Genomic DNA, 91287 nt, shown 5'->3' on the forward strand with positions numbered 1-91287 from the left:
CCATAAACGATACAAAGATAAAACTTAAAACATTTATAGAAGCTAAAGCCTTGTACTAAAGTACATAGTTTTAACTAGCGGTCTTGAAAAATAAATCGTATCTTTATTGTCACTAACAATTCAGAGAGGGAAAACAGAGAATGAAACTCAGAACAGTAAATGCCGTCCGTTACATAAAACCGCTGCGCGAAGGCGGGTCTTTGCCCGCGCTTGCCGATGCCGACGATGGCTTTAAGTATGTTGTAAAATTCCGTGGAGCAGGACATGGAACAAAAGCCTTGATTTCGGAACTGATTGGCGGAATGGTAGCTCAGACATTGGGTTTTCATCTGCCCGAAATGGTGTTTGTGAATCTTGACGAAGCATTCGGACGAACCGAGGGCGATGAGGAGATTCAAGACCTGCTACAAGCCAGCAAAGGGCTGAACATGGGCTTGCACTTTCTGTCGGGAGCCTTCACCTTCGACCCCGTTGTGACCACCATCGACCCGCAAACAGCATCGCGCATCGTATGGATGGACGCTTTCTTGACCAACGTAGACCGCACGGCGCGCAACACCAACATGCTGATATGGCATCGGGAGTTGTGGCTCATAGACCAAGGGGCATCGCTCTATTTTCACCATACATGGACAGGATGGGAAAAGTACGCCCTCACGCCCTTCAAGCAGATACAAGACCATGTGTTGCTACCCCAAGCATCCGAGTTGGAAGAAGCCGACAGCCATATGAAAGCCCTGCTCACAGACCAGACGTTGCGCCGGATAGTGGATACCCTGCCCGACGAGTGGCTGCAGTGGGACGACACAGAACTGTTGCCTCAGGAAATAAGGGATGTTTACTACCACTACCTGACCCTGCGGCGCGATAATTCTGAAATATATTTAAACGAAGCTGTCAATGCAAGGAAATCACTTATATGAATATGCCGTTATCCGTGCTGTTCCTTGTGTTGAGCGCGATGAGTTTGTGAACGTGGGCGTAATCTTGTTCTGCAAACGTCAGAAATATATACGCACGCTTTACCGTGTAAACGAAGAACGCATACGAAGCCTGTCGGACGATTTCGATATCGACCTGCTGCACAATTACCTGCAAGCTTTCAGTAAGGTTTGCGACGGTGCGGCCAATTGCGGCCCTATCGCACGGATGGACGTACCCGAGCGTTTTCGCTGGCTGACGGCCGTACGCAGCTCTTCGCTGCAAACTACCCGTCCGCACCCCGGTTTTTCGCCCGATTTGGACAAGACCCTGCAAGCCTTGTTTGCGGAACAGGTGCTACTATAAAAAAAGAGCCTCCCCCCTTTTCGGAAGAGAAAGAGATGAGAATAGACACAAAAAACGGCCAAAGAAGCATTTATTCTTTAGCCGTTTTTCGGTTTATAAGATAACTCTTTATAACTATTCTTTAAACTTGGTGTAGGCGAACTTAAACTTCAGATTCTCGCCATCGGCACGCAGTATGGCCGTAGATGGCTTCATGTAGTGATACACGTTGGTGGTTGTTCCCGACGATGTGAGCTCCACATCAACCGGAACAAGAACAAACACAGGGTCGGTTGTCAGCCCCAGAGTGCGGTAATGAGAAATAAGCGACGACAGGTTGTTGAAGTCGTACGTATTGGTGGTGGTGTTCAGACTTGCCAACACACGCGATTTTTCGTCTACAACCTTATACGACCGCTCAAAGAAGGCCGTCATCGAATCTTTGTCGATAAGCAACAGACGCGAAGGACGCGAAGGGTTAATCCCGAAGAATGCGCTTTCTTTTTCGCTATATCCTTTCACATTGAGGCTTGCCATATTTATAACCAGCGATGTGTCAACAACGCCGTTCTTGTCGGTCATTTTGCTCAGTACATCTTGTAGGGGGAACTTAAACTCGGTACATACACCGGCAGGTGTTTTCAGATAAGTTGCCGTGGGGTCGTTAAATATCTCGTTGGGGATAGCGTTCTGCACACGGTTCATCTGAATCACTTCGGGCGTCGCGCTGAGGGTAAACAGAGCCATACGGACGGTATCGGCCGTATTGTCGTGGTTGCCCATGGGGTCGTTGTACGAATAATATATGTCGATAGACGAACCCGAGAGGTTGATAAGCGCACCGCTGCCCATGGTGTTTGTCACATACATACCCTTGAAAAACTCGTTGAATGTTTTATCGTCATTAAAAGCATTGGAGTTGTGGTAAGCATCGTAAAAACGCTGCCCGAAACCGACTCCAAGGTCAACCGACAAAAGTCGTTGGAATACAGACGAGTTTGGCAGTTTGTTTTTTTGTACACCGGCTATCGAATAGGCCGTTTGCCCCAAGAGGTCAGATTTGCTGTAATATTCGGCAGGGTCAAATTTTGTATAGAAATTGCGGTCGAGGCTCCGGTTCACTTCGTATACCGAAACGCCCATCTGCGCCGTGGTGTCGCCATAGAACGTGGTGAAATCGACCGAAAAGAAAACCGAGTCGATACTTATAAAACCTTCCTTAAAATACAAACTGTTTTTGCCGGGGTTGTAAAACTGGCACATGTAGTCAGACTTTACCTTGCCAAAGGTGGGGTCGTCATACTCGCCCAGCACCCCTTTTATGGTACGTGCGAATATGGAGTCTTCCATCGACACGGTTTTGGCTGTCAGGTAAACCGAATCAACGCCAAACTCTACACCATCGCCCGGAGGGTAGATATTGCCCCCTAACTCTGTCAACGAATCGCCGCACGATGAAAAAATAAGGAAAAGCGCACAGATAGTGCTGTATATAAAAGATTTTACGTTCACCATTATAATTTTGTTGTAATTACAAATTCCGCCCAAATATCTGAAAAAAAATCTAACACTAAAGGCAGTAAATCCTTATTTTATGTTTTTTTTATGAATAGAGGCTGTCGTAAAAATTCTTGATAGGGTCGACCGACGATTTCACATCCCCTTGGTAGGGTAGGAATTTCGTACCGCTTTCTTTGGCATAATCCAACACGGCGGGATTTATGTTTTCTTCGCTTTGGATAACGCCATCGGCATACTTCATCGCGAATTTGGTGAGCTTCACATAGTCCACATTGCCGTCAAGGTCGTTTATCTGGTCGTCCGATATTCCTTTCAGTTTGAGTTTGGAAGTAAATTTATCGGTAAACGATTGCTTGAAGCCATCGTTGTATAGCGAGTAAACCACCTTCGAGTTTTTGAAGCAGGGGTCGTCGGCGAAAGCCGATTTTATGTACAGCGGCGTCAAGGCCGTCATCCAGCCATGGCAGTGTATCACGTCGGGTATCCAGCGTAGTTTCTTTATTGTTTCGAGCACACCGCGCACGTAAAAGATGCTGCGCTCGTCGTTGTCGGCAAACTCGTTGTCGGCATCGTCGGCAATGGTGTATTTGCGGTTAAAGAAATCGTCGTTATCAATAAAATACACCTGCATCCTTGCCGCTTGTATAGAAGCCACCTTAATGATAAGCGGATGGTCGGTATCGTCTATGATAAGGTTCATCCCCGACAAACGAATAACCTCGTGCAACTGGTTGCGCCGTTCGTTTATATTGCCAAACTTTGGCATGAAGGTTCTGATTTCCTTACCCGATTCTTGTATAGCTTGTGGTAATTGTCTGCAATTTAATGAAATGGGAGATTCCGGCAGATACGGAGAAATTTCTTGTGTAATGAATAAAACTCTTTTAGCGCTCATTTTTTTTATTGGTAATTGAGAATACAAAGATAATAAAAAAAAATCTGGTTTTTTGCAACCCCCTTTCGTTAAATTTAAATACAAACCCTTTATTGGTGGTATAAAGGAGAGGCTTGTTTAAATCGTAAATGAGTGGCAACGCCGTTTTCAATCCGTTGGGCTAACCCTATAATGCGCACTCAAAATATTTTAATTTGTGAATAACATATTTACAATCTTGGAATAAACAAACAATTAAAAAAATGTGGCGCATTGGGAAAGCAGATGGTAATTGTCTGAAAAACAACAAATATCCATCTTGTAATACTGAGTGGAACGAAGGATCTCGAACAAAAGACACATATAGATTTTTCACCTTGTTCAGAAGGACAAAAGACACAAATATTTATAATAAGCCGTTTGGCATAAATTCTCTGCAACACACTACGGGTTAAAAAAACTATAATCTTTTCTGTTTTCATAAATATTTAGTTGCTTTGCATCGTTTTTCGGGTTATGATGAAAAAACAACAACTAACAATCGTTGGAAAGTATAATTTAAAACTATGGTTCTATTCCATACCATAAAGGAACTCAAAGAGGCTATCGGACCGCTACGTATGGCGGGAAAAACCATCGGATTTGTGCCAACAATGGGTGCTTTGCACGAAGGACACATTTCGTTGGTGAAGGAGTGTTGCGCAGGCAACGACATTACGGTTGTCAGTATTTTTGTGAACCCTACGCAGTTTAACAACCCTGACGACCTTGCCAAGTATCCACGCACGCTGGGGCAAGACATGGAGCTTCTGGAGGCAGAAACGGGAGCCGATTTTGTATTCGCACCTTCGGTCGAGGAAGTTTATCCCGAGGCCGACACCCGTGTTTTCGACTTCGACCCTCTCGACAAGGTTATGGAAGGTACAGCCCGCCCCGGACACTTCAACGGTGTGGCGCAGGTGGTGAGCCGTCTTTTCGAGATTGTGAAACCCGATACGGCTTATTTTGGCGAAAAAGACTTTCAGCAGTTGGCAATAATCAGACGGATGGTTGCCCAATTGCAAATGCCCATCGCGATACAGGGAATGCCCATCGTCCGCGAAAGCAACGGATTGGCAATGAGTAGCCGCAACACACGCCTGAGCGTCCAAGAACGGCAACAAGCCGCCATCATATACAAGGCATTGAAGCAAAGCGTCCGTGATGCGGAGCAAAAAACGGTAAACGAGGTAATAGCCCAAACCATAGCCACGATAAACGCCGAGCCCGGCTTTGAGGTAGAATATTTCGTTATTGCCGACGGAAACACTTTGCAGCCTATCGCCCAGTGGAGCGAAACAGACTATGCCGTTGGGTGCATCACCGTATATTGCGGCGCGGTGCGTCTTATCGACAATATTACGTATTTCAGAAAATAAGGTATTCAAACACAAAACAACGATTTTCGAAACAGAGCGATGAAAATAGAAGTTTTAAAATCAAAAATACATAGGGTTACCGTTACCGAGGCTAACCTCAACTACATTGGCAGTATCACCATAGATGAAGACTTGCTCGATGCAGCCAACATCATTGCCGGCGAAAAAGTAAATATCGTGGACAATAACAATGGCGAACGCTTCGAAACCTATGTCATTAAAGGCAAGCGGGGGTCGGGCACGGTTTGTCTGAACGGGGCGGCGGCGCGCCGTGTGCAACCGGGCGACATCATCATCGTTATATCGTATGCCCTGCTCGATTTTGAAGAAGCCAAAACCTTCAAACCGTGGGTTATCTTTCCCGATACACAAACCAACCGTTTGCTGAAGAAGTAATAACGTACCCACACTGATAGGCATTCTTTCCTTCCGGCTTTGCATATCCGCCCGAAAACAAGTAACGAAGCCTTGATGCGAAAATACGGATATGCACCAACAGAGTTTCGTGTAAACGTTTTTTAGATTAAAAAAATATATGTACTCGTATAAAGATATATGGCGGGTGAGCCTCCCTATCATGTTAGGGCTGCTTGCCCAAAACATAATGCAGATAGTGAACACCCTCTTTCTGCGTCAGATAGGGAGCGTGGAGTTTACCGCATCGAACATTGCGGGTATTTACTACATAGCTTTCTTTATGTTGGCCTTCGGTTTCAGCGTGGGGGCGCAGATAATGATAAGCCGCCGCAATGGCGAAGGAAACCATTTCAGGATAGGCAGCATAGTGATACAAGGCATGCTGTTTCTGGAAGTGCTTGCCATGGTGTTGTTCGGGCTGTCGAGCTACTTTTCGGCACACATGCTGCCGCTCATCATCAAGTCGCCCGAAGTTTGCGCCGCCGCCGAGCATTATCTCGAATGGCGTATGTATGGGTTCTTCATATCGTTCATCAACGTTATGTTCCGTTCTTTTTATGTGGGTATTGCCCGTACATCGGTGCTGACTATCAATGCCGTGATTATGGCCACGGTAAACATCGTACTCGATTATGTGCTTATACTCGGCAACTTCGGTTTTCCGAGCATGGGTATTGCCGGGGCGGGTATCGCTTCACTGTCGGCCGAGGTAGCATCGGTTATCTTCTTCCTTATCTATACCTACAAGACGGTCGATTTGCGCAAGTATGGCTTCCACCGTATGCGTTTCGATTTCAGGATTGTAAAGAATATTCTTAACATCTCGGTTTTCACGATGGTGCAATACACCCTTTCGCTGTCTACATGGTTTATATTCTTTGTGGCGATAGAGAATCACGGGCTGCGCGATGCCGACATAGCCACCACCATCCGTGTGTTTTATATGGTGTTCTTCATCCCGATGAATGCCCTTGCCACTACTGCCAATACGCTTGTTGGCAACACTATGGGGCTGGGTAAGATTGACGATGTTATCCCCCTCATAAAAAAAGTATGTAAGCTTATGCTGGCGGTTATTGTGGCAATGATGGCCGTAACCATCATCATGCCCGAATACTGGATATCGCTGATAATGACCAGTAGCGACATGCAACTGGTGCGCGATGCCGTACCCGCGCTGCTTGTAGTGGTGTTTGCCCTGCCTTTCTGCGGATTGGGCTCGGTGGTGTTCAACTCGATATCCGGAACGGGAAACACACGCACGGCTCTTGCCTTCGAGATAGTGACACTGTTCCTCTATATGTTTGGCGTATGGCTCATCGTGATAGAGTGGAAAGCACCTGTTGCCGCTTGTTGGGCTGTGGAGTACATTTATTGGGGATTCCTGTTCCTGTTCTCGGTGCTTTATCTGAAATTCGGCAAATGGCAGCTCAAAAAGGTGTAAACACCCCTCCCAACCTTCCTAAAATGGGGAGAGGCCGTGTTGTCACGGTTGAACGATAGTGAAACATCTCTTCCCTCAAAAGAGATTCCTCCTTTGTTTTAATACGTAGGGATTACCAATTACTCAAGTTGTTAAAGATAACGGATTGTTTTCGGAATCTTATTTCCCGGTTCGCAGGGACGTTTCGGGTTACGCGCGCGTTGTGCTTAGCGAGATGATTGACGCTTTGCTTTCTTCTTTATCATAACAACTGCTCCCACCAAGCCAAGGGCACAGCCAAATCCTTTCAGAAAACAAATTAAGTTTGCTTCAATCGGAAACAACTGCTCGGCCAATGAGGTCAATGAAAAAATAAGAATCCCGATATATAACAGATTGTTTTTCAGTTTGTTTCGCATATCGTTTCGTTTTAATGTTGAGGGTAAGAAAGACCGTTTAAGCGGGCGTAGCCTCTGTATCCTTATCGGAAGGGGCATTTGTTTCGTCCTGCGGTTTCTTTCCTTTTTTGTTTTTCTTGATAAGTGTTTTGAGAAGCATCTCCTGCAATTGTTCGGGAGTTACGTTCTGCACTATGCTGTCGCCTATGGCGTAAGATATTTTACCTCTTTCTTCCGACACAACGATGGCTATGGCGTCCGTTTCCTGCGTTACGCCCAGAGCCGCCCTGTGGCGTAGGCCAAAGTGTTTGGGTATATCAGCCCTTTGCGACACTGGCAGAATGCAGCCTGCGGCCATAATTTTACGTTTGGCTATTATCATTGCGCCATCGTGCAGGGGTGTGTTTTTGAAAAATATATTCTCGATGAGGCGTGTGCTTATTTCGGCGTCGAGAATTTCGCCCGTTTGCTCAAAGTTGCCCAAACCTATTTCGCGCTCAATAACAATCAAAGCTCCCGTTTTTGTCTTTGCCATGTTCATACAAGCCAAAACCAACTGGGTTACATTGCTGTCTTGAACCGCCTCGCTCTTTTTTGCGCCAAACACCCTTGCCAAGTACTTAAAGGTGCGATTAGTGCCCAAGCTCACAAGGAAACGCCGTATCTCGTCCTGAAAAAGGATGATGATTACCAACAACCCCACGTTCACAAACTTGTCGAGAATGGCGCCCATCAACCGCATTTGCAATACATGGGTTATCAGTATCCACAGGATGATGAAAGCCACAATGCCGTTAAAGATAGCCGTCATGCCCGAACGCTTCACCAAACGGTAAAGCTGGTACATAACCACTGCCGTGAGTATGATGTCTATTATATCCTTTATTCCGAAATGTTCGAGCATATACCGCGTTTTCTACAAAATTGGCATCAAGATACTAATTGTTTCATTATCGTCACCGTTTCTACAGCTTCTTTAACATCGTGCACCCGCAAAATATTAGCACCGTGTTCCAAGGCAAAAGCATTCAGCACGCTGGTAGCGTTGAGGCTTTGGGCAGGAGTTATATTCAGAAGTTTGTATATCATAGACTTACGCGAAATACCCACCAGCAAAGGCAGTTCAAACACCTGAAATTTGTCCAGTTGGCGAAACAGCTCGTAGTTCTGCGCCAATGTTTTGCTGAAACCGAATCCGGGGTCAACAATCACATCGCAAACACCCAACTGACGGAGTTGGGCTATCTTCTCCGAGAAATAGAAGAAAATGTCCTGAACAAGGTCGTCGTACCCGGTGTACTGTTGCATGGTTTGAGGCATACCCCGCATGTGCATCAGTATGTATGGTACGTGCAGGTTGGCAACAGTTTGGAACATGTTTGCGTCAATCTGGCCGCCCGATATGTCGTTCACGATAGCCACGCCGTATTCTTCAACCGCACAGCGCGCCACATCGGCATAAAACGTGTCGATAGAAAAAATCGCATCGGGAAACTCGCTGTTCAAGACGGGCATAGCCCCCCGTAGGCGTTCTATTTCCTCTTGGGCGGTAAGCAGGGTTGATGTAGGCGTTGTAGACTGCGCACCGATGTCGATAATGCGTCCGCCTTCGCCGATAATCTGGGCGGCACGTTCCACAATTTCCTTCTGGGTTTGCTTGCGGCTACCCGAAAAAAACGAATCGGGCGTGATGTTGAGAATACCCATCACAAGCGGATTGTTTTCCAGATTCCACAATTCGCCTTTTATGTTTATGGTGAGGTGGTTCATTGCGTGTTGTTTCTCTTACAGTTCTATAATATTTTCTTCTATCGGCGTGAGGTTTTCTATGCCTCCGGCTGTAACCAGATATGTGTTTTCTATCCCCACGGGGCCTACACCGGGTATCACATACTTGGGTTCGAGGGCAAAAACGATGTTTTCTTCCAGTAAATCCTTAGAACGGGGCATCAGCACAGGTACTTCGTTTATTTCTATGCCTACGCCGTGGCCAACAAATTTGGCTTGCTGTTTAGTCCCCATAAAATAGGGTTCGAGGCCGTGTTTTTTAGTTACATCAACTGCCATGTTGTACAAATCGGCACAGGGAGTACCCACGCGGGCTGTGTCGCGGGCTATGTTGTGTATCTCGATGGATGCCTGATGGGCTTTAAGTGCCAAATCGGAAGTTTTACCAACGGAATATACACGCGATAGGTCGGTCATCCACGGCGTGTAGTTACCCGCCAAATCGACCATAATGGTCTGTCCTTTGCCAATCACAGCTCCGCAAGCACCTATCGGCAGCGATGGCGATACACCTTTTCCACCCAGCGCGAAATCGAAGGGCGATGGTTCTTCGGCATTCTCGCCCGCCAGTAGGCTGCCTTGGTAAACGTCCATGTTTTCGCCATAAGTACGGAAAAGCCCCGACGAACCGTGCAGCAGCATCTCACGCTCTATCTCGGCTTGTAGCGCAACGTCGGTCATCCCATGCCTGTATAGCGAGGGGATAAGCCCATAGACGGCCATATGACGCTCGGCGCAAATCCTTACCTGACTTATCTCCAAATCGGTTTTCACGCTCCGTTGCTTGCGTAGCAAAGGCGAAGCATCTACCGTTTCCTTTATATTCAATGCGCCTATCAGGCGGTTGCAACTGTTGTACGACAGTGCGTCGGCCTCAAGCAATACCTTTGTGGGCAGAGGTAAACCCCTGTTTTGCAGTTCTTCGGCAATCTGTTCGGGTTTGCGGATAAACACCGTATTGGGTAGCCATACGTCCGAAGGACGCTTCACAAAATGCAAAGCCTCGCCCTCGGCTGGCAGATAGAAGTATCCGGCATAGATAATGCCTGTTGTGTAAAACACATTTACCGAGGTAGACAGGATGCAAGCATCCGCACCTAAGCAACGCACAGTTTCCTGCAACCGTGCCGTGCGCATCTTTATATCTTTATTAAGTTCAGTTTGATAATCCATAATATCTAATCGTTTTTTTTAAATCATGAATGCAAAAGTATGAAAGAATATTGCACAAAAAAACGGACAGGTTAATTAAAATGTTAGCATTTCATAATAATATTACTACATCCGAAAAATGTATTTTTACCGGTATTGATAATACAGCGTTTTGTCGTTCTGAAGGAGGGAGCGCCTCGCCCTCCCCCCCTTCAGCATCTTAAAACTTGTATTTGAGGCTCACGTCCATGCCTTTCCGGTCGAAGTCGGTCACATAGCGGAACTCTACACCCAAACGGTGATAAAACACTCCGCCACCGATGCCCATTCCACCCAGCGATGAATACGACGCCGACACAAACGGCTGCCATACGGGCTGCCGGGCAACGGTCACTTCTTTGTGAATGGGGATGAACTCATAACTAAGCCTTTGCAGCGAATTGTACTGAACCGAAAGGTCTACATCGAGCCGTCCGTTGCGGTCGTCAAAGAGGGTTTGCTTGTAGCTGCGGCAGGCTGTCCAGTCTTCCACAATCTTAGCCGAATCTACCACCTGCACCACAAGCCTATCGACCGTATCGGTACGGTAAACGTAAACAGGCTTCGCCGGAATTTCAACCCTGTATGGCTGCGGTACTTCCACTATCTGCTTCACCGTATCGCCTTTCACATATTTTATTTCTTCTTTTTCGTTGATTAACTGCCTGCCAAGCAGAAAACCCGCCAAAAAGCAAAGCAAACCCACGGCAATGCTTACCCAATGCCTGCTCATACCTCCAAAGTTCTTTTTGCCCGGCTCCAAAGCAAGCAGCGGTCGTCGTAACCGTTGTATCCGCCGTTGATGATTCGGGTTATTTTTTTGAATGAATTGATGGTATTAAGGTCGGCAAGGTCGTTCAACCCCCGATTGTGCCACCACCAGCAAGCCGAGCGCACGGCATATTCGGGCGAAGCAAGTAAGTTGGGATTGGCAAGCAAGTCGATACCGAAAGCCTCCGAAACCTGCTTGTAGTTGCTGCGCCCGGTTATCTGAATCAATCCGCGCCCTTTGAACTTCACGCCATCGCCTTTGTACACATTGCCCAAATCGCGGCGACCCTCGTAAGCCTTGCCCGAAGCTATTTCTTCCATATACCGAAGCTGCCCCGACTCGTGCCCTACCTGAGCCAGAAAAGCAGCCCTGCGCATGGGTGTGTTTATCTCGTAAACCTCCATAAACTGGTTCAGAAAAGGCAGCAAAAGCTCTATACGGCTCTGCTTAGCCTGTGGATATATTGTTTTAACTTGTTCTATTGTTATCATTTTTTGTTTCCTCCTTTTCTTCTTCAAATTCAATCAAATCCGCTTTCTTGCCAAGCAGCTTATAAAATTTCACTTTCACCCGCTTGCCCCGTGCCGCATAATAGTTTACGTAAACACTCTCGGCTTCGATGCAGTATATCACCAAGAGCATAATCAGCGGAAGCAGCTCTATGCCAAACGGTTGCCCAAAAGCCTTACCGAAGGCATAAGCCATAACAATCCACATGACGAAGCCTATTATTTTATCGACCGTACGCCTCACCGCCCGCGAAAACTTAACCAACTCGCCCCGGTAGCGCGAAGCCGCTATGCCAAACCGCAGGTCGGCACAGGTAAGAGCCAAAGCCGCCAGCAAAAGCCATTTTGCCCAAACAAAGAAGTGGAACAAGCCAATCAGAAAATTGTCTGTATATGATATTGTATTCATTTTGTACTGAAAGTTTATGTTTTAACAATTCGTGAAAAAATTAAGAGGCCGACCAAAAATGTTTTACTATTTCTTTTCTGGCCAGCCTCTGTGTTTATAGATTAGATGAACATAAGGAGAGACCTCCCCGTCTCCTCGCTCCAATAGGCTGCGGTGCTAACCGACTGGTTTTCCAGCACATCCGCTTCGGCAGTGTTATAACTGGCAGAAGTAACCGATTGGCTTTCCAGCACATCCGCTTCGGCTGTGTTATAACTGGCAGAAGTAACCGATTGCAGGATATCCTTTTCTTCTACCAAAGCCGACCCGTAGCTGATATTACTTATATGCTCTTCCATAGGCTTACATAGCATTAAGGGTGGTTATGGGGATGCGCACTTGCATGAATGTGCCTGTAATGTCGAAGGCTGGCGATTTGATGCCGTTCACCCCCGTAAATTCGGAGTAGAAATCGGGATGTCCGGAAGCAATGTAATTGCCGTCACTGTCTGTCCGCATTTCATTTGCCGCAGGCGAATTGTTGGCTTTCATACAACGGCAATCGTCCGGGTTCAGATGGAAATAGTAAGGCTTTTGCTTATCTTTCCAGAAATCTTCGTCGATATTCTCAGCGTTAAAATCGAAGTCCTGCGCCCAGCATCTACGCAAATGGCATGCGCCCTTAAGAGTGAATGTGGTTGTGTCGGTAGCAAGAAACGAACTGAGGCATGGGTATGTTTTGCCATTATAAGTAACCGTTCCCGATGTATCGCCTATCGAATTGGGAGCCACAAAATACCAATAACCGGACGACAAGCTTCCCGATGTGATTTTATCGCTCGGAATACTCTCCACAATACGTAATTGTACGGTCTGATAATTGATAACATCGCGTACGGGGAGTATCACGGCATTGCTGCTCGGTGTGAACGATTCCACTCCACTGACGCCCATAAACACATTGTTGCGGGTAACGAGCGACGAGCTGTAAGTAGTGCCTTTGTAAGTCACGGTTGCCTCGTTGTTGTCGTCCGAGCGAACGATATACATCGTATCGGGTTCGATAGAGGTGTTGGCCTCTATCATCTTTGAGCCATCCCAATAATACTTTTGGTCGTTGTGAACGAATAAACGGTCGGTAAGCGGTTTTCCACTTCCATCCGCATAATTATCACGACCTACCCAATTGTTATAATACGTATCGCCCACTTTGGCGGCAAATGTATTTTGCCCTGCAAACATTCCCTTACAGAATACAATGGCTTCGGGCGTTGCCGTAGTACTCATTTGTACAGGCACGGCAACCGTGATGCCATCGAAAGGCTGGTTTAGCGACTCGTTTACACCGTCTATTTTATCGAGCTTATGGCCAAAAGCAAAAGTGCTATCTACGGCTACGCCACTATCCACGGGCAGATTGTGCAGTATGTTGAGCATATTCAGCTTTCGCAAGCCGCCCAGCCAGATTATGTTACTGTCTATGTACCCTTCGGTGCGAACGGTGGTGTCGGCATCGAGGGTAATATTATTATCGGATATCGCAATACTTTCCTTTGGGCTATCCGCATTGAACGAAGCCGCCGCCGTACCATCAGAGGCTATGACTATCGGCTTAACCGTTTGGTTGGAATAACCGAAGTATATACCCCTTGTTTTTGCAAAGCTGTCTATTTCGCCGCCCTCGATAACATCGTAATCGCCCGCTACGGAGTTGTTGGAAAACACCCAGCGACCCGCCGGCACATTCGCACCGCCATATTCCGTATAAGCAGGGATATTTGTTATTCCGGCGGCTGTACATCTGTCAACGAAATTCTGACGCAACTCGTCGGCTGTGTTGCCTGTAAGCAATGTTGCTTCCGTTTCAGTGCCAATCCGGAAAGCCACACGGTCAAATGCCATGTACGTGTTAGATATATTTATCATGTCTGCTTGCGTAATAATCACACTCCCTCGCACAAATAGCGATGATTGAGAGTATGCGTAGTTCAACACAGGAGATAGTGCAAATCCCGCAGGGTCAACAAATGTTGATTGATATATGTAGTACATCCATGTGGCTGCCTTATGATAAATACAATTATATTTTATCTTATTAGTTGCATTGCCCATGGCAACCCAAGAGCTAACGGCAGATTCTTTAAGTTCACACCTTTTGTAATACGACGCAACACTACCTATACCCACAACGCGTTGTATGGTCGCATCGCAAATGGACATATATCTACCCGATGTTTGATTCGAAGTATTCAACACATCTATTACCGTACGATTTATTCCATGCCCTACAATAAACTGAAAGCCGGGGGGATTAGTTGGCATTGTCGCGATTTGCGGGAAATAACCTATACCAAGAATATTATTCCCTATTTGTGTCATATAGGAATTATTCCATGGGTCGTTTGATGTCCCATTGCTATTGTTTCTGCCAAGTACACTAAAAAACCTCGCCGTACTTTTATCAACAATTGCTCCGTACGCATCGTAATACATATCTTTCCATCCGTACTTATCCATTGTTCACCTCGCTTTCTTCTGTTAGGGCTACTAAAACTCTCCCTGTGGAGTATATCATTAGGGTTGCGTTGTCTGTATTTATGATACAGCCGCCGTCAAAAGATTGCTTTTGGGCTTCGGAGGCAAAGACCTGAAATTCTTTCGATTGCCTGTCAAGCATCAGCAAATCGTCTACCTGATAGGTATTTTCGTTATGTTTTATTTCGTATTTCATAGTTATTATTGATTTACACGGGTGAATAAATAAACTGTCGCAACACTGTCGACTGTTGCGCGGGTAACACGCAGCAAAGCATCGGTCGGTAACATTGCGCTCAGGTCGATGCTCGTATCAGCATCCAATGGGATATTTGTCCAATTGGTTGAACTGTCGTTTGGTTTTACTTCCAGCTTCAGCAGGTTCTTGCCGGTTGCCTTGTAGATGGTCATTGCCTCGCCTATCGGTAATATATTTTCCGTGAGTTCCGTAACAAAGGCTATGCGGCGTTCAAATCTCGCACTGTTGAAGGCTTCGGCCAAATCCGTACCGTTCCACAAATACAACCTGTCGTCACACGAATAAACCTTGTTGGGGAAGGGACAGTCCGTGCCGAAAACATCCTTCGTATTGTAGTAAGTGAAGGTAACGTCATCGCCGGGTATCACATTGGTATATACAACATTGCCATCGTTATTGATTCTCGCGCCAAAACAACGGGATGCCGTGCTGTAATAAATACCCTCGAACGTGCCATCCGCACCCACTTTTTGGATAGGAGTATCAATAAAGCCCTCGAAGACAGGGTTTACCAAATCGTGATACACAACCGGGACATTGTCGCCGTTCAGTTTGTCGGCTTTGTTGTTCAATTCCGAAAGTGTGTCGACATTGTAATCGGCCAACGTTTTCCATTTTTCGTAAGTAGCATTACCCCCTACAATAGCCCCCCATCGCCAAATAATTGTACCACGAGCCGCCGTGGCCGTTAGGTCGATGGTTCCATCTTCCTTAACGAGCAAATCGCCAAAAACAACCTGCACAGTCCTGTTGGGTTGCGCTCGCCAAGTCATTACCTGATAGGTAGATACACGGCCTGTTATGTCTACACTCCAATTCTTTTTGCCTTCCGTAGTTGTGTATTCGGCAATAGTATCGAGCGATGCTATAAAATCAGAAAATGAATCGAACGATTTTGTGCTCCAACTACTGTCTTTTATAATATCCTCAAGCACCCCGCCAACACGCTCGGCGGTATTAGCACCGGCTTCGGTTTCTTCTTTTATTTGTGTGGCTCTGCTTAATAAAGTTTCGTCTGCCATAATTTTTAATCTCCTATTATTGAAATTCGTAATCTGTTTTTTTGCTTACCTCCGCCAAAAGCCGCGAAATGATCTTTGCGGGCTTGCAGGTATGCCAAGCACTCGCCCATATAGGTGTCGGCCACTGTGCGGGCATCTTTCTCGGCAGCAAGGCGTTCCTGCAATTCGGCTTGAGTGGAATACTGGTCTTGTTTTTCGACAAAACCGAAACGGGTAACCGAAAAGCTGGTTTGCCGCACCAACCGCGCATACACATAATAGTTGAGCGCCATGCGCAAGCCTGCAAACTCACGAAGGTTGCCTCGGCAGTCTTCGTACTGCCCACCATCCATCAATTGGGCAAAGTCGGGCAAGCCGGCAGGCGGATTATCGCCAGCCCACTCTTTGAGCTGCACGTAAAGGGCATCGCCAAGCTGAGGTTTCACATCGAGCCGTTCGGCCTCGTCGATACAAAGACCGATACGGCCATCGTCAACGTGTTTCGACACGAAGCGCGTGTTCTGTTTTATCTGTTCAATTGTTGTCAGTTGTTTCACTCGATACGTATTTTAAAGGTTCAATCGTAAAGTCGGTAGTGGGCACAGCCATGTGCCAATACCTGAATATCTTATCGAAAGCACGCTCTATCATGCGGCGTTGCGTTCCGGTAACCGTAGAATAATTTTCGTAAGCCTCAACAAGCACCTCGCTCGAAAAGCCCAAGCTCCCCTTGCGGATGCGATGCCATGCCTCCTGCCCAAAAGCAGAATAGATTTTCTCGCAAGCCGTATCGCTGGTCACGCTATAATCCTGATCGTAATTTGTTCCGCCAAAAGACACAAACTGAGGCACTTCCTCATCGTACTCTACTTCCACGTGCAGAATCTTATTGGTGTTTACATCGCCCTGAATCTTAGCCACTTCTTCGGCAATGGAGAGCGAATCGAAAGCCGATTCCTCGTTTTCGGCCGATATGTTCATGCCCCGCTTTGTGACAAGCATGCCCGAAGGATTGAAGTTGTTGCGGGTATTGCGGTAGGCGATGTTCGACAAGCCTTCTTCGGTCGACATCTGAGTAACCACACAGTCGTAAACGGCTTTCGGATACTCTTGCTTACCTGCGCTCGACACCCAGAGAATCTGCCCCTTGTAAGCTTCCAATCCGCCGGCATCGGCAATCTGCTTCTGCACAGTGTCTTTGTCGGGATTGAAGATGTCGATATAATCGACCGTATCGCGTGTGGGGCGAAGCACCTTCGTGCCGCGGCGTTTGGTTCCGCTCCAATCAACAAAGACCGCAATGCGCGACACAAAGCCCTGCTCGTCTTCCTCGCCCAAGCGGCAATTCTCGAACGGAACGTGGTACACCTCAACTATTTCGCCCAAAGCATCGTAATTGACGTGGAGGGCAAATCCATCGAAGGAGGCAAGGTCGTCGGCCACCTGTTGCAGAATGTCGTCGGCCGTGTCGCCCATCGCATTGAGTACCGTCTCGGCAAAAGCCACATCCTTGAACCCGTTGCCCTGAATGAACTGAACGTAACGGTTCAGGCAGCTTGCCCCCGACTCGGAGTTTGCCACAATGGCCTTGATATCCTGCGGATAGAGGTTGTTATGATTGTAAGCCTGAATGCCAAGGTGGGCGATGGAAGGCACATCTATCCGTTTTTCGGCATCTTTTACTGTTTTTACATTCATGGGTTAATGTGTTTTCTCTGTTTTTTTACTCGTTTTGGTTGATTTTCGGTTTGCAGGGCTGCTTCCGTTTCGTTTTCGGGTGTTTCTTCACTGCTTTGCGGTTGGGGTTCGTCTTGTTCTATAAGCTCCTTCCAGTTTTCGGGATAGCGTGAGAAAAGACCGATACGGTGCGGATTGTCTTTGAGCCAAAGCAAGGCTATCTGGTCGGTCATGTTAGCGTTGGTCACAATTTCTTTGAAACGTGCCGATTGGAGAACAACTCCGTTGCATAATCTGAATTTTGACATAGGTCTGAGTCCGTGTTTTTTTAAGGTTGTGTACATTTCTATAAAAGCATCGTTGTAGCATCGGCCACACGAAGTTCGTGCGAAGGGGCGGAAAGTTATCCGCTCGTAGTACTGTTCTATAAACCTGCGGTCGGAAGAAGAAAGCCCGCCCGACAAGGAGCGAGCTTTCATTTCTTGAAGCAGGCTCATGATTTCCTGCTCTGTCATGATGTTGGTTGGCGGGGGATTAAGCCTGTGCTTCGTCGAGCAAAGTTTTAAATGCCGCTGTCGAAGCTTCGGCCGAACCCGCGTAAAGGAATAGAGCCGATTTTGGCACTTTTGTTTCGGTAAGAACAACGTTCCATCCGCCTTCGGTATCGTCCGAATATTTGTCGTTTTCTAAGGTTGAAGCCTTCAAGCCTTGGTAATAACCAACTATCTGGTAAGTAGCTGCTCCCGGACTTGTTGTTTTTTGCAAGCCTTTGTATTTGTTTTCGTAAACGACAACAAATTCGCCGGTTGCCAACGCGTCGATAATCTGAGCCACTTCGGGGCCGTTATCAAGAATCACGAAGCCAAGGTTGTTGGTAAAAGTCTTGCGGTTTGTACCTTCTTCCATCGTTGTGGTGGTTCCGCTGAAAGGAGTTGGCGTAGGCACATAAATTTTGTAACCTTTCGTTCCTTCGTTCAGAGTCAGTTTTTCGATAATATTCTTATTATCATTATTGAATGCGACTTCCGAAAATTTTATATCCTTACGGTTGATTATCACACCGTTTGCTTCGATACCTTTCACTACAAGGTCTTCGCATGTTACTTCGATATCTTTTTCTAAGATTCCATCACAATATCCCATAATAATTTTTGTGTTTTAAGTGTTTGTGTTAAAAATTTAATTGTTTGTTGTTTTGTTTGTTTCATCGTCTTCTCCCATTCGAGGGGGGGGAGGAAGCCAAATGGAGTGTTTTAGTATCCGAAACGAACAAGGTCGTTTTCCCAGACAAGCGTACCTATCTCGTCACGAACGAGCATACGGTTCACTTGGTCGTCTTTCGAGAACCAGATATCGAGTTCGCCAACCAGATTTTCGGAAGCTACACCCGCCCAAAGAGCCGAACGAGAGGCGTAAACCACACGGTGAGGCTTGTTGTAAGTGGTTCCGTTGTCTTCGAAGGCGGCAATCATATCGTCCCAGATAGGCAAAGCGATGATTTCCTGACCGTTGAACTTGGTTGCGCTGATGAATCCGTCGAAAAGCGATTCCCATTGCAGGTCTGAGCCTGTGGTGCGCTTCACGTCGATAGCCAAAGCATCGGCAAACGATTGAGTTGCCAAAACAACCTTGTCTGAAGCCTGACGCAAACGCATGTCGGCGTTGTAAATCAAATCGTCGAAGATGGCTGTTGCCACGCCGGCAGCGCGAAGGTCGTCGCGTTGCGCCTTGTAAGTAGCCGAGCCATTGGCGTCTATTTCAACATGTTGATCGGGATTGGCTGCCGTAAGAGCAAACAAGCGTTTGAAAAGTCCGTCGCACACATCGAAGTATTTTGTGTCGACAGTGTCGGTTACAATACCGCCCGCCGATACGTTCTTAGCGTCTTTGTCGCCAAACCAGAACAAACGCCACAACATGCGTGTCAATGCTTCGCGCAGGCGAGGCTCAACGATAAGGTCTATGTAGTCTGTACCTGTAAGGTCGGCAACGCTCGTTTTTGTACGCATCGCATAGCGAACCAATGTTTCTTTAAGGTCTTTGTAGCAGATTTCTTCGGCTACGGTAAATTCGCCCAAATCCCACTCTTTTTCTTGGGTGGCGATAGCCGTTGCGTTAAACTGCGGACGGCAGGCGTTCTGAATTTCGCCCACAAGCCCCATGTTGCCTATTCCGCCTATCTTTTTGCCATGAATGGCTCCGGGCTGAACGGTGAGTACCTTTTCAATAGCTTCGCTCTGAAGCACCGATAAGAACAGAAGCTCGCGCAAATTGGTTACGGCTCCGTTATCGGGAGTTAGGTTTTTAATAAAATCTTGTCCTGTACTTGCCATGATTTAAAATATTTGTGTTTTTAAGTGTTTGTGTTAAAATGAAGTGTAACGATTACTTATTTGAATCCCCGTTTTTCTTTTTCTTCGGCCAGTTTTTTAGATACGAGGCTTTCTTTGCGATAAGTCATACGGGCATTGTTGCCGGCACGCCCCGATGGTTTGTAAACCGAACGGTATCCTTTCAGCAGTTTGCCTGCGCCGCCTGCAATCTTAACGGCGTTCAGTATGCGGATATCGTCTTGGCTCTTGGCCAAAGCTTTAGCGGTGGCTAACTGTTCCTTCAGAAGCTGAATTTCGTCGAGAGCCTCTTGCAAGGCGGCTTCGATAGCCGAAAACTGGTCGCCTGTGGCTGGAGCGGCTGTTTCTTTCTCATCGCCTTCGGCCGATGCCTCTACGATGTCGGTGATAACTCCGCCTTCTACCACTATGATGCGTCCGTCGGGCATCGCAAATTCGCCATCAGGCTCGGCTGTGTCGCCAATCTGAGGTTCGCCCTCAGTGCGGTCTACAAACAGCGTCAGCCCATCGACTGTTGTAAGGTCTAACATATACGACCTCACTCTGCTACGGCTGCCGCGTCTGCCAAGCAGCCCTGCAATAAATGATTTTGCCATTTTTTTTCGTTTTGTTTTGTTATGTGTTAATAAATCGGGGCTCTGGTTATAGCGTGCAAAAGCTATGTGCTTTGCCTCCGTTGCGAACCCCATTGCAACGGCTTGTGTTTGCGAGATGTAGCTTTCGGTTTCCATCAACGCCGAGAGGGTTTTACGGTCGAGGCGTGTGCGTTCGGCATAGATACCTTCGGCTTGCAGTTCCTTTTGCTCAATCCAGTCGGCAATGGTGCGAAGGTCTGCACTGTCGCCCGACACCCCGTCCACGAAAGGATTGTGAATCATGATTGGGCAACCCGCTATGCGGCGCGTACCTGCAAGGAAGATAATGGAAGCTGCCGAAGCACAATTCTCGACACACTCTGTGGTAACCTCACGGTTGAGGTTCTTGAGGTAGTTGTAGATAGAAAAGCCGACATCCAAATCGCCGCCCACCGAGTTAATTTTGACGTGAATTCCGCCGGCGTTTTCTTTCTCTACCTGTTCGATAACCGAAAGGAGCGAAACCTCTCCTTTCTCGTTTCCGATTATTCCATTAATTTCTATCATTGTAATTTTGTGTTTGTGTGGAAGGCCCTTTTCTTCTTGAACCTGTTCTAATTTACGAAAAAACAATCCGCAAAACGAATAATGCAACCTCTAAGCACTGCAATCCGTTTTCAGTGTATAACAGTATAATAAACAACATATTACACACCAAACACATAAATAAAAGGAAACAAAAAGGAGCTGAATGCTGAAATGCGGTTGCAGTTACCCAGAGCAGAAGAGCAATTAATGAAAAGTTTTATTTTTCTGATTTTTGGGCTTCAAACACCATTCTTTATCAATAATTTTATTACCTTGCACCTTGAATCATTCTGACTTAATTGATGGATACGAAAACGCTGGAAGAAAAGTTAGACTCGCTCGGAATTAAAGAAACGGCATACTCGTTCGACGGAACACTTAAAAACAGTGCCCTGAACATGTTTCAAGATAATAATAAGTGGGAAGTTTTCTTTTGCGACGAAGATGGGGAGCGCACCATCGTTGATATTTTCGATACCGAAGCCGAAGCTTGCGAAGCTATCTATAAGATTTTTTGGATTTGATTCCTCTTCTGTTTTTTTGATTGTTACGGAGTTGATACGTGTTTGCAAGAGGGAATCGCTCTTGCTTGGTTAAAAAAAAGAATTGTAAATAAATAAGGCAAATAAAACAAACTTAAAGAATGTTGATAATACACAATCGTGTTATGAGAACCTGTATTTTATATACCCTGGTTTCAGTGATTCTTATTGCACTGTATTTTATTTCCAACTATTTTGGATTCCCTAAAACCGAGATAGCACTTATCGTTGCTATACTGAGTGCCATATTGGCTATTGCAAACTTCGTGTCCGAACGCAACAACAACCGCCGCACCCGTAGCCGTCAGACATTCCTCTGGGCGGTAGTGGTTACAGCGGTTGTAATGATATTGCTGAGCGGATATTTGCTCTACGATTCTTTGTTAGTTTAAATCGCGTCCAAGACGTTTTATGATATCGTAAAACGTACGTTCGGTAATATCGTATTCGTCCGAAAGAACGGCTGCGATATATACTTTTTTGTGCCCTTCTCCCTCAAGGCGAAGGTATTCGGAATACATCTCCAGATACTGTACATCCTTCGGATTGGCTCCGGCTTGCAGAATGCTTTCAACTAAAGGACGGGCAAAGGTAAGTGCTTCAAATACTTTCATACTGTGTTGTGTGTGTGCTTATTTTTGTGTGTTTGTGTATATGATCTAATATAACGATTTTCGGGCTATTTTGCAAGTTTCGCTGAACTTATTTTGCAGCAAAACTTGCAAAGGTTTTCTGTTTTTTTTACAAAGCCCGGTAGTTGTCTACCACCTGAACACGAGCATCGGTATTGTTAATCTCCTCGACCGACACTACGGGGTTGGGCATCTGTGCCACCGCCCTCGAAAAAGCCCGTGCCAACATCTCCTCGCCCATCACCTGAGCCGACACCTGTCCCGTTGAGAAAGGCACACCGCCACCCAACTGGTTGAAAGCCGACAAAATAGGCGAAAACATAGACGTAGCCCTTGCCGTAAGCACACTTTCGCCATTGCTCAACATAGCCGGAATGTCGTCCGATGTTCCCGAACCGGGGCCCGTTATCAAACCTCCTTCGGCTTTTTTCTGGGTATCTGCCGATTTTGTTGAAGCTTTGGGTGCTTTTTCTGAATTCAGCAATTTCTTTGCCTTGGCAACATTAGTCATAACCGCACCAACGGCAACACCTATTTGAGCTACATAATCGAACGCTGTTCCACCTTTCGCTGCTTTTACCGCATTGGCTATTGCCTCAGCCGAAGCTACTCCAATATTAAACAGTGCCATTGCCTTATTGAACGAAGCCATTGCCGCACTTTCTTCTGCCCAAGCGCCAAACAAATCTTCAAGCCCTGCCCCTACAGCTTTAATGCCGTCGAATGTTTTTTGTAAGTTTTCGTAACGTTTTGCTGTGGCTTCTTTTTCAAGAGCTTCCTTTTCTTGCTCTAATTGCAGCTTTCTATTCATGTATTCGACGTCCGTTTCGTCCTCCAACTGACGCAGACTATTTATCTCAGCTTTTTTTTGCTCTATTCTCATGGTGAGCGTATCCTGTCCATCAAGCTGAGCCTGCATTATCTGGTTTTGCCACTCAATCTGACGCTGATTGTTGAGGGTTGCATTATGAGTTTCACGCGCCTGAACTTCCTGCTTCCTGTATTTTTCATTAATTGCTTCAACATCTGCCCCTGTTTTTTTGGCTGCTTCTACTTCGGCCAAACGTTGGGCTTCCAATTGCTGCAATTTCAGCGTCAGTTCTTCTTCCGAGCCTTTCTTTACAGTAGCAAGCTTATTTTCAACATCAATTCTGACTCGCTCTTTCTCTTTTTGGGTGTGTTGGTCTAATAAATCCGCCAATTCTTTATTAGAGTTTTTCTGAAGTTCTATTTGTTTATCCTTCGATTTTTGTTTTATCAAGCTTATTTCTTCAGCAGTTAGTTCTGTATCGAGTAAGATTGCCGCTTCCTGCTCTCGAGTCAATAATTCTTGTTGTGCATAAAATTCTATCAGTGAAGCAACCCTCTCTTCATAACTCTTATTTTCGTCATCTGCTATTTCTCTTGCGGCCTTAGCTTTTTGGTTTATCTCGTATTCTGTTGTTTCCTGAATAGTTTTCATTCTTCGGGCTTCTTCCTCTTTGGTCAAATCACCTGAAGATGAATAAGGTGTTGTTGGTTTTTCATCTTCTACTGGACCTTCTTTAAATATGACATTGGCATTATCTATTGACTTTTCAAGTTTTTTATTTGCGTCTTTATATAACTGGATATCAATATTTAGACTTTTAATTAACTTATTATACCGTTCTACTGCATCATCTTTAGATTTATTTTCTATTAGCGCAGATGTTGAAGCAGCAGCATTAGCAAGTCCAAACGAAGGTATAGGTACATTGTTTGTTGAATTTCTTCCTTTTGTGACTTTAGCCGCATCTTCTGCTTCCTTTTTTTTCGCCAATAAATTTGTTCGCTTTTCTTCTAACTCAAGTATTTTAATCTCGTTCTGGACAATCTTATCTGCAGCAGCTCTTGCCCTTGCAGTCTTAAGAATAGATTTCGTTAAATTATCGTATGCTGTGGCTCCTTTACCTGCTAAAATTTCTTCGGTAGACATATTTTCAAAATACTTGGGATACCTTCTTTGGAGTTCTTTAGCCGCGGCCAACCTTTCTTCATTCGATTTATTTACATTTTGCGTTGCTTTATAAAGCAATCTCAATTCTACTTGTTCTTTTTTAGCATTTTTAGCTCCATCCAACATTGCTTCATTCACATTTTCTTTTACGAGGCGGGCTTGTTGTGCTATTTTTTCCTGCTCCTCTCTCCATTCCTTGTATTTTTCAATCAAGGACGAGACTATCATTGACAGAATAACTAAACCAATCTGCGCAAGCCCACCAGCAGCCGCTTTGCTTAATCCAAACGACTTAGCTAAATTGTTTTGCGCCTTCCCCAAAAGATTTGTAGCAATTTCCGACGACTGAATTTTCTCTACCAACGTTCCAACCTGTGGATTCACAGCTTTCAACAGTTCCATTAAGCCACTGTCTATATTTTTGTAACTTCCCAGATTAGTTTGTAAATCCTTACTCGCTTTTTCGGCTTTATTTATTTCCAATTGCAAGTTTTTCATTTTAGTTAAGAGAGCCGTTCCTTTTGCGCTTTCGCGCTCTGCTTTACTTAAATTATCAAACTCTTTTGTGGTACTTACTAATTTTGAACGCAAACTATTTAAACTGCTTTCGTGTGCCGTTTCGGATAGAATGCTGCCCATAATCGCTTTTTCATACATCTTCATTTGTTCTTGTGCCGCTTTTACCTCCACATTAAGCATCTTTAGCGATTTTTTATAGCTTTCGGACGACTTATCGTTCTGAAAAGTGTCTTTCAAATCTTTGATCTGATTTTTCAAAGCCTTTATTTTTGCCTGACATTCGGCCATGCCCTCTATTGCAGATTTGTACTGCACCTTGATATCAATAAGCACTTCCTGCTTTGTTTTCTTTGCCATACTATTATTTGTGTTTGTGTTAAGTTTATAAAAAATGTGTATAGTTTGTGGTATGTTCTAATATACAAAAAATAGGCGAACTTTCCAAGAGCCGATGAAAACTCTTTACAGTAAAAAACTCTGGAATATTTCTTTTTTACTTACTTTTGTTCTGAAACAAAAAACAGAACTATTTCAGATATGAAAAAACTAACTTTTTTATTTATCATTTCTTGTTGTTTACTGTCTTGTTCTAATATAAACAGAAAGCCTTATTTCGAATACGGTAATAAAGAACAGAACGAATTTGTCCGAAAACTTTATGTAAATAGCTGCGCTATAAATGAAACATATAACGAAATAAAAAAAGCCGATATACAACAACAATTCGACCAAAACGTACTTTCGTATATGGACTCTGTAAAAGTATTGACCAACTGGATTGGATGGATAACAGATATTGAACTAACAGACCGATATTACGAAGGTTCTAAATTTAAAGAACTTTCATTTAAAATAAATATTAAGATAAGCGAATTTGTTCATTTAACACTATACCATTCAGAGTTTATATATGCCGATAGCCTTAAGAACAACTATATGTACAATAAGGTAAAAGAGCTTGATGGTTATTCGAATGTCTTCTTCGATGGAATAATAAAGAAAAAAGGAAATACAATTGATTATAAGTACGAAGAAGCATCCACATCACCCAATTATAAATTTTATGTAACAGACATAAGTCAAGAAAAACTCAATTCCGAATTACCTCCAAATCTGAAGAAAGCGATAAATCTCAGTTGCGAGTATATAAATAACTTAGACAATGAAGAACTTAAGCAACAATTAGATTCTCAGGTAAATACACTACCAGCTGAGCAGAAAGATTATTACAGCAGGGTTTCCTTTTATTACCTATCAAATTGGCTTGAACAATAATAAATACGCTTATACCTCATTAAAACAGAACTATTTCAGATATGAAAAAACTTATCTTTGCCATTGCCTGTGCCGCATGCGTACTTTCGGCCTGCAACAACAAAAAAACGGCGGAAGAGCCTCAAACCTACGCCCAGTTTCAGAACGAAGAGCAAAACCGCTTCTGCTCGCTGATTGACGCCAGCTTGAACGGAAAGATGAAACCGGCTGAACTCGAAGAAAAAATGCTCGGATTCATCGACTCGATGGTAGTGTTCAACAACTGGAAAGGAACCATCAAAGACGTTAATATTAAAGACGAACTGAAACTCGAATTTAAGGAAAACTACGATAAAATACTCTCTTTCACCATCACCGTAAAAGATTCGGGCAAGGTGGACCAAGATTTCTATTACGCGCGCCGCATCCCTTTCAAAAAGGTGAAAACCGACCATATCTACAATACCGTGAAAGACCTTACCAACGGAACGGAAGTGTATTTCGACGGAATTGTTGAGCAAATAGGATTCAAAATCTCGTACAAAAACGACACGGCAGCCACAAAAACCCTGCCCGCAATGGATTTCACGGTGACCGACATCAGCACCGCCGAACGTCCGCAGGCACTTTCTACAAACGTGAAGCGAGTGGTTGAAATCTATTCAATTTTTGGGCGCAACAAGAAAGAAAAGAAAGATTGGCTCAACAAAGAGTTGCAGCCCGAAGCCGATTCGCTCATCAAACTGCTTACCCCGCAGGAGAAAATATACAGCGACTATGCTTACGACTATTTCATTAACGGAAACGTGAACGCCGACAAATGGGTGGTATACGTCTCTAAATAAAAAAGAATCAATATTATCCTTTTTGTAAAAAAAGTGAGTGCCAGAGAGGGGATGTTCGTCCGAACATCCCCTCTCTCTCTTTTGTTTTATTTATGTTTATATTTTGTTTATTGTTGTCGCACAGTGTGGTATGCACTCAAGAACATGCTTTACCCTGCGATAAGGGTAACGTTAAGGCCAAATATTTTTTGGTAGTGACGGAGGGGTTGAGCGTGTAATTATACACCCACCCCGCCTCCCCAAAGGGGAAGGGGAAGCTTCCACTCCTGTCATGCTGACGAAAGGAAACATATCTTTTTCGCTGGTGTGTTTCAAAGGTAGGAGCGGCATCTGCTTCGCTGATAAACTAACCGCCAAATACTACCGGCGACGGTTGCGATGCACTTCTATGACATTAAAAATCTGCGCTACATCGTTGAGCGACAGCACCCTGTCGTCATATTCCGAATTGAGCGAATGCAGGGTTATTGTGCCCTGTTCGGTATCGTGCTCGGTAATGCGCTTCACCAAAATGCCTTCCGTGCGATGCACTACAATAAAATCCCACTTATTGATGTGCAGCTTGTATTTCCAGAGTTCTCGTTTTATTTCGCGCCCCAACAGGCGGTCGCCCTCCAGTATGCTTTCTTCCGTGCCGTTGTTCATGCTCTCGCCTTTTACTTCAAACATCATGTAGCGTCCCTTCAGCTCGTGGTCTACCAATACGGGAACCAAGGGCAGGGCGTCTATATAATCGGCATCGCTGTATCCGCACAAATAGCCAGCGTAGGCATACTGGCTCACCAAAGGCACATACTGCACATTGGCCACATTGGCGGGTACAGGCACGGGAATATCGGCCGCTGTGGGGTTGAGCATATTGCCGTTGCCGGTAAGAAGCCACTCCTTGTTTATGTTCATCTGAACACAAATCTTATTGATGATACTTTCGCCTATCGTACGGTTTCCGTTAAGCATCTGCGAAAAATTAGGACGGCTGATATTTGCCGCATCGGCAAAGGCTCCATCGGTTTCGTAACCTAACTCTTTTTTTATCAGCAGGATGCGTTCTATTATACTACTTTCGGTCATAGAGCAAATGTTAAAAATATCATTTGAGAACAAAATAATGTTCAAAATATTTGCATGAATTATCAAATGAACATATCTTTGTCTTGTAATCATCACCCGACATGCTTGCCGTACCTACGGGGCTGTCAATGAGTGCAAAGATAGCAAAACCATTAGAAAAACAATAGTTATGAACGTGAATAAAACGCAAGAAAGCAATTTTCGGGGCAATACGCAAGAACATACAAAGGCCTTGCCCGTAAGTGGTAAATGTTCATTTGAAATTCAGAACCGCCTTTCGGCTCCGAATCCTGCCGGCAAAACTAACACAACAACCGGCAGTGACCACTATTGCTCCCGGGCAAGGCTTTTAAACTATAATACCAAGCGTATCTTTACGATACGGGCAGGTTGAATCTTAATCCACCTGAAAGCAAACTGAAAACAAGAGCACTTCAACGACCGTTCCCAATGCTTTGAGAAGACTGTTTACTAAGAAAAAGAGTAAAACTTAAACGAAAGCGTATTGTCTTCTTCGGCATCGTCGTTAGTCTCAAGCAAAACCTTCACTACCAACCTGTTTTTACGCACAAGACGGCTCAACGTAGGCGACGACTCGATTTTGGTAGAGATAATCTCCTTGATTTTGTACCCCTCGGGTATCAGTTTTTTTAGTATGCTCTCAAGGTTCTTATGCCCTTCGGCGGTAATCTCTGTAAACAGAGTTGCAGTTATAAGTTTCATAACATCGGGGTTTTACAAGTGCTTGCGGTGTTTTATTGTTCTTTCATATCACATTATGCCAAATCGTTTGCCGAACAAACAGCAAAAAGATTTTTTCATGACAGCATTGTGTTTTAAACAGAGAAGTCATCAAGGGTATTTATCACCCCCTTGAACGGGAACCAAAGCACACATCAGATAAAAATCAGGTGTACATCACTTTATTTACAATACAACAAATAGACTATGCTATTAATTATTACTTCGATATTACAAATATATGCAAAACAATCTAAAACACAACATATTGTATATTAAAAAATTATAAGTATTCTAAAATGCTTTTCCCCGTAAATCACCGTCTTGCATCGGGCAGATGGTAAGAACACACGGGCGCGGGGCATACCGTACCCAAGAGGGTGTATCAATAGTAAATTTTAATCTCTTTTTGTCCTTCTGCACCGTAGGGAAGAATCTCCTTTTACAGGAAAAGATGTTTCACTATCGTTCAACATGACAGTAGAGTATATCAATTTGATACCATCAATCGGCTTTTGACACACGCTCCATTCTTCTGAATTTTTTAAGAGATAGAAAACAAATTTTCAGGTCAGTAAAATATTGACTCATGGCTATTCTTGCGCAAAAAACGGAACAAAACAAGCAGCTTTTCATAGCTCTCACAGGCACTTATGCCGACGTGGAATCTATTGTTTCAGAGCTGATTGACGAGGTAAAACAGCTCGATGCATGGTTTGCAAAAGTGCAAACGGTTGAACTCTCGAAACCCGAATTCATAATAGAGGCCGAAGTGATTAAGGACGACGACGAAACCCGCCTGCTACACCTCTATGCCATGACTCACCGCTTGGATGCCCTCGACGAACTTGAAGAAGCGCTTCGCCACAGGCTGACAGAAGAAATAGAATGCCTCGACGCACACCGCATCCCCCTGCTGGCACAAGCCCGGCAAATAGCTTGCGAGCAACTGTCGGCATAAGGCTTTTACACAAACACACACCCATACAGCCTCGCCCTTGCGCGGTAGGGCAATAGTTCTTTGACATCTTGAAAACACAAAAACCAACAGCAAAAAACATTAGTAACCTTCTGTGGTGCATTTAAAGAGTTTATATCAAACAACTTATTATAAACACCTTACAGCATTTATCATTGAGTCGCCTACGCTCCTCGAACGTTGTTTCTGAGCAAAGCGAAGAATCTCTGTATTTTTTCATTCAAGATACTTCGTTGCACTCAAGATGACAAAATGGATAAATCCACCACGAATTTAGTAACCAACACTTTAAAACAACATAGAAACATTATGAGCACAGTATATGAATATTTTTCGGAAGCCGAACTGCGCGATATGCGCGAGCAAGGACAAATAACAATCAACACTCTGAAACAAAATCAACCACCCATGAAACGCATACGCATCAACAAAAACACCATCATCGAAATTGCCGAAGGCAAGAGCATAAAACAAGTACTCCGCCGCTTGAACGAAGGGCGAAAACGCTTTTACATGGCCGATTGAAGCCGACTTCTTTTTTTAACACACAAACTACACACGCACAAACTTTTTTTTTCAAAACCATGAGGGGGCTGTCCCTACAAAAAGACAGCCCCCACCCTAACTTTTAAAACGAACAAAACCATCAAACCGACACAGCATGAACTATATTGAACTGATAAACCACTTCTGGCGGCTGAACAAAGAGCATTCGTTCACCCCGACCGAAACCCAACTCTATTTTAAGCTGCTCGACACTTGCAATTCGCTGGGGTGGAAAAATCCGTTCAACCACTCAAACCGTTTCATCTGTGGCGAAATAGGCATTTCGGAACCCGCTTTGGCGAGGGCACGCCGGCGATTGCGCGACTGCGGGCTGCTCACCTATCGCAGCGGTACATCCCGATACCAAAACACGGTTTATACCCTTACGCCTCCACCGGCCAGCTATACGCAAACCGTAGCCTCCGCGCAGGCAACCACAAGCCTCAAAGCCAAAACCGAGAAAACGGGCAAAACCGAGAAAACGGGCAAAACCGCAGTCACAAAAAAAACAGCAGCTACAAAACCCAAAAACAAACAACGGGCATTCACTCCACCAACCAAAGCGGCGGTCGAAAAATACTTCACCAACGAAAAAAATCTGCCGCAAGCCGATTCCAAAAAACTTGCCGAACGCTTCGTAAGCTTCTACAAAAGCAAGAACTGGATGGTGGGGCGCAATGCCATGACCGATTGGAAAGCCGCTGCCGACAGTTGTCCCGCATGGCTCAACGCCACGCCACCCGCCGTACGGGGCAAACCCAAGGAAACGCCTTTCAGCAACGACCACAAGTACCAGAAATTCTAAGCCCTGCCCTGTGGGCGGTTTACAATATTTATTGTATTTTTGAAGCAAAACAAACAGAGAATCAATGAATGTAAAATTAAACTCACATGTATAAACTCACAAACCATAAAACGCTGATATTAGTCGCCTTTGTGTTGACCTTTGCCGTAGTATTATGCACATCGTGCAGCAGTTCGGCTGATGAGGTAGACCTCACCGGGCGGTGGGAAAGTTCATCGGACGAAGGTGGCGGAAAGCACATCATAGAATTCTTCTCGTACAACGACTCGCTCGATGTATATTCCCTGCGAATGTCGCAATACACGGTAGACGCCAACGGGCAGACCTCCGTCCCCGATTCTTCGCGATGGATGGCACGATACAGGATTCTGGACAAGAACGTGGTTCTGTACACCCCCGACCCCCATTTTTACACAGGCACACAAACCCAGAGCCGCCAAGTGCTGTTCCGCACAAAAAACGACGGAAACACCCTTTGGATATACGGACAGGATTACATCTTGCAAAAAGCACTGTAAAAATGTAGAGCGAATCAGGCTTTTTCGGGAAAATCTTTGCGCAAGCCCAACAATTGGCTCCAAACGAGTTCTTTTTGTTTGGTTTCGGTTTGTAGTCTGCGCATCTGGCGCAATGCCGAATCCAACTCACCGTTGAGCCGCTTTAGGGTTTCGCCCTCTTTGGTGCAAGCGCGCCAAAGCCGTCTTGCGTAAACACCCAACAGAACCAAAAACACAAGCAACAAAAACGGAACGATAAACCTCGCCACAAAAGCGTATTCAAGAAACAGACCTATAAACAAGACTGCGGTTATCACAGCCCAGACAGCCAACAGGCAGATTGCGAAAGTTTTGTTTGAGTTCGATTTTTTCATGCGATTTATAAAAAAGGACGTGGAACTCACTCGCTCAAACTAAGAGGCACTGGTATACCCAAAATCACAAGACAAGCAAGCCCACGCCTTTAGAGGCATAAGCAGTACCCATCTCTCGTGATTTAAAAAATTACCAGTTTTCTTAGTTTAAGAGAATAAGCATGATTATGTAAATTTTTTTGGGGCAACGCTTTGCCCTTCTGTACGAACAAAGTTAAAAAAAATCTTTACAGCATCATTTTTATTCTATTCCAAAAGTGAAATTTCGGACAAAAAATCATCTATTATAAAAAAGGATATATCAAAACAGTAATGCAACCCAATTAAAGTGAAGAATCTCTGTACTTTTTATAAAGATCCTTCGTTTTATGTAAGGAAAACAAAAAGGAATAGGCATCTGCTTGACAAGTAAAAAACCGTTAGGCAAGAAGCAATCACAACAAGATTTCGTATCAAAATTAAAACTTAAAGAACCATTTTTTATACTGATTCAAACCGTGGTACATTTAGAGAGTTTATGTCATATCTGTCATTCTGACCATAGGGAAGAATCTCTTTTTGACACACACAGAAGAGATGTTTCACTATCGTTCAACATGACAAAAAAATAACTTATTATAAATATTTTATAGCATCTGTCATTCTGACCGTAGGGAAGAATCTTTGTACTTTTTATTATAGATCCTTCATTGCATTCAGGATGACAGATAGCGAGCTTTTATTTTCTAAAGGCACTACAAGTTGATTCAAAAAAAAACAGTAACCAAACAATAACAATCATATGGAAACGATAACCACCCCATCGCTCGATGGCGTTTGCGCCGAAATGCAACGCCACGGAATGAAACTACCCGCCCCAAAAGTACGGATACACATTGCCGATGCACAAGCAAAAATGGAACAGGCACTCCGTTTTTTTCTGAAAGCCGAAGCCCGCGAGCCTGTTTGGTTGCCCGAATACGACGAGGTATGCCAATGGCTGCAAGATAACCGTGGGCGGGGATTGTTCCTCTATGGCAATTGCGGACGAGGCAAAACCCTGCTGGGGAGGTATGTGCTGCCGGCCCTGCTGTTGCAGCATTATCAGAAAGTGGTGACGGTGTACGAAGCTCAGGAGATGAACATGAAGCTCGACGAGGTGCTTCTGCGGCACATCGTTTCGATAGACGACATCGGAACCGAAGGTCTTTGCAACACGTACGGAAACAAGCGCATGGCCTTTGCCGAGGTGATGGACGCCGCCGAGAAGCAAGGCAAACTCGTAATAGCGACCACTAACTTGGGTGTGCGGGAAATCCGCGCGCAGTATGGCGACCGCGTTTTGGAGCGCATAGTGGCTACCACACGCCGCATTCTTTTTGAGGGCGAAAGCCTCCGCTACTGAAGGCTGCCTTGCCGCCCCGTTATTTCTCTTTTTTATAGACGGACGGCAGTTCCTGCCGGAAGGGTTCGTCCATGTATTGCAGGGTGAGGTGGTCTCCATCGCGATAGTACATCACTCTGAAAGTCCTTATATCAGAGCCGGGAAACATCCACTGAAAGTACAGGTAATCTTCTTCGATGGTATAGGGTACATCACGCAGGTAGTAGGCTATGTCGTTATAGTCCGTTTTTCCGTTGGGGTGTATATATCGGCTGTAGTTCGAAAAACGGTTGTCGTCCGAAAATTCCACATAAAACTCATAATGCCCGCCTTCGCCGGTGGGCTGTGTGTGGGTTGCCTTCCAACGGCCTTTCACCACGTTTTCCTTATTATCGTCGCACGAAACAACAACAAGAGCCAACAAAAACAACAGTAAAAATTTTTTCATAACACAAACCTTAAATTTAGCATACACCTTTTGTTGTCGTCTTTTTTTGTCATGCTGACGGCATGAAGCATCAACCAATCTCGTAAAGATAAAACACAGACACCTTTCGCAGCAAAACTACTTCTTCCTTTTTAACAATTTAAAATTTATTTTGGTTCATTGCGCATAAAAATTACCTTTGTTTAGCTAAATAATTGCCACACACCGCATGTTTTTTAATTCGCTGCAATACGCCCTGTTTTTGCCGTTTGTTTTTATAATCTACTGGTTTTTGCTAAAGAACGATTATAAGAAACAGAACGTAATGCTGCTCGTTGCCAGCTATGTGTTTTACGGCTGTTGGGATTGGCGTTTCCTCTTTCTGCTGGCGTTTTCGACCCTCCTTTGCTACATGGCGGGCACGTACATACACAATGCCAAAAGGCAGGTGTGGCGAAAGACGTGGCTCGTTGTGGGCACGGTCGTGAATCTGGCATTTCTGGGTTTCTTCAAATATTACAATTTTTTCATCGAATCGTTTGCCGGACTTATTTCTGCAATCGGCTTCACGCCCCACCTCACCACGCTTAGTATCGTTTTGCCGGTGGGCATATCGTTCTATACTTTTCATGGGCTGTCGTACGTGTTCGATATTTACTACCGGCGCATCACGCCCACAAAGAGCGTTGTTTCGTACAGTCTTTTCGTGGCTTTCTTCCCGCTTTTGGTGGCAGGCCCCATAGAGCGAGCCACGCACCTGTTGCCACAGATAGAAAAACCACGTAGTTTTGATTACCACAAAGCCATAGACGGGCTGCGGCAGATACTCTGGGGGCTGTTTAAGAAAGTTGTTATTGCCGACCAATGCGCCATGTTTGCCGACGAGATATTCAACAACAGCCACATGTACAGCGGCAGCACGCTTGTTGTGGGGGCGTTGTTTTTCACGATGCAGATATACGGCGATTTTTCGGGGTATTCCGACATTGCTCTGGGTTCGGCTCGTTTGTTGGGTTTCGACCTGCTCAAGAACTTCAACTTTCCTTACTTCTCGCGCGATATAGCCGAATTCTGGCGGCGGTGGCACATATCGCTCTCCTCGTGGTTCAAAGACTATCTTTACATTCCGCTGGGCGGCAGTCGCCGAGGGATGGCAATAACCATACGCAACACATTCATTATCTTTTTGGTAAGCGGATTCTGGCACGGAGCCAACTGGACGTTCATAGTTTGGGGCGGGCTGCACGCCTTGTATATAATGCCTTCCGTTGTCACGAAGCGCAACCGCCGGCACTTGGATGTGGTGGCGCAAGGCAAATTGCTGCCTTCGCTCAGCGAAACAGGTCAGTTGGTGCTGACTTTTGCTTTGGCGGCTTTTGCTTGGATATTTTTTCGCGCCTCCAGCATGGAGCATGCCTTAAACTATATAAAAGGAATATTCACCGCCCGGTTATTTGCCGTGCCTCAACAGTATTCGCTCGCTATCTTTGTTTTAGTTGTGGTTTTTATTGTCATCGAATGGTTGGGCAGGGAAAACAACTATGCCATAGAAGCCATCGGCGGCAAGGTGAAATCGAGATTCTTGCGCTGGATTTTCTACTATGCGGTAGCTCTCCTTGTGTTCTTATACTCCGGTGGGCAGCAATCGTTTATCTACTTTCAGTTTTGAGTTGATTCCAACCGGAAAAGCTTAGGCCAACTATTTGTCGATTGTTTGGGGGTTTCTGTCGATTGTTTTTGTTTTCCGTCCTTCTTATTCATTATTTTGCTGATATTCTTAACAAAACATAAAAAAGCATATGAAGCAAAAATTATTTCTACTAATGGCGTTTCTGGCAATCGCAACAGTGACGCTCCATGCGCAAACACAGCTGATTGTCAAAAACAGCGATGGAAGGGAAAGCACCTTCGGGCTTTCGTCCCTGCGGAAAATAACATTCACAGACACCAATATCGAAATTCACGACATGGACGGAACAAGCAGCCTTACGCCCATACAATCGACCGTGTCGCTAAAGTTTGCCGAGTCTGTTTCGGCAGGCATCGAAACAGATGTTGCGCAGGCAACTCCCGAAGCTTATGTATATCCCAATCCCGCAGCCGGTTATATCCGCCTGAACGGGCTGCCCGATGACGCTGACTACAACGTTAAAATATATACTGCCAACGGAATGGCGATCCTCTCCACCGTTCTGCATTCGGCATCCGATGCGATAGACGTCGGCAGCTTGCCGTCAGGGCTTTATCTGCTGAAAGTGAACAATCAGGTATTTAAATTCCGAAAATTATGAAAAAGACATTATCACTCATCATATGCCTGATTTTTGGCATAACGCTCTTTGCGCAAGACAGCCTCTATGTTTATAAAACAGACCAAACGGTGACGCCCTTCCGCATTGCCGAAGTAGACAGCCTGCGCTTCAGTCAGGATGCGGCCAACCTGTATATCGTCAAGACAGACCAAACAACAGCCAGCCTGTCGCTTGCCGAGGTAGACAGCATCACCTTCTGGCGCCACGATGTTGTTTCCATCACTTACTCCAATGGCACTGCCAGTATTGTGAACCCGTTGGCAGGGCAAGGAGTGGAGGTAGAGGCAGACGGAGCACGCGTAACGGTGACTTCCACCATCGCCGACAAACAAGTCAGATATCTGCTCAACGGAACAACGCCCGAGGGCATGTTCAAAATTTATAGCGACTATAAGTTCGAACTCGCCCTCAACGCAGTGGAAATAACAAACCCCAACGGAGCAGCCATCAACATACAATCGGGCAAGAAAGTGACGGTCACCCTCATAGACGGAACCACAAGTTGCCTCACTGATGGCGCGAAATATACTGCCACGCCCGACGGCGAAGACGAGAAATCGACCTTCTTCAGCGAAGGGCAACTCAATTTTAAAGGCCAAGGAACCCTCAATCTGCAAGCTTATTATAAACATGCCATTTGCAGCGACGACTACATACGCATAAAAAGCGGCAACATCATCGTGACCGGCGCCGCCAAAGACGGGCTGCACTGCAACGATTACTTCCGCATGGATGGTGGTACGCTCACCATTACCTCCGAGGGCGACGCCCTTGAGGTGGAAGAAGGATACATAGAAATAAACGGGGGAACAATCAACGTCAATGCCGTAGGCGACGGGTTGAAAACATCGTACAAGGGCACAGACCTATCGCCTTACATCGAGGTAGCGGGCGGAACGATTGATGTTACCGTTACGGGCGACGCATCGAAGGCCATCAAATCGAAAGGCGATGTAACCATCGGCAGCGGCAACATTACGCTGCAAACAACAGGAAACGCTTATTACGACACCGACGATGCCGACACAAGCTCATCGGCAGGCATCAAGTGCGACGGCAACCTGCTCATTGAGAACGGAAACATCGGCATCAACAGTTCGGGTTCGGGCGGCAAGGGCATCAACGTAGACGGTACGCTGCACGTTAAAGGCGGAAACATCTCGGTTGTCACCACCGGAAACCAATATGTGTACGACCGCGATAACGACACCGCCGCCAAAGCCATAAAAAGCGATGGCAACCTCACCATCGACGGCGGATACATCACCATACAAACATCGCGCACCGAAGCCGAAGGACTGGAAAGCAAAGACACGCTTACCATCAACGACGGAACGATAGTTATAAACGCTTACGACGATGCCATCAACGCCTCCAACCACATACAAATAAACGGCGGGAAGGTATATAGTTACAGCGCCACGAACGATGGCATAGACTCGAACGGAACACTCACCATTACCGGCGGAATAGTGTTCTCGTCGGGCACAACCGCCCCCGAAGAAGGTTTCGACTGCGACCAAAACGCCTTCAAGATAACAGGCGGCATACTGATAGGCACGGGTGGAGCAACCAGCACCCCCACATCGAACCTATGCACACAACAAACCGTTGTTTATAGCACATCGGGCGTAACAGCCGGACAGATGTTCCACCTGCGCGGTTCGGACGCAGCGGAAATCGTATCGGTAAAAGTGCCTCGTGCATACAACTCGATGACTATGCTCATCAGCACACCCCATATTGCCCAAGGAACAGGTTATACAATATACAAAAACGGAACTATGAGCGACGATGCCCAAGACTTCCAAGGACTGTACACAAGCGGTACATACACCCCCGGAACATCGGCAACGACATTCACCACAAGTACCACATCGAGAGTTACCAACGTCGGAGCAAGCGGCGGTGGCCCCGGTGGCGGCCCGGGAGGACACCCGTAAAAACCAGTTTTTTTCATCTTAGTTTTTTTAGAGACCCCTAAAGCCTGAGTATCGCATTGCGGTGCTTGGGCTTTATTTTTGATATTATTGGCTAAAAAGTTAAAAATATTTGATATCACGAAACATATGTATATATTTATCCCCGCAATAAATTTTAATACCTCGTCCCGATAGTGAAGAAGTACACTGTTCTGTTTATCATACTCGTACTATGTGCTTGTTCGCAGCAAAAGCAAGATGTGGAATGGGATAATATCCCCTTGGCCGAAGGCGATTTGGTATTTCGCAAAGGCTTAGGCACAAAAACACGGGCCGTGCTTCATGTCGATACACTGGGGATATACAGCCATGTGGGCATTGTAGTTGTGCAGGATTCTGTTTTCAGAGTTGTTCACATTACTCCCGGAGAGAGAGAAGCAGACGAAAATGTAGACAGAATAAAAATTGAGGATTTAAGCCAATTCTGGGCCACTGACAGAGCCAAGAACGGCGCTGTTTACCGATTACGCAACAATGGTTCGGGAAAAACAGCCGCCCAACAAGCCCTGCGGTTGCTGCAAAAAGGTATCTTGTTCGACCACGATTATCGCCTTGCCGACACCACGCAGATGTATTGCACCCAGTTGGTTTGGTACGCATACCAACAGGCAGGCAGGGATATAACTTCCGGCAAACGAAGCGACCTGAACGTGCCCCTATATTCGGGTTTATACATTCTCCCGTCGGATATTTATACAAACCAAGACTTACAATTAATATACAAATTCTAAATTTATCAAAGTTTAATCCTTTAAAAAAAAGTACATTATGAAAAAAGTATTCAATTTTTTGGCAATAGCGGTTATTGCTTTGTTGTTTGCAAGTTGTAGCGACAACTCTCCGGCAGGAATCGAAAAAGCTATCTACAACCAGATGCAAAAAGGCGATTTTGAAAAAGCCGTAGAAACAATGATTAGCAACATGGACGGATACGACAAAGACAACGACAAGTCGGCCGAAGAAAAAGCTCAGGTCATCGCAGCATTCGCAGCCAAAGCTAAACAAGGCGCGGAAGCCAAAGGCGGAATAAAAAGCTTCGAAATAGTAAACGAAGATATTGCCGAAGACGGGCTTACAGCCACCGTTAGCACCAAAGTTATTTACGGAGACGGTTCGGAAGACACAAAAGATACTTCGTACATAAAGAAAGACGGCAAGTGGAAAATCAAGATGGATAAATAATACAACATCGTATAAAAGAGGGTGTCCTAAAAGTAGATTGATGCTATCAAATTGATATTCTCTGATTGTCATGTTGAACGATAGTGAAACATCTCTTCCCTCAAAAGAGATTCTTCCCTACGGTCAGAATGACAAAAAGAAATCAAAATTTACTTTTGGGACACCCTCTTGTTATTTCTGTATGCCCTGTAACTAAATATGCTCTTCGATAAAATCTTTCAGCACCAGAGCATGGTTGCGTGTGGCATTCTTCGATGCGTAAAGCAAGGTCACCACATCGTAGCCACTTGCCGTAGCTATAAAGTCTTTAACCGCTGCCGACAGATTCAGCTCGGCCCTATATCTCGCCACGAACTCCGTCCAGTTATTATCGGTATTCTGATGAAACCATTTGCGTAAATCGGCCGAGGGTGCAATGTTTTTTGCCCACATATCGTAGTGTAAGGCTTCTTTTTTCACCCCACGAGGCCATAGGCGGTCTACAAAAACCCTGAAACCGTCGCCAGCTTCAGGGTCATCATATACTCGTTTCAGTTTTATTGTTGTCATAGTTGTTTTATTTTTTGAAACAACCGTACACGCTTTTTTGTTTTATCGTACCACAAGCTTCACTGCCTGTCCGTTTACCACAAGCAGATACACGCCTTGAGGTTCTTCGACGCGTAACGTTGCCTGTGTGCCATTCAATTGTACAGTTTGCAACAATTGCCCCGACACATTGTAGAGCCGTGCCGTAGTTGCCAGCGGTTCTGCCGATAGGATGCGAACTTCTTCGCCACTGTTCAATACACTCGGATACACATTGATGCCTGCCGGATGGCTACCGTCTTCTGTTATGGAAGAAGTTCCCTCCGCAATGCCACGAACACCATACGAAGCTGGTTTGCCTGTCTCATAATTGACGAAGGTAAGGACATCGCCCTCTGTTACTCCTTTCAACTGTAAGATATTATTGCCGGCTTGCAAGCCGTTGAAAACACCTATCAGTTCTGCCATACCGTTTTTATAAACTTCCACCCGTTCGGATGCAGTTATCAGGTTAAGGGTTACATCTGCCGATTGCCATCCGCCGATAACCACCGGTACGCTCTGCCACTGGAAATAAGGCAAGGCACGATTATCGCTGCGCACAGCCCACGTACCCGAAAAGTCCCAACCCATAGCCGTATAAGCAGCTTGAGTGTAAAGTTCGCTCATAGGTTTGTCGGCTCCGTCCCCACTTGCAGCATCGGTACTTGTTATTGTTTGCCCATTTACGAGCATCGCTTCGTTGGCATAATTGTTAAACAAAATAAGATTATCATTATCATAAAGCCCTAAGATACGACCTATACTACTTTCTTCAGCTTTTATACTATCCATAGTAGCAATACTGTTTTGAATAGTAAGCATTCCTTCTTGGCTTACTATCGCCCCAGTCACCCCTCCTATATGCGCATGTAAGCTACCTGCTGATATATTACCGGCAGCATAACAGTTTTCTATCATTGTTGTGGAGTTTCTTTTTTTGCTTTCCTCTAATCCATTAACCAGAAAACCAGCTATCCCTCCTATACAACAATCAAAAGCATTGGTCAATATATCACCATAGTTGTAACAATTTTTTATATGGAGTACATTTAATAGTGCCGACGATAACGTATTAACTTCTCCGAGGGCAACAATTCCCCCTATATAAATCCGTTCACTGTTATCCTCTTCCTCAACAATGATCGTTCCCGTATTATAACATTCATCCAAAACAATTCCTCTGTATCCATCTAACTGGTAAGAAGTATTATGAGCAGCACCCAATACACCTCCAATATAGATAGGATAAGAAGATGTTGCATGTCCTACAATTACTCCCCTGTTGCTACATTTACTTATTGTGACAGTAGCCATACTTGGCCTCTTTATAAAAGTATACACAGTACCAACAATTCCTCCTATAAAACACCCTCCTGTAATTTTACTACTATTACTACATGCATGGATAGTTGTTGTTTGGCTGAAATAGGTATTATATATAAATCCAGCTATACTACCAACGTGAGAATATTGTCTATCAACACACTTTATAGAGCCTCCGTCAATATGCAGACTATCAATATATGCACCGCTAAACAAGCCGCTAAACAGTCCGGCAAAAGAGTAATCGCTGGTAGAGGTCGGTAGATCAATATTCATATTTTTGATTTTATGTCCGCCCCCATGCAAACTACCTCGAAAAAATTTATATGAATCAAAAATATTGTCAGACGCTCCTATCGGTGTCCAGTTTTCGCCACTCAGGTCAATATCGTTCATCAAACGGAAGTGTACACCCTTGTTCGAAAGCCCCAGATAGTTGTTCAGGTTTTCGAGTTGTTGGCGATTGGTTATTTGGTAAGGATTAGATTCCGAACCGTCGCCACCCGCAAAATCGTTTGCTATTAGACCGCAAAAGGTGAGCAACAGGCAAAGGGTAATGGTTAATTTTTTCATAGCTTTATTTCTGAATAATTGTGTTTAAAACACAAAGATGTTTTATAAAATTCATAAAAACAAATCAATTTTTCAAAAACAAATGTTTAAATAAAAACCTGCCTGAATACTCAAAAGAAACTCAGGCAGGTTGTCTTATTTTTCTGAAGAAGAAAAAAATCAGATGTATCTATATTTTTTATCGTACCACAAGCTTCACTGCCTGTCCGTTTATCACAAGCAGGTACACGCCCTGAGGTTCTTCGACGCGTAACGTTGCCTGTGTGCCCTTCAATTGTACCGTTTGCAACAATTGCCCCGACACATTGTAGAGCCGTGCCGTGGTTGCCAGCGGTTCTGCCGATAGGATGCGGACTTCTTCGCCACTGTTCAATACATTCGGATACACAGTGATGCCTGCCGGATGGCTACCGTCTTCTGTTATGGAAGAAGTTCCCTCCGCAATGCCACGAACGCCATACGAAGCTGGTTTGCCTGTCTCATAATTGATGAAGGTAAGGACATCGCCCTCTTTCACTCCTTTCAACTGCAAGATATTATCGCCGGCTTGCAAGCCATTGAAAACGCCTATCAGTTCTGCTGTACCTTCTTTATAAACTTCCACCCGTTCGGATGCAGATATCAGGTTAAGGGTTACATCTGCCGATTGCCATCCGTCAATAACCACCGGTGCGCTCTGCCACTGAAAATAAGGCAAGGCACGATTATCGCTGCGCACAGCCCACGTACCCGAAAAGTCCCAACCTATAGCCGTATAAGCAGCTTGAGTGTAAAGTTCGCTCATAGGTTTGTCGGCTCCGTCCCCACTTGCAGCATCGGTACTTGTTATTGTTTGCCCATTTACGAGCATCGCTTCGTTGGCATAGTTGTTCTTTAGGGTAACGCCGGCGGGTATGTCGCAACCCAAAATACGGGAAGTTTCTCTACCTTCTATATATGCCTGTGCCGCCACGCAGTTCTGTATGGTAGCCGCACCTATTGTATTATTGATATAACCAACCAAGCCGCCTACATTTGCTCCGTCAACGAAGATATCACCTCCGGCATAGCTGTTTTCGATTGTTACGGTAGGGGTTGCTCCATCGAATGTGAAATAGCCCGCCAATCCTCCGGCATAGCTATTTTCCTCTTTAACTGTCATTTCGTTATGATTGTAGCAATCGTTGAGGTGAATAACCACCCCTTCCAGATTATCGGCAGCGGCAGCATAACCGTAACCCAAGATACCGCCGGCAAACGACTCTTCGCGGTCTACTCCCGTTCGGATTGAGCCGGAGTTGCAACACCTTTCCATTTCTATCAGTCCCGAAACTCTGGAACCGCCTCTGAAACTATTGCCATAACCCAAAATACCGCCCGTGCAAAGGGTATTTCCTTTTGAACTGATAACCGCGCCTATGTTGTTGCAATCTGTAAAGCTTACCGTGCCCGAAGCTGTTTTAAATCCTGCCGCCTCGCTATAACCCGCGATACCGCCCGTAAACGAAGAATAAGCCTCTCCGCCTGTCACCATGCCGATATTTATACAGCCTTCTATCGCAACGGCTGCCGTACCCGAGTTGATGCCAAAGCCCGAAGCCTCGCCCACTATTCCTCCGGTGTACGATGCGCTGTATGAGTCTATTCCACCCCATACCTGGCCATTGTTGGTGCAGTTGCTTATCGTTAACGAAACTCTTCCGGGACTGTAGTTCGCGCCTTTACCCACTATTCCACCTGTATAAGTGAGGCCTGCCGAACCGCCAAATACCTCCGCGCTGCTGCCGCAAGCGTAAATATTAACATCGCTACCCACTTGAGGTTTGGTAGACACATACCCGGCTATTGCCCCTGTGTACGAATAGTGCTTGCCGCCACCCTGTATGTTGCCTCCTATTATATGCAGGCTGTCAATGTACGCGCCGGCATACAATGCCCCAAAGAGGCCGGCAAAGCAGTAATCGTCCGCGTTGGACGACAGGTTGATGCGTATATTCTTGATTTTGAAACCACCTCCATGCAATTTTCCGCAAAAAGTATTCGTAAAATCTAACGTATCGGGCTGCCCTATCGGTGCCCAGAATTCGCCACTCAGGTCAATATCGTTCATCAAACGGAAGTGCAGGTCTCCATGCTCTTCGCCCAGATAATACTTCAGGCTTTCCAACTGTTGACGGTTGGTTATTTGATAAGGATTAGATTCCGAGCCGTCACCGTCCGTAAAGTCAACTGCCTGTTTTGCCCAAACACTGCAAAAGGCAAGTAATAAACAAAGTGTAAAAGTTAGTTTTTTCATATTTTATAGTTAATAAATTTCAGCCTGAAAATTGTTGCCGTGCTTTGGGGCTTATATCCTTTCGGGGCTTTTTTTGCGTTCGTAATAAAAAATTACGGATGCCACAAAAACCAGCATTATGAGCGAGCATACAACCGAACCTTCGAACCCGAAGCTACCGCCGTTTATAGCATTCTGCGTAGGATATTTGAGTTTAAAGACCGACTCGGTGAGCGTTCCACTCACATTGTATCCGCACACAGGCCCTTGCACAAAGTTCCAGAAGAGGTGCAACCCTATCGGGAACCACAGGTTGCGTGTGTAGATGTAAGTCACGCCCAGCATCAGCCCCGCGATGAAAAGGTTGAGCATGGGCAAAAAGCCCATATTGGGATTGAAGGCGTGCATCGTGGCAAACACAAACGATGATATGGCTAAGGCCGCGAAACGGTTGGTAGAGCCCATCAGCATACCAAGCATATATCCGCGGCATATGATTTCTTCGTTGAACGACACGGCGGCAAACATCAGCAAAGCAAGCAACAAACTGCCCACGTTTACCTGAACCGACACCACCTCTATCTGCCCCATCGCCAACAGGATGCCAAAGCCCAACAGCATCAAGCCCGTAGCAAAAAGCGACCCCCATACAAAATCCCATTTATGACCTTTCAGGGCGAAGCCTAAATCCTTAATTTTCTTTTGCTCTATTACACACCAAAACAAGTATATAACCCCTAAAACCCCTGCCACCGAAAACACGGTCGACAGCGTTTGCATCTCTAAATTGAGACCTCCCGTCGAGGTCACCATAACTTCTTCAATAAAATTTTTCCCGAGTGTACCCAAGCCCAATAAATGACCTAAGCCCAGCCCCATCAGTTGCGCTATGCCCATCGCAAAACTCGCCACAAACACAAAGCCCGCCACAAGCAGGAGGCTGACGTGTAACTTTTTTTTGGGCGATTCGCCCGTAGGTTGTTGTGCAGAAGTAGAAGTGTTCATCATCTTTTGTGTTTTTTATATTCGTATTATAAAAAAGGTTTAATTGTTTTTCTCGTTGTGCTTATTTAATCTTTGTCCTTGCCAAAGTGAAGTTACCGTTCAGCCGCAAATACACACCCATGCTGTAATCTACCCGCCCCGCGTTCATGTCGGTATAAGCCTCTATGTGCGCACCCAACGAAACTTCTTTGCGCACCGGATACGAATACGCCAGCTTGGTTGTGAGCAAACTGCGCTTAGGCAAGGTTTTGCCGGGATAAAGCAGGTTGAACGACGAGAAAAGCGGTTCGCCTTGAAAAGCGTAAAAATGCCGCGCATACCAATAGCCCATCATAAACGAGAAACGCTTGGCATCGAGCCTCATCACAGGATAAATACCGAAGCCGCTGTCGTAAGGGCGCAACGACTTATCGGGCAGCTTATCGTAATAGCCCGCCACATAAAAGCTGAAGGTGGCCTTACGGATAAAGTTGCTGCGGCCGAAGGTTGTTTCGGCAGTGATGCCCGTTGCCAGATTTCCGGCAACAATCATTCGTTCTTTCGATTGGTCTATCTGCCCTCCCTGATGATAAATAAGCAATTGCAAGGGCACACTCACTTTCAGTTCGCTCTGCGGCGAGCTTATCACGGCGCGTGCCGACGCTCCGAAGGTAAGCACTTCGGGAACCGTGTCGCCATGCTCTATAAAGCGTTCCCAGTTTACCCACACATCGGCAAAGTAACGCTTGCCGTCGTCGTACAGGAACTGCAAGCCGCTTTCGGGGCGTTGCGTATAGTGGCGTTCCCATTGGTAAAGGGGTTCTATCAGGCGATGGTTTACACCTCCGTACAGATTGCCCAGAACGACATTCATTTTTGGTGTGATGGCATACTGCACACGGGCAAAGATGCTATTGATGTAGGTTGTCCCTTTTTTTTGCTGGTCGCCCGAATAGTACAAGCCCACCGCACCCAATTCGGCACGCAGCTTGTCGCTAAACTGATATCCGATCTTAGGTATGAACTCTGTTCCGGGCAGGGTAGCCCCTTTGGCTATGGGATTGAAGTATTCGTTGTTCTTGAAGAAACCAACCGCATCGACCGATAGGTACAGCTTGCTGCTGTCGGCCTCCGATATCTGCGGCGATGTGCGTAACCTGTCGGGATACCATTGTGCCCGAAGGGTGGCAGGTATCAACAAAATGAAAAAGAGGGTAAAAACGCTCAGAAATCTTAAATGCGGCATTGTATAGTGCAAACAGTCTATAAAAACACACAAATGTACCTGTTTATTACGTAAACTCTGCCTTTTTATTTCTTTTTAATACAGCAATCGGGGCGGTTTTTTGTTTATTTATCAAACCAATAGCAAGCTGTACTTTTTTTAGTAATTGTTTAAATTTTTCAAGAATATGATTTTAAGAGATAAGACGAGTTATTTCGCAGTCAAAATTTTTGAACTTAGCGGGCTAAACGATAAAATTTCGGACAAGCAAAGAGCCGTTTTGGAATTAAAATACTTCATTGAACCCATAGTGCATTTAGAAAATAAAAGCTCGTTATTTGAAAAATAAAATATATCTGTCATCCTGAGTGTAACGAAGGATCTTTAATGAAAAAAAAACACAGATTCTTCACTTTGTTCAGAACAACAAATACTATAAGATATTTATAATAAGTTATTTTTTTGTCATGTTGAACGATAGTGAAACATCTCTTCTGTGTGTGTCGAAAGAGATTCTTCCCTATGGTCAGAAACAACGTTCGAGGAGCGTAGGCGACTCAATGACAGATATGACATAAGCTCTCTAAATGCATTACGTGTTTCATTGATTAAAATTTAAACAGTTACTTAATAGTTTGTCCGGTTCAGAACGCACAATGAAAGCCCAATCCTGCCCAATTACTGCCAAAGGCGGGATTCACCGTTAGCGACTGCTGCCTATCGCCCAAGCGTATTGTTTTTGACAACCATGGCAAAAGCAAATATCCAACCTCAACGCTGAGCATTCCCCAGCCTGCTCCGGCCACAACATCGCTCAGCCAATGCCTGTTTTCGGTCATCCGCAATATGCCTACGGCTGTGGCGGCAACGTATCCGCCCACACCTATCCAAGGCGAAACGTGGCGGTATTCCTTCATCAGTATATGCGCCCCTATAAAGGCGGCTGTGGTATGGCTCGAAGGAAAAGAGTTTCGTTCGCTCCCATCGGGACGACGGCGGCCAATCAGCGATTTAGCCACATAGTTCGTACCCAAGCCTATCATCGCCGACGATGCCGAAACCAGCATCCTGTCTTTGAAGCTGTGGCGGGCGGGCACTCCGCACCAGTCGAGCACAAAAATGGCGGTGGCTGGCGCAAAAACAAGAGCCTCGTCTACCAAATCGGGGAAACCCGAATGACGGCTCAATTCTTTCTGTACTTCTTTGTCGATATTTTTTCTTAACCAAGGTGTGGAATAGACGGTCACTCCGGCAGCAACAAGGGCGGTGGGCACAATGAGTTTTTTGACCGAAAAAGCGGTTGCCTCATCATCAGCCCCAAAAGCTTCACTACCGAGCGTGTCGGGCACAATCACCGGCACTGTGTATTCTTCCGCATCGCCTTCTGTCGGCATGGCATGCAGATTAAATGCAACAGCAAACAGCACGGCCAAGGTTACAGCCTTCTTTATAAAGCACATATTTCTCAATATTTAGATGTACTCAAGCAAAGATAGAAAGAATCTTGCGAAATAAGCCAAGAGGAAGAATCAGAACAGTTATTCTTTGTAACCCGTAGTGCATTTAGAGAGTTTATGCCATATTTGTCATTCTGACCGTAGAGAAGAATCTTTTTTCTGACAGAAGAGATGTTTCACTATCGTTCAACATGACAAAAAAATAACTTATTATAAACATTTTATAGCATTTGTCCTTCTGAGCAAAGCGAAGAATCTCTGTGTTTTTTCCATTATAGGCGACTCAATGACAAAATGAATATATCTTAGTTTTCAGATAATTAGCTTTTGTTTTCTGAATACACTATGGGTGCGCAATACGATACTTTAAACAAACAGATAAACAGCGTAGGCTGTTTTCAGGCAATCACTCCATCCGTGTGGTGCGTACTTTGGGTTTGCCTATGCGTTTTGCCTGCCCCAGCTTGTTGAGGGCAACGTAGCGAATGGCGTCCAGGGCGTGATTGTTGGCATCGACAGGCTCATTGATGGTGTGCCCCTCGCGGCTTTTTTTCCATTTGTAGGCAAGAACCTCACGGCAGATATTCTCGCTGCGGCGGGTGATGTTGAGGCGGTAACGGCGCAAGATGTCGATGCCGTTTTTCACACTGTCGGGGCCTTTGTGCGCTGCCTCTACACGAAAACCCATGTTGCGAAGTTCGGCAATGCTTTTAGGCTCGGCACTGTCGGCTACGATGTTTACATCGGCGGTTATGTCGTTCTCGCGCAATACGGAGGCAATATCGGGGTTGGTAAGCCCTTGGCGGTAGCATATTTCGTCCAAAAACAGCTCTCCTCCCGAAAGCCGTATATCGACAATGGCCGTGGGGTCGTTCGTGAAGCCGAAGTCCACACCCAACCACCGGTGTTTGGCATCGTGGGGAACGGCATCCACCAGTTGCCATTGGCTGAAGATAAGCCCTTCTACCCTGCCCGTCAGCCCCCGTGCGTAGATGCGGAAAAGCTCATCGTCGGCAATCGACTCTATGCGGCGGTGTTCGTCGTCGCTCAAAAAAGGGTTGTGCCTATGGTCTGAAATAATGAGTTCAACATCGGGGTTGCCTATCAGCTTATCGTGCACCCAAAAGCGATGCGTGGGATTGTAGTCTATAAATACGCGGTGGCGGGTACGGATGGCAAGCTGCCAATAAATGTCGTACCCTATACCGTTGGCCTCGTTCACGAAGAGGATATCACGCTTTCCGCTGCGGGCGTCTTGCTCGTCGGTATAGCTTTTGAACTCGATGATAGACCCGTTGCGGCATGTAAATATGCGGTCGCTCTCGTTGGGGCGGGCAAACCATTGATGGTACAGGCGGCTACCCATCCATATGTTCTTGGCATCGCGATACGCCCCCGACCTCAGGTTCGGGATATCCTGCCCCACAACCGTCGTCACCAGATTAGGCTGCTGCATGCTCAAGGTAAAGAGCAAATCGAGGATGGCGTAAGTCTTGCCCGAACTTGTCCCTCCCTGATTCACCACCACCCGTTTGGGCGATGTGTAGTTCTTTATGAAAAGCGGCGGTTTGCTGAGTTTTTGCCGATTAGCGTCCATCAACATCGTTCTCATTTTGGGCAAAGGTTTGTGCTTTCACTCCTGTCATGGGGGCAATCAGGAAGTGGGCGTTCATCGTATCGCCTGTCATTTCAATTTTTTCCTTAAAAGCAGCCACGTTCACATGCCGCCCAATCAGTTCGAGGGCTTTCAGGGCATTCGTAGCGTCAAATTCGTACACGGCATTGCCTTGACTATCGGTCACTTCCTTGCCTCTCTGCGTTTTTGGTTCCACTTGCTGCATACATCGCTCGTGCAAGGCCACAGCCTGACGCAGTACGTAGTCCGAATCTATTTGCAAACGCCTATTGCGCTCGTCCATCAGATTTTGTACACAAAGCTGCACATTGGCGTTTTTAAGCAAGCGGCTTCCTAAATGCTTTGCCGAACGGGAGCTATATCCGGCACGGACAGCGGCCTGCGTTGCATTAAAGTCGATGAGGTACTCCCTGCAAAAAACTTCCTGCCGGGGAGTAAGTAGATTGTGTTTCTGACTGTCAGTCATACAATAAAATAGTTTTGGGGTTTGTGTTATCTCTAATATAATAAAAAACAATGAGATATGGAAATAAATAGCACACAAAAGTAATGACGGCAACTCATTTCGAACTCACGTTAGTTTAATAAAAGCAGATAAAAAACGGATATTACAAAAATTGTTTATCTTTGGCACAAAGAAAAAATGTACATAAATTTTAACTTGTCAGAAAAACACTATGAAAAAGTTATTTCTTTTAGCCTTACTTGCCTGCTTATTTGCAGCCTGTGGCGATGACGACGACGAAGTGGTAACCACTTATTCTATCAGGCAAAACATTGCCGATGTACTGCCCAATGCAACCACATACTATTATGTGTATGGCTCTAACTTCGAGCACCGCAGCTTGGGCAACCTCGAAGCCAATAAAGCCTCTAAGGCAGAGCAGGTAAACTCTAACATAAGCCAGATATTTGTTGTTTACGGAGCAAATCACGAATACCGTGTCGATACCGTATTCCGCTTGGAGGAAGGCAAAAAACATAACTTCGAGATAAAACCCGGAACGCGTGTAGTTCCTTTCGAGCCTTAACCGGAAAATACACCTTATAAGATAGAAAAACCTCGGCGGTCGCCGAGGTTTTTTGTTTTTTATCCGAGGAAAGAAAAAACTACAACAAAGCCTTCACCACCAATCCCGTTATAATGGCAACAAAGAAACTCGAAAACGTGCCTATAAGCACATATTCGGTCAGTTTAAGGTTGCGTCCGGGCTTCAAATCGCCAAAGCGGAATATCGACTTTGCGGCCAGCAGGAAACCTACGGCAGCCATATTGCCCGTCAGGATGAACGTCAGGGTCATTGTGCGCTCCAGATAGCCGATATATTGCCCTGCTTTTTCGAGCGTTTGGCTTTCTTGGGTGGTTAGCAGCTTATCGTTCGCCATCTTACTTTCTTTCACATCGGGCTTCCACCTGTTTATGAACAGCGAGATGGCAAGCGAGGTTGGTTTCAGCATCAGCAAATAAGCTATGGCCACGCCCCACACACGGCGGATGGAAAAGAAGTCGGCAAACAACCCGCCAAACCCTTCGTACTGCCCGGTAACAACCAGCCAAAGAAGCACTATGACCGAAAGATGCAAAATCTGGTCTGCCACAAAATGCCAGATGCTACGCCGTTGTATCGAGGTTTTCCACCAATCAATAGCAAAGTGCGTAACAAATATCACTACGGGAATGTACCAGCAAACCCATTGCGCCACCACAAGATATGCCATCGCCCCATGCAAAAACGCATGCAGGAGCAAGGCTTTTGTCCGCATCGCGCTGTTGGACGACAGTTTTGCCTCCACCATCTTGACAGGTTGCAACACAAAATCGCAAACGATGTGCGCAAACAGCAGCTTAAGTAAGATTATCCAATCCATAGTTTAAGTTTATTTTTAAGAGTTCAAGTTTTATTGTTTTACTCATGTACCTGTTCACATAACCAAAAATTAGCGAAAAACGGCTTGTAATAAGCAATTTATTAACTGCCTGTGGCGATTTATTTATCTGCTCTGCAATATCCTTTTGCGATAACAATGGATTTAGCCAAAACGGGTAAATAACCGAAGCTTGCGTAGCCGTCCAACCCGACATAATATCATCGGCAAAGGCGGTGCTGACTCTCAGTTCTTTATTAAAATCTTCATCGGGAGTGAGTATTGCTATGCGATGATTCCGCCCAAGATTATCGAAAGCCTGCCCCGACAAGCGAAAGGCTTCACCGTCCGATTCCGTTACTTTTTCCGCAATAAACTCTCCCTTGCCAACACCTATACCCATACGGGCATCCCAGCGGATATCACCCTCTGAATGAGATATCAATGAAGCTCTTATCAATATCGCAATATATAATGATGATTTCGGATATTCAACTATACACTGAAAACTATCGCCCCGGTATATCTCCATAGTTACTTTACCAAGCTTTTCATCGGCGTTTATATCCGCAATAGTGTTTTTGAGCGTGGCGAGCAGTTTTTCGCGTCCGCCTGCCTCCAAAATCCGTGTGGAATCAACAATATCGCCTGTTATTACTCCTATCCAACTCATAATACTTCCCTTTTTTATTATAAATGCTTTATAGTATTTGTCTTTCTGAACAAAGTGAAGAATCTCTGTGTTGTTTTATTAAAGATCCTTTGTTACACTCAGGAGTTCCAAAAATCGATTGATAGTATCAAATTGATATACTCTCTGTTGTCATGTTGAACGATAGTGAAACATCTCTTCCTGTAAAAGGAGATTCTTCCCTACGGTCAGAAGGACAAAAAGAAATCAAAAATTACTGCCAAGTCACTCTCTTTATCATGATTTTTCAGATAAAGAGCTTTTATTTCCTAAACATACTACGAGTCAAAGATAATACTTTATTCCAGAAAATCAACCAAAATAGGTTGATTAAATACAAATCAACTGAAAAAGGTTGATATTTCGCAAATCAACCAAAAATAGTTGATGCAAAAATTTACCTCTATCATTTCTTCTCCACCCCATTTTAACAGAAGAGATGCTTCGCTCCCGCTCAGCATGACAAAACGGTTGATTACACAAACCCACTGAAACAAGGCTTCACCCGAAACAAATTAAATACCGTTTTACTTTTTTTATTGCCTTATTTTTTGTATATTAGAACGAAAGGTTGCCCCCGATGCAGCCACCAACAAACACAAACTTTTTTTTTAACACTTAAAGGTATTTTATGCAAATCACAACAAAAACCTCTTACAAGGATTTTCTGTTAATGGTCGAGATTTTCCACTTGGGCGACAAGGAACTGACCGAGATTTTTGAACGGGTGAAAGACCACCCTCTACCCCAAGAGTTCGACGTTGACTTCGATTCGCTCGTTTTTGGGCAACTATGTCAATTGCAGCAGATGAAAACCGTGGGCGACCTCTTCGTCAACTCCTTCTACATTCTACTCAAGATGCCCGAAGCCGAACTCATGCAGCACACAGCAGCCGATTGCCTCAGGTTTATTTGGCACGTAAAAACACAGTTGGAGCGCATCACCGAGCTTTTCAGCGCTATCCACTACAAACCCTCGCCCGAAGAGGTAAGGGCTGGTATAGAGAAAATGAATCACGGATTTTTCGGTACTGCCGACTGGTACGCCCGCCGCATGGGTATCACCGACCACGAGGAAGTGTTCCAAACCAACTGGATGCGCATATACAAAGCCATGAAGATAGACTTCGAGAACAACCGCTTTGAACAGAACTACCGCAAAGTGATTGAGCAAAAAAATAAACGGTAAACATTCTCTTTACAATCATTTGTCATTCTGAGCGTTAGCGAATAATCTATTTCGCTATTGTCAAAAGTAAATTTTAATTTCTTTTTGTCATTCTGACCGTAGGGAAGAATCTCCTTTTACAGGAAAAGATGTTTCACTATCGTTCAACATGACAGTAGAGTATATCAATTTGATACCATCAATCGACTTTTGACACACCCATGACAAAAAGAACAAATAACATCTTTCAAGATAATATTAAAATTTAAACACAAACTTTATTATGGTAGAAACTAAAATCAGGCAGATTGTCGAAAAAATCGGCGGACTGCACTACGAATTCAACGACTGGACGCGCACCAACGCCACCATCGACTACACCTCCCTGCCCGTGTGCGTAAACGTATTGCCCGTATCGGGGAAACTTTCGAACAAAAACGGAAACCTGCGCGACTATCCCAACTGCCTTATCGCTTTCATGGACAAGGCCGAACTCGACTTCGAAGGAGCCGAAAACGAAATCACCGTCAACCGCATGAAAGGCTATGCAAAACGCTTCATTGCCGAAGCCAACCGTTCGGGGTTGTTCCAGCCCATCACCGCCGATGTGCCTTACTCCGTGGTTTACGACTTTCTGGATGCCAACCTTACGGGCATCGCCATCGAGCTGCAACTCAAAGAATCGGTGGGCGATTGTCTGGATAACACGCTGAACCCATGAGTGGCGAAGCCAACATCGCACCCTTGCTCAACGACCTCTGCCAGAGCATTGCCCGCGGTTATCTGACGGCAGCCCAGCAGGCTTACGGGGCAGACCGTGTAACCCTTGCCCAAGAGGAAGAGGCTTTTACGATAGAGGGCGACGACAACGCCTCCTTTCTGCACTGGTTATCGGAGCAGGAGCAGCAACCCCTCAACCTGTTCCAAGCCGTCAGGTTATGGATCGAAGAAGAAGGCGCCGCATACAAAAACATTCCTTACATACGCAAGGAGTCGGAACGGTGGAAACCCCGCTATACGCCCCAAGAGCGTGGATTGATGAGCCTTTCGGGAAAGATTGCCTACAAAATGCAGCAAGAAGGCGTCAGCCTGAAAAACCCGCAACCTACAGCTCAAGACGCCGAAGTAGACACCCAAGAGATAGAAGCACTCATCGGCGAGGCGCTATCCGATATTATTTCACAACTTTAAAATCACTCACAAGAAAAAAATAAACACAATGGCACAAAAATCAACCGATACACTAAGCGTTTCGTATCCCGACCTTGGGTTCGCGTTCAACCCTATCACCCTGCGTTTCACCTACACGCCCGATATTCAGCCCGAAACCGAGATACGTGTTCTGGCAAACGGAATAGAACTGGTGCGCGAAACCCGCGACCAAGAGGTAACGTTCGACCTCTCGGCTGTGGCACGTTCGCTTTTCGACCGCGACCGCTTCCACCACATCCCTTTCTTCGACAATGTTCTCTGTAAAACGCTATCCGTCAGCATAACATCCACAACCACAACCGACGAGGAAGAAGCCGAAATCAACATCGCTATCCCCGTCATTTGGGGTGCTTTGCAGATTGGCGAAACCTACTCTCAAAGCAAAACACTCACCATGTTTCGCGGATATCCCTTCACCGTGCCTTACTACGAAGGACGGACAACCCGTTTCAGCTACACCTTGCAGTATGGCGGCCAGAGGTATCTCGTAACGGTAAACAACAACTCCAAAGGCTCCACCCCAAAATACAACCTCCCCTTACCCGACGACTTGGACGAGAGCATCCACAAAGTGGAATACATCATGGGCGGACAGAACGTGCAGGTAGGCCCTTTCGATTATACCTTCGACGATTCGTTCCTCGTTTACGAAAAACAGGCGGGCGGCAACGACTTGCTGATGACCGTAAACATCGAAACACCCTGCTACAACGACGGATTTTACCTCCGCTGGATAAACCGCTGGGGCGAATGGAACTACTATCTTTTCCGCAAGAAGGGCGAATCGACACAGGTGGCCGATTCGAGCATCGTTTTCGACCCCTATTTCGACACCATCGACTTCACCGACGGATACCACGTAGGCACAGGGAAAACGGTAGGCAAAACAGCCCAGAAAACCATTCAACTGTACGCTTCGCTGGTCGATGCCGACACCTACGACTTCCTTTCGCAGATAGCACAATCACCTGTCGTAGATCTGTTTATGGGATACGCCGAGCAGGAAGTGGATGGCCAGCCGCAAACCATAGCCCGTTGGGCAAGCGTGCGCACCCAAGCCGCTACCTTTGCAAAGGGCAAAGACCATTTGCAGGACTTCGAGCTGAACATGCTTATCCCTCAAACACAAACCCTTAACCTTTAACAAAAAAACCGACTTACCAGATGAGAGAAGTATTTATAAACAACCAGCGGGTAGATATGGAAGGCGATGGCTATGCCGCCATGATATACCCTTCGCCCATCTTCAAGGATTTGAGCAGCATACAGTCTAACGGAACCACCACCTTCACCCTGCCCAAAACCGAGCGTAACCTTGCCATCATCGGTTGCAGCGACCAAGCCGACGTGCGCGGCGATTTTCCGTACAGCGAATATACCTTCGAGGAATACCGCAACGGTATCCCCGTTATCCATAACGGGCGATGCAAGCTGCTGAAAATAGGTGAAAAAATTGAACTGGCCACCGTATGGGGGCCAAAGGTAAATATGAGCGACTTGCTCAAAAAGAAGCTCACCGAACTTGAGCCTTACTCCGTCACCCGCGACGAAGACGGAAAACCACATTACAGCAAACCAGAAGCCAGCGAATCAGAAAACTTCGTTACATGGAGTTCGGGTACATCTTTTCTTTCGGCCGACAGTAACGACGATTTCGGCTTCCTCTGTGCCGACTTCGGCATGGGGGTTAAAGACACCCGCTACATGCACCCCTCGGCACGCGCCACCTACGTTATAGACCAGATTGGCGCGAATATGGGCATGGATATCCGCTTCAAGAACGACGAGGTGAGGCAAACCCTTGCTCACAAATGGCTGCCACTGCCCACACGCAATGCCAATATACTGACTTGGACAAGAAACAGCGATTATAAGTTTCCGAAAAGGTTCTTGAATTCGTTCGACGATAACCTCGGATACAACATAACCAATGTTGAAGTTATAACCCCCAACCAGAATTCTGAAATTCTGAAAGAATACCCCGAAACTCCCGGAAACTACGCCTTTTCGATGTATGGAGAGATTTGCCTTTCGGTAGAATACTTCCTCAGAGAAAACTACTGGGTGAGGGAATACGGTTATTCCTGGGACGATATCCGCTACAAGGAAGTGGTTGTGCGGAAAGACGAAGACCAACCCGAAGAAATTGTAGACCTGAGGGGCGATACCACCATGTATAACGTCGAAATATCGTATGCCGGAAACACTTACCTTTTCCCTTTAGAAGAAAAAGCACAAACCTACCGCGAGTATTTCAAGGGGGGACACCCCCTTAACGCGCCGGGAACCAACAGCCCCTTCTGGGACATGCGCCTGGTTGTTGTCCCCATCAGCGAGGAGGTGGCTAAGTTTGTGGAGTTCACTGCCGAACCCAGCGACAGCAACGTTGATAGAGCCACCGACATGTATGCCACAATGAGGCTACGCAAAAGGATAGTCACCGACGGAAAGGTTAGCTTCCGCTATTACGAGATTCCCTTCAGTACAGATGTGCGCTACAATCCCGGCGGATTTGAAACAGACCCGCTGCCCGGCTCGTCCGAGGGGTTGAACAAAAATCCGGAGATAGGCAACGGAATGCCCTCCTCCATTATCGAAGGAGGGGGAGGAAACCCTTCCGGCCCCATGTTTTGTTACCTGCCCACCTCGGCAAACTGGGTAACCGTATTCTTTACCCTCTACAAGCGCCCCGACGAGGTGAAGCCCGGAGAGTCGTTCCCCATACTGCATAACCTGCCAGATATTACCTGCCTCGACTTCATGAAGTCTATCATGCAGATGTATGGCCTATATCCGCAGTATTTACCAAAGGAAAACGTCCTCGAGCTGGTTTCTATCGACCATATATACCAACGCGTGCCCGAAGCCGACAACTGGAACGGCCGCCTTGTTGCAAACAAGGGAATCATACCCATAGAGCACACCATAAACGACTATGCGCAAAAAAACTGGATGCGATACACGCAAGACGATGTGAAGCGCACCGATGCCGACGGTTTTGTGGTGGTAAACAATACCGCGCTCAGCGACGAGAAAAACATCTTCGAGATTAAGTTTGCAATTACCGAAAACCACAACGGGCGTGTAAACGACAATTCTCAGCGATCCGTGTTCGCGTACATGCCCTGCTACGAACCCGGCAAAGTAACCGACGACGAGCCAAAGCCCGAACCAACATTCAGAGGGAAAATTAAACCAAGACTATTGAGTGAGGGAGAATATAATATATCTGCTAATTCCCAAAAAAAAATAAAAAAGCTAATCTTTGATAAGCCTCTTCAGTTCGGTTCTTTCACACTCAAGGAAGACGAAGTATGCTTGATACCTGTCTATTACAGTAAATACCAACGGGTGGTGCGCCGCCCTGTGGCCATTGAGTGCTCGGTATATATGAGCGATATGGATATACACCGCTTTGAGGCAACCCGTCCTGTTTATCTGAAAGGACAGTACTGGATGCCTATACAGGTTAGTATAGATGCAAAAAATCTGGCAAAGTGTAAGCTACTACTGATGCCGGAGACGACGAAGTAAAAAACACTCTAAAGACGAAAAAGGTTTACTCGATTGAGTAAACCTTTTTACATTTTATAACACATTCACATTAATCAACTTTACGTGTATATTTATATTCGTATGTATCACCGAATTCATCTATATATATGAGAGTTAATTTATTATTTGCAATTGTATATTTGTATGTAAAATCTTTATAAATTAATTTATTACCATCTACTTTATATTTGCCATGTTCATTTGTTTCTAATTTTTTGGTTCGCTCTTTATTCCACTCTTCTTCATAAGAAGTAAAATCAGAGGTATAGACACGTACCCAATAGTAATTTACTCCTTCTCGTTCCCATACACCTTCCACAGGGTTAAAGTATTCGGGTTCGTCATCGTCACTACCACAGGCGGCTAAAAGGCAAGCAAGCAAAAGCAAAGTCAGTATCTTTTTCATAATCAGTTTATGTGTTTATGTTAATTTTTAAACTTTTCAAAGATAAGGAATTTTTGCAATGCGGCAAATATTTTGCGGCTCTGTCCCCTCCCCTTGGGGGAGGACGGGTGGGGTGATTTTCCTGCGCGGAATCGGAAGATTCCTTGCCTTCCTTTTTTCCGAAGCGACAAAAGGAAGCAAAACCGCTTTTTCGGCACACTTCTCGGCGACCCGTTACAAACTCGGCAGCCATGATGAAACAAAACTCGGACTTACAGTCCTCAAACAACATTTCATCTTGTTATGGCTGTTCCTCGTTTAACGGGTTCCCCGCCTGCAAAGCCGATGCCGTTCCGCCTTGCGGGCACACGCTCGAAAAAGAGATGCTTCATCACCGTTCAACACGGTATGGAATATCCCCTCCCCTTTGGGGAGGACGGGTGGGGTGAACAAACGCAAAGAGGCAGATTATCTTCTCAAATAATCTGCCTCTTGTAAAAGGAAGTCGTACTGATGGAATAAGCCGAAACTCCTTATGACAGGATTTGAGTGCCTCGGTCCCTTTGTAATCCACTGCGCTAAGCAATCCCGAAGGATGTGGCCCGCCATTAGAACCGATGAGCTTGTCTCGGTATAAATCTTTTACTGATGAGTTTCCCAATCGATCAGCACGACTTTTACTTTTATATCTTTAACTAACAATTACTCTTAATTGGTATCTCAAATATACGTTTTCATTTCCAAATATGCAAGTAAATTTACATTTATTTTATCTTTTTTTGTTTGCATTGCAATGGCAACCGCCACAGCCGCACGCATCGCTACGGCCTTTGGGGGTGGAAAAAAAACGGTATATCTTGCCCAGAACGATAGCTGCTATCAATATGCCTACCGCACCCACTATAATTTCTTGCATCATAAAGCTATCAAATATCTCTTTCATATATAAACAACGATAAGCCAAAAACGTTCACAGCATAAGTCAGAAAAATAACGAGCCTATCTGGTAAACCAAAAACGAAACCAACCACGCCACACCCGTAGAATAAGCAACGCTAAACAAAGCCCACTTCCACGTACGCGACTCCTCCTTTATGGCCGCAACGGTGGCTATACAGGGCATATATATAAGCGTAAACAACAGGAAGCTCACAACCACAATCAGCGAAAAACTCTTTGTGCCATCGGGTTGTGTGTCGTTGGCCAAACGGACTTCGAGCGACTTCTGGTCTTCCGAATCGCCCGTATAAAGCACTCCCAGAGTACTCACAACCACTTCCTTGGCCGCCATACCCGAAACAAGGCTCACGCTCATCTTCCAGTCGAAACCCAAGGGACGCATCACCGGCTCCACAAATTGCCCTATACGCCCTATATACGAACCCTGCTGGCGTTCTATATTATGTGTGCGCCGCATTTCTTCAATCCGGCTGTCTTTTTCCTGTTCCGATATTGTTCCGCCATTATAACTGGCTTCCACTTGCGCCACATTGTTGTTGAACTGTGCGTCAATCTCCCTGTCTAACGGGAAATACCCAAGAAACCAAATAATTATGGAGGCAACAAGGATTATCCCACCCATTTTGCGGAGATACTGTTTCGATTTATCCCACATATGAATCCCTACCGAACGGAAGGTTGGCATGCGGTAAGGCGGCAGCTCCATAACGAAAGGCGTATCTTCTTCGGGAAACAAAAAACGCTTGAACAACCGTGCCGAAACAACAGCCAAAAGAATGCCCGTAAAATACAGCCCAAACAAAGCCAAGCTTGCGTGCCGGCCAAAGAAAACGCCCACAAACAACAGATAAACAGGCAGGCGGGCACTACACGACATGAAAGGATTGATAAGCATGGTTATCATGCGGCTGTTGCGACTTTCGATAGTGCGGGTTGCCATAATTGCCGGAACATTGCACCCAAAGCCCATAATCAGCGGAATGAACGACTTGCCATGCAAGCCCATCTTGTGCATCACCCTATCCATGATGAATGCCGCACGCGCCATATAGCCCGAATCTTCCATGAAGGATATAAATGCGTACAGAATAAGTATATTGGGCAGGAACACTATTACGCCCCCTACTCCGCCTATTATACCGTCCACGATGAGGTCTTTCAGCATTCCCGCGGGCATATATCCCCGCACCCAGTTGCCAATGAGGGCTACACCCTGTTCTATCCACTCCATGGGATAGCTCCCAAGGGTAAACGTACACTCAAACATCAGCCAAAGGAAGAAGAAGAACAGCGGAAAACCTACGTATTTGTTTGTAACAATGGCATCCAAGACGCGCGTCATTTCCGACCCACGCGTTTTTTCCCTCAGCGTTTCTTTCAGTGCCCCTGCCACAAAGCCGTAGCGGGCGTTGGTTATTGCCGACTCGGTGTCTTCGTTCAGTATCGTTTCCACGTTTTTCACCTCGCTGTCGCGGAGAGCAAAAACCTCGGCGCACCCCTCCAGATGCGAAACATAATGGTTTATGTCCTTGTCTTTTTCGAGCAGTTTTACCGAGATGTAGCGGTCGGGAAACTTCAACTGCCCGCTGTACTGTTTCTCTATATCTATATTGAGCTTACTTATAGAATTTTCGATAGTGTTGCCGTAGTATATCTTTACGTGCTTCACCACCTTGTCGGTACCCTCATAAACACGGATAGCGGCATCAAAAAGGTCTGAAATCCCGATATTCGATTTGCCGACAGTCGGCACTATGGGTACACCTATCAGTTCGGCAAGTTTTTTATGGTTCAGTTGGCTGCCGCTTGCCGTCAGCTCGTCGTACATGTTGAGTGCCATAACCATCGGCACTTGCATATCTATCAGTTCGGTGGTCAGGTACAGGTTGCGCTCCAGATTGGATGCCGCCACCACGTTAATCACCACATCGGGTTTTTCGTCAACCAGATATTGACGCACGTAAAGTTCTTCCGGAGTATATGCCGATATGGAATACGTACCGGGAAGGTCAACGATACGGAAGGTATAACCGCCGTGTTTGAAACGCCCTTCCTTCGAGTCGACCGTAACACCGCTGTAATTACCCACATGCTCGTGTGCACCCGATGCCACGTTAAACAGCGATGTTTTTCCGGCATTAGGATTGCCCACCAAAGCCACTTTTATAACTTTGGGGCCGTTGGTGTTTTCGGTTTTTCTTACGTTATGTTCTTTGCTGTGCTGCAATTCGTCGAACAAGATATCTTCGGCTTGCACGGCGTGTATTTCGGCCTGTTCGGGATACACAACCTCTATCAGTTCGGCCTCGCTCTTACGGAGCGAAACCTCGTAGTCCATTATCTGGTATTTTTTAGGGTCGCGAAGCGGTGCGTTGAGTATCACCTTTACGGTTTTCCCCTTGATGAACCCCATTTCGAGGATTCGCTTCCTGAAGGCTCCGCTACCATTGACTTTCACGATGATGCCTTTTTCTCCCGTCTGTAAATCTGAAAGAAGCATAGATTCTTATAATACTTAATAACTCGTAGTGCATTTAGAGAGTTTTTGTCAAATAGCTTATTATAAACATTTTATAATGTTTGTCCTTCTGAGCAAAGCGAAGAATCTCTGTATTTTTCATTTAAGATCCTTCGTTACACTCAGGATGACAGATAACGAGCTTTTATTTTCTAAATGCACTACGGGTAATACTTAATACTTTCTTTTTTTACGTATTCTAAACTCAGAACAACAAAGGTCGTTTTTTTTCTTCAAAAAACGACCTTTATTTAAAACAAATATAAATAAGAGAACCTATATATTCAAAAAAAACGATAATTCATCCGCATGCGCATAAACATTTTTACTCGCCTCTGCGTTATAAATCCGAATGCAACAACTAAAAAAGTAAAAATAAAACTATTTAATTATGAAAGCATTATACACAACTACCGTAACGGCAACAGGCGGAAGAGACGGAAAAATACGTTCGGAAGACGGAATAATAGATATGAGCCTGCAAACACCCAAAGAAATGGGCGGACGCGGAGGAGCAACCAACCCTGAGCAACTTTTCGCGGCAGGTTATGCCGCATGCTTCGGTAGCGCACTCAACTTGGTTTTGCGGCAGGCAAAACTTCATGCTCAAAGCAGTGAGGTAACAGCCGAAGTAAGTATCGGGGAGAATGGCAAGGGAGGTTTCTGCTTTGCCGTGAAATTGTTGGTAAACATAAAAGGCATAGACCCTAAGCAAGCCCAAGAAGCTGTTGAAAAAGCGCATCATGTTTGCCCCTATTCTAACGCCACTCGTGGAAATATTGAGGTTGAAACAAAACTGATAACCCTCTCTTAATATATAACAAGAGGCTGGCTCAACAAGGTATTTTCTTTAAATATCTATTTGTCGTTGAGTGGCCCACGTTCCTCGAATGCTATTCCTGAACGAAATGAAGGATCTTTGCACTTTCGGTTCAAGGTTCTTCGTTTCACTCAGGGCGGCAAAAAACACTATACCCTCGGGGCTTCAATATCAGAAATTGAACGTATAACCAATCGAATAGAAGAGGCGGTCGCCGTATGGCGAGTACTTGTCTTGCACCACGTCATACTGTATCATTGCCGTCATAGGACCTAAGCGCACACCCGCACCCACAAGCACGGCAGGGACAAATTTTTCGATTTTTTCTTCATACCCGTAGCCATCGTCCCACTTTTGCCACATACGGTTTATTTCGGGCTGAACCATCAGTACAAGAAAATTGACAGGATATAGGCGGCCATACAGGTTAAGTCCAAAATAGCTGCCCTTATACGTGCCGAAAGTATAATCGTCTTTATAATAAGTATAGGTAAACCCTACTCCGGCGTTAAACATTTTGGAAAAATCGTACCCTACCTGCGGAGCAACATTTATCAGGGTATAATCGCCAAACTGAAGCCCCAGAGTTCCACCGAGAGTAAGCTTGCGGACATCGAATTTGAACCCTTCCGTTTTTTGCTCCTCTTGCTGAATTTTGGTTTGTTGCTTTGGTTTACTTTTGGGTTCTTCTATCGAAAATCCGTATTGGGCACTTGCGTTCAAACACACGGCCAGCAATATAAGGTTAAGTAGTATCCGTTTCATTGTTCTTTTGTTTTGTATGTTTCTGTACTTATAGAGCCAAAGGTAATTCTGTTTTTCGGTATAACAAAAAAGAGAAACCCGAAAGTTTCTCTTTTTCTCTATTTTATGTCGGGGGGGGACAGTAAATTGTTACCCGTTTACTTTTGCCATATGTGCAACAAGGTCAAGAACTTTGTTCGAATAACCCCATTCGTTGTCGTACCAAGAAACAACTTTTACAAAAGTGTCGGTAAGAGCGATACCTGCTTCAGCATCGAAGATAGAAGTACGAGAATCGCCTAAGAAGTCGGACGAAACCACTGCTTCTTCCGTATAACCAAGAATACCTTTCAATTCACCTTCGGAAGCGGCTTTCATTGCGGCACAGATTTCAGAATATTTAGCTGGTTTTTCTAAGTTAACAGTCAAGTCTACAACCGAAACGTCGAGAGTAGGAACACGCATCGACATACCTGTCAGTTTGCCGTTCAACTCAGGAATTACTTTACCTACCGCCTTAGCAGCACCTGTTGAAGAAGGAATGATGTTTCCGGCTGCCGCGCGGCCACCACGCCAGTCTTTTACAGATGGGCCGTCAACAGTTTTTTGTGTCGCAGTTGTTGCGTGTACTGTTGTCATCAAACCGTCTTTAAGACCGAATTTGTCGTTCAACACTTTAGCGATTGGCGCCAAGCAGTTGGTTGTACAAGAAGCGTTCGATACGATTTGCGTTCCTTTTTTGTAAGTATCTGTGTTAACACCGCACACAAACATCGGAGTGTCGTCTTTCGACGGAGCCGACATTACCACATATTTCGCACCGGCATTGATGTGGGCTTGCGCTTTTTCTTTTTCCAAGAAAAGACCGGTAGATTCAACTACATATTCAGCACCAATATCGCCCCATTTCAAATCAGCAGGATTTCTTTCAGCTGTAACACGGATAGCATTGCCATTCACAACCAATTTGCCGTCTTTGACTTCAACAGTTCCGTTAAACCTTCCATGCATCGTGTCATACTTCAACATATAAGCCATGTATTCAACATCAATAAGGTCATTGATACCCACAATCTGGATATCGCTTCTACCTTGTGCAGCACGGAAAACAAGACGACCGATACGTCCGAAACCGTTAATACCTACTTTAATCATTTTGTTTTAAATTTTTATTGGTTAAAAAATACAATTCATCTGTTTATCAGAAACTTACCCATCAAAGCAAAACAATACCTTGTTTCGTTTTGACAGACGCACAAATGTATAAAAAATAATTGAGAGAAACATGTACTTAACTAACAGTTTAATTTTTAAATCAATTACTTAAACCCAATATAAAAAACAGAGGGCTTCTTTTCGTGAAGTCCTCTGTCGTTTGGTATCTTATTTTTTCCTTTTCTGTCAAGGCAACGGCCCGTATTCAAGTTCAAACAGTTCGATTGCTGTATAGTGGGGTGTTGACAAATAAACGATGTCGGCCACTACAAACCCAACCAAAAACAGCATTGCGATAATCAATGCAATATCGAAAACATTTTCCCTGACAAGCTTCCGCTTAAAAAGCCGGACAGTCAACCACAGCACAACAGCATAAAGCGCCATACCGGCATAAACCACAAAGTCGTACTCCCTGTATAAAAGCTTTATTATAGCTTCTGCCTGAAAGAAAATTGAGGTTGCCATGAAAAAATGGCTGAACTTGCGATTGATTTTCTGCCGTTCTTTCTTCAACGGAAAGTCGTAACTGTCTCTCTCGTCTTTTTTTGTTGAAAAATTCCAATATCCTAAAATGTAATTCATAATATCCGGTTTTTATTTTTTAGGCAATGGCCCGTATTCAAGTTCAAATATTTGCTCAAAAGTGGGGTGCGGCGTTGACAAGTAAACGATGTCGCATACGATAAGCCCTATACAAAACAACATAAGTATAATAGGAACAACACCTATAAGCCCTTGCCGGCGATACTTTCTGAAATAACTAAAAAACGTGAACAGAAAAAAACCGTATACAACAAAGCCTATATACACAATATAATTGTGCTCGCCTCCCCCAAAAGGATATTTTATACGGTCTTCTATACAGTAAAAAACAAGCATCAGGAATGCGCATATTCCTAACCTCTCCCTATCGGAGAAACTTTTCCATTTATCGATGAGCCTTGTTTTCTTAAGAATCATATTATTGGCTATTCATAATCTGTTCTATTTTCTGTTCCGCTGTTAGCTGAGGTGTAGCCAAATAAACGATGTCCATAACAACAACACCTATGCAAATCAACATTATTATGGCAGGACGAGTACCCCAAAAACCATTTTTGCGGCTCTCCCGAAAAAGGCGAAAACATCCAAATATACAAAATCCATAGACAATAAAACTCAGATACAGAACAATATCATATTCTTCTCCTTTATAGGGAACTTTTACGAAATTCCCTATAAAGAAAAAGGTAAGTAGTAAATAAGCATAAACCGATAGTTTTTGCTCATTAGTAAGGGTTTGCCATATTTTAGCAAACGGTTTTTTCACAACAACATGTTATTGGCTATTTATAATCTGTTCAAATTTTTGCTCTATTGTCAACTGTGGTGTTATCAAATAAACGATGTCGGCTACAATAAAACCAATCATAAATAAAGCTAATAGAATTAATATAATATCAAAAACTTTATTTTTTCGAAGTGTTTGTATAAAAAAATTGACACACATTCCCAACACAGCAACATAGAGTATAATGCCAATATAAACTACAAAGTCGTATTCCTTATGGAAAAGTTTCACTATAGTTTCTGCTAAGAAAAAGAATAATGCTGCATAAATACACCAACTAAACTTACGATAAAGCCTTTCCCTTTCTTTATCAAATTTAAAAGAAGAATCAAAACTTCCTAAAATATATTTCATCGTTTAATTATACATTATATTTGTTCTTTCAACACACGTTTCATATGTTGATTTTGCACTATCTACACAAAGTTGATAAGATAAAGTCGTTGCCGCTATAGCTGCAACTGATCCAAAACCTGCTGTTCCAATAGAAGTAAGAACTGTAAGACTTATTCCTCCAACCAACACAGCATTACAGCCAGTTACTGCCGAATCATATTCCTTAAAACATAAAGCCAAAAGTTTTTTCTTTTTCTCTTCATCACTAAGAAGAGTAAACATTTCCGTAAGTATAATATTGCTACATAGTAACGATATTTTTTCAGCTTCAATCATTCGTGGATCAGCCATGATTTGAGCGTCAGACATTGCAAGTGGAGCTCCTGTGTCTATCATCTGGAGGGTAAGTTGTTGATACCTTTCGGAACAATTTGCCTGTGTAAATTCAATATAATCGCCCACCGGATTCGCACCTTCGGCGTTCTGTTGTTGTGACCTAAGCAGTATCGCTTCCCCTTTTTCTGAAATAGGAAAACTTAGTTCGTATTTTTTACCGTATAAGTCAAGTTTCGCTGCTGTAGGCTTTAGCCTTTCAGTCAATTCAGCTTCGGTAGCATTTGGGTTATTCACGGCAAATTTCGCAAAGCTTCTGAAGTCGTTAAGAAAAGATTGTAGTTCTGCTTCTTTTTGTGTTTGGGTGTTATCGACTCCCGCTTCGTTTTCACGTTCACTACACGACATTACAGCAAATGCCAATAACACTAAAAATAAAAAATTCTTTTTCATAAGTTCTAAAAATTTATATTAATAAAAAAAACAAATAAAACCTTAGAACAGACAATCATTAAATAAACACTCGGAGTTACAAATATATAAATTTTATCTGTAACAAAACAACAATCTGTGAATTTTTAGAAAAATTACGAAATACAAAATACAAGGAAAATTACCGCAATGAACAATTTGAATTGGTATTCCGTTTACAATATGTAACGATATGTTAACGCGGGAAAGTCAAGAAAAACTATATAAAAATACCTGATAGATATAAACTTAAATCCCTACGTCATTATGAAAGAGAACAAAAAAAGGATGACTACCAACCAAGGCATCCCGGTCGATAACGACCAAGCATCCATCACTACGCAAAAAGAACATCTGACGCTTCTGTCCGACACGCATCTTGTTGAAAAACTGGCGCACTTCGACAGGGAACGCATTCCCGAACGTGTGGTTCATGCCAAAGGTTCGGGCGCTCATGGTTACTTCGAGGTAACCAACGACGTGAGCAAATATACCTGTGCCTCGTTCCTGTCGGAAGTAGGAAAAAAAACCGAGATAGTAGCCCGCTTCTCGACTGTGGGCGGTGGACGCGGGTCGGCCGACAGCGCGCGCGACCCTCGTGGGTTTGCCGTTAAATTCTATACCGAAGACGGCAACTACGACATGGTGGGCAACAACACCCCCGTGTTCTTTATCCGCGATGCCATAAAATTCCCCGACTTTATACATACCCAGAAGAAAAATCCGATGTCGAACCTCGACGATGCCGATGCTTTCTGGGATTTCCTGTCGTTAACACCCGAAAGCGTGCATCAGGTCACAATACTGTTTTCAGACCGTGGCACACCCTACTCGTTCCGCCATATGCACGGGTACACCAGTCATGCCTATATGTGGTATAACGAAAAAGGCGAACACTTCTGGATTAAGCTGCACTTCCGCACCAATCAGGGAATCAAGAACCTGACGCGCCAAGAAGCCACCACCCTTGCCGGAACAGACCCCGACCATGCCACGCGCGACCTGCACGACAGCATAGCTCGCAAAGAATTTCCTTCGTGGGACGTATTTGTACAGATAATGCCTCCGCAGGAAGCCGAAAGATACGGCTTCGATGCTTTTGACGTAACAAAGGTATGGTCGCAAAAAGACTATCCGCTTATTCCTGTCGGCAAAATGGTATTAGACCACAATCCGGATAATTATTTTTCGGAAATAGAACAGGCAGCCTTTTCGCCCGGCAACCTTGTGCCCGGCATCGCTATCTCGCCCGACAAGATGCTGCAAGGACGTGTGTTCAGTTACCCCGACACACACCGCCACCGCTTGGGTACTAACTTCGATATGATACCCGTGAACGCGCCAAAAGCACAGGTAAACACCTATCAGCGCGATGGTGCGATGAACATGCACAGTTACGGCGGACCCAATTATTACCCGAACAGCTTTGACGGACCTGCTCCCGACAAAAAATATGCCACGCCTCCCGTAGATGTGGCCGGGATAGCGGCACGCCACGAGTATCAGCTTACCGACATGGACTATGTACAGGCAGGCGACCTCTACGGCCGTGTATTGTCCAACTACGATAAGACGAATCTGATAGACAACATCGTATCGCACATAAAGAATGCCGCCCCACGCATACAACTGCGCCAATCGGCTATATTCTACAAAGCTCATCCCGAATACGGTACAAGGGTTGCCCAAGGGCTTGGGTTAGACATAAACGAAGTGAAACGGCTTGCGGCAATATCGCAAGACGAACGTGTAAAAGCAACTGCTTTGTAATAGATAGAAGTTCAAGATTTTAGCAAAAAAACAGGCAGAATCGGGATTTTCCCTTTTTTGCCTGTTTTCGTTTTATTCTTAGCACATGCGCAGCTTCTACCTTTTGTGCGCCGTGCCCCATATCTCCTCCACATATTCGGGATTGTCAACAAACGGATTGCGGTTGTGCTGGATTCGCTCCACAGCATCGTTGCGCATTCGTTCTTTATGGCTCACAGGGTCGTTTCGATGCCACTTGAGCAACATCTCCACTGCCCACGGCTGCAAGCCGGGATACGATTCGGCGGTAAGCATCGACTTGAGCGCGTCCTTTCGCCAGTTGGGATAGTAATTTTCGTAGCAGGTAATCATATAAAAATACACACGGGCAAAATCGCCTTTATACTCATCGGCCGGTTCAAAAACCATTCCCCTGTATCCTTTGGGATAAGTGTTTTGCCCAACCTTCGACACTCCGTTGTTAAACTTGGCTATACCTACTTCGCCCAACGGAAGGTTACTTTTGGCGGAATTGGCTTTGGCTGCCGAGGGAAAAAGGTTGTGCAAATCGCTATTGGCATCGAATGCCTGATAATGCTCTTTCTGAGCCCACCAACTGCGAGGCATGCAATGTTCGCGGCTCTGACGGTTGCCACCCAGAAAGGAGTCGTTCTTTTCATCGGAATACATATCCCAATAATATCCATCGGTGTGCCAGTCGGTTTTAAGGTAGTAGTGCTGCCACCAGTAACGAGCGGTGGAGCTCCGGTCGAAGTCCAAAACCTTGTGCTCACAGATTTGTTCATGGAGAGCAGTTTTCAGCTCCTTGCCCCGTAGATTTTCGGCAACAACAACCGCTTCGCTTGTTTTACCAAAAGGAAGATGCTCCCTAAATTCAACATACAAGACCGATAGTATGGCTATTGCAGCAACAACCAAGACACCCCATCGCTGTTGTCGCCGCCTGCTATTCTTGCCTTTTTTCTTTCTTTTTTTGTATGCTTGTTTCTTTGCCATGTATTCAATTCAGCTAAAAAAATACGGCTCCAGTTTCAGCTGAAGCCGTATTTCCGGTACATTATATCATTTTATTATATCCTTACGCATAGTGCATTTAGAGAGTTTTTATCAAATTTGTCCTTCTGAACAAAGTGAAGAATCACTGCGTTTTTTTCATTCAAGATCCTTCGTTGCACTCAGGATGACAAAATAGACACATCTTGTTCTTCAGACAATTAGCTTTTGTTTTCTAAAGCCACTACGAGTACGACCTTCTTAGGCGTCGATATTTGCATAAGTGGCATTCTCTTCTATAAATTCACGGCGTGGGGCAACATCTTCGCCCATCAGCATAGAAAATATATGGTCGGCTTCGGCTGCGTTTTCGATTGTTACCTGTCGCAAGGTTCTATGGTCGGGGTTCATCGTTGTTTCCCACAATTGCGAAGCGTTCATTTCGCCCAGACCTTTGTATCGCTGAGTATGAACGGCGTTTTCGTTACCATCACCATGACGGTCAATAAAGGCCTGACGTTGGCGGTCGTCCCAACAGTATTCTTCAACCTTGCCCTTTTTGCACAAGTACAACGGAGGGGTAGCAATATAAACATAGCCTTTCTCCAAAAGGGGTTTCATATGGCGGAAGAAGAATGTAAGGATAAGCGTTGCAATGTGGCTTCCGTCAACATCGGCATCGGTCATGATAACCACTTTGTGGTAACGCAACTTAGAAAGGTTCAACTCCTTCGAATCGTCTTCAGTACCAATAGTCACGCCCAAGGCGGTATATATATTCTTAATTTCTTCGCTCTCCAAAACCTTATGAGGCATTGCCTTCTCTACGTTCAGGATCTTACCCCTTAGCGGAAGAATAGCCTGAAACATACGGTCGCGGCCTTGTTTTGCCGTACCGCCTGCCGAGTCTCCCTCCACGAGGAATATTTCGCATTTCTGAGCGTCTTTGCTCGAACAGTCGGCCAACTTTCCGGGAAGCCCACCGCCACCCATAGGCGATTTGCGCTGCACCATTTCACGGGCTTTACGAGCCGCATGACGTGCCGTAGCGGCAAGAATCACCTTTTCGACTATCGTTTTGGCCTCTTTGGGATGTTCTTCCAGATAGTACCCCAAAGCCTCGCCAACGGCTTGGTCTACCGCACCGATAACCTCGTTGTTGCCCAACTTTGTTTTTGTCTGCCCTTCGAACTGAGGTTCGGCTACTTTGATAGAAACCACAGCGGTAAGCCCTTCGCGGAAGTCGTCGCCACTGATTTCTATTTTAAGTTTTTCGAGCATCTTCGAGTCGTCGGCATATTTTTTCAGGGTTCTCGACAAACCACGGCGGAAACCCGTGAGGTGAGTACCCCCCTCGATAGTATGGATATTGTTTACGTACGAATATACATTTTCGTTGTAAGACGTATTGTAAGACATGGCAATCTCTACCGGAATGCCCTGCTTTTCGGTCACGATATGGATAACATCGGGTATCAACGTCTCTTTCGATTGGTCTATATAACGAACAAACTCTTCCAATCCTTTTTCCGAATAGAAAGTTTCGCCCTTAAACGTTCCGTCTTCCTTTTGCACACGCTTATCGGTCAGCGACAGGCGCACACCCGCGTTCAGGAAGGCAAGTTCGCGCAAACGCGAAGCAAGCGTGTCGTAACGGTATTCGGTGGTTATATTGAATATGCTTTCGTCGGGTTTGAAGGTAATGGTTGTACCGGTATCGGCAGCATCGCCCAAAATCTGAACATCGTGCAAGGCCACACCACGAGAATATTCCTGCATATGAAGCTTTCCGTTAAGACGGACTTCGGCACGCAGATAAACAGAGAGGGCATTCACACACGAAACCCCTACCCCATGGAGACCACCCGATACTTTGTAGGTACCTTTGTCGAACTTACCACCGGCATGCAGAACGGTAAGCACAACTTCGAGCGCCGATTTCTGTTCCTTTTCGTGAAAATCGACAGGGATACCACGCCCATTGTCTACAACGGTTATCGAATTATCTTCGTTTATATATACCTGAATGTCTGTACAGAATCCGGCAAGAGCCTCGTCGATAGAGTTATCCACAACCTCATACACCAAATGGTGAAGGCCTTTTTCGCCCACATCACCTATATACATGGCCGGGCGTTTACGTACGGCTTCCAGTCCTTCCAGTACTTGAATATTTTCTGCCGAATAAGCTCCGCTGGCAGCTTTTTTTTCTTTATCAGTCATTGATTGTTCTGTTTGGTTTCAGCTTTTGGCAACGGGTAAAAACTATCTTTCATCCGCTTTGCAAAAAGCAAACAAATATACTAAAAATTGCTCTAATAAACAAGTTAAACCCCACTTAAAACAGCAAGCGTACACATCTGAAAATCAGACACTAAACAATTATTAATAAAAAGAAAGGAGAACCCTCGACCGATTCTCCTTTCACTACAAAAACACGCGGTGCGTTTCGTTTATTTATTTTCTTTGATATTTTTCCTTTCGTTTCTTACTCTCGTCTCCAAAAAACAAAAGTGCTCCAATAACCGGATTTATACATGCGATGATTACATATTTCTTTGTTTCCTTTCTTGTCAGCAGATAGCTATTATGTATCCTGTTCACAACATAAACAAGAAAAATAATATGCAGAATCGTAGATACAACAATTTCTGTCAAATCCAGAGTGCCTGCAAGTGTCATAAAACTCCAAAAATCCATAAGCTACTTTATATATTAAGTTTAGTCTAAAAATTATTGCCGTATTTTTGTTATCTCGGCAATAGGAAGAATGCTGTGTTTTATTAAAGATCCTTCGTTGCACTCAGGATGACAAAGCTAATATGTCTTATTTTCAGATAATTAATTATTATTTTCTTGGCATTCTTTCTGCTTTTTATCTTCTGCTCTAAACAGCAAGAATAAACCCACAGCAGGATTTACGCACGAGATAACCGTATATTTCTTCACTTCTTCCTTCGTTATCAAACTACTATCGAACACCTTTTCAATGGCATAAACAAGAAAAGCAGTATAGAAAGCCAAACAAACAACTATGCCCAACACAATGGTAAAATATGTAAACTCTGCAAATTCCATAAATTTTAATATTTTTAAAGTTACCAACGTTGTCCTTCTTCTTTATTCCCAAAATACCGTTCTTTCCTTTTTCGGCTCTCAGCCTGACGATAAAGCACAATTCCAAAAATGGGAAGAGCGCAGATAATGATGACATATCGTCTTATCTCTTCCTTTGTCATCAAGGTACTTTTAAAGACCTTATTCACCTCATAAGCCAAAGAGATAGGACTCAGAAGCAGACCGATAATTATTATATAAAACGTGTATTCCATAATATTTAACAATCAAATATCGTAAATATATAAAAATAAATGCCAATTCGCAAATTTTAATACAAAAACAATAACAAACAGTCACACCCTGATAAAACAAAGCGGGTGTCCCAAAAGTCGATTGATGGCATCAAATTGATACTCTCTACTGTCATGTTGAACGATAGTGAAACATCTCTTCTGTATCAAAAGAGATTCTTCCCTACGGTCAGAAAGACAAAGAAATCAAAAACTACTTTTGGGGCACCCGCCTCCTTAAAAAACAATCTTTTTACCTAATATCCCGAATGTGATATTTATATTATTTCACGAATACTTTTTGTGTATATCCGTTCACCGAAACCAGATAAACGCCTTTCGGCAAGTTTACCGAAACAACGTCCGCACTCGTGCTTACCTGCTTGTATACTTGTCCCGAAAGGGTGTAAACAACGGCCTGTCCGTTATTTTCGGACTGAATATACACCACGCCTTTATCTGTCCATATGACAGGTGTGTGTTCTGCTAGCGCTTCGTCATTGATGCCGCTTGTCTCTATCTTTGTTCCTTTGAAAAACACTGGAATGCTGCCCAACACAGGTATTTCAATAGTGAAGAGGATATCGGCAGTATTACCTTCCACAAAACCTTTTATAGTAATACCGATATTCATATCGACACCCATTATATTCAACACTACTTTCTGTGCGGTTGCTTGCAAAACGTAAATCCCGTTGCTTTGCAAAGTGACAGGAATTTCGTCCAATATTATATCTCCGAGCGACAATTCGACAGGGTCACCTTCCTGTGGCAGCATAAATTTGAAGTCACGGATAGCAAATTTAATAGCGTCGCCTAAAACCGAAGCCTCAAGGCTCACTGTATCGGGCTGTTCTACGATAAGTGTTTCGCCCCCGTTCAGTTCCGCAAGATCCACTTTAAGATCTCCTCCATAATTGCCCAAGATAGGTGTTACATCGGTCAAGGAAGGTCCTTCTTTATCAGGAATTATTTCGCCCGAAAATTCAACAGGAACATTTCCCACAAATGGCACTTTTATCGTGAAAACGATATCAGCCTTTTCGCCTTTCACTTCACCGGATATCGTTATGCTGATGTTCATTCCCAACAGTTTTACTGTCTGTACGGTTTCCTTCAAAGAATAAACACCGTCTTTCAGCACAACGGGAATCTCGTCCAAAACGATATCGCCCAACACAAATTCTGTTGGCTCCTTGCCTTCTTGCGGCATCGTAAACTTAAAGTCTCTTATCACGAACTTAACGGCTCCGGCCAAGTCAGAAGATTCGAGGCTGATAGTGTCGGTCGACTCAACAATACCACCGCTCATACCCGAAAGGTCTGCTTTGAGGCTTCCGCTATAATTGCCCAAGATAGGGTCTACCGTTTCGGCCATCGATGGCAAGAAAAAGCCTAAACACACCAAAATGCTTAGAAATAGTTTTTTTGTAAAAAGTTTTTTCATAAAAATTATTTTAGAGATGAATTAAAGCAAAGATGCTGTTATTGGGTTGCCCCGGATACGCTTTATGCCCCGCACAAGGGAAAAAGGGCATGGGCAAAATTCCCCATAACATTCTTTATTAAAAACAAATTAAACTAAAAACAGGTTTATTTATTTAACAAAATAAAAGAAGTCCGCTTACCAAGCGGACTTTCTTCAAATATATAGAGGAAAACCTCCTGAATTTATTCTGCGTTCAGAGTGAAGCGTTTGAAACCTACTACGGCAAGCTCTTTATCGGTTTGAGCCAAATACTGGCCGATAGTTTGTTTTGGGTTCTTAACGAACTCTTGTTCAAGAAGCGTAAACTCTTTGTAAAATTTCTGCAATGCACCTTCAGCAATACGGTCGAGCAGATTTTCAGGTTTACCTGCTTCGCGTGCTTTTTCGCGCGCAAGGTTCATTTCTCTTTCTCTGATGGCTTCCGAAACTTCTTCCGCGATAAGAGCCACAGGATTCATGGCTGCGATCTGCATAGCTACGTCTTTAGCAACCTGAGCATCAACGTCTTTTTTGTTGAAGCCTACTATTGTCGCAAGCTTGTTTCCGGGGTGGATGTAAGCAACCACATAAGGAGCCGAAATAGTTTCGTAAGCGCCCAACTCCATTTTTTCGCCTGTGATACCCATACGGTCGGTAACCAAATCGGCAATTTTGCGGCCGTCTACTTCAACAGCGTTCAGTTCGTCGAGCGAAGCCGGTTTCTTATCCAAAGCCGCATTAAGGATGCTTTTTGTAAGGTCAACAAAGTCGGCGTTAATAGCCACAAAGTCAGTTTCGCATTTCAAGGCCACGATAGCGCCAAACTCACCGTTAACGGCTGCCAATACACAACCTTCGGATGCGTCGCGGTCGCCACGTTTAGCGGCAAAAGCCTGACCTTTTTTACGTATTATTTCGATTGCTTTTTCAAAATCACCAGCTGCTTCGTTCAAAGCATTTTTACAATCCATCATACCCGCGCCTGTTCTTTTACGCAAGTTTTGGATATCTGCCATTGTTACTGCCATAACTTCAATTTCTTTATTTTATTTTTATACTTAATTTCTAAACAAAAAAGTTAAGAGATAAGTGCTGATAACGAGAACTGTTCCAGCACTTAAATCCTAACATATTACTGATAGTATTTCTTATTCTTCGTCTTCTTTAACGAATTTGCTGGCAACTGCCGCCTTCAAAGCTTCTTCGTCATCTTTCGATGCGCGCTCTTTCTTTGCGCCTGTTCTGGCACGGCGTTCTTTGCGTTCTTCGCCGTCTTCTTCGGCTTGCGCCTCAGCTGCATTGGCGTCAGCTTTTTCTATCTTTCTTTCTTCCAATCCTTCTTTAATGGCTCCGCATACATGACCTACGATAACTTCGATAGATTTCGAAGCGTCATCGTTGGCTGGGATAACGAAGTCGATGCTTGTAGGATCAGAGTTTGTATCTACCATCGCAAATACAGGGATACCCAATCGTTGAGCCTCTTTCACAGCGATGTGCTCTTTCAATACGTCAACCACGAACAAAGCCGATGGCAAACGCGTAAGGTCTTGGATAGAACCTAAGTTTTTCTCCAATTTGGCACGTTGGCGTGTGATTTGAAGTTTTTCTCTTTTCGAAAGTGTATCGAAAGTTCCGTCTTTAATCATTTTGTCGATTGTCGACATTTTTTTGATTGCTTTACGGATTGTTGGGAAGTTTGTTAACATACCACCCGGCCAACGCTCAATCACGTATGGCATATTTACTGATTGGGCAAGGTCTGCGATAGCTTGTTTTGCTTGTTTTTTTGTAGCAACAAACAATACTTTTTTGCCCGATTTTGCAATTTGTCTCAAAGCAGCGGCAGCCTCATCGGCTTTGGCAACTGTTTTGTAAAGGTCAATGATGTGGATACCATTGCGCTCCATAAAAATGTAAGGAGCCATTGCCGGATTCCATTTTCTCTTCAGGTGACCGAAGTGCACACCGGCATCAAGTAATTGGTCAAATTCTAATTTTGCCATTCTTTGTTTAATTTTTTAATCGTTTACTTTCTTTTTCTGTTTCTTTCCGAATTGCCGGGTAGTCCCCTAAGTATGGGGGAGTCCCGCCAATTTAGATGCTAAACGTTATATCTTTCAGGCAGTGCGGGCAAAAACCCATGCACTTAATATTCTATTGTCACACAGCGACGGCCACAAGCGGTATTCCCCAAGACGACCGGCATGAGTGAAAGCCATAAACAAATTAACGTTTCGAGAATTGGAATCTCTTTCTCGCTTTTGGTTGTCCCGGTTTTTTACGTTCTACCACACGTGGGTCGCGAGTCATAAACCCTTCAGCTCTTAGAGCAGGTTTATCTTCCGGATTGATTTTAACAAGAGCACGGGCTATACCTAAACGGGCAGCTTCCGACTGTCCTTTATAACCACCGCCATTCAAGTTAATCTTAATATCGTATTTTTCTGCAACGCCCAATTTGTTGAGGGGTTGAGTAACCACGTATTGAAGAATAGTTGAAGGGAAGTAGTTGGCCAACTCGCGTTTGTTGATAATGATTTTTCCGGTTCCTTCGCTAACGTACACACGCGCTACAGCAGCTTTACGTCTTCCGATTGCATTTATAACTTCCATTGTCATTATTTAAGTACGTTAATATCTATTGTTTTGGGTTGTTGAGCAGCATGGTTGTGCTCAGCTCCGGCATACACATGTAGGTTTCTGAGAAGTGCTGCGCCTAATTTGTTTTTAGGCAACATACCTTTCACCACTTTGAGCATCAAACGGTCTGCGCCTTTTTCCAAAAGAGCGGCAGGAGTTGTTTCTCTTTGTCCACCGGGATAGCCTGTATATCTGAGGTAAACACGGTCGGTCCATTTATTACCTGTCAATACAACTTTTTCTGCATTGATAATAATCACATTATCGCCACAGTCTACGTGTGGAGTATAATTTGGTTTATACTTTCCTCTTAAAATTTTTGCTACTTTCGAAGCCAAACGACCCAAAGTTTGTCCGTCAGCATCAACCACAACCCATTCTTTGTTTGCAGTTGCCTTATTAGCAGAAATGGTCTTATAACTTAAAGTATCCACTTTCTTTAATTGTTTTTAATTTGTTAATGACTCCACGGTTTGGCTCAACTGTTATCTCTGCGTTTTGGGCTAAGGGGTAAAACGCATAACAATATATATACCAAACACTTACGCTTATGCTTTCAATAATCGGTTCGCAAAATTACAGTTTTTGACCGAGATATCAAAAAAAAAGCCGATAAATTTAAAAGGTTCGTATTATGCCACAACGCTTTGGGGGCATCGCTCTGTTTTCCTTTTCTTTTTCATTACAGCCTTTTAAAGTAAGGCAAAGAGCCAAATATTTGCACAAACACTCCCTCCGGGCTTTGCCCGAGCCGGTAAAACGAAAATCCAAAGCATTCCGGGTAACTCTTCCTGTGGGGGATAACAAACTGAATACAGCCAACCGGTAATGCTATTAAACAATAATAATAAAGGCTGTTTTATTGAAAAATTATAATAAAAATGTCTATTGTGTTTTTAAACCGCATTGTTTTTTTTCAAAAAAATAAAAATAACACGTATCTTTGCTTCCGATTCTTTTTCGAAAATGTATATTGTTTATTATTTTTAATCTTTTCTATAAAACCCTATGGAGAAAACAAATCCTGTAAAGTCTTTTAGCAGTTTTTTAAAAGACCAGAAATATCAGCCGGGCATTTTTATAGCGTGTGTAACTTTCGGGTTTCAGGATGGGCTTCTCAAAGTCTTACTGAACAGATACGGGTCGGCGCCTTGGATGCTTCCGGTAGGCTTTATTTATCGGGACGAAGATATAGATACCGCCGCCAAACGCATACTTGAAAGCAGGACATCCTTTACCGATATTTACCTCAAGCAATTCAGTACTTTTGGCAGTATCGACGCAATCCACACCAACGAAAATGTTGAATTCGCAACCCTGTTGGGAATAGGCCAACCCGAAATTCAATGGTTCGAACAACGCTTCATCACCATTGGATACTACTCGTTTGTTAATATCGCTAAAGTTAAAATAGAATCGACACACTGGGAAGAAGAAAACAAATGGTTTGCCATAAACGACCTGCCTCCATTGAGGACAGAGCACGACAAAATGATACAATACGCCTTAGAAAGCATCCGTAACCAGATGGGAAACATCCCGATTGGCTATCAGTTGCTCCCCGAAAAATTCACGATGCCCGAACTACGCCTCATATACGAAGCCATTTTGGGGCGTGAGCTCGACCGCCGTAACTTTCAGCGGAAAATGCTTTCTACGGGATTAATGAAAAAACTGAGCGAAACAAAAAAATGTGGTTCGCACAAATCGCCTTTCCTCTACACATTCAACCACGAAAAATACGCTCACTCTATGGAATTTGACTTACCTTTGATGACTTGGAAAATATAACAAGCCGGTAACTTATGAATTTCTTAGCAGAAACCTCCGTACTCTCTGACCATATCAACGAAAACTTGCAGCTGATACCCGTAATCAGCCGCTTCGGTATAAGATTGGGCTTGGGCGACAAAACCGTGCATACCATCTGCACGGAGTACAACCTGAATACGGATTTCGTTTTAGCCATACTGAACACATACCTGAACGAGGATTATTTCCCCGAAAAAAAACTTCAGGAGTTCGATATCGCACTGGTTTCTAACTATCTGAAACAAACCGACCAGTATTACGCGCATGCCCTTGTGCCCAATATAGAAAAGCACCTCAATGCCTTTATAGCCATGAGCGACCCCGGCAACAAGCAACTGACGCTGATAAGCAAACTATTTGTGCGGTTTAAGGAAGAGTTGATGTCGCGTATCCGCAAAGGGCTTTTGGAGGACGACACGGCACATGCCCTGCTATTCGACCTCAAGAACATCCTCGTTAAGCACATCAGCGGTAACTTTAATGAAAACCTCTGCTATGCCGTTGTATTTTCGATAGACAGTCTGGCGCACGACCTCAACAAGCACAACCGCATAAGGGAGCGCATACTGAAACCCATGATAGACAACCTTGCCGACGCAGGCATTGACGACTGGCAAAGCCTGATAGCCGGAGAAAAATCGGCCGTGACCGACGAATCGCTCGAAATTTCGCCACGCGAACTCGAAGTACTCAAACTGGTTGCTATGGGCTTACTAAACAAAGAAGTAGCCGACCGCCTGAACATCAGCCTGAACACAGTGCTTTCGCATCGCAAAAACATTACGGCAAAGCTTGGGATAAAAACCGTTTCGGGTTTGATTTTCTACTGCATCAGTCACGGATACATCTCGGCCGACGAAATAGAGCTGTAAGCGCACAATTTATCACTCATCTACCTCAACCACAAGATTTTCGATGATGAAGCCTTGCCTTTCGGGTGTATTTTTGCCCATATAGAAACTGAGCATATCTTTCACCAAATCTTCTTTTTTCATGGTGACCCTGTCTAAACGTATATCCTTACCGATAAAGTGGCGGAATTCGTCGGGTGAGATTTCGCCCAACCCTTTGAAGCGGGTTATTTCGGGATTTGTGCCCAATTTCTGAATCGCCGCCAAGCGTTCTTCTTCGCTATAACAGTAAATCGTTTCTTTTTTATTCCGCACACGGAACAATGGCGTTTGCAGGATGTAGACATGGTTCTTCTTTACCAAATCGGGGAAGAATTGCAAAAAGAACGTCAGCAACAGCAGGCGGATGTGCATACCGTCAGTATCGGCATCGGTTGCGATGATAACTTTATTGTAGCGCAGGCCGTCCAACCCATCCTCTATATTCAGGGCGGCCTGCAAGAGGTTAAACTCTTCGTTTTCGTAAACAATCTTCTTTGTCAGCCCATAACTGTTGAGGGGCTTACCACGGAGCGAAAAAACGGCTTGCAGGTTGGGGTCGCGGCTTTTGGTGATAGAGCCACTGGCCGAGTCTCCCTCGGTGATGAAGATACAGGTTTCGTCCAACTTATCGCCCTTCGTGTCGTTATAATGGATGCGGCAATCGCGCAGTTTTTTATTGTGCAGGTTAGCCTTCTTGGCACGCTCGCGAGCCAGTTTAGTGACTCCGGCAATGGCTTTACGCTCTTTTTCGGACTCCAATATCTTTTTCAGCAAGGCATCGGACGTATCGGGGTCTTTGTGCAGATAATTATCCAGTTCTTTCTTTATGAAATCTCCTATAAATTTCTGAACGGTAGGCCCATTGGGACCCATGTCTTTCGATCCCAGCTTCGTTTTTGTTTGCGACTCAAACACCGGCTCCTCTACCTTAACACTCACAGCGGCAACAATACCACTGCGGATATCGGCATAATCGAAGTTTTTGTTGTAATACTCCTTTATCACCCTCGACACCGACTCTCTGAAGGCCGACTGGTGCGTGCCTCCCTGCGTGGTGTGCTGCCCGTTCACAAACGAGTAATACTCCTCGCCATACTGGTTAGTGTGTGTTATCACCACCTCAATATCGGTATCCATCAAGTGAATGATAGGATAAAGGGCGTCGGATGTCATATTCTCGTTCAGCAAATCGACAAGCCCGTTGCGCGAGTGGAAGCGTTTACCGTTGTAGATAATTGAAAGACCTGTATTCAGGAAAACATAATTCTTCAACAGGCTTTCGATATACTCGTCACGATAAAGATAATCTTTAAATATAGTACCATCGGGAACGAACTCGGTGAGCGTTCCGTTATCTTGGGTTGTTGGCTGAGGTTTTGTTTCGTTCGTAACTTCGGCTTTGCTGTATTCAACAAGTACGGTTTGCCCATCACGAAACGATTGTATCTTAAAATAAGCGGAAAGAGCATTCACCGCCTTGATACCCACACCGTTGAGGCCGACCGATTTTTTGAAGGCCTTAGAGTCGTACTTGGCTCCGGTGTTCATTTTAGACGAAACGTCTTTCACCTTGCCCAAAGGCACGCCACGGCCGTGGTCACGAACACGCACCGCACCATCGGTTATATCAACTTCGATGGTTTTGCCGAAACCCATCATATACTCGTCGATAGAGTTATCGAGCACCTCTTTCAGAAGCACGTAAATACCATCGTCGGCCGACGAGCCATCGCCCAGCTTACCGATATACATACCCGGACGGCGGCGGATATGCTCCTGCCAATCGAGGGTTTTTATATCATCGTCCGAATAGTTTTCTTGTGGTAAGTCGGGATATAGTTCTTCTGCCATGTTTGTTTAATTGCTTCAAAAAAAAGGTTCAGGCAAAGATAGTTTTTTTCGCAAAAAAAATCAAGCGGGTTCGCTTGCCGCCAACCCGCCCGTTCCACTTATTTTCACCTTTCGGCCTGTCAGTTATATATTTTTCACATAAGCCCTGCGGGTTTTATGATGCTCGGCATCAAAACCGTCCCAAAGGGCTGCTATCTTGGTATTTACTTCCAATTCAGGGTTCGTTTCCGCAAAGCGGAAGCCGCTATTGTAGGCCGATGGAATAAAGTCGTTAAAGATAATGGCGTTCACTCCTTTTCCCTGATATTCGGGCGCTATGCCCATAAGCATCAAATCGACCACAGGGTTCGACTTACCTTTCAGCCCTTTCAACAGGGATATCCAACCAAAGGGAAAAAGCTTACCCCGCGACTTTATCAACGCTGCCGACAAACTGGGAACGGCAATGCCGAAGCCAACCACCTCGTCGGTCTCTTCTTTTACAACAATCGACACTACATCCCAACGCAACATCGGAACATACATCTTCACATAATAATCTATCTGCCGCTTTGTGAGGGGGGCAAAACCATAGAGCGGAGCATAGGCTCTGTTCAGCAGGTTAAACAGTTTGTCGATATAGGGTGTTACTTGCTTCAGGTTTTGGAACTTCAAAAGTTTAAGCCCGTATTTTTCTGCCACGATTTTAGCTATTCGCTGATGCCTTTCGGGAACCGAACTGGGCACAGGTATGTAAAACTCATGCCAATCCACATCTTTTTCAAAGCCCAACCGTTCTATCTGCTCCTTGTAGTAAGGATAACTATATGTTGTAGCCATCGTGGATACACGGTCGTAACCATGAATAAGCAAACCTTCGTGGTCAAGGTCGGTATAGCCCATCGGGCCTTGAATCTGCTTCATGCCTTTTTTGCGCCCCCAATCTTCGGCAGCGGCAAATAGGGCGTCAACAACCTCGTTGTCGTCAACAAAATCTACAAAGCCAAAACGGAGGGCATCTTTCCCCCACACCTCATTGGCCGTCCGGTTTATTATGGCTGCAATACGCCCCACAATCTTACCGTCCCTGTACGCAAGGAATAACTGCTGCTCGCAAAAATCGAATGCCGGATTTTTCTTTTCATCGAGCGTACCCAATTCGTCCAACACCAAAGGCGGAACATAATAAGGACTGTCTTTGTATAAGTTTATGGGGAATTTTACAAATTTCTTTTTAGACGCCTTGTCGTTTGCTTCTACAATTTTTACTGACATCGGTAATTATTCTTGTTTTTTACTTTTCTTTATCAAAAAAAACTCCTGCATTGGCATTGCTTATAGCAGAGCGCAACAAAGATACATTTTTTTATTTTGTATTACCCGTAGTGCATTTAGAGAGTTTATATCAAAAAATTTATTATAAACATTTTATAGCATTTGTCATTGAGTCGCCTACGCCCCTCGAACGTTGTTTCTCAGCAAAGTGAAGAATCCGCATGTATGTTTTATCCAAACTCCTTCGTTACACTCAAGAGTTCTATTCATTACAATCTTATCATTTCACAATCGCCTTATGGCAGCCAAAGTGTGTGTATATTCCGAGGCGGCTTCGTTGAAAATACCGTTCCCGTCAACACTATCTATCCGCACCTGCCCCGAAGCATGGATTATCCGCCTCTCGCCCAGATAAATGCCAACATGGGTTATCCGTTCCGCTTTGCAAAAAAACATGAGGTCGGCAGGTTGTGCCTGCTCAATGCCACTCACGGCAACCCCTTCGTTTACCTGCATGCTTGCATCGCGGGGAAGCGTATAACCGGCAAGCGACGCGGCCACCTGCACAAGTCCCGAACAGTCTATCCCCAATATATTTTTACCGCCCCACAAGTAAGGAGTGTTCGTGAAAATATTTGCCGAGGGTATGATGTTTTCTACCCTCTTATCTGGTAGGTAAGTAACAAAATCGGAGTGAATCTGATAGGCTTTGCCCCCAACCTCAAAGCGGCTCGTTTCGTGGTTGTAGAACGGAATTCTACTCCCTGCCGAAAGGTGCAAAACGGTTTTATTGCCCATGCGGAAAGCGTTAACAACGGGCGCATTCGTCCTGAAAACAGGAGCCTCGGCCATCGCCTTGTGTTCCTGTTCCGAAATTTCGGTCAGCATCTTGGCATCGACCCACCCCCAGTAGCCATCATCATGGTTTTTAATTTTGGCGAATCCCTCCGAAAAATCAGTTATCTCGCAGAAATCGCCAAACAAAAGCTGGGTTACCATTTCGTTCCTCTCCCGGCTTCCGTTTTGTGTATCGCCCAAATCGGCTCTGACCGGGGCTATCGGATTCAGATTTACCGCATATCGTATCATAGACGCGTCTGTTTTTTTTACGTTCAGTTTTCTCTAATTAAAAAAGGAGACCTAAAATATAAGTCTCCTTCGTATCTATATTATTCAAAAATAGATCTTATTTTACAATAAACTTTTTTGCACTAATAGTTTTAGCACCATCCTCAACCGAGTAGATGTATGCTCCTTTATCCAGATTAACAGACAAATCCACCGAGTTTTGCCCTGGGCTTAGGCGAACCGAATAAACGTTCTTGCCCAAGAGGTTGTATATCTTCAAAACCTTTGATGTTTTGAAATTGTATGTAATCCTGATACTTTCGCCCGTTGCGTTCGATATTGTTACATATTCTTCTTCCGCCACACCGGCTGCAATCCCATCGTTCCCTCTATCGGGGAAAGGGTTTGCGGCAGCGTATCCGCAAAGAATAAATGAAACAAATATATAAAGTAAAAGTCTTTTCATTTTCTAATCCTTATCGTTATTTGTGTGTATAATTATACACCATAACACTACAAAGTTAGTAAATTATTTGAATCACGAAATAATTTCACAAATGTTTTTACAATTATTTCAGATTATTGCCGTTGCGGCTTCAAATCTTTACCCCCAACGCATGAGTAACTCCTCGCGCTTGGTGTCGAAATCGGGGCGACGCTCTATAATGCGGAAGCCTTCCTTCTCATAAAACTTCACGGCATTCGCATTTTCGGCATAGACAGTTACATCAAGGCGCGAGTAAATTTCTTTACAATAATTAATCAGTTCGTTGCCAACGCCCAACCGTTGATATTCTTCGCCAACAAAAAGGGCCCCGATAAAATAATCGTCAACAATGCTCACAAACGCCTTCACCGTGCCTTCCTCTTCATAAACATATGAGGTTGCGCCGGGTAGGTACTCGTTTTTAACCTCCTCAAAATTATTCACCCAATAGCTTTCGGGTATAAAAAAATGAGCCGAAACATTGGTTCGCAGCCAAATATCCATTACGGCTTCAACATCGCTGGGGTTTATCTCTCTTATCATAATTCTATTGCTTGTATTGTTTTTTCCATTCTTATGTGGGGTATCCCGTCTTCCAGATATACATCGCTAATCCTGACAAAACCATGCCGGTGGTAAAAAGGTTCTAAGTGCTTCTGTGCCGATATTTCTATATCGAGGTTGCCCCAAGCCGCATAAAGCCTCTCTATGGCTTCGCGCATAAGCGCGTGCCCATACTTCCTGCCCCTATACCGGGGAGTGACAACAACACGCCCGATGCTTGCCTTACCGAAATAACTACCGGGGCGGAACATCCGGCAGTAAGCCACCAGTTCGTCGCCTATACAGCCCAAAACGTGCAATGCCTCGCCGTCTTTGCCGTCAACGTCCTGATACACGCAGTTCTGCTCAACAACAAACACCAAACTGCGCAGATGCAGCACAGAATAAAGCATCGGCGTTGTCAGTTCCTCGAAGCGAACCACTCTCCATGTTAGCAAATTAGTCATATGGTGTAAATATAGATGAAATACTTTAATTTTATAACAACAAAGATGGGCTATCTGTTTTTCGTTTCAAAAAAGTTTTTACATTTGCAATAAACAGGACTATAAATTTAGATAAGCCTTGTATGGAAAAAAGCTTTCTGGACTATATAAAAAACGGCATCCTGAACAATTGGGAAAAGCCGGCCCTGACCGATATTAACGGACAAACTTTCCGGTATAGCGACCTTGCCCGGGAGATAACAAAAATTCAGTTGCTCTTGTCGGCCTTCGGTATAAAAAAGAGCGACCGCGTTGCCCTGTGCGGACGCAACTCATCGCATTGGGCTATATCGTTTTTCGGCTCCATCTCTTATGGGGCTGTGCCCACAACCATATTGCAGGATTTCAACGCCGAAAGTATTTACAACATAGTGAACCACAGCGAAGCAAAAACGCTGTTTGTTGCCGAAGCCGTTTGGAAAAGGTTGGACCTTGCGCAGATGCCCGCCCTTACTTCCATCGTACTTCTGGAAGACTTTTCGATTATAAAAACCAACAACCAAGCTATCGCTGAAAACGGTTTTGACGCGGAAAAAGCGCTGGCCGAAAAATTCCCCGCAGGCTTAACCAAAGAAGATATTTATTTTCACAAAGAAAGCCCCGAAGAACTTGCCCTGCTCAACTATACATCGGGCACTACCAGCAACCCCAAAGGGGTGATGCTGCCTTACAGAAGCCTGTGGTCTAACACCCGCTTTGCCGTTGATAACATCCCTTTCGTGAAAGCCGGCGACGGGCTGGTAAACATGCTGCCTATGGCGCACATGTATGGCCTGGCCTTCGAGATACTGCTGTCGGTGGCAAAAGGATGCCATGTTTATTTTATATCTAAACCGCCTTCGCCCAACGTTATAATAGATGCCTTTGCCAAGGCTAAACCCCGATTGGTGATAGCTGTTCCGCTGATTATAGAAAAGATTGTGCGGAACGTGGTTTTTCCTCAGCTCGAAAAACAACCTGTCAGAACACTCCTCAAAATACCGGGAGTGCGCAGCATAATGTATCGTAAGATAAAAAATAAGATGATGGATACATTTGGCGGAAACTTGGTGGAAGTGGTTATAGGCGGTGCGGCTCTGAGCAAAGAAGTTGGCGATTTTCTGTCGAAAATAAAATTCCCCTACACCGTAGGGTATGGAATGACCGAATGCGGCCCCCTTGTCACTTACGAATATTGGGCAAGCTACAAGGCGGGGTCGTGCGGCAGGGCTGTTGACCGTTTAGAGATAAAAGTAGATTCGCCCGACCCAGCCCACACGGCAGGCGAAATTTTTGTACGGGGCCACAACGTAATGCTCGGATACCTCAAAAACGAAGAAGCCACACGCGCCGTACTCTCGGCCGACGGATGGCTCAACACGGGCGATTTGGGAGTGATAGACAAAGACGGTTTTGTATTCATCCGGGGGCGTTCAAAAACCATGATACTGGGGGCATCGGGGCAGAACATCTATCCCGAAGAGATTGAAGACGTGCTGAACGGCTCGCCAATCGTTGCCGAATCGTTGGTTATAGAATCGGAAGGCAAGCTCGTTGCACTGGTGTACCCTGACCAAGATTATCTGAAAACCAACCGGATTCAACAATCGCAACTGCCTCAACTTCTGGACGAGGAAATAAAGGTACTCAACAAACGCCTGCCATCGTATAGCCGGATAGCTAAAGTCAGAATACGCACCGAGGAGTTCGAAAAAACGCCAAAAAAGAGCATCAAAAGGTTTTTATATCAAGAAAACATTGAAAAAACAAACTAAAAAAACTATTTTTGACCCGAGTTCGAAAAAATGCTTAACACAACATCATCTTTTTTTTGAACATACTATTATGAATGATTGTTATTATTTTTGAGTCTTTATAATTCAAACAAATTATATGAGTAAAGATATTGATCCGATAGGATACGACGAAGACGAAGCTGTGAAGTTTATTCAAAACAGCTTGCCGCAAGAATTGAAAGGAAAGTTCTCGGACGATGAAATAAACTATATCGTTGACATCGTATACGACTTCTACGAAAACAAAGGTCTGATGGACAGCAAAGTCGCTTCCGACGACGAGTTTATAGAAATAGACGAAGACGAGATGGTGGAGTACGTGCTCAAAAACACGAAGAAAGACAAAATAAAAGACTTCACGGCCGAAGAAATCGCTTTCATCGTGCGGGGCGAACTTGCTTATTGCGACTCTATCGACATGTTTGAGTAAAAAAAATCAATTAAATAGAGATATCAATTAATTTAAATACAGACTAAAACAAAATTTTGTATGAAAACATTATCAATTTTTGGAGCTATTGCTCTTAGTGTTGCAGTTTTATTTTCGAGTTGCGGAGCCAGCAACACAGTTAAAGGAACAGGTATTGGTGCGGGTGCGGGTGCTGCCCTTGGCGCAGGTATCGGAGCCATCATAGGCGGTGGCAAAGGTGCTGCTTGGGGTGCTGGTATCGGTACTGTTGTTGGTGGTGGCGCAGGTGCTATCATTGGTAACAAAATGGATAAACAAAAAGAAGAACTTGAGAAAATCAACAACGCTCAGGTTGAATCTATAAACGACGGACAGGCGCTTAAAGTTACTTTCGAGTCGGGCATCCTTTTTGCCACAAACTCAAGTACTCTTAGCTCTGCTGCTCAGACTTCGTTATCGGCTTTCGCTACTTCGTTGCGGAACAACCCCGATACCGATATTCAGATTTTTGGGCATACCGATAGCACCGGTAATGATAAAATAAACAATCCTCTTTCTGAGAAAAGAGCTGCCGCTGTTTACGCGTTCCTACAAAACAAAGGTATTTCGGGCAACCGTATGGAATCGCAAGGTATGGGTTCTACTCAACCAATTGCCGACAACAGTACAAAAGCCGGTCAGGCTCAGAACCGCCGTGTTGAAGTTTACATCCTTCCTAACGAGAAGATGATTCAAGACGCGCAACAAGGCAGATAATAATCTGTTATCTTAATTATCTTTTAATAAACCGAAGGCTGCGATTTAAGTTTTGCAGCCTTCGGTTATTTTTATCGGTCAATGCCCTGCTTATCCCAAAAGACTTCTGTATATTTGTTTTTGTAACAAAGAAATATAAACGGGCAAAACCATGAAAATAAGAGAAATACTACAAGCCATAGAACAGCTTGCGCCACTACCCTTGCAAGAAAGCTTCGACAATAGCGGCCTGCAAATAGGCGAAACCCATCAGGAAGCTAAAGGCGTGTTGCTGACATTGGACGTAACCGAACAGGTTGTAGACGAGGCCATATCGCTTGGCTGTAACCTTATCGTATCGCACCATCCTCTTGCTTTCAGGGCTTTTAAGTCGCTCACGGGCAAAAACTATGTTGAACGATGCATGCTCAAAGCCTGTAAGCACGACATAGTGATCTATGCCGCCCACACTAATCTGGACAATGCCATGGGAGGCGTAAACTTCAAGCTTGCCCAAATGCTGGGGCTGCAACAGGTACGCATACTTGCACCTGCCGAGCAGAGTTTGGTAAAACTCGTTACCTTTGTTCCCCATTCGCATGCCGAGAATATCCGCACAGCCCTGTTTAATGCCGGAGCCGGCAATATAGGGAACTACGATTCATGCAGCTATAACCTGTCGGGGACGGGAACTTTCCGTGCAAATGACGACTCTACCCCCTACTGCGGAAAAATTGGCGAACTACACCACGAGGAAGAAACAAGGATAGAGGTTATACTTCCGGCTTTCAGACAGAACGAAGTGGTGCGCGCCCTGATAACCGTGCATCCATACGAAGAACCTGCATACGACCTTTACCCTCTCAACAACAAATGGGCACAGGCCGGAAGCGGCGTTGTAGGTTCGCTGCCCGAAGCTATGGAAGAAGAAACATTCCTCTATCTGCTGAAAGATACTTTCAAGCTGACCACCCTCCAGCACTCGGCATATACCGGCAAGATGATAAAAGACGTTGCCATATGCGGCGGTAGCGGTGCATTCCTTATCCCCAAAGCCATTTCGTACGGAGCCGATGTATTCTTGACGGGCGAAGCCAAGTATAACGATTTTTACGACGTTGAAGACAAAATTATGCTCACAACGATAGGCCATTACGAATCGGAGGTATGCACAAAGGAGATTTTCAGAAAATTGCTTTCAGACAGGTTTCCCGATTTGGAGCTAATTCCTTCGAGCTTCGACGTAAATCCCGTAAACTACCTGTAACCCCGTACAAACACGAGAAGGTGATAAATAAAACAAACGGCAAGCCTGGAATATAGCTTGCCGTTTGTTTTATTTAGTCTTATTATTACTGAACAATTATTTTCTGCTTTTCGTCATTTGTTTTTACGATGTACACGCCTTTAGTCAAAGGGATTTCAGTGTACCCACTGATAACAGATTGATAAACTGTGTGTCCCGAAAGATTATATACAGAAACATTTACTTGCTCTTTTGCCTCAATAGTAATGCCTTCTGAAGTAGACTGAATAGTAATATTGTTTTCATTTATAGCGCTTATGGAACTTGCTCCTTCTTCAATGATATTTTTAAACTCCGACCAATAAGGAGCTTTCCGGTAGGTATCGAAAGAACCTTTTGGAACATACAACTTGCATGTTTTTTTATCTACACCCAAAAATGTCCCTGATTCGATTGTTGCCGGGTCAATACTTTTACAATATATCTCAGCCAATTCTGTACAGTTTCTAAAAGCCGCAGTTTCAATAAAATTGACACTATTCCCAATAGTAACACTTGTTAAACTACTACAAGCATCGAAAGCAACACCCCGTATAGAAACAACATTGTCTGGGATAATTATATTTGTCAATCCCGTACAATCAGCAAAAGAAGAAATATTAATAGTAGTGATGCCATTACCAATAGTTACATTCGTTAAACCGAAGCACTCTTCAAAAGCAGAACTTTCAATGTGAGTGACACTATTTGGAATATCAATGTTTGTTAATGACTCACACTTATAAAAAGCAGCGCATCCAATCGAAGTAACATTATCAGGAATTGTAATATTTGTTAAGTTTGTGCATCTAAGAAAAACCCAACCTTTAATTTCTGTAATACCATTACCAATAGTTACATCTGTTAAACTGGAACAACCTTCAAAAGCATAAATTCCTATATAGGTAACACTATTTGGGATATCAATGTTTGTTAATGACTCACACTCATAAAAGGCATAGCCTCCAATACCAGTAACATTATCGGGAATTTCAATATTTGTCAATTTTTCACAACCATAAAAAGCAGAATTTCCAATATAGGTAACAGTTTTGGGGATAACTATCTTTGTTAATTCCGTGCATTTCCCGAACATAAAGTCTGATATAGAATTGTTTGAGGTTGTGTAAGAGTTTGAAAAATTATCACCACCCGAAACAATATTGGCTTCCGAAATATCCAACATCGCTAACTTTCCATCGGTGGAGCCACCCTGAGCATTACGCCCTGTCATCGCTCGGATATAGCGTATATCTGTACCATTTAACTCTCCGGAAAGCGTTAACTCTGTGATTTTGTATTTATCGTCTTCGGCGATAAGAGAGGGCAATGTTCCTGCCGTTTCCACATGCAATATGGTTGGTGTTTGTGCCCATAAGCTTATTTGCAGTAATAAGCCTATTATTACTAACGATGGTTTTAGAAGTAAATTTTTCATCATAATCTTTTTGTTTTATTTGTGTTTTCTATTCCTTTATAAAGAACGAGGCATAATAAAACAGAAAGGGCAGAAGTTCTTAAATTCCCTATCTTTAAATGCTCTCTCTTCTCATTATAAGCCATCTTTCCTTTATCATTAAGGCATAATGTATTACTACAAATATAATGAAATTGATACCATTAACAAATATTTATTATTATAAATATGAATAATGCGAATCAGTAGTTGAAACAATTCGCTGATTTGTTTAGTTAAAATATTTATTATCAATGAAATAAGTGCGTTGAATATTTGCTCAATCTCTTGAAAATCATTAACTTAAAAGAATAATTCCCATTATTTTTTTAATTATGATTCCCAAGAAGAAAGAGCTTA

98 protein-coding genes are annotated in these 91287 nt (G+C 44.6%); 36 read left to right on the forward strand and 62 right to left on the reverse strand.

The genetic code is table 11. From position 1 onward, the window contains the following. Positions 1-140 precede the first annotated feature (140 nt). Both M2132_RS03855 and M2132_RS03860 read left to right on the forward strand, forming a co-directional pair. Positions 141-923, forward strand: a complete 783-nt coding sequence (locus M2132_RS03855) for a HipA family kinase (protein WP_280671715.1) — start codon at positions 141-143, stop codon at positions 921-923. Next, positions 901-1287, forward strand: coding sequence for a DUF3037 domain-containing protein (locus M2132_RS03860; RefSeq protein WP_280671713.1), 387 nt, complete (start codon positions 901-903; stop codon positions 1285-1287). The genes M2132_RS03855 and M2132_RS03860 overlap by 23 nt, the downstream gene beginning before the upstream one ends. A gap of 114 nt (positions 1288-1401) precedes the next feature. Here the strand turns inward: M2132_RS03860 and M2132_RS03865 are convergent, their stop codons facing one another. Further along, positions 1402-2781 carry a DUF4270 domain-containing protein gene (locus tag M2132_RS03865; RefSeq protein ID WP_280671711.1) on the reverse strand — a complete coding sequence of 460 codons (1380 nt, stop codon included), beginning with the start codon at positions 2779-2781 and terminating at the stop codon, positions 1402-1404. Between the two features lie 88 nt (positions 2782-2869). Then, complete coding sequence (locus M2132_RS03870; protein ID WP_280671708.1) at positions 2870-3682, reverse strand: glycogen/starch synthase; 813 nt, start codon at positions 3680-3682, stop codon at positions 2870-2872. Positions 3683-4227: 545 nt separating this feature from the next. On the opposite strand from M2132_RS03870, the gene panC reads away from it, so the two are divergent. From panC to M2132_RS03885, 3 genes are all read left to right on the forward strand, one after another. Next, positions 4228-5079, forward strand: coding sequence for a pantoate--beta-alanine ligase (gene panC / locus M2132_RS03875; protein ID WP_280671706.1), 852 nt, complete (start codon positions 4228-4230; stop codon positions 5077-5079). Between the two features lie 39 nt (positions 5080-5118). Continuing rightward, complete coding sequence (gene panD, locus M2132_RS03880; protein ID WP_280671704.1) at positions 5119-5475, forward strand: aspartate 1-decarboxylase; 357 nt, start codon at positions 5119-5121, stop codon at positions 5473-5475. Between the two features lie 139 nt (positions 5476-5614). Beyond that, positions 5615-6940 carry an MATE family efflux transporter gene (locus M2132_RS03885; protein WP_280671701.1) on the forward strand — a complete coding sequence of 442 codons (1326 nt, stop codon included), beginning with the start codon at positions 5615-5617 and terminating at the stop codon, positions 6938-6940. Positions 6941-7146: 206 nt separating this feature from the next. On the opposite strand, the gene M2132_RS03890 is transcribed toward M2132_RS03885, so the two are convergent. The 17 genes from M2132_RS03890 to M2132_RS03970 form a co-directional block, all read right to left on the reverse strand. Beyond that, positions 7147-7338, reverse strand: coding sequence for a hypothetical protein (locus tag M2132_RS03890; protein ID WP_280698208.1), 192 nt, complete (start codon positions 7336-7338; stop codon positions 7147-7149). Between the two features lie 37 nt (positions 7339-7375). After that, positions 7376-8221, reverse strand: a complete 846-nt coding sequence (gene cdaA, locus M2132_RS03895; protein ID WP_280671699.1) for a diadenylate cyclase CdaA — start codon at positions 8219-8221, stop codon at positions 7376-7378. A 26-nt stretch (positions 8222-8247) separates the two neighbouring features. Then, the gene (gene folP, locus M2132_RS03900) at positions 8248-9087 is read right to left on the reverse strand and encodes a dihydropteroate synthase (RefSeq protein ID WP_280671697.1); all 840 of its coding nucleotides are present in this window, start codon (positions 9085-9087) and stop codon (positions 8248-8250) included. A gap of 15 nt (positions 9088-9102) precedes the next feature. Continuing rightward, complete coding sequence (locus tag M2132_RS03905; protein WP_280671695.1) at positions 9103-10278, reverse strand: Xaa-Pro peptidase family protein; 1176 nt, start codon at positions 10276-10278, stop codon at positions 9103-9105. Between the two features lie 199 nt (positions 10279-10477). After that, on the reverse strand, positions 10478-11029 hold the full coding sequence (locus M2132_RS03910; RefSeq protein WP_280671693.1) for a hypothetical protein: 552 nt from the start codon (positions 11027-11029) through the stop codon (positions 10478-10480). Next, complete coding sequence (locus tag M2132_RS03915) at positions 11026-11559, reverse strand: glycoside hydrolase family 19 protein (protein ID WP_280671691.1); 534 nt, start codon at positions 11557-11559, stop codon at positions 11026-11028. Before M2132_RS03915 ends, M2132_RS03910 begins: the two co-directional genes overlap by 4 nt. Next, the gene (locus tag M2132_RS03920; RefSeq protein ID WP_280671689.1) at positions 11537-11986 is read right to left on the reverse strand and encodes a phage holin family protein; all 450 of its coding nucleotides are present in this window, start codon (positions 11984-11986) and stop codon (positions 11537-11539) included. The genes M2132_RS03915 and M2132_RS03920 overlap by 23 nt, the downstream gene beginning before the upstream one ends. Positions 11987-12087: 101 nt before the next feature. Continuing rightward, positions 12088-12324 carry a hypothetical protein gene (locus tag M2132_RS03925; protein ID WP_280671687.1) on the reverse strand — a complete coding sequence of 79 codons (237 nt, stop codon included), beginning with the start codon at positions 12322-12324 and terminating at the stop codon, positions 12088-12090. Between the two features lie 4 nt (positions 12325-12328). Beyond that, positions 12329-14482 carry a hypothetical protein gene (locus M2132_RS03930; RefSeq protein WP_280671685.1) on the reverse strand — a complete coding sequence of 718 codons (2154 nt, stop codon included), beginning with the start codon at positions 14480-14482 and terminating at the stop codon, positions 12329-12331. Beyond that, positions 14475-14696: a hypothetical protein gene (locus M2132_RS03935; RefSeq protein WP_280671683.1), complete on the reverse strand. Its 222-nt coding sequence runs from the start codon at positions 14694-14696 to the stop codon at positions 14475-14477. Before M2132_RS03935 ends, M2132_RS03930 begins: the two co-directional genes overlap by 8 nt. A gap of 5 nt (positions 14697-14701) precedes the next feature. Further along, a complete protein-coding gene (locus tag M2132_RS03940) occupies positions 14702-15781 on the reverse strand; it encodes a hypothetical protein (RefSeq protein WP_280671681.1) in 1080 nt (359 codons plus the stop codon). Positions 15782-15786: 5 nt separating this feature from the next. Further along, a complete protein-coding gene (locus M2132_RS03945) occupies positions 15787-16317 on the reverse strand; it encodes a hypothetical protein (protein ID WP_280671679.1) in 531 nt (176 codons plus the stop codon). Further along, positions 16295-17458: a hypothetical protein gene (locus M2132_RS03950; protein ID WP_280671677.1), complete on the reverse strand. Its 1164-nt coding sequence runs from the start codon at positions 17456-17458 to the stop codon at positions 16295-16297. Before M2132_RS03950 ends, M2132_RS03945 begins: the two co-directional genes overlap by 23 nt. Beyond that, positions 17455-17952, reverse strand: a complete 498-nt coding sequence (locus M2132_RS03955) for a hypothetical protein (protein ID WP_280671675.1) — start codon at positions 17950-17952, stop codon at positions 17455-17457. The genes M2132_RS03950 and M2132_RS03955 overlap by 4 nt, the downstream gene beginning before the upstream one ends. Before the next feature lie 19 nt (positions 17953-17971). Continuing rightward, positions 17972-18580 (reverse strand): hypothetical protein, encoded by a 609-nt coding sequence (locus tag M2132_RS03960; RefSeq protein WP_280671674.1) that lies wholly within the window; start codon positions 18578-18580, stop codon positions 17972-17974. A 110-nt stretch (positions 18581-18690) separates the two neighbouring features. Further along, positions 18691-19770 (reverse strand): hypothetical protein, encoded by a 1080-nt coding sequence (locus M2132_RS03965; RefSeq protein WP_280671672.1) that lies wholly within the window; start codon positions 19768-19770, stop codon positions 18691-18693. Between the two features lie 56 nt (positions 19771-19826). Beyond that, entirely contained in the window at positions 19827-20930 is a 1104-nt protein-coding gene (locus tag M2132_RS03970) for an ATP-dependent Clp protease proteolytic subunit (protein WP_280671670.1), read from the reverse strand. Positions 20931-21253: 323 nt separating this feature from the next. Between M2132_RS03970 and M2132_RS03975 the strand changes: the two genes are divergently transcribed. Then, positions 21254-21475, forward strand: a complete 222-nt coding sequence (locus M2132_RS03975) for a hypothetical protein (protein ID WP_280671668.1) — start codon at positions 21254-21256, stop codon at positions 21473-21475. A 143-nt stretch (positions 21476-21618) separates the two neighbouring features. Beyond that, on the forward strand, positions 21619-21885 hold the full coding sequence (locus M2132_RS03980; protein WP_280698210.1) for a hypothetical protein: 267 nt from the start codon (positions 21619-21621) through the stop codon (positions 21883-21885). Here M2132_RS03980 and M2132_RS03985 read toward each other — a convergent pair. Then, positions 21877-22107 (reverse strand): hypothetical protein, encoded by a 231-nt coding sequence (locus M2132_RS03985; protein WP_280671664.1) that lies wholly within the window; start codon positions 22105-22107, stop codon positions 21877-21879. The two genes, M2132_RS03980 and M2132_RS03985, sit on opposite strands and share 9 nt — an antisense overlap. A 127-nt stretch (positions 22108-22234) precedes the next feature. Beyond that, positions 22235-24979 carry a hypothetical protein gene (locus tag M2132_RS03990; RefSeq protein ID WP_280671662.1) on the reverse strand — a complete coding sequence of 915 codons (2745 nt, stop codon included), beginning with the start codon at positions 24977-24979 and terminating at the stop codon, positions 22235-22237. 180 nt (positions 24980-25159) lie between these two features. On the opposite strand from M2132_RS03990, the gene M2132_RS03995 reads away from it, so the two are divergent. Both M2132_RS03995 and M2132_RS04000 read left to right on the forward strand, forming a co-directional pair. Further along, positions 25160-25897, forward strand: a complete 738-nt coding sequence (locus tag M2132_RS03995) for a hypothetical protein (protein WP_280671659.1) — start codon at positions 25160-25162, stop codon at positions 25895-25897. A gap of 41 nt (positions 25898-25938) precedes the next feature. Beyond that, positions 25939-26721, forward strand: a complete 783-nt coding sequence (locus M2132_RS04000) for a hypothetical protein (protein ID WP_280671657.1) — start codon at positions 25939-25941, stop codon at positions 26719-26721. Positions 26722-27081: 360 nt separating this feature from the next. Here the strand turns inward: M2132_RS04000 and M2132_RS04005 are convergent, their stop codons facing one another. After that, on the reverse strand, positions 27082-27792 hold the full coding sequence (locus M2132_RS04005) for an XRE family transcriptional regulator (RefSeq protein ID WP_280671655.1): 711 nt from the start codon (positions 27790-27792) through the stop codon (positions 27082-27084). A gap of 169 nt (positions 27793-27961) precedes the next feature. Here M2132_RS04005 and M2132_RS04010 point away from each other — a divergent pair, with 169 nt between their 5' ends. Further along, positions 27962-28186, forward strand: a complete 225-nt coding sequence (locus M2132_RS04010) for a hypothetical protein (protein ID WP_280671653.1) — start codon at positions 27962-27964, stop codon at positions 28184-28186. Between the two features lie 77 nt (positions 28187-28263). Here the strand turns inward: M2132_RS04010 and M2132_RS04015 are convergent, their stop codons facing one another. Then, positions 28264-28515 (reverse strand): hypothetical protein, encoded by a 252-nt coding sequence (locus M2132_RS04015; RefSeq protein WP_280671651.1) that lies wholly within the window; start codon positions 28513-28515, stop codon positions 28264-28266. Between the two features lie 607 nt (positions 28516-29122). Between M2132_RS04015 and M2132_RS04020 the strand changes: the two genes are divergently transcribed. From M2132_RS04020 to M2132_RS04035, 4 genes are all read left to right on the forward strand, one after another. Continuing rightward, positions 29123-29494, forward strand: coding sequence for a hypothetical protein (locus tag M2132_RS04020; RefSeq protein ID WP_280671648.1), 372 nt, complete (start codon positions 29123-29125; stop codon positions 29492-29494). A gap of 327 nt (positions 29495-29821) precedes the next feature. Next, positions 29822-30037, forward strand: a complete 216-nt coding sequence (locus tag M2132_RS04025; RefSeq protein WP_280671646.1) for a hypothetical protein — start codon at positions 29822-29824, stop codon at positions 30035-30037. A gap of 136 nt (positions 30038-30173) precedes the next feature. Then, positions 30174-30863 carry a hypothetical protein gene (locus tag M2132_RS04030; RefSeq protein WP_280671643.1) on the forward strand — a complete coding sequence of 230 codons (690 nt, stop codon included), beginning with the start codon at positions 30174-30176 and terminating at the stop codon, positions 30861-30863. Positions 30864-30949: 86 nt separating this feature from the next. Then, positions 30950-31381 carry a hypothetical protein gene (locus M2132_RS04035; RefSeq protein WP_280671641.1) on the forward strand — a complete coding sequence of 144 codons (432 nt, stop codon included), beginning with the start codon at positions 30950-30952 and terminating at the stop codon, positions 31379-31381. Between the two features lie 14 nt (positions 31382-31395). Here the strand turns inward: M2132_RS04035 and M2132_RS04040 are convergent, their stop codons facing one another. Next, positions 31396-31734, reverse strand: a complete 339-nt coding sequence (locus M2132_RS04040; RefSeq protein ID WP_280671639.1) for a hypothetical protein — start codon at positions 31732-31734, stop codon at positions 31396-31398. Between the two features lie 781 nt (positions 31735-32515). On the opposite strand from M2132_RS04040, the gene M2132_RS04045 reads away from it, so the two are divergent. After that, positions 32516-33118: a hypothetical protein gene (locus M2132_RS04045; RefSeq protein WP_280671637.1), complete on the forward strand. Its 603-nt coding sequence runs from the start codon at positions 32516-32518 to the stop codon at positions 33116-33118. Between the two features lie 19 nt (positions 33119-33137). On the opposite strand, the gene M2132_RS04050 is transcribed toward M2132_RS04045, so the two are convergent. Continuing rightward, on the reverse strand, positions 33138-33545 hold the full coding sequence (locus tag M2132_RS04050) for a hypothetical protein (protein ID WP_280671635.1): 408 nt from the start codon (positions 33543-33545) through the stop codon (positions 33138-33140). Between the two features lie 208 nt (positions 33546-33753). Between M2132_RS04050 and M2132_RS04055 the strand changes: the two genes are divergently transcribed. From M2132_RS04055 to M2132_RS04075, 5 genes are all read left to right on the forward strand, one after another. Then, positions 33754-35193: an MBOAT family protein gene (locus tag M2132_RS04055; protein ID WP_280671633.1), complete on the forward strand. Its 1440-nt coding sequence runs from the start codon at positions 33754-33756 to the stop codon at positions 35191-35193. Positions 35194-35323: 130 nt separating this feature from the next. Then, positions 35324-35815, forward strand: a complete 492-nt coding sequence (locus M2132_RS04060) for a T9SS type A sorting domain-containing protein (RefSeq protein ID WP_280671631.1) — start codon at positions 35324-35326, stop codon at positions 35813-35815. Next, complete coding sequence (locus M2132_RS04065) at positions 35812-37779, forward strand: carbohydrate-binding domain-containing protein (RefSeq protein ID WP_280671629.1); 1968 nt, start codon at positions 35812-35814, stop codon at positions 37777-37779. The genes M2132_RS04060 and M2132_RS04065 overlap by 4 nt, the downstream gene beginning before the upstream one ends. Before the next feature lie 173 nt (positions 37780-37952). Next, positions 37953-38549 carry a YiiX/YebB-like N1pC/P60 family cysteine hydrolase gene (locus tag M2132_RS04070; protein WP_280671627.1) on the forward strand — a complete coding sequence of 199 codons (597 nt, stop codon included), beginning with the start codon at positions 37953-37955 and terminating at the stop codon, positions 38547-38549. A gap of 37 nt (positions 38550-38586) precedes the next feature. Continuing rightward, entirely contained in the window at positions 38587-39000 is a 414-nt protein-coding gene (locus M2132_RS04075; RefSeq protein WP_280671625.1) for a DUF4878 domain-containing protein, read from the forward strand. 192 nt (positions 39001-39192) lie between these two features. On the opposite strand, the gene M2132_RS04080 is transcribed toward M2132_RS04075, so the two are convergent. From M2132_RS04080 to M2132_RS04115, 8 genes are all read right to left on the reverse strand, one after another. Further along, entirely contained in the window at positions 39193-39549 is a 357-nt protein-coding gene (locus M2132_RS04080; RefSeq protein WP_280671623.1) for a DUF488 domain-containing protein, read from the reverse strand. Positions 39550-39591: 42 nt separating this feature from the next. Further along, positions 39592-41466: a T9SS type A sorting domain-containing protein gene (locus tag M2132_RS04085; protein ID WP_280671621.1), complete on the reverse strand. Its 1875-nt coding sequence runs from the start codon at positions 41464-41466 to the stop codon at positions 39592-39594. A gap of 178 nt (positions 41467-41644) precedes the next feature. After that, positions 41645-43741 carry a T9SS type A sorting domain-containing protein gene (locus M2132_RS04090; protein WP_280671619.1) on the reverse strand — a complete coding sequence of 699 codons (2097 nt, stop codon included), beginning with the start codon at positions 43739-43741 and terminating at the stop codon, positions 41645-41647. 51 nt (positions 43742-43792) lie between these two features. After that, complete coding sequence (locus M2132_RS04095; protein WP_280671617.1) at positions 43793-44728, reverse strand: CPBP family intramembrane glutamic endopeptidase; 936 nt, start codon at positions 44726-44728, stop codon at positions 43793-43795. Between the two features lie 58 nt (positions 44729-44786). Further along, a complete protein-coding gene (locus M2132_RS04100) occupies positions 44787-45950 on the reverse strand; it encodes a hypothetical protein (protein WP_280671615.1) in 1164 nt (387 codons plus the stop codon). A gap of 623 nt (positions 45951-46573) precedes the next feature. Further along, a complete protein-coding gene (locus M2132_RS04105; RefSeq protein ID WP_280671613.1) occupies positions 46574-47389 on the reverse strand; it encodes a phosphatase PAP2 family protein in 816 nt (271 codons plus the stop codon). Positions 47390-47792: 403 nt separating this feature from the next. Next, positions 47793-48998 carry a PBSX family phage terminase large subunit gene (locus tag M2132_RS04110; protein ID WP_280671610.1) on the reverse strand — a complete coding sequence of 402 codons (1206 nt, stop codon included), beginning with the start codon at positions 48996-48998 and terminating at the stop codon, positions 47793-47795. Then, positions 48973-49488, reverse strand: coding sequence for a terminase small subunit (locus tag M2132_RS04115; protein WP_280671609.1), 516 nt, complete (start codon positions 49486-49488; stop codon positions 48973-48975). The genes M2132_RS04110 and M2132_RS04115 overlap by 26 nt, the downstream gene beginning before the upstream one ends. 211 nt (positions 49489-49699) lie before the next feature. On the opposite strand from M2132_RS04115, the gene M2132_RS04120 reads away from it, so the two are divergent. Further along, a complete protein-coding gene (locus M2132_RS04120; protein WP_280671607.1) occupies positions 49700-50053 on the forward strand; it encodes a hypothetical protein in 354 nt (117 codons plus the stop codon). A 79-nt stretch (positions 50054-50132) separates the two neighbouring features. Here the strand turns inward: M2132_RS04120 and M2132_RS04125 are convergent, their stop codons facing one another. Then, positions 50133-50891: a DUF3307 domain-containing protein gene (locus M2132_RS04125; RefSeq protein WP_280671605.1), complete on the reverse strand. Its 759-nt coding sequence runs from the start codon at positions 50889-50891 to the stop codon at positions 50133-50135. Next, positions 50869-51561, reverse strand: coding sequence for a SatD family protein (locus M2132_RS04130; RefSeq protein WP_280671603.1), 693 nt, complete (start codon positions 51559-51561; stop codon positions 50869-50871). The genes M2132_RS04125 and M2132_RS04130 overlap by 23 nt, the downstream gene beginning before the upstream one ends. Before the next feature lie 649 nt (positions 51562-52210). On the opposite strand from M2132_RS04130, the gene M2132_RS04135 reads away from it, so the two are divergent. The 5 genes from M2132_RS04135 (at position 52211) to M2132_RS04155 (ending at position 57493) form a co-directional block, all read left to right on the forward strand. After that, entirely contained in the window at positions 52211-52768 is a 558-nt protein-coding gene (locus tag M2132_RS04135; protein WP_280671601.1) for a hypothetical protein, read from the forward strand. 262 nt (positions 52769-53030) lie between these two features. Beyond that, a complete protein-coding gene (locus M2132_RS04140; protein ID WP_280671599.1) occupies positions 53031-53468 on the forward strand; it encodes a hypothetical protein in 438 nt (145 codons plus the stop codon). Then, complete coding sequence (locus M2132_RS04145) at positions 53465-53938, forward strand: hypothetical protein (protein WP_280671596.1); 474 nt, start codon at positions 53465-53467, stop codon at positions 53936-53938. The genes M2132_RS04140 and M2132_RS04145 overlap by 4 nt, the downstream gene beginning before the upstream one ends. A 28-nt stretch (positions 53939-53966) precedes the next feature. Beyond that, complete coding sequence (locus M2132_RS04150) at positions 53967-55103, forward strand: hypothetical protein (protein ID WP_280671595.1); 1137 nt, start codon at positions 53967-53969, stop codon at positions 55101-55103. Positions 55104-55123: 20 nt separating this feature from the next. Then, complete coding sequence (locus M2132_RS04155; RefSeq protein WP_280671593.1) at positions 55124-57493, forward strand: hypothetical protein; 2370 nt, start codon at positions 55124-55126, stop codon at positions 57491-57493. A gap of 70 nt (positions 57494-57563) precedes the next feature. Here the strand turns inward: M2132_RS04155 and M2132_RS04160 are convergent, their stop codons facing one another. Next, entirely contained in the window at positions 57564-57920 is a 357-nt protein-coding gene (locus tag M2132_RS04160) for a hypothetical protein (protein WP_280671591.1), read from the reverse strand. 230 nt (positions 57921-58150) lie between these two features. On the opposite strand from M2132_RS04160, the gene M2132_RS04165 reads away from it, so the two are divergent. Next, positions 58151-58348: a hypothetical protein gene (locus M2132_RS04165; RefSeq protein WP_280671589.1), complete on the forward strand. Its 198-nt coding sequence runs from the start codon at positions 58151-58153 to the stop codon at positions 58346-58348. A gap of 320 nt (positions 58349-58668) precedes the next feature. Here M2132_RS04165 and M2132_RS04170 read toward each other — a convergent pair whose 3' ends face one another. Both M2132_RS04170 and feoB read right to left on the reverse strand, forming a co-directional pair. Then, entirely contained in the window at positions 58669-58842 is a 174-nt protein-coding gene (locus tag M2132_RS04170; RefSeq protein ID WP_280671587.1) for a FeoB-associated Cys-rich membrane protein, read from the reverse strand. A 39-nt stretch (positions 58843-58881) separates the two neighbouring features. Then, positions 58882-61359 carry a ferrous iron transport protein B gene (gene feoB / locus M2132_RS04175; RefSeq protein WP_280671585.1) on the reverse strand — a complete coding sequence of 826 codons (2478 nt, stop codon included), beginning with the start codon at positions 61357-61359 and terminating at the stop codon, positions 58882-58884. 409 nt (positions 61360-61768) lie between these two features. Here feoB and M2132_RS04180 point away from each other — a divergent pair, with 409 nt between their 5' ends. Continuing rightward, positions 61769-62191, forward strand: coding sequence for an organic hydroperoxide resistance protein (locus M2132_RS04180; protein WP_280671583.1), 423 nt, complete (start codon positions 61769-61771; stop codon positions 62189-62191). A gap of 177 nt (positions 62192-62368) precedes the next feature. On the opposite strand, the gene M2132_RS04185 is transcribed toward M2132_RS04180, so the two are convergent. From M2132_RS04185 to M2132_RS04215, 7 genes are all read right to left on the reverse strand, one after another. Beyond that, complete coding sequence (locus tag M2132_RS04185) at positions 62369-62962, reverse strand: hypothetical protein (RefSeq protein ID WP_280671581.1); 594 nt, start codon at positions 62960-62962, stop codon at positions 62369-62371. Positions 62963-63091: 129 nt separating this feature from the next. Continuing rightward, positions 63092-64096, reverse strand: coding sequence for a type I glyceraldehyde-3-phosphate dehydrogenase (gene gap, locus M2132_RS04190; protein ID WP_280671579.1), 1005 nt, complete (start codon positions 64094-64096; stop codon positions 63092-63094). 246 nt (positions 64097-64342) lie between these two features. Next, on the reverse strand, positions 64343-64741 hold the full coding sequence (locus M2132_RS04195; protein WP_280671577.1) for a hypothetical protein: 399 nt from the start codon (positions 64739-64741) through the stop codon (positions 64343-64345). 12 nt (positions 64742-64753) lie between these two features. Then, positions 64754-65119 carry a hypothetical protein gene (locus M2132_RS04200; protein ID WP_280671575.1) on the reverse strand — a complete coding sequence of 122 codons (366 nt, stop codon included), beginning with the start codon at positions 65117-65119 and terminating at the stop codon, positions 64754-64756. A gap of 1 nt (position 65120) precedes the next feature. After that, positions 65121-65468 carry a hypothetical protein gene (locus M2132_RS04205; protein ID WP_280671573.1) on the reverse strand — a complete coding sequence of 116 codons (348 nt, stop codon included), beginning with the start codon at positions 65466-65468 and terminating at the stop codon, positions 65121-65123. A gap of 9 nt (positions 65469-65477) precedes the next feature. Further along, positions 65478-65843 (reverse strand): hypothetical protein, encoded by a 366-nt coding sequence (locus M2132_RS04210; RefSeq protein WP_280671571.1) that lies wholly within the window; start codon positions 65841-65843, stop codon positions 65478-65480. A gap of 3 nt (positions 65844-65846) precedes the next feature. Continuing rightward, positions 65847-66611 carry a hypothetical protein gene (locus M2132_RS04215; RefSeq protein ID WP_280671569.1) on the reverse strand — a complete coding sequence of 255 codons (765 nt, stop codon included), beginning with the start codon at positions 66609-66611 and terminating at the stop codon, positions 65847-65849. Positions 66612-66896: 285 nt separating this feature from the next. Between M2132_RS04215 and M2132_RS04220 the strand changes: the two genes are divergently transcribed. Next, positions 66897-68399, forward strand: coding sequence for a catalase (locus M2132_RS04220; protein WP_280671567.1), 1503 nt, complete (start codon positions 66897-66899; stop codon positions 68397-68399). 96 nt (positions 68400-68495) lie between these two features. Here M2132_RS04220 and M2132_RS04225 read toward each other — a convergent pair whose 3' ends face one another. From M2132_RS04225 to rplM, 10 genes are all read right to left on the reverse strand, one after another. Continuing rightward, the gene (locus tag M2132_RS04225) at positions 68496-69395 is read right to left on the reverse strand and encodes an endonuclease (RefSeq protein WP_280671565.1); all 900 of its coding nucleotides are present in this window, start codon (positions 69393-69395) and stop codon (positions 68496-68498) included. Positions 69396-69653: 258 nt separating this feature from the next. Further along, a complete protein-coding gene (gyrB, locus tag M2132_RS04230; RefSeq protein WP_280671563.1) occupies positions 69654-71615 on the reverse strand; it encodes a DNA topoisomerase (ATP-hydrolyzing) subunit B in 1962 nt (653 codons plus the stop codon). Between the two features lie 234 nt (positions 71616-71849). Next, positions 71850-72092: a hypothetical protein gene (locus M2132_RS04235; protein ID WP_280671560.1), complete on the reverse strand. Its 243-nt coding sequence runs from the start codon at positions 72090-72092 to the stop codon at positions 71850-71852. Positions 72093-72233: 141 nt separating this feature from the next. Further along, a complete protein-coding gene (locus M2132_RS04240) occupies positions 72234-72470 on the reverse strand; it encodes a hypothetical protein (protein ID WP_280671559.1) in 237 nt (78 codons plus the stop codon). A 20-nt stretch (positions 72471-72490) separates the two neighbouring features. Further along, positions 72491-72724, reverse strand: coding sequence for a hypothetical protein (locus tag M2132_RS04245; protein ID WP_280671557.1), 234 nt, complete (start codon positions 72722-72724; stop codon positions 72491-72493). 301 nt (positions 72725-73025) lie between these two features. Then, positions 73026-74189, reverse strand: a complete 1164-nt coding sequence (locus M2132_RS04250) for a calycin-like domain-containing protein (RefSeq protein WP_280671555.1) — start codon at positions 74187-74189, stop codon at positions 73026-73028. A 224-nt stretch (positions 74190-74413) separates the two neighbouring features. After that, on the reverse strand, positions 74414-75238 hold the full coding sequence (gene tsf, locus M2132_RS04255) for a translation elongation factor Ts (protein ID WP_280671553.1): 825 nt from the start codon (positions 75236-75238) through the stop codon (positions 74414-74416). 120 nt (positions 75239-75358) lie between these two features. Then, the gene (rpsB, locus tag M2132_RS04260; RefSeq protein WP_280671550.1) at positions 75359-76216 is read right to left on the reverse strand and encodes a 30S ribosomal protein S2; all 858 of its coding nucleotides are present in this window, start codon (positions 76214-76216) and stop codon (positions 75359-75361) included. Positions 76217-76439: 223 nt separating this feature from the next. Next, positions 76440-76826 (reverse strand): 30S ribosomal protein S9, encoded by a 387-nt coding sequence (rpsI, locus tag M2132_RS04265; protein ID WP_280671548.1) that lies wholly within the window; start codon positions 76824-76826, stop codon positions 76440-76442. Between the two features lie 5 nt (positions 76827-76831). Then, a complete protein-coding gene (gene rplM / locus M2132_RS04270; RefSeq protein WP_280671546.1) occupies positions 76832-77287 on the reverse strand; it encodes a 50S ribosomal protein L13 in 456 nt (151 codons plus the stop codon). Between the two features lie 200 nt (positions 77288-77487). Here rplM and M2132_RS04275 point away from each other — a divergent pair, with 200 nt between their 5' ends. The 3 genes from M2132_RS04275 to M2132_RS04285 all read left to right on the forward strand — a co-directional run bounded on the left by M2132_RS04275 (position 77488) and on the right by M2132_RS04285 (position 79537). Next, the gene (locus M2132_RS04275; RefSeq protein ID WP_280671544.1) at positions 77488-77682 is read left to right on the forward strand and encodes a hypothetical protein; all 195 of its coding nucleotides are present in this window, start codon (positions 77488-77490) and stop codon (positions 77680-77682) included. A gap of 179 nt (positions 77683-77861) precedes the next feature. Next, entirely contained in the window at positions 77862-78644 is a 783-nt protein-coding gene (locus tag M2132_RS04280; protein ID WP_280671542.1) for an NrtR DNA-binding winged helix domain-containing protein, read from the forward strand. A gap of 14 nt (positions 78645-78658) precedes the next feature. Then, positions 78659-79537 (forward strand): LuxR C-terminal-related transcriptional regulator, encoded by an 879-nt coding sequence (locus M2132_RS04285; protein ID WP_280671540.1) that lies wholly within the window; start codon positions 78659-78661, stop codon positions 79535-79537. A gap of 12 nt (positions 79538-79549) precedes the next feature. Here the strand turns inward: M2132_RS04285 and M2132_RS04290 are convergent, their stop codons facing one another. The 6 genes from M2132_RS04290 to M2132_RS04315 all read right to left on the reverse strand — a co-directional run bounded on the left by M2132_RS04290 (position 79550) and on the right by M2132_RS04315 (position 85228). Next, positions 79550-81409: a DNA topoisomerase IV subunit B gene (locus tag M2132_RS04290; RefSeq protein WP_280671538.1), complete on the reverse strand. Its 1860-nt coding sequence runs from the start codon at positions 81407-81409 to the stop codon at positions 79550-79552. 123 nt (positions 81410-81532) lie between these two features. After that, the gene (locus M2132_RS04295; protein WP_280671536.1) at positions 81533-82663 is read right to left on the reverse strand and encodes a hypothetical protein; all 1131 of its coding nucleotides are present in this window, start codon (positions 82661-82663) and stop codon (positions 81533-81535) included. 285 nt (positions 82664-82948) lie between these two features. Next, complete coding sequence (locus M2132_RS04300) at positions 82949-83752, reverse strand: C40 family peptidase (RefSeq protein WP_280671534.1); 804 nt, start codon at positions 83750-83752, stop codon at positions 82949-82951. Positions 83753-83849: 97 nt separating this feature from the next. After that, positions 83850-84197: a T9SS type A sorting domain-containing protein gene (locus tag M2132_RS04305; RefSeq protein ID WP_280671532.1), complete on the reverse strand. Its 348-nt coding sequence runs from the start codon at positions 84195-84197 to the stop codon at positions 83850-83852. A gap of 138 nt (positions 84198-84335) precedes the next feature. Next, positions 84336-84761 (reverse strand): N-acetyltransferase, encoded by a 426-nt coding sequence (locus tag M2132_RS04310; protein WP_280671529.1) that lies wholly within the window; start codon positions 84759-84761, stop codon positions 84336-84338. Beyond that, positions 84758-85228, reverse strand: a complete 471-nt coding sequence (locus M2132_RS04315; RefSeq protein WP_280671527.1) for a GNAT family N-acetyltransferase — start codon at positions 85226-85228, stop codon at positions 84758-84760. The genes M2132_RS04310 and M2132_RS04315 overlap by 4 nt, the downstream gene beginning before the upstream one ends. A gap of 122 nt (positions 85229-85350) precedes the next feature. Here M2132_RS04315 and M2132_RS04320 point away from each other — a divergent pair, with 122 nt between their 5' ends. From M2132_RS04320 to M2132_RS04335, 4 genes are all read left to right on the forward strand, one after another. Further along, the gene (locus M2132_RS04320; RefSeq protein ID WP_280671525.1) at positions 85351-87021 is read left to right on the forward strand and encodes an AMP-binding protein; all 1671 of its coding nucleotides are present in this window, start codon (positions 85351-85353) and stop codon (positions 87019-87021) included. A gap of 118 nt (positions 87022-87139) precedes the next feature. After that, on the forward strand, positions 87140-87472 hold the full coding sequence (locus M2132_RS04325) for a hypothetical protein (RefSeq protein ID WP_280671523.1): 333 nt from the start codon (positions 87140-87142) through the stop codon (positions 87470-87472). Positions 87473-87532: 60 nt separating this feature from the next. Then, positions 87533-88207: an OmpA family protein gene (locus M2132_RS04330; protein WP_280671521.1), complete on the forward strand. Its 675-nt coding sequence runs from the start codon at positions 87533-87535 to the stop codon at positions 88205-88207. Between the two features lie 151 nt (positions 88208-88358). Further along, positions 88359-89453 carry a Nif3-like dinuclear metal center hexameric protein gene (locus tag M2132_RS04335; RefSeq protein ID WP_280671519.1) on the forward strand — a complete coding sequence of 365 codons (1095 nt, stop codon included), beginning with the start codon at positions 88359-88361 and terminating at the stop codon, positions 89451-89453. An 85-nt stretch (positions 89454-89538) separates the two neighbouring features. Here the strand turns inward: M2132_RS04335 and M2132_RS04340 are convergent, their stop codons facing one another. Then, positions 89539-90912 (reverse strand): leucine-rich repeat domain-containing protein, encoded by a 1374-nt coding sequence (locus M2132_RS04340; RefSeq protein WP_280671517.1) that lies wholly within the window; start codon positions 90910-90912, stop codon positions 89539-89541. Positions 90913-91287 lie beyond the last annotated feature (375 nt).

The organism is Dysgonomonas sp. PH5-45 (assembly GCF_029893235.1).
Lineage (GTDB): Bacteria > Bacteroidota > Bacteroidia > Bacteroidales > Dysgonomonadaceae > UBA1309.

What these genes read in the sequence shown, in the direction of transcription:
- M2132_RS04280 (WP_280671542.1), top strand. Translation starts at nt 77,862, where the DNA reads ATGGAGAAAACAAATCCTGTAAAGTCTTTTAGCAGTTTTTTAAAAGAC.
- M2132_RS04295 (WP_280671536.1), bottom strand. Translation starts at nt 82,663, where the DNA reads ATGTCAGTAAAAATTGTAGAAGCAAACGACAAGGCGTCTAAAAAGAAA.
- M2132_RS04120 (WP_280671607.1), top strand. Translation starts at nt 49,700, where the DNA reads ATGAAAAAGTTATTTCTTTTAGCCTTACTTGCCTGCTTATTTGCAGCC.
- M2132_RS03940 (WP_280671681.1), bottom strand. Translation starts at nt 15,781, where the DNA reads ATGGCAGACGAAACTTTATTAAGCAGAGCCACACAAATAAAAGAAGAA.
- M2132_RS04150 (WP_280671595.1), top strand. Translation starts at nt 53,967, where the DNA reads ATGGCACAAAAATCAACCGATACACTAAGCGTTTCGTATCCCGACCTT.
- M2132_RS03910 (WP_280671693.1), bottom strand. Translation starts at nt 11,029, where the DNA reads ATGAGCAGGCATTGGGTAAGCATTGCCGTGGGTTTGCTTTGCTTTTTG.
- M2132_RS04010 (WP_280671653.1), top strand. Translation starts at nt 27,962, where the DNA reads ATGAACGTGAATAAAACGCAAGAAAGCAATTTTCGGGGCAATACGCAA.
- M2132_RS04330 (WP_280671521.1), top strand. Translation starts at nt 87,533, where the DNA reads ATGAAAACATTATCAATTTTTGGAGCTATTGCTCTTAGTGTTGCAGTT.
- M2132_RS04115 (WP_280671609.1), bottom strand. Translation starts at nt 49,488, where the DNA reads ATGACTGACAGTCAGAAACACAATCTACTTACTCCCCGGCAGGAAGTT.
- M2132_RS03925 (WP_280671687.1), bottom strand. Translation starts at nt 12,324, where the DNA reads ATGGAAGAGCATATAAGTAATATCAGCTACGGGTCGGCTTTGGTAGAA.
- M2132_RS04200 (WP_280671575.1), bottom strand. Translation starts at nt 65,119, where the DNA reads ATGATTCTTAAGAAAACAAGGCTCATCGATAAATGGAAAAGTTTCTCC.
- M2132_RS04170 (WP_280671587.1), bottom strand. Translation starts at nt 58,842, where the DNA reads ATGAAAGAGATATTTGATAGCTTTATGATGCAAGAAATTATAGTGGGT.
- M2132_RS04020 (WP_280671648.1), top strand. Translation starts at nt 29,123, where the DNA reads ATGGCTATTCTTGCGCAAAAAACGGAACAAAACAAGCAGCTTTTCATA.
- M2132_RS03885 (WP_280671701.1), top strand. Translation starts at nt 5,615, where the DNA reads ATGTACTCGTATAAAGATATATGGCGGGTGAGCCTCCCTATCATGTTA.
- M2132_RS04210 (WP_280671571.1), bottom strand. Translation starts at nt 65,843, where the DNA reads ATGAAATATATTTTAGGAAGTTTTGATTCTTCTTTTAAATTTGATAAA.
- M2132_RS03990 (WP_280671662.1), bottom strand. Translation starts at nt 24,979, where the DNA reads ATGGCAAAGAAAACAAAGCAGGAAGTGCTTATTGATATCAAGGTGCAG.
- rpsB (WP_280671550.1), bottom strand. Translation starts at nt 76,216, where the DNA reads ATGGCAAAATTAGAATTTGACCAATTACTTGATGCCGGTGTGCACTTC.
- M2132_RS03890 (WP_280698208.1), bottom strand. Translation starts at nt 7,338, where the DNA reads ATGCGAAACAAACTGAAAAACAATCTGTTATATATCGGGATTCTTATT.
- M2132_RS04245 (WP_280671557.1), bottom strand. Translation starts at nt 72,724, where the DNA reads ATGGAATACACGTTTTATATAATAATTATCGGTCTGCTTCTGAGTCCT.
- M2132_RS03975 (WP_280671668.1), top strand. Translation starts at nt 21,254, where the DNA reads ATGGATACGAAAACGCTGGAAGAAAAGTTAGACTCGCTCGGAATTAAA.
- M2132_RS04085 (WP_280671621.1), bottom strand. Translation starts at nt 41,466, where the DNA reads ATGAAAAAATTAACCATTACCCTTTGCCTGTTGCTCACCTTTTGCGGT.
- M2132_RS04095 (WP_280671617.1), bottom strand. Translation starts at nt 44,728, where the DNA reads ATGATGAACACTTCTACTTCTGCACAACAACCTACGGGCGAATCGCCC.
- M2132_RS04235 (WP_280671560.1), bottom strand. Translation starts at nt 72,092, where the DNA reads ATGGATTTTTGGAGTTTTATGACACTTGCAGGCACTCTGGATTTGACA.
- M2132_RS03920 (WP_280671689.1), bottom strand. Translation starts at nt 11,986, where the DNA reads ATGAATACAATATCATATACAGACAATTTTCTGATTGGCTTGTTCCAC.
- M2132_RS04035 (WP_280671641.1), top strand. Translation starts at nt 30,950, where the DNA reads ATGTATAAACTCACAAACCATAAAACGCTGATATTAGTCGCCTTTGTG.
- M2132_RS03950 (WP_280671677.1), bottom strand. Translation starts at nt 17,458, where the DNA reads ATGAATGTAAAAACAGTAAAAGATGCCGAAAAACGGATAGATGTGCCT.
- M2132_RS04140 (WP_280671599.1), top strand. Translation starts at nt 53,031, where the DNA reads ATGGTAGAAACTAAAATCAGGCAGATTGTCGAAAAAATCGGCGGACTG.
- M2132_RS04320 (WP_280671525.1), top strand. Translation starts at nt 85,351, where the DNA reads ATGGAAAAAAGCTTTCTGGACTATATAAAAAACGGCATCCTGAACAAT.
- M2132_RS03960 (WP_280671674.1), bottom strand. Translation starts at nt 18,580, where the DNA reads ATGGGATATTGTGATGGAATCTTAGAAAAAGATATCGAAGTAACATGC.
- M2132_RS03915 (WP_280671691.1), bottom strand. Translation starts at nt 11,559, where the DNA reads ATGATAACAATAGAACAAGTTAAAACAATATATCCACAGGCTAAGCAG.
- M2132_RS04290 (WP_280671538.1), bottom strand. Translation starts at nt 81,409, where the DNA reads ATGGCAGAAGAACTATATCCCGACTTACCACAAGAAAACTATTCGGAC.
- M2132_RS04340 (WP_280671517.1), bottom strand. Translation starts at nt 90,912, where the DNA reads ATGATGAAAAATTTACTTCTAAAACCATCGTTAGTAATAATAGGCTTA.
- M2132_RS04065 (WP_280671629.1), top strand. Translation starts at nt 35,812, where the DNA reads ATGAAAAAGACATTATCACTCATCATATGCCTGATTTTTGGCATAACG.
- tsf (WP_280671553.1), bottom strand. Translation starts at nt 75,238, where the DNA reads ATGGCAGTAACAATGGCAGATATCCAAAACTTGCGTAAAAGAACAGGC.
- rpsI (WP_280671548.1), bottom strand. Translation starts at nt 76,826, where the DNA reads ATGGAAGTTATAAATGCAATCGGAAGACGTAAAGCTGCTGTAGCGCGT.
- cdaA (WP_280671699.1), bottom strand. Translation starts at nt 8,221, where the DNA reads ATGCTCGAACATTTCGGAATAAAGGATATAATAGACATCATACTCACG.
- M2132_RS04075 (WP_280671625.1), top strand. Translation starts at nt 38,587, where the DNA reads ATGAAAAAAGTATTCAATTTTTTGGCAATAGCGGTTATTGCTTTGTTG.
- M2132_RS03965 (WP_280671672.1), bottom strand. Translation starts at nt 19,770, where the DNA reads ATGGCAAGTACAGGACAAGATTTTATTAAAAACCTAACTCCCGATAAC.
- gyrB (WP_280671563.1), bottom strand. Translation starts at nt 71,615, where the DNA reads ATGACTGATAAAGAAAAAAAAGCTGCCAGCGGAGCTTATTCGGCAGAA.
- M2132_RS04145 (WP_280671596.1), top strand. Translation starts at nt 53,465, where the DNA reads ATGAGTGGCGAAGCCAACATCGCACCCTTGCTCAACGACCTCTGCCAG.
- M2132_RS04005 (WP_280671655.1), bottom strand. Translation starts at nt 27,792, where the DNA reads ATGACCGAAAGTAGTATAATAGAACGCATCCTGCTGATAAAAAAAGAG.
- M2132_RS04215 (WP_280671569.1), bottom strand. Translation starts at nt 66,611, where the DNA reads ATGAAAAAGAATTTTTTATTTTTAGTGTTATTGGCATTTGCTGTAATG.
- panC (WP_280671706.1), top strand. Translation starts at nt 4,228, where the DNA reads ATGGTTCTATTCCATACCATAAAGGAACTCAAAGAGGCTATCGGACCG.
- M2132_RS03870 (WP_280671708.1), bottom strand. Translation starts at nt 3,682, where the DNA reads ATGAGCGCTAAAAGAGTTTTATTCATTACACAAGAAATTTCTCCGTAT.
- M2132_RS03930 (WP_280671685.1), bottom strand. Translation starts at nt 14,482, where the DNA reads ATGGATAAGTACGGATGGAAAGATATGTATTACGATGCGTACGGAGCA.
- M2132_RS04165 (WP_280671589.1), top strand. Translation starts at nt 58,151, where the DNA reads ATGATGAAACAAAACTCGGACTTACAGTCCTCAAACAACATTTCATCT.
- M2132_RS03970 (WP_280671670.1), bottom strand. Translation starts at nt 20,930, where the DNA reads ATGATAGAAATTAATGGAATAATCGGAAACGAGAAAGGAGAGGTTTCG.
- M2132_RS04180 (WP_280671583.1), top strand. Translation starts at nt 61,769, where the DNA reads ATGAAAGCATTATACACAACTACCGTAACGGCAACAGGCGGAAGAGAC.
- M2132_RS04130 (WP_280671603.1), bottom strand. Translation starts at nt 51,561, where the DNA reads ATGAGTTGGATAGGAGTAATAACAGGCGATATTGTTGATTCCACACGG.
- M2132_RS04015 (WP_280671651.1), bottom strand. Translation starts at nt 28,515, where the DNA reads ATGAAACTTATAACTGCAACTCTGTTTACAGAGATTACCGCCGAAGGG.
- M2132_RS04155 (WP_280671593.1), top strand. Translation starts at nt 55,124, where the DNA reads ATGAGAGAAGTATTTATAAACAACCAGCGGGTAGATATGGAAGGCGAT.
- M2132_RS04060 (WP_280671631.1), top strand. Translation starts at nt 35,324, where the DNA reads ATGAAGCAAAAATTATTTCTACTAATGGCGTTTCTGGCAATCGCAACA.
- M2132_RS04305 (WP_280671532.1), bottom strand. Translation starts at nt 84,197, where the DNA reads ATGAAAAGACTTTTACTTTATATATTTGTTTCATTTATTCTTTGCGGA.
- M2132_RS03905 (WP_280671695.1), bottom strand. Translation starts at nt 10,278, where the DNA reads ATGGATTATCAAACTGAACTTAATAAAGATATAAAGATGCGCACGGCA.
- M2132_RS04045 (WP_280671637.1), top strand. Translation starts at nt 32,516, where the DNA reads ATGGAAACGATAACCACCCCATCGCTCGATGGCGTTTGCGCCGAAATG.
- feoB (WP_280671585.1), bottom strand. Translation starts at nt 61,359, where the DNA reads ATGCTTCTTTCAGATTTACAGACGGGAGAAAAAGGCATCATCGTGAAA.
- M2132_RS04300 (WP_280671534.1), bottom strand. Translation starts at nt 83,752, where the DNA reads ATGATACGATATGCGGTAAATCTGAATCCGATAGCCCCGGTCAGAGCC.
- M2132_RS04090 (WP_280671619.1), bottom strand. Translation starts at nt 43,741, where the DNA reads ATGAAAAAACTAACTTTTACACTTTGTTTATTACTTGCCTTTTGCAGT.
- M2132_RS04275 (WP_280671544.1), top strand. Translation starts at nt 77,488, where the DNA reads ATGCCACAACGCTTTGGGGGCATCGCTCTGTTTTCCTTTTCTTTTTCA.
- M2132_RS04100 (WP_280671615.1), bottom strand. Translation starts at nt 45,950, where the DNA reads ATGCCGCATTTAAGATTTCTGAGCGTTTTTACCCTCTTTTTCATTTTG.
- folP (WP_280671697.1), bottom strand. Translation starts at nt 9,087, where the DNA reads ATGAACCACCTCACCATAAACATAAAAGGCGAATTGTGGAATCTGGAA.
- M2132_RS03980 (WP_280698210.1), top strand. Translation starts at nt 21,619, where the DNA reads ATGAGAACCTGTATTTTATATACCCTGGTTTCAGTGATTCTTATTGCA.
- M2132_RS04335 (WP_280671519.1), top strand. Translation starts at nt 88,359, where the DNA reads ATGAAAATAAGAGAAATACTACAAGCCATAGAACAGCTTGCGCCACTA.
- M2132_RS04135 (WP_280671601.1), top strand. Translation starts at nt 52,211, where the DNA reads ATGCAAATCACAACAAAAACCTCTTACAAGGATTTTCTGTTAATGGTC.
- M2132_RS04030 (WP_280671643.1), top strand. Translation starts at nt 30,174, where the DNA reads ATGAACTATATTGAACTGATAAACCACTTCTGGCGGCTGAACAAAGAG.
- M2132_RS04315 (WP_280671527.1), bottom strand. Translation starts at nt 85,228, where the DNA reads ATGACTAATTTGCTAACATGGAGAGTGGTTCGCTTCGAGGAACTGACA.
- M2132_RS04105 (WP_280671613.1), bottom strand. Translation starts at nt 47,389, where the DNA reads ATGTGCTTTATAAAGAAGGCTGTAACCTTGGCCGTGCTGTTTGCTGTT.
- M2132_RS04240 (WP_280671559.1), bottom strand. Translation starts at nt 72,470, where the DNA reads ATGGAATTTGCAGAGTTTACATATTTTACCATTGTGTTGGGCATAGTT.
- M2132_RS04185 (WP_280671581.1), bottom strand. Translation starts at nt 62,962, where the DNA reads ATGAAACGGATACTACTTAACCTTATATTGCTGGCCGTGTGTTTGAAC.
- M2132_RS04125 (WP_280671605.1), bottom strand. Translation starts at nt 50,891, where the DNA reads ATGGATTGGATAATCTTACTTAAGCTGCTGTTTGCGCACATCGTTTGC.
- M2132_RS03860 (WP_280671713.1), top strand. Translation starts at nt 901, where the DNA reads ATGCAAGGAAATCACTTATATGAATATGCCGTTATCCGTGCTGTTCCT.
- M2132_RS04220 (WP_280671567.1), top strand. Translation starts at nt 66,897, where the DNA reads ATGAAAGAGAACAAAAAAAGGATGACTACCAACCAAGGCATCCCGGTC.
- M2132_RS04080 (WP_280671623.1), bottom strand. Translation starts at nt 39,549, where the DNA reads ATGACAACAATAAAACTGAAACGAGTATATGATGACCCTGAAGCTGGC.
- panD (WP_280671704.1), top strand. Translation starts at nt 5,119, where the DNA reads ATGAAAATAGAAGTTTTAAAATCAAAAATACATAGGGTTACCGTTACC.
- M2132_RS04250 (WP_280671555.1), bottom strand. Translation starts at nt 74,189, where the DNA reads ATGAAAAAACTTTTTACAAAAAAACTATTTCTAAGCATTTTGGTGTGT.
- M2132_RS04055 (WP_280671633.1), top strand. Translation starts at nt 33,754, where the DNA reads ATGTTTTTTAATTCGCTGCAATACGCCCTGTTTTTGCCGTTTGTTTTT.
- M2132_RS04195 (WP_280671577.1), bottom strand. Translation starts at nt 64,741, where the DNA reads ATGAATTACATTTTAGGATATTGGAATTTTTCAACAAAAAAAGACGAG.
- M2132_RS04000 (WP_280671657.1), top strand. Translation starts at nt 25,939, where the DNA reads ATGAAAAAACTTATCTTTGCCATTGCCTGTGCCGCATGCGTACTTTCG.
- M2132_RS04025 (WP_280671646.1), top strand. Translation starts at nt 29,822, where the DNA reads ATGAGCACAGTATATGAATATTTTTCGGAAGCCGAACTGCGCGATATG.
- M2132_RS04160 (WP_280671591.1), bottom strand. Translation starts at nt 57,920, where the DNA reads ATGAAAAAGATACTGACTTTGCTTTTGCTTGCTTGCCTTTTAGCCGCC.
- M2132_RS04050 (WP_280671635.1), bottom strand. Translation starts at nt 33,545, where the DNA reads ATGAAAAAATTTTTACTGTTGTTTTTGTTGGCTCTTGTTGTTGTTTCG.
- M2132_RS04225 (WP_280671565.1), bottom strand. Translation starts at nt 69,395, where the DNA reads ATGGCAAAGAAACAAGCATACAAAAAAAGAAAGAAAAAAGGCAAGAAT.
- M2132_RS03995 (WP_280671659.1), top strand. Translation starts at nt 25,160, where the DNA reads ATGAAAAAACTAACTTTTTTATTTATCATTTCTTGTTGTTTACTGTCT.
- M2132_RS04325 (WP_280671523.1), top strand. Translation starts at nt 87,140, where the DNA reads ATGAGTAAAGATATTGATCCGATAGGATACGACGAAGACGAAGCTGTG.
- gap (WP_280671579.1), bottom strand. Translation starts at nt 64,096, where the DNA reads ATGATTAAAGTAGGTATTAACGGTTTCGGACGTATCGGTCGTCTTGTT.
- M2132_RS03985 (WP_280671664.1), bottom strand. Translation starts at nt 22,107, where the DNA reads ATGAAAGTATTTGAAGCACTTACCTTTGCCCGTCCTTTAGTTGAAAGC.
- M2132_RS04110 (WP_280671610.1), bottom strand. Translation starts at nt 48,998, where the DNA reads ATGAGAACGATGTTGATGGACGCTAATCGGCAAAAACTCAGCAAACCG.
- M2132_RS03865 (WP_280671711.1), bottom strand. Translation starts at nt 2,781, where the DNA reads ATGGTGAACGTAAAATCTTTTATATACAGCACTATCTGTGCGCTTTTC.
- M2132_RS03935 (WP_280671683.1), bottom strand. Translation starts at nt 14,696, where the DNA reads ATGAAATACGAAATAAAACATAACGAAAATACCTATCAGGTAGACGAT.
- M2132_RS04040 (WP_280671639.1), bottom strand. Translation starts at nt 31,734, where the DNA reads ATGAAAAAATCGAACTCAAACAAAACTTTCGCAATCTGCCTGTTGGCT.
- M2132_RS04310 (WP_280671529.1), bottom strand. Translation starts at nt 84,761, where the DNA reads ATGATAAGAGAGATAAACCCCAGCGATGTTGAAGCCGTAATGGATATT.
- M2132_RS03955 (WP_280671675.1), bottom strand. Translation starts at nt 17,952, where the DNA reads ATGACAGAGCAGGAAATCATGAGCCTGCTTCAAGAAATGAAAGCTCGC.
- M2132_RS03855 (WP_280671715.1), top strand. Translation starts at nt 141, where the DNA reads ATGAAACTCAGAACAGTAAATGCCGTCCGTTACATAAAACCGCTGCGC.
- M2132_RS04285 (WP_280671540.1), top strand. Translation starts at nt 78,659, where the DNA reads ATGAATTTCTTAGCAGAAACCTCCGTACTCTCTGACCATATCAACGAA.